Source organism: Methylobacterium sp. FW102-HT35C08, from assembly GCF_058790235.1.
Genome location: NZ_JBYTCL010000002.1, coordinates 2,617,249 through 2,730,047, shown reverse-complemented (window position 1 = coordinate 2,730,047; position 112,799 = coordinate 2,617,249). Strand labels below are relative to the sequence as shown.

The following is a 112,799-nucleotide window of genomic DNA, read 5'->3' as shown; positions in this document are numbered from 1 at the left end:
CCGTGGAGGCCGGCCGCATCGTCGTTCGTGCCCTTGAGCCTTCGGCACCCAGCGACGTCTGAGCCACCGCCGCATGACAGGATCCTCCCGGCGATACGGCGTGCCAAGGCTGCAAGCGTGACTTGCCTGCGGACCGGGACTAAATGGCAATGGGATTGCCGCTTAGTCCCGCCCAAGCGTCGCGCGTATGTTCGAGCCGAACGAAGTTCTGAAGACGCTGGCCGGCCGTGGGCTGGTTTCCGCTGACGGGTGCGGACCCGTGCGCGTCCGCTACCGTGTGGTGATCGAGCGGCGCGCCGACGGCGTTGTGGCCTACGGCACGCTGCACGGCAGTCATTCCAACCTCAGGCCAATCTGGATCGAACCGGATGCGCAACTCCGTCTCGCGAACGGACGGCGTCTCGCCATCTCGCTGACCGACCTCGTGGAGGATGTCGCGGAGTTCGAGAGCACAGGACCGGTCGGGAGCCTGTAATCTCCGCACTGCTCCGCGCCGTCGTGCGATTCACCAAAGACGGTTCCCGAGTCGCCCGATTGGGGCGCGGCGCAGCAGGACCAGCCCGTCTCCGGGATGATCTGGCAATTTGTCGCGCGCAAACCGCTTAGACGCTGTTGAGATCCCCACCTTGGCGAGATGCGGCGACACGGCGCACAGGCCGCCGGCGCTGCGGATCCTGATCAAACCCCCGCTCAGCGATATCGCGCTGCGGTCCTCAACCCTGCTCCGACAACCCTGATTCACCTGCAACGCCCGCCATCGGCGCATAAGCGGCATCAGCAAAGCTTCCTCGTCTGCAAGATCTGCATGCAAACGGCTCACGTCGCCGTGAGACGCTTCCGAAAGAACGGCCGGCTATTTGTGCGTCGCAGCATTTCTTTTCGCAGGACAATGACATTCGCCGTGCTTCTGTCACGCGAAAAGAAGCTTTCACCAAGTGCCGTCGAGCATGGAACAGCGAGTTGACGGCGCTCAAAAATCTCTTAAGGTCCGTTCAAGCCTCGGTTTCGAGGGGACCGCCTCAGGGATGGCGGTTCCTGGCTAGGGGGTCTGCAGATCTCCTCGAAGTCCACTATGCCCGCTACCGAGGCGTCCATCCCTGTCGCAAACAGTCAGGTCGGAGTCTAAGCGACGCCACTCTCTAGACGTGTCGCGAAAACACTCAAAGACTTGTCGGAGGAACCCATGAGAGCGGTACATCTCCTTGCGCTCGGCGCGGGCGTCGCGGCCGTTGCCGCGCCGGCGCTGGCCAACGAAAGCGTCATGAAGGGCATCGCCAACCCGGCGGAGCAGGTGCTTCAGACGGTCGATTACGCGAATACGCGTTACTCGAAGCTCGATCAGATCAACGCGTCGAACGTGAAGAACCTCCAGGTCGCCTGGACCTTCTCGACCGGCGTCCTGCGTGGCCACGAGGGCTCGCCGCTCGTCGTCGGCAACATCATGTACGTGCACACGCCGTTCCCGAACATCGTGTACGCCCTCGACCTCGACCACGAGGCGAAGATCATCTGGAAGTACGAGCCGAAGCAGGATCCGTCCGTGATCCCGGTCATGTGCTGTGACACGGTCAACCGTGGTCTGGCCTACGCCGACGGCGCCATCCTCCTGCACCAGGCCGACACCACCCTCGTGTCGCTCGACGCCAAGACCGGCAAGGTCAACTGGTCGGTCGTGAACGGCGACCCGAAGAAGGGCGAGACCAACACCGCGACGGTTCTGCCGGTCAAGGACAAGGTCATCGTCGGCATCTCGGGCGGCGAGTTCGGCGTGCAGTGCCACGTCACCGCCTACGACCTGAAGACCGGCAAGAAGGTGTGGCGCGGCTACTCCGAGGGCCCGGACGACCAGATGCTGGTCGACCCGGAGAAGACCACCTCGCTCGGCAAGCCGGTCGGCAAGGACTCCTCGCTGAAGACCTGGGAAGGCGATCAGTGGAAGACCGGCGGCGGCTGCACTTGGGGCTGGTTCTCCTACGATCCCAAGCTCGACCTGATGTACTACGGCTCGGGCAACCCCTCGACCTGGAACCCCAAGCAGCGTCCGGGCGACAACAAGTGGTCGATGACCATCTGGGCGCGTAACCCGGATACCGGCGTCGCCAAGTGGGTCTACCAGATGACCCCCCACGACGAGTGGGACTACGACGGCATCAACGAGATGATCCTCACGGATCAGAAGGTTGACGGCAAGGAGCAGCCGCTCCTGACCCACTTCGACCGTAACGGCTTCGGCTACACGCTGAACCGCGCGGACGGCAGCCTGCTCGTCGCCGAGAAGTTCGATCCGGCCGTCAACTGGGCGTCCAAGGTCGACATGGACAAGGGTTCGAAGAACTACGGCCGGCCGCTGGTCGTGTCGAAGTACTCGACCGAGCAGAACGGTGAGGACACCAACTCCAAGGGCATCTGCCCGGCGGCGCTGGGCACCAAGGATCAGCAGCCTGCGGCCTTCTCGCCGAAGACCAACCTGTTCTACGTGCCCACCAACCACGTCTGCATGGACTACGAGCCGTTCCGGGTGACCTACACCCCGGGCCAGCCCTACGTCGGTGCGACCCTCTCGATGTACCCGGCCCCGAATTCGCACGGCGGCATGGGCAACTTCATCGCGTGGGATGGCGTCAACGGCAAGATCAAGTGGTCCAACGCCGAGCAGTTCTCGGTGTGGTCCGGTGCTCTGGCCACCGCCGGCGACGTGGTGTTCTACGGCACGCTTGAGGGTTACCTGAAGGCGGTCGACGACAAGAGCGGCAAGGAGCTGTTCAAGTTCAAGACCCCGTCGGGCATCATCGGCAACGTGATGACCTACCAGCACAAGGGCAAGCAGTACGTGGGCGTCCTCTCGGGCGTCGGCGGCTGGGCCGGCATCGGCCTCGCGGCCGGCCTGACCGACCCGAACGCCGGTCTCGGCGCGGTGGGTGGCTACGCGGCTCTGTCGCAGTACACCAACCTCGGCGGTCAGCTGACGGTCTTCGCTCTGCCGAACTAATCGGCCGCAGGGTCCACCTGTTAAAATCGGTGCCGGCGCGGGTTCCCGCGCCGGCATCCTTGTGATTAGACTTTCGCGCAAGAGGCTACGGCTCGGAGGGAGACGAAGGGCCTCGATCCAGGGAGACACATGCGTTGCTCAACCTCAGCAAGATTGTAACGCGGCCGGTTATCGCCGCCCTCGCCCTAGCGACCGTCTCTGCGGTTGCCGTACATGCTGAGGATGCCAAGCCCGCCGACCCCGCCCTCGCCAACTCGCTCAACGCGAACGACAAGACCGCCGAGCAGGACGAGAAGCTGCTCAAGAAGGATGCGGCCGTTAAGGTCGAGGACGGCAAGTACCTGGATGCCGACGGTCACCCGACTTTCCGCGTCACCCAGGACGGCAAGAAGCTCGACTGGTACTCCTACTCGGGTTACCGCCGCTATCACGCCGAGTGCCACGTCTGCCACGGCCCGGACGGCATGGGTTCGACCTACGCGCCGGCGCTGAAGGACTCGCTGAAGCACCTCTCCTACGAGGAGTTCATCGGCATCCTAGTGGGCGGCAAGCAGGACGTTAGCGCCGCCGAGCAGAAGGTCATGCCGGCCTTCGGCGACAATAAGAACGTCATGTGCTACTCGGACGACCTCTACGTCTACCTCAAGGCGCGCGCCGCCGGTGCGATCGGGCGTATCCGTCCGTCCGACCACGAGGACAAGCCCGAAGCCGCCCGCAAGGCGGAGAAGGAATGCATGGGCGGCTGATGTCGTCTCTTGCCCGGATCGTCGCGCTCTGTGCCCTGACTCTGACCGGGGCACAGGGAGCGCTCGCCCAGCATCTGCCGGATACGGTCACCACGGACGTGCTGCGCGTCTGCGGGGATCCGGGCAACATGCCGTTCTCCGAACGCAAGGAGGACGGCTTTGAGAACAAGATCGCGGCGATCATCGCCGACGAACTGAAGGTGAAGGTCCGCTATTACTGGCTGACCCAGGGCCCGGGTTTCGTGCGCAACACGCTCGGGACCGGCCTCTGCGACCTGATCATGGGCCAGGCCTTCGGCAGCGACCTCGTCCAGACCACGAATCCGTATTATCGGTCCGCCTACACGCTGGTCACCCGCGCCGGGGAATTCGACGGCGTGACGGGCCTTGATGACGCGCGCCTGAAGGGCAAAAGCATCGGTGTCATCGCGGGAACCCCGCCGGTGAACCGGATGGGCGAGTTGGGCCTCGTGTCCAGCATGAAAGCCTACGCGCCGTATCAGCTCGACCCCTCCCGCAAGCATCAGACGGTCGCAGCCGAGATCATCGCAGCCCTTGCCGCCAAGGAGATCGACGCCGCCGTGCTCTGGGGACCGGCCGCGGGCTGGCTCGCGAAGCAGTCCGGGACGGCCATGAGCGTGGTGCCGCTGCTCAAGGAGCCCGAGCGGCCGCCGATGGCCTATCGGATCGCCATGGGCGTCCGCCTCGGCGAGAACGATTGGAAGCGCACGCTGAACACGGTCCTGCGCAAGCGCAAGGCGGATATCGATCAGGTCCTGCGCGCGTACGACGTGCCGCTTCTCGACCAGGAAGACAACAAGCTGGCCGAGCCTGGCGAGCGCTGAGCGGCCTCAGGCCGGGGCGATGCCGGTCCGGTCGAGTTTCGCGAGGGCGTCGACCACCCGCTCGCCGCCGATGACGAGATCCGGAGCGATCTCGGCGAGCGGCACCAGCACGAAGGCGCGCTCGCGCACGTAGCGGTGCGGCAGCACGAGGCGCGCATCGTCGACGGCGGCCCCCTCGTAGGCGAGCACATCGATGTCGATGATCCGCGGCCCCCAGCGTTCCTCGCGCACGCGGCCGAGATCGTGCTCCACCGACAGGCAGGCATCCAGCAGGCCGTGCGGATCAAGGTCCGTGTCGATCGCCACGGCGCCGTTGAGGAACCAGGGCTGATCAGTCTTGCCCCAGGGCGGCGTGCGATAATCGGCCGAGCGCGCGACGATCGCGATGCCGGGCACGGCGGCGAGCCCCGCAACAGCCCGGTCCAGCATCGCGGCCATGTCACCGATATTGCTGCCGATGCCGAGATAGGCCCTCATGCGCGGTCTCCGCGCTGGCGTGTGATCTCGATGCTGACGCCGTCCAGGATCGCCGGGATCGGCGCGCTCGGCTTGTCGACGCGGACGGTGATCGCGTCGATGCGCGCGAAGCGCTCGAGGATGCTCGCCGCGATGGTCTCCGCGAGGGCTTCGATCAAGTTGAAGCGCTGCTCCGTGCTGATCGCGACGGCGATCTGCGTCAGGTCGGCGTAGCTCACCGTGCCGGCGACCGCATCGGACCGTCCGGCCTCGCTGAGGTCGAGGCGGGCCTCGAGGGAGATGTAGAAGCGCTGACCGAGCACGGCCTCTTCGGGCAACAGCCCGTGGCGCCCGAACACGGCGATGCGGGTGACGCGGATCAGATCGCCGCCCATGCTCACCGCTCCCCCGGCCGCATCACGGCGTCGACGACGCGCATCGCATCGATATGCGCAGCCACGTCGTGCACGCGGACGATGTCGGCCCCCAGTGTCGCCGCCAGAGCGTGCGCGGCGAGGGAGCCGTAGAGCCGATCCGCCGGTCGGGTCTCGCGATCGTGCAGGCGTCCGAGGAGAGACTTGCGGGAAACGCCGACTAGAACCGGAAAGCCGAGGGCGCGGATCTCCGGGAGCCGCCGCAAGACCTCGAGATGCTGCGCCCAGGTCTTGCCGAAGCCGACACCCGGATCGAGCACGATCTCGGAATCCGCGATCCCCGCGCGATGGGCGATGCCGAGTGACCGCTCGAAGAAGGCCTGCATGTCGGCGACGATGTCGATCTCTGGATCGATCGACGCGCGGTTGTGCATGATGATGACCGGCGCGCCGTGCGCGGCCGCCACGGAGGCGATGTCGGGCTCGCGCTGGAGGCCCCAGACGTCGTTCACGATCCGCGCGCCGGCCTCGAGAGCGCCGCGCGCCGTCGAAGCCTTATAGGTGTCGATGGAGATCGGCACGGCCAGCCGCGGAGCCACCGCGCGGATCACCGGCAGGACCCGCGCCTGCTCGTCCTCGGCCGAGACGGGCACATGCCCGGGCCGGGTGGATTCGCCGCCGATGTCCAGGATCGCCGCCCCGTCCGCGACAAGCCGCTCCGCCTGCGCCACGGCTGCGGCCTCTCCGGCGAACAGGCCGCCGTCCGAGAAGGAATCGGGCGTGACGTTCAGGATGCCCATGACCAGCGTGCGCCCTCCGAGATCGGGCAGCAGGTTGGAAAGGCCGGAAGAGGGGGTCACGAAGGGAGTCCCGGTCACGAGCGCGCTACGAGACCCCGTGTGCGCGAATCGCGAGGCCGGCGCAACGCCGGCCGGCCTCTCTGCACGATCAGCCGCGATAGCAGCGGATCTCGGCCTCGGCCTGGGCGCGCCGGAGTTCCGCGACCTTGTCGTCGAAGATCTTGGTCGACTTGAACTCGTTGGCGCGGTTGCCGATGCCCTGCCGCATCGACAGCACCGTGCTCGCCTGGACGTACTTGTCATACGGCAGGATGGCGGCGAGCTGATCGAGCGAGCAGGAGCACTTCTGCAGGCTCTCGCGGGTCTGGCCGTTGGCCGCCATGCAGCCGAACACGTAATCGACCCGCGCATCGGTCGGGTAGTCGTTCTCCTCGGCCGCGTAGCCGGCCAGGCCCGACAGGGTCAGGGCGAGGACGGCCAGCGCGCCGCGTTCAGCCAGCCTTCTGATCATAGTTCAGCTTCTCCTCAAGCAGCTCGCCGCCGTCCTTGTTCTTCGAGGATGCCTCGATCGAGACGATCTCACCCGGGACGGAGGGGGCGGTGACGAAGGTGTAGGTCAGGTCATCGAGGCCGCGCATACGCTGCGTCATCGCATCGCCCTCGAAGGGCTTGGTCACCACGCGCCAGCCATCGACGGTGCGACCGTCGAACTCGACCTTCGTCGGCGTCACGGTCGCCTTCTCGCGCAGGCCCCGTCGGATCGCCAGCTTCAGATAGCGCGGGTTGGCTTCCAATACCTTGGCCAGCGCCCGGAGGTGGTTCTCGAGAAACAGCGACACGACGGGGTTGCCCGCCATGTCCTCGAACGGTCCGGCCGGCACGCGGTTCAGGCCGGAAAACATCGTGACGCGGATATCGCGCGCGTCGGGGCTCTTACCCGGTTCGATCTTCAGCGCGACCGTGTCCTGCAGCGGGGCCCCGAACGGGCCGCCGGAGATGCCGGAGCGGCGCAGGTAATTGTACGTGATGGTCGATCCCGGCGCCGCGTTCTTCATCTGAGGCTGATCGAACAGCAGGTCGGCGGCCGAGGGCGGGGCGGCGGCGTTGGCCTGGGTGACGGTCGCGGGTTTCGGCGCGTCCTCGGCGAAAGCCGGCAGCGCGGCCAGAACAAGGGCCAGGGCCGTCGTAGCAAGAACTCTCACGAGTGCACTTCCTCCTTGAGCGGCGACCGGACGTTGCTGCCGATCGTCCGATAGACGTAATCCGGCGGGTTCTCGGCCGCCTCTTCCACCGCGAGGGCCCGCACCTTGGCATGGAGCGGGGAGAGCGAGCAGGCCGGATCCGTGGCCGCGGCGTCGCCGGCCAGGGCCAGCGCCTGGCAACGGCACCCGCCCCAATCCTTCTCGCGGCGGTCGCAGGAGCGGCACGGCTCCTTCATCCAGTCCGTCCCGCGATAGGCCGTGAAGGCCGGCGAGTCATGCCAGATCTCGCCGAGCGAATGGTCGGCGACGTTCCAGAACTCCAGCCCCGGGATCGTCTCGGCCGCGTGGCACGGCAGGACCTTGCCCTGGGGCGTCACGTTCATCAGCTTGCGGCCCCAGCCGCCGGCGCAGGCCTTGGGGTACTTCGCGTAATAGTCGGGCACGACGAGATCGATCACGAGTTGCCCCTTCAGGCGCTCGCGAGCCGCCTCGACGATGCGGATCGACTCGTCCACCTGCGCCTTGTTGGGCATCAGGGCGGCGCGGTTCACGTAGGCCCAGCCGTAATACTGGGTGTGCGCCACCTCGAGGCGCTTGGCGCCCATCTTCACCGCGAGATCGATGAAGCCCGCCACCTCGTGGATGTTGCCGCGGTGGATGACGGAGTTGAGGGTCAGCGGCAGCCCAAGTTCCACCACCTTGGCGGCGAACGCGAATTTCTGCGGCTGGGCGTTCTTCAGGCCACCGATCTTCTCGGCATTCTGCGCGTCCACGCCCTGCACCGAGAGCTGCACGTGATCGAGGCCGACATCGTAGAGCGCCTGGAGCTTCGACAAGGCTCCGCCGACCCCGGAGGTGATCAGGTTCGAGTACAGGCCGAGATCCGCGCAGGTCTTGGTGATCTCGACGATGTCGTTGCGCGCCGTCGGTTCGCCGCCGGACAGGTGCACGTGGAGCACGCCGAGCGCGGACGCCTCCGTGAGCACCCGCTGCCACGTCGCCGTGTCGAGCTCGCCGGAGCGGCGGTCGAGTTCCAGCGGATTGGAACAATAGGGGCAGCGCAACGGGCAGCGGTGGGTCAGCTCAGCGAGCAGACCGACCGGGGCCGGGGCGGCGGGCCGGTTCGGCGTCAGCGCGTTCATCGCTCAAGAACCCGTTTCTCCGCGAGACCGTCGAGCATCACCAGGATGTCGGCCTCGATTGCACGCGGGTCGGCCGCGTAGGTCTTGCCCAATTCGTCCGCGATGTCGGCGACGCTGCGCGTGCCGTCCACGAGCTTGAGCACCGCGACGGCGTTGTCGTCGAGGTCGAAGGTGCGCTCCGGGGCGAGCAGGACGTATTTGCCGCGCGTCTCGTCGTTGCGCAGCCGCACGCCGCGCGGCAGGCGCGGGCGGTCGCCGGGCGCGGTCTTCCTGCCGACGCCGGCCGCCTGGACCTGCGCCGGCTCGGCCACCAGCCCCTCTCCGGGCTGCCACGCATCCGGAGGGATCAGGCCGGGGGCCACGTAGGCGAAGTACAGGGCATCGAGCTGCGTCCAGAGGACATTGCACTTGAAGGTCAGCGCGGCCATAGCCTGCCGCTGCAGCTCGGGCGTGGTCGCGTGCTGCTTGACATAATCCAGCGCGAAGTCGGCATCCCGCGGGGCCTGCGTCAGACGCTTGTCGAAATAGGCCAGCGTGTCCTTGGTGATGAAGTCGTAATTCTTCAGCATCCCGGCGACCCGCTCCGAGATGATCGTCGGCGAGAACATCTCGGTGAGCGACGAGGCGATCGCCTCCAGCAGAGTCTTCTCGGACACGAAATGGACGTAGGCCTCGACGGAAAATTTCGTGGCCGAGAGAATGCCGCGGGTCGACAGCACGTAATCGCGGTCGAAGCCGACGCCCTCCGCCAGCTTGAGCCAGCGCTCGATGCCGCCGTCACCCTCGTGGTCGCCGTCGTGATCGACGATGCGCTGACGCCAGACCCGCCGCAGCGACGCGTCGGTCATCCGGGCGAGCACCGCGGCATCCTTCACCGGGATCATTGCCTGGTAATAGTAGCGATTCAGCGCCCAGGCCCGGACCTGATCCTTCGAGAGCTTGCCGTCGTGCAGGAGGCGGTGAAACGGATGCAGGTTGTGGTAGCGGCGCGCGCCGATATCGCGCAGAGCCGCTTCCAGCTCGTCGGGGCTCAGAAGACGCTGGCTGTCGGCGGTGTCGGGGGTCGGGAAGACTGCGTTCATGGCGTTTCCGGCGTCCGTTCTCGGGTCGCGTTTCCTGTGCGGTCGTTCCGCCCTCGGCAGCGGGGCGAATATCTGAACTTGGACACGATATAGTGCCGCCCGGCTACGGACCCAACCTCCGGCCCCGTCCAGGTAACCCCGTTCGAGCCGCCAGAGCCTGCAGCACAGGGTACACCCGCATGACCGTCTCGGAGCTCCGCAAACCGCTCCATCACGATCTGGGCTCGTTCCTCAAAGGCGGGGCCGCTCCGCACGCATATCCTGAGGTGCCGAAGTGCGGCGGAGATCTCGAAGAAGGGCTCGGTGATCCCGTCTCCTTCAAACATCGCTGACGCGGGCAACTCAGGATGTAGGTGAGAACTGCCAGATCACACGCACTCCAAAGTCGTCGCGGCCTAAAGCGACAGGCTCAGCCCGTCATGGGCTACCGTCCACCCGGCCTTCTCCACATCCACCCGCTCGGCCGAGCCTTCGACCAACACCGGGTTGGTGTTGTTGATGTGGACGAAGATGCGGCGTCCGATCTCCACGCCCGCGAGGGCGTCGATCGAGCCGCCGTCGCCGCGCATGGGAACGTGCCCCATGCGCCAGCCGGTCTTCGTGCCGACCCCGGCGCGGATCATGTCGTCGTCGTGCAGAACGGTCCCGTCGAAGAGCAGCGCGTCGACGCCGGCGATCCGCTCCCGCAATCCGTCGGTGACGCGGGCGCAACCCGGGATGTAGGCGAGGCGCCGGCCGCCGGCTTCGATCAGCGCGCCGACCGTCGTCTCGGTCTCGGCGCCGATCTCCATCGTCTCGTCCTCCAGCCAGAGCGGCACCTTGCCGGGAACCGGGAAGAGGGTGACGGACAGGCCGGGAAGAGGCTCGAAGCGCTGATCCATGCCGATCGGCTGTCGGGCGACCACGCCGTCCGCCATCACGTCGAAAACCCGGTTGGCGTTGACAGAGTCGAGAATGCCGCGCGTGGCGTAAAGTGTGTAGGGCTGACCTTCTCGGAGCGTGAGCAGCCCCGCCACGTGGTCGACGTCCCCGTTCGTCAGGAGCACGGCGCGGATCGGAGAGTGGCGCAGGCCCTCGCGCGGGTGCATCTGGGGATTGTCGAAGAGCTGTTGCCGGATGTCCGGTGAGGCGTTGATCAGCAGCCAATCCGACCCGTCCGCGGAGACCGCGATGCTCGACTGGGTCCGGGGCCGCACCCGGCCTGGCTCGGACCGCGCCAGCGTGCAGATGGGGCAGCGGCAATTCCACTGGGGAAGGCCGCCGCCGGCCGCGGAACCGAGGATCACGACGCGCATGGTGCGGCTCCCGAGATCCCCGGCCCGTTAAACTCAGTTGAAGGTGTCGATCTCGGCCGACTCGTAGCTCGTCACTTCCATGCCGACGCAGATCTCGGACACGATCGGGGCAGCCCACTTCATGGTGTTTCTCCTTCGCGACATCTACACCGAGCGTCACGCGGTTCCTAAGAGGACCCTAAGACACTGATGGCGCTCTCATTTCCGGCGCGAGAGAGGTATCGACGATTCAGCTGCGCGCTTCAAGCACTAACTTGCCGGATCCTCCCAAATTTTTCGTGAGAGACTTCCTAACCCTCCGGAAACCATCGAGAAATGCGCGCCCCTGCGACTTAAGTACAGTGGCTCACTGACGGAAGTCGGGTCCGCGCAACTCAAGCATGAATCCTTTGCCGCGCACGGTGACCAGACTCGGACCGCCGAAACGAACAAAATCGGCCATCTTCGAGCGTAGATAGCCGATATAGACATCGACCACGTTCAGGGAGAGGCCGCCCTGGCTGGCCCAGAGCCGTTCGAAGATGTCGGCCCGGGAAACCGGCTTGCCGATGCTCTCCATCAGCATGGCGAGGAGGTCGGCCTCGCGGGGCGTGAGGCGCGCGTTGGCCTCGCCGCAGCTCGCCTGCCGCGTGTCGAGGTCGAGCATCAGCTTGCCGGCCGTGATGCGCGAGCGTGGCGCCTCCGCCTGCTCACGGCGCATGAGATGCGTGCGGAGCCTTGCCACCAGCTCGTCGAACTCGAACGGCTTGATGATGTAGTCGTCGGCGCCGAGGGCCAGCCCCTCGGCCCGGTCGCGGATCTCGTCGCGGGCGGAGAGGAACAGGATCGCTCCGGGGAAGCCGCCCTCGCGCAGGGACCGGCACACGTCGTGGCCGGATCCGTCCGGCAGGTTGATATCGAGAAGCACGGCGCCGGGCGCGGGATCATGCGCGGCCTTGAGCGCCTCGTCCACGCAGGCCGCGGTCCCGACCTCGAACCCCTCGGCCTCCAATCCACGGGCCAGGAGCCCGCGGATGTCGACATCGTCCTCGACGATCAGGATCCGCGTCATGCGGCCGACTCCTTCACCTGCGCGTCGCCGGCGGCGTGTCCGGCGGCCTGCGCATCCCATGCCGGATCGAGCGCCGGAAGATCCAGGCTGACGCGGGCTCCGCGCCCGTCCGGCCCGGCGCCGAGCCGGATCGTGCCACCGTGCTGCTCGACGATCCAGCGCGCCAGGGCGAGGCCGATGCCGAAACCGGTCTCGTCCGGGCCGGCACTCTTCCCCCGGCGGAACCGCTCGAACAGCTCGGCTTCCGAGGCGTCGAAGCCGGGTCCGTCATCCGTCACGGTGATCCGTCCGACCGGCCCGGGTCCTGCCGCCAGCGCGACCTCGACCCGGGACAAACCGGCGGCGTGGCGCAGCGCGTTGTCAACGAGGCTCTCGACGGTCTGGCGGATCCATTCCCGGTCGGCGAGGCATTCGACGTCGCGCGTGCCGGGATCCAGCGTCAGGCCGACCCGGCGGCGCGCGGCCTCGGACGCCATGTTGTCCACCGCCTCCGACAGGACGAGGGCGAGCCCGAGGGGGTGCTTGTCGAACGCGATCTCGCCCGATTCCGACCGGGCAACCCGCAGCAGATCCTCGACGCGCAGCTTCAGCCGCTGCGCCCGCTTCTTGATCGTCGCGAAGACCGGTCCCGGGTCGCCCCCCCGGGACGCGCTCCGAAGGGCGAGGTCGCACTCGCCGAGGATCACCGTCAGGGGCGTGCGCAGCTCGTGGCTGACATCGGCGAAGAAGCGCCGCCGCGACTGATCGACGGCCTCCAGGCGGGCGTTGGCGGCGCGCAGGTCAGCGGTGCGCGCCGCCACGGTATCCTCCAGCGCGGCCCGATCCGCCGCCAAGCGCGTTTCCCGCCGAGCAAGGCGGGCGGCCATGCGGTTGACGTTGGTCATCAGCAGGCCGAGCTCGTCGCGGGTTGCCACGGACAGCCGCGTGTCGAGAGCGCCGCGGCCGATGGCGCTCGCCGCCCGGCGCACCTCCTCGATGCGCGCGAGCGTTGGACGGGTGACGCCACGGTAGAGGATCGCGAGCAGGACCAGGGCAGCCGCCACTGCCGAGGCCGCCGCGACCCGCAGGCGCTCCGAGAGCGCCCGGGCCTGCTCAGACCCCAAGGCCATGCTGCGCCGCTCGGCCTCGATCAGGAACGAGAGCGGCTGGCCGGTCATGGCGCCGAACCCGTTCAGCGCCCCCTTGATCGCGTCCTGGCGCCGCTCCGGATCGGTCTGGCGGCTGATCAGCGCCACCTGCCGGTCGAGAACCGCGCGGGCGGCCCGCAGCTGCGCCATGGGACGCGTGCGCGCCGCGTACTGCATCCGGTCGGCCGGATCATCGGACGGCGGAAAACTCCTGGCCAGGGCTTCGTCGACCGTGGTCAGAGCCCGGTCGGCATTGTCACGGGCGATCGCCATCGCCTCCGGCTGGTTGTCGGGATTGCCCACGGTCTCTACGGCCGCGAGGCCGAACTGGGTGAGGCGGCCGGACAATTCGGCCAGCAGCTCCAAACGACGCTGCGCCTCGAGGGTGCGGTCGACCGACCGCTCCGCGGCCCCGATCGCCGCCAAAGCCGCAGCCGCGGCCAACACCACCACGATGGCCGTGCCACCGAGCAGCAGCGCGAAGCGGACCTTCAGCGAGCGCATGGTTTCCGTCCCGCACTCAGAGGAGAGGCGAGCATGTCACCGTCTGGCGGGAGAACCAAGGCGCCGTCACAGATCCTTCGGCACGCTGCCCTTGGCAGCGCAGCGCCAGCGCTCGACATGCCATTCGGGATGCGCCGCCTGCCAAGTCGCCAGCGCGCTCTGCGAGTTGCGCAGGCACACGAAGGGGCTCGACTTCTCGAACGACATCTCGATTTGGTCTTCGCGGCAGGTCGAGGGCTGGGCGACGAGGCAGATCGACAGCAGCAACAGCATGGACGCGTCCCCGGCTTGCCGGCCTCGAACGGGCCGGCTTGCTGGGGAGCATAGGACGGCGTCACGCCCCTTGCCCAGGCGGCGTCAGGCCGCGACCCAGATCTCGCCCTTGGCGATGGTCGCGAGGTCGCCTGAGTAGCGGCGCAGCGGCTTTCCAAGGAGGTCGGCGTGCTCGGCGCTGACGCCTCGCAGGGCCGTGGCCAGCAGGCGCAGGAACACGAGGTCGTGCGTCCCTGTCTCCACGAAGGTCGCAGCCATCCGCCCGTGCGATCCCAGGACGAGCGTCCCGCGGCGCATGCCGAGACCCGGATGGTCGCCGACCGCGAGCGCCGCCAAAGTACCGGCAATCATGCGCGAACCCGCGAAGGCGCCCGCACGGCCGGCCACGATGGTCCCGCGCCGCATCCGATCGCCGAGATGCGCCCCGGCGCTGCCCCGGATGACCAGCGTCGCACCGTCGAGCCCCGCCTTGGCGGCGTAGACCGCGCCGCCCGCGTAATCCCCGGCATCACCCTCGACGGTGATCGTGCCACCGGTGGCCCCGGAAGCCGCGTAGGGACCTGCGTTCCCGATGACCGTCAGGCTGCCGCCGACCATACCGGCGCCGAGGCGCTGCCCGACATCGCCGACGACGCGGATCGTGCCGTCCGACAGGGATGCGCCGACGCGGTCCAGACGTTCGTGGCCGCCGTCGATGGTCAGCGTTTTGGAGCCGTCGAGGGAGACGGCGAAACAGTCGCCGAGACGTACGCCCGTCCGGCTGGTTCCAACCTCCAGGCGTTCGGCCTCGCTCTGCGAGAGGCCGCTGAGCGCCAGCGGGTTGATGGCGAGGAAATCCAGCCGCTCGGGCGGGGCCGCGCGCAGGGTGAGGGTGCTCACAGCTCAGCCCTCCGGCTTGGCGTCGTCGCGCGCGATGAGGTCGCGCAGATGGTAGTGGTGGCGGCCGAGATTGCCGCCGTAATTGCCGGCCGTGACAGCGATCAAGCCGTGCTTGCCGCCGATCTCGGTGGCGGCGTGCAGGCCGGCGCGCATCGAATCTGACACGCCCTGCGAGGTGAGGGCGTCGATCACGATCTCCAGCACCACGCCGCATTCCGCCGGGAGCGCCGAGCCGGCGCGGCCCTTCAGGGTCGGGCAGTAGGCGTCGTTGGTGGAGGCCATCATGCCCTTGGTCCGGCCGCCGACCTTCGATCCGGAGCGGACGATGCCGCCCGGGAACGGCAGGATTGCACCCGGGACCGCCTTGGCGGCTTCGACGGCGATCTCGGCGACCTTCAGCGTCTCGGCGTGGGTGCGGCCGAGGAACAGCAGGTTTCCGCCGCCGACCGCGCCGTCGACGGCCCGGACAGAGTCCTCACAGAGGAATTCGCCATCCATCACCGGGATGCGCCAGTAGCGCCGGGCCTTGCCAGTGGCGTCGGGCAGGCGCTTGGCCACCGCGAAGCCGTCGCCGAAGTAGCGGATCGCGCCGCCGAGCTTGATCTTGGTCGGCCCGTCGACGCCCGCGTAGCAGGCGGTGCCCGGGCAGGTCAGGATGCACTGGCCGACGCGCTTGATCAGTTGGTCCTTGAGTCCGTTCGGCTCGAAGCCGAACAGAAGGATGCGCACGCCCGGCCGCCCGTCAGGCGTCTCCTCGGGCGACAGCTCGGCGTCGATGCCGGCCTCGGCGCCGCAGCCGATGACCGAGGTGGCGAAGCCGGTCATCGTGGTCGCGGCGATCATCGCCCACTTGGCGGTGTCGTTCGTGACGATGATGGCCGTGCCGGCCACATCGAACGCCTCCGCGAAGGTGTCGACGACCGGGATGCCGTTGAGGGTGAGGTCAGACATCGTTCTTCCCGCGGCTCGCCCCGCTGATCACACCCGGCATGGCACCGCCTCGAAATTCTCCGTCCCCTCGCCGAAGGCCGCGTCGGGCACGGCGAAGCTGTCGAGACCCTCGCCGAAGCGTTCCGTGAGGTAGGTGTCGGCGCGCTTCGCCATGGCCTTGTCGGACTCCACGGTCAGCGACAGCGTGCGGCCCGCGCGCCACTCCACGACCTCGCCGTCCTCGACGATCGGCACGCCGTCCTTCAGGACGAGCTTGGCGGCGGTGAACATCGCGGTGCGGTCGGTGTCGTCGCGGTAGACCGCGACGTCCGCCCGGGCGCCGGCCCGCAGGTGGCCGCGGTCGGCGAGGCCGAGGAGCTTCGCCGGTCCGGACCGGGTCAGTTGCGCGATCTCCGAGAGCGTGTACTCGCGCTCCAGCCCCGGAAGGCTCGACCGCTCGCCGACCACGCTCGGCAGCGTCGCGATCTCGCGGTCGCGCTCCGACTTGTCCATCAGCAGGTGGATGATGCGCGGGTACTGGGTGAACGGACCGCCGTTCGGGTGGTCGGTGGTCAGGATCGTCCGCTCCGGGTCGGTGGAGAGCAGCATGATCTCCAGGCCGATCGCCCATTGCAGCGAGCTGGTCGGGCCTCGGGGCCGGTACAGGAACGGCACCACGCCGCCGCCCTCGGCGTCGCCCGCGTTCAAAACCCACTTCTTCGGCTTGGCGCCCTTCCGGCCGGCGAACTGGCGGAGGATGTCGAGGGACACGGTCACGGTCTGGCCGAACACGACCTGCCCGATATCAAGGGTGGCGTTCGGGTTGTCGGTGATCGCCTGCGCGATCCGCTCGGCGGCCGAGCGGAAGCCGCCGGTGCCGGGATTGGCCGGGTCGACCGCGCCGTAGGCGTAGAACTGCGCGTGGGCGAAGTGGATGCGCCGGCCCTCCGCCGCGTCGAGCGTCGCCATGAAGCTGTCGTCGGCGCCGGGCAGGCCGAGGTTGTTGCAATGGACGTGCAGCGGGTGCGGCACGCCGATCTCCTCGACCGCGTCGAGGAGCGAACCCATGATCTGCCGGGTCGAGAGCCCGTAGCAGGGGATCTCGTCGTCGAGGGACAGGCGCAGGGCGCCGTTCTTGAAAGCCGAGGCGCCGCCCGCGTTGATGCACTTCACTCCGAGGCCGCGCGACTGGGCGACCGACAGGGCGACGAGGTCGCGCACGGCGTTGCCGCCCTGGCGCTCGCGCAGGAGCTGCAGGAGCTGGTCGTCGTTGCCCATCACGGTGAGCGCGCCGCGGTCGAGCAGCGGGATGTCGGCGAGTTCGAGCTGCGTGCCGAGCGCGTGGGTCGGCGGCATCGCCGGCTCGACGGCCGTGGTGTAGCCCATCCGCGCGTAGGTCGAGCCGATCCAGGCCGCCGCCCCGCCCGCGTGGGCGAAGGGGTGGCCGTCGGGCGCCGCCTCGCTGACGTAGAGGTCGGGCAGGAGCAGCCGCGAGGTGATCACGTTGCCGCCGGCGATGTGCGAGTGCACCTCGACGCCGCCGGCCATGACCACGCAGCCCGCGGCGTCGATCACAGCGTCGGGCTCGCGGCCCGGCGGATCGATGACGCGGCCGTCCTCGATCCAGACGTCGCCCACGGAGTCGCGGGACGCGGTCGGATCGACGACGCGCCCGCCCCGGATCACGCTCAGCATACGGGTTCACTCCTCGACGCGGCCGGGCCCGTGACCAGGCGCTCCTTGAGGGCGCCCAGCACCGACGCGGCCGACGGCAGATCCGACGGCACCGAGGCCGGCCAGAAGGTCAGCGCGGCGCGCTGCTCGTTCCACAACACGCCGCCATGGTCGCGGCCGGGCTGGCCGACGGCGATCACCACCTCGGCGGCCTGCGCCTCGCCGTCGGCGACCAGCGCGACGGCCGGGACGTTCGACAGCCAGTCCGGGCGCGAAACCGGGACGGCGCCGATCCAGAGGACGGCATCGACCTCGCCGGCGGCGACCTGGCGAGCGGCGTCGAAGCGCCAGGGATCATGCTCGGGCACGCGGCGCCCGAAGCCGCTGCGCGGCGCCTGCCCGGTGAGCCAGGCCGAGACCGGTACCACCGCGCGGTCCTGACCGGTGCCGCCGACCGCGAGGGTGAAGCAGCGCGTGGTCTCGCTGAGCTCCATGGCGAGGCCCTGCAGCATCTCGATGCCGGCCTCACCGAGCTCGGCGGCGTCGTACACGAGGACGCCGTACTGGGCGGCGGCGAGCCGGGCGGCGATCTGGGCAGGGAGGTCATCGCCGGCGAGGTGGCCGCGGGCGTGGGCACGCAAGACGCCGACGGCCTCGGTCAGCCCGCCCTCGGCCGGCCAGGACAGCAACGCGGTGGCGTTGGCGCCGACGGCCAGCAGGGCGCGCTCCGATCCGGCGGCGCGACCGCGGCCGGGCTTGTCGTCGATCAGGCGCTTCAGGAGCGGCGCCTGCCAGGAGGCGGCGCCCACCACCAGCACCACGTCGGCGCGCCCGACGGCCTCGGCGGGCGTCGAGGTCAGCGCCCCGACCCGGCTTAGCGCTCCGAGTTCCGCGTAGGTGCCGGCCGAGCCGGCGGTGTCGACGGAGGCACCGATGCACCCCGCGAGATCGTAGGCCACGCGGATCGCGGCCACGTCGGCGCTGAGGCCGGCGATCACCGGCGCGCGCGCTTTGGCGAGCAGGGATGCGGCCGCCTCAATGGCGGTGCCCGCGTCCGTCGCGCCGCCCTTCACCCAGGCTGCCATGCTCCCTCTCGCAACGTTCTTGCTTGGTTTCGGAGCGGGCGACGGCCGTAAGACCGGACGAAGCGGGTGCCCCTCAAGCCCGAGGGTTCCCCACCGAATCGGAATGGCTCATCCGCCCGGCATATCCGGGCAGGCGGCAAACTCGGCACGCCGTCGCGGGCCTAGGTTTGCCTTCATCCGCGCACCGCGGCAAGGGGGTCTGGCGGCGATGCGCCTCGGGAAGTGGATTGCGCGGACCGGTTCGCCGCTTTGCGACCGTGTGTGCTGGATCCCGGATCGCATGCCACCAGCGCTGCCAGCGGCCATAGCCAGGATGGTTTTCACGTCACGGACTTTTCCGGACCGACGCGGCGACGGGGATGACGAACCGGGACCGCGGCCGGGAATTGCCGTGGCAGCGGCGCGATCCGCGCGTATCCACGTTGCCCGACCCGGAGCCACGTGTGACAAGCGCGCCGCGCATGCGCCGGGCCTGCGGGATTCGAGGGAAGTGTGTTGGGCGAGGTCCCCGAGCGGAACGAGATGACGGCGGACGGCGCCGTGCGGGTCGAGGCGCCGGCACGGCTGCATTTCGGGTTCCTGGACCTGCATGGCGGTCTTGGCCGCCGCTTCGGCAGCATCGGCCTCGCCATCGACGCGCCGTCCCTGGCCCTGACTGCCCGCCGGGCGGCCAGACTCGACGTCACGGGACCCGAAGCTGACCGCGTACGTGGCTACGTCGAGGCCGCAGCCGCCCATCTCGGGCGCGGCGGCGATGTGGCCATCGATGTCGAGCGGGTGATCCCGGCCCATTCCGGGTTCGGCTCGGGCACGCAGCTCGCCCTCGCAGTGGCGGCCGCGATGGCGCGCCTGAACGGCGAGCCCTTCGCGGCGGACGCCTTCGCGGCGACTTTGGACCGGGGCAACCGCTCCGGTGTCGGCCTCTGCGCCTTCACGGAGGGCGGCCTGATCGTCGACGGCGGCCGCGGCGCGGATGGCGGTCCGCCGCCGGTCATCGCGCGTCTGCCCTATCCCGAGGCCTGGCGGGTCGTCCTGATCCTTGATCCGAGCATGGCCGGCGTGCACGGCACGCGCGAGGTCGAGGCGTTCCGCGACCTGCCGCGCTTCCCCGAGGCGCAGGCGGCCGAGATCTGCCGGATCGCGCTGATGCAGGTCCTGCCCGCCGTCGCCCTGGCGGAGCCGCAGGGCTTCGGCGCCGGCGTCACCCGGATCCAGACGCTGATCGGCGACCATTTCGCGCCCCATCAGGGCGGCCGCTACGCCAGCGCCGCGGTCGCGGAGGCGCTGGCCAGCGTCGCCGCGCAGGGCATCGCGGGCTACGGCCAGTCCTCCTGGGGGCCGACCGGCTTCGCGCTGGTCGCGTCCGAAGCCGAGGCCCGCGCTCTGGTGGGCGACCTCGACCGGGGCGGCCCCCTCCGGTTCGTCATCGCCCGCGGCCGCAACAATGGCGCTTCGGTAACCGGCCCCGTCTGAGCTCGCCGATAGTCCCCAGGAGACCGCCGTCATTCCGGGGCGCCGCAGGCGAGCCCGGAATCCAAGGACGCCGACGAAGCAGCCTTGCTGGGCGCGCCGCGCAGCTCTCGCTTCCGGGCCTTGCTTCGCAGTCCCGGAATGACGGCGCTGTCGGATAGAGTCGCGGTTCTGCTCACGCGTTCGGGCCTCGAGGCCAGACGCCCCGGGCTTGACCCGGGGCGCCGCTCCGGGTTTGGACGGAGGGAAGGCGCCTCTGTCGCGCGCCGCACGAGGATTCCATGGCCCGCTCGATCCTCCACATGCTGACGCCGCTCCGGCACATGAGCCCGTTCGACGTGAACATGGCCGTGGATGCCGGCTTTGAGACGGTGGTGACCTACACCGAGGTCAGCCTCGCCGACGTGGTCTCGCTGACCCAGGATTCGATCTTCTCGCGGTCGCCGGCCGACGGGACGCGAACGGGCATCTTCATCGGCGGCAAGAACGCCGAGGACGCCCTCGACATGGTCGACCGCGCCAAGAAGGCCTTCGTGCCGCCCTTCGTGAACCACGTCTTCGCCGACCCGGCGGGCTCGTTCACCACCGGCGCCGCCATGGTGGCGCAGGTCTCCCGTGCCCTGCGGCAGAAGTTCAACACCGACCTCACGGGCAAGCGCATCGTGATCTTCGGCGGTGCGGGCGTCGTCGCGTACGTGGCCGCGGTGATCGGCGCGCTGCAGGGCGCCACCACCGTTCTGGTCGGCCATGACGGCGAGGAGCGCGTCTCGAAGATCGCCTTCACGATGAAGTGGCGCTTCGGCATCGAGGTCGGCGCCGTCGACGGCACGACGCCGGACGATCGCCGCGCCGCCATCCGCGACGCCGACGTCATCCTCTCCGCCGGGCCGGCGGGCATCCCGATCCTCACCGCGGCGGATCTGGAATCGGCGCCGAAACTCCTCGTCGCCTCGGACGTCAACGCCGTGCCGCCCGCCGGCATCGCGGGAATCGACGTCAATGCGGTCGACGTGGCCTTGCCGACCGGAAAGGGCGTCGGAATCGGCGCGCTGGCGGTCGGCAACGTGAAGTATCAGACGCAGCGGCGCCTGTTCGACCGGATGCTCGCCTCCGATACGCCGCTGTGCCTCGACTTCCGCGACGCCTACGAACTCGCCGTGGAGATCGCCGGCTAGGCCGCTCCGGCACCGGCCTCCGATGGCGGATGCGGTCCTGATCGCCGCGCAGGCTGGGCGCGCCCTGGCCGAGGCGGCGCGGCGCGCGGGGCTGCACCCCTACGTCGCCGACCTGTTCGGCGATGCCGACACCCGCATGCTGGCCGAGGCCTACCGGCCGCTGCCGGGCCGGTTCGGCACCGCCCCCGCCCCCGACGCCACCCTGGCGGCGCTCGACGACCTCGCCGCGCGAGCCGGGAACCCGGTCGGCCTGATCCTGGGCAGCGGCTTCGAGGACGCGCCCGACCTGATCGCCCGCCTGGCCGCGCGGCACCGGCTGATCGGCGCCTCGTCCGGGACTGTATCCGCCCTGAAGGATCCCCTGGCCTTCGCGGCCCTGTGCGCGCGGCTCGGCGTGCCGCATCCGGCCGTGGCGACCGAGCCGCCGCCGGATCCCGCTTCCTGGCTGCTCAAGCGGGCAGGGGGCTCCGGCGGCAGCCACATCCGGCCGGCCACCCGGTCGCCCGTGCCGGCGGGCCACTACGTCCAGGCGCGTGTGCCGGGGCGGCCGCACGCCCTGAACGTCCTCGCCGACGGGCGCACGATCCGCATCCTCGCGGTCACCGAGCAGTGGTGCGCGCCGTCGCCGATCCGCCCGTTCCGCTATGCCGGGGCGCTCGTCCGCGGCGCCGGAGAAGCCCCGGCGCTTCCCGCTTCGGTCATTGAGGCCGTCGCCGCCGGCATCGAGCGAATCGTCGCCGCGACTGGCCTGTGCGGCCTCGCCAGCGCCGACCTGCTGGTCGATGGGACCGACTGGTGGCTCACCGAGATCAATCCGAGGCCCGGCGCAACCCTCGACATCCTCGACCGGCGCGGGACGCCGCTGCTCGCGGCCCACATCGTCGCCTGCCTCGGCACGATGCCGGATCCCGGACCGCATCCGGCGGGTGCGGCGGCCGCGCAGATCTGTTACGCGGACCGTGAGCTTGCGCCTGTGCCGGCCCTCGACTGGCCGGACTGCGTGCGCGACCGACCGTGCCCCGGCTCGGTGGTCCGCCGCGACGCGCCGCTCTGCACGGTGCTGGCCGAAGGCGTGGACCGGGCGGAGGTGCTCGCCCTGTTAGAAACGCGGACGGCACACCTGCGGGCCGTCTGCGCGGCGAAGAAAACACACCCCGAGGAAGCCCCGTCATGAGTGCCAGCCAATCCTACCCCAGCATCAACGCGCTCTCAGGCCCCCTGGTCGAGCGGCTCGTGGCCGACGCCGCGACGCTGCGGCTCTCCGTGTCGCAGGCCGCCGGCGGCGCCCGCATGGTCGATGCCGGCGCGCAGGCGCGGGGCTCGATCGAGGCCGGGCGGCGGATCGCCGAGATCTGCCTCGGCGGCCTCGGAACCGTCACCATCGCGCCGAGCGGTCCGATCGCGTCCTGGCCGTACTCGGTGACGGTCCACTCGGCCGACCCGGTGCTCGCCTGCCTGGGCAGCCAGTACGCCGGCTGGAGCCTCGCGGACGAGACCGGTGATTCCGGCTTCTTCGCCCTCGGCTCGGGCCCGGGCCGCGCGGTGGCGGCCGTCGAGGACCTGTACCAGGAGCTCGGCTTCCGCGACTCCGCCACCAAGACCGCCCTCGTGCTGGAAGCGGCGGGCGGCCCGCCCGAGAGCGTCGTCGCGAAGGTCGCCGAGGCCTCCGGCCTCAAGCCCGAGGATCTGACCTTCATCTTCGCGCCGACCCAGAGCCTCGCCGGCTCCACCCAGGTCGTGGCCCGCGTCCTCGAGGTCGCCCTCCACAAGGCTCACACGGTCGGCTTCGATCTGCACGCCATCGTGGATGGGATCGGCTCGGCGCCGCTGTCGCCGCCGCACCCGGACTTCATCAAGGCGATGGGCCGCACCAACGACGCGATCATCTACGGCGGCCGGGTCCAGCTCTTCGTGGATGCCGACGACGCCGACGCCAAGCAGCTCGCCGAGCAGCTGCCCTCGACGACGTCGAGCGATCACGGCGCGCCCTTCGCCGAGATCTTCGCGCGGGTGAACGGCGACTTCTACAAGATCGACGGCGCCCTGTTCTCGCCGGCCGAGGCGATCGTCACGTCGGTGCGCTCCGGCGCCACCTATCGCGGCGGCCGCCTGGAGCCGACGCTGGTCGACGCGTCCTTCGTCTGAGGGGCGACGCTTTCCCGGGGCGATGCGCCGGCACCTCCCCGTCATCCCGGGGCCGCGCAGCGGAACCCGGGATCCAGACACACCGAGGTGCCAGGGATCGGCACCGACGGCGGTTCTCGGTTCCGGGCTCGCCAGCGGCGCCCCGGAAGGACGGCGCGGCTGGTCGCCCGAGAAGCGGCTCGCTCGCGCAAGACAAGGCTTCCCATCCGTGGACCTCGAGCGCGGGCGGGAGACCGACCCCGCCTCGGGCTCGCTCCCGGCCCGTCGGGCCCTGCCGTGAAGGCGGCTCTCTCCCGTGACGATCAGGACCCCCATGCGCATCGGGCTCGCGGCCGATAACGGCACTTGGCACAGGAACCGCCTGCTTGCGGCCCTGCGCGCGAGCGGCGTCGAGCCGGTGCTGTTCTCGCTGGCCGACGTGGCCGTGGTGACCGGCGGCAACGAGCCCCTGCGCGTGCCGGGCTTCCCCGACGCCCTGCCGGACGGCGTCCTGATGCGGACCATCGCGGGCGGCACCTTCGAGGCGACGACGATGCGGCTCGGCGTGCTGCACGCCCTGGTTGCGGCGGGAGTCACCGTCTGGAACGCGCCGACCGCGATCGAGCGCTCGGTCGACAAGGCGGCGACCTCGCTGCTCATCGACCGGGCCGGGCTGCCTACGCCGGCCACCTGGGTGTTCTCGAAGCGCGAGGCGGCCGCCGACTTGGTCGCCGCCGAGGCGCGTCCGGGCGCGCCGCTGGTCCTGAAGCCGTTGTTCGGCTCGCAAGGGGAGGGGCTCGCCCTGATCGAGCGCCCGGAGGACCTGCCCGATGAGGAGGCCGTGGCGCGGGTCTACTACCTCCAGCGCTACGTGCCGCGCCGGGACGGTCTGTGGCGCGACTACCGGGTGTTCGTCTGCGACGGCCGGGCGATCGCCGGCATGATCCGCGAGGGCGATGGCTGGATCACCAACGTTCACCGGGGCGGCCGGCCGCTGCCCTGGGCGATGCCGCGCGCCGCAGCCGAGCTGGCCGAAGCGGCCGCCGCCGCGGTCGGGGTCGATTATTCCGGCGTCGACCTCGTCGAGGACGGGGAGGGCGGGTTCTCGGTCCTCGAGGTCAACTCCATGCCGGCCTGGTCTGGGCTCCAGACCGTGTGCGAGGCCGACATCGCCGCCGCGGTGGTGCGCGGCTTCCTCACCGCGACCCGCGGCGCCAGCCGCCCCCGGCTCGTGGTGGCATGACCGGGCTTGACGCAGCGCTGATCGGCACGCTCTACCGGGCCGCTTGCCTCGCCGAGCTCGACGCCCTCAAGCCCGGCAACGTCCACGCCTACGCGGCCGGCCACCGCATGGAGGTGGCGGATTTCGTCACGAGCGCCGACGTCTCAGCGGGCGCCCTTGCCGAACAGGGCGCGAAGGTCGGCGCCCGGATCCGCGGCGGCGTCGCCGCCACGATGGCGGCGGTGGGCCAGAACACCAATCTCGGCATTCTCCTCCTCTGCGCCCCGCTGGCCGCCGCCGCCGAGTGGGGCCAGACCGTCGCGTCGGTGCTCGGCAACCTCGACCGCGCGGATTCGGAGGCGGTCTTCGCGGCGATCCGCCTCGCCAATCCCGGCGGGCTCGGCCGTGCCGGCCGGCACGACGTCTCCGCCGCCGCGCCCGGCTCGCTCATGGACGCGATGGCGGAGGCCGCCGACCGGGACCGCATCGCCCGGGCCTACGTGACCGGCTTCGCGGACGTGCCGGCGATCGGCGTCGCGGCCCTGAACACGGCCCGCGCCGAGGGCCTCGATCCCGCTTGGTGCACGACCGCCATCCACCTGGCCTACCTGCGCGCGGTGCCCGACAGCCATATCGCCCGCAAGCACGGCCCGGCTTCGGCCGACGGCGTCCGCCGGGAGGTAGAGGCTGCCCTCGCCGGGCTCGATCTCGCCCAGCGGCCGGTCGACGCGCTGCTCGCCCTTGATGCCTCGCTGAAGGCGCGCGGCCTCAACCCAGGCACGAGCGCCGATTTCTCGGTGGCGACGCTGTTCTGGGACGCGCTCGCGGCCGCCGGTGCAGCTCTGGCCTGAACCGCGCGCACGATCCGGTGTTTCCCGTACGGACGACTTAGAAATTCCTTCATGTCAGGGCCTTGCGCGGGTTGTGAGCCGCAGGGCCCCGCTGTAGGGTCCGCCGCGCTGTCCGGCCCAACCGGCTCGGCCCATCCGGCTCGGCCGGCATGGTCGGGCGCCGATAACAAGGATGGCTTCCCGGCCGCGGCACCGCCCGGCGCGCGGCTTTTTTCGGAATCCAGGGAGAGACACCGAATGGCGAAGATCACCAAGGTTCAGGTCGGCGAAGCGCTCGTCGGCGAAGGCAACGAAGTCGCCCACATCGACCTCATCATCGGACCGCGCGGTTCGCCGGCCGAGACGGCCTTCTGCAACGGCCTCGTGAACAACAAGCACGGCTTCACCAGCCTGCTCGCGGTCATCGCGCCGAACCTGCCGTGCAAGCCGAACACCCTGATGTTCAACAAGGTCACCATCAACGACGCCCGTCAGGCCGTCCAGATGTTCGGCCCGGCCCAGCACGGCGTTGCCAAGGCCGTGCAGGACGCGGTGGCCGAGGGCATCATCCCGGCGGACGAGGCCGACGACCTGTACATCCTGGTCGGCGTGTTCATCCACTGGGAGGCGGCCGACGACGCCAAGATCCAGAAGTACAACTACGAGGCGACCAAGCTGTCGATCCAGCGCGCCGTCAACGGCGAGCCGAAGGCTTCGACGGTCACCGAGCAGCGCAACTCCGCGCAGCACCCCTTCGCCGCCAACGCTTAGATCGGGGACGGTCCTGGGCAGAGCGCGCCTCCGCCCGCACCGCGGGGCCTGATCCAGCGACTGGCTTCGATCTTTCTTGGCCGATAGGTAAGTCCTTGAACGGGACGGCGCGAGCCGTCCCGTTTTTTTGTGCGTCGCGTGCCGGCCATCGCGCGGCGCAGGACGTCATTGCAGGCCCACGGCATTCCTGGCCTTCTGAATTCCGGGTCGCTCCGCTGCGCGCCGCGATGGTTCATCCGGTCACCGATCCACGTCGACACGTGTCTTCGACCCGCCCCGTCATCCCGGGGCCGCGCAGCGGAACCCGGGATCCAGACACGCCGCCGCGGCAAGGTCGGGCACCGCCAGCGGGTCTGGATTCCGGGCTCGCCTTCGGCGCCCCGGAATGGCGGCGCGGGGTTCCGCAGCGCCGCGAGAATCCAGGCGTCGGCTCGTCAACGCACGGGATCCGACCCTCGCGGCGCTGCGCCATCCTCAGTGCCAGGCGATCTGGACATTGAGGTCCCGGGTCTTCGCGGCGACCGCCGTGCCAGCCGTCAGGCCGGTCGTACGCACCGTGATCGGCGGTTCGACGCCGTTCGCCTCCAGGACGTTCAGGGCGATCGTGGGCTTGATCGCGAAGTCGACGTTCTGCGGGACGTCGCTGGACGCGAACGCCACCTGCTTGGGTCACGCCAATCACGTTCCCGTACTGATGCCGCGGACCGCCGCGGCAGACGTCATGCAGGCCGGCCACAACGTCGTCTTGACCAGAGCCCTGCCGCGGCAGCGGCAGGGGGAGCAGAGTCCAACAGAAAAGGGGCCGCCCTTCGGCGACCCCCTTCCTTCGTCTCGACGGGTGGCTTGGACTTAGAAGTCCATGCCGCCCATGCCGCCGCCGCCCGGCATCGCGGGAGCGCCGCTGTCCTTCTTCGGGGCGTCAGCGACCATCGCCTCGGTGGTCACCAGCAGGCCGGCCACGGAAGCCGCATCCTGCAAGGCGGTGCGCACCACCTTGGCCGGATCGACGATGCCGGCCTGGATCATGTCGACATACTCTTCGGTCTGGGCGTTGAAGCCGAAGGTCTCCGACGAGGTGTTGTCGGTGATCTTGCCGACCACGATCGAGCCCTCGACACCCGCGTTCTGGGCGATCTGGCGCAGCGGGGCCTCAAGAGCCTTCAGCACGATCTTGATGCCGGCCTGGACGTCCGGGATCTCGGACTTCAGCTCGGCGACCGCCTTCTTGGCGCGCAGCAGCGCGGTGCCGCCGCCCGGAACGATGCCTTCCTCGACCGCCGCGCGGGTGGCGTTGAGGGCGTCGTCGACGCGGTCCTTCTTCTCCTTGACCTCGACCTCGGTCGCGCCGCCGACGCGGATCACCGCGACGCCGCCCGCGAGCTTGGCCAGGCGCTCCTGCAGCTTCTCACGGTCGTAGTCCGAGGTGGTCTCCTCGATCTGCGCCTTGATCTGCGAGATGCGGCCCTCGATGTCGGACTTCTCGCCGACGCCGTCGATGATCGTGGTGTTCTCCTTCTCGATGCGCACGCGCTTGGCGCGGCCGAGCATGGGGAGCGTCACGTTCTCGAGCTTGATGCCGAGATCCTCGGCGATCATCTGGCCCTTGGTCAGGATCGCGATGTCCTCGAGCATCGCCTTGCGGCGGTCACCGAAGCCCGGCGCCTTGACGGCCGCGACCTTCAGGCCGCCGCGGAGCTTGTTGACCACCAGCGTGGCCAGAGCCTCGCCCTCGATGTCCTCGGCGATGATCAGGAGCGGCTTGCCGGTCTGGACCACGGCCTCAAGCACCGGCAGCATGGCCTGGAGCGAGGAGAGCTTCTTCTCGTGGATGAGGATGTAGGGGTCCTCAAGCTCGGCGACCATCTTCTCCGCGTTCGTGATGAAGTACGGGGAGAGGTAGCCACGGTCGAACTGCATGCCCTCGACGACGTCGAGCTCGGTCTCGGCGGTCTTCGCCTCCTCGACCGTGATCACGCCCTCGTTGCCCACCTTCTGCATGGCGTGGGCGATCATCTCGCCGATCTCCTTGTCGCCGTTGGCGGAGATCGTGCCGACCTGGGCGACCTCATCGGAGGTCGAGACCTTCTTGGCGCGCGCGATGATGTCCTTCACGGCGGCCTGGGTGGCGAGGTCGATGCCGCGCTTCAGGTCCATCGGGTTGATGCCGGCGGCGACGTACTTGGCGCCCTCGCGGACGATGGCCTGGGCCAGCACGGTCGCAGTGGTGGTGCCGTCACCCGCGATGTCGTTGGTCTTCGAGGCCACTTCGCGCACCATCTGGGCGCCCATGTTCTCGAACTTGTCGGCGAGCTCGATCTCCTTGGCGACCGTCACACCGTCCTTGGTGATGCGCGGGGCGCCGAAGCTCTTCTCGATTACGACGTTGCGGCCCTTCGGGCCCAGCGTCACCTTCACCGCGTCGGCGAGGATGTCGACGCCGCGCAGCATCTTATCGCGGGCGTCGGCGGAGAAACGAACGTCTTTCGCTGCCATGGTTTGCCTCTTGTCTGGTTGGGTTCTGCCCCAAGGCCTCAGGCGGCCTCAAAGGGCGGGGACGGATGGTCCGATCAGGCGGCGACGACGCCCATGATGTCGGATTCCTTCATGATCAGGAGGTCCTGACCGTCGATCTTGACCTCGGTGCCGGACCACTTGCCGAACAGGACGCGGTCGCCGGCCTTGACGTCGAGCGCGTTGACGCGGCCGGACTCGTCGCGGGCGCCGGGACCGACGGCGACAACCTCGCCCTCCTGCGGCTTCTCCTTGGCGGTGTCCGGGATGATGATGCCGCCCTTGGTCTTCTCTTCGCCTTCGATGCGACGGACGACCACGCGGTCGTGCAGCGGACGGAACTTCATGAGCTGCCCTCTTGCTTCAGGTCTAGAGTTGGCGTTGATGCGGCCGGCGGGACCGCTTGCGAACTCGACTGTTAGCACTCTGTCTCGGCGAGTGCCAAAGACGGCCGCGAGATAGGCCCGCTCCGGTTCCGAGTCAAGGCTGTCGCACCCCCGCGCGACGGTGCGATGACGCGCTTGCGGCTCTCTGTCTCCCACATGGATAACGCGCTCTCATGCTGAGCCTGCACGGACCTGAAGGCCCGGTGGCGCTGCAACCCGGCAGCCCGATCGCGCACAACACCGTGTGGCTCGACCTGAACGACCCGACGCCGGAGGAGGCCAAGGCCGTCGAGACCGCGACCGGCCTGCGCGTCCCGTCCCGCGCGGCGCTCTCGGAGGTCGAGACGTCGAGCCGCCTGCGGCGGGTGAAGGGCGGGCTCTCACTGTCGACGCCGATGATCACCTTCGAGCAGAGCGCGTCGCAGTTGAAGCCGCTGGGCTTCCTGCTGACCAAGGACCATCTCGTCACGATCCGTTTCCACGACCTCCGCGCCTTCGATTCCTCCGCGAAGCGCATCGCGGACGGCGACGGCAGCACGGCCCCGAGCGAGATCTTCCTCGTCGTCCTGGAGGAGCTGGTCGACAGCCTCGCGGACGCCCTCGAGGACATGGCGTCGGAACTCGATTCCCTCTCGACCCGGATCTTCGACTTCGACGTCCGCGGCGCAGACCGCCGCCGGCTGGAGAGCCCGCCGCCCCGCCGCCGCGACCTCGCCCTGCGCCGGATCCTGCGCGGCATCAGCAACCGCGGGAAGGTGCTGGGCAAGATTCGCGCGAGCCTGCTCGGGCTGGAGCGGATCGTCCCGTTCGTGTCGGCCGCCTGCGATGGGCTCGGCCTGCCCGAGGATGGGCGCTTCGATACGATCCGAAGGGACATCGAGTCCCTGGACGAGTTCGAGACCCGGCTCGCCGAGAACGTGCAATTCCTCCTCGACGCGGCTTTGGGCCTGATCAACATCGAGCAGAACAACGTCTTCCGGGTGCTGACGGTCGTCTCGGTGGTCGGTGTCCCGCCGACGCTGATCGCCTCGATGTACGGCATGAACTTCAAGCACATGCCGGAGCTGGAATGGGCCTACGGCTATCCCTACGCGCTCGGCCTGATCCTGCTCAGCGCGATCGCGCCGGTGATTTACTTCCGTCTCCGCGGCTGGTTCTGATATTGGCAAGTTCATTATAGTCAATATCAGATATTTCTATAGCAAATTTCGATTTTTAATGCGATGAAGGCGTGAAAACCATTTCGGCAGACCGTATCTTCCGCAGCATTCAGCGATGGCGATATCGCATTTGGACATCGATTAGCGCGTTGTTAACCGAACGGAAGCTATAGAGCCGTCCGGAGGAACCAATTGTGACCATGTTCAAGCGAGCAACGTACAGCGAGGCGCAGGCCAAGATCGAGGCGCTCGACCGGTCCTTGGCCATCATCGAGTTCGCGCTGGACGGCCGCGTGCTGCATGCGAACGAAAACTTCCTTAAGGTGATGAAGTACGCGCTCAATGATGTCGTCGGCAAGCATCACCGCATCTTCGTTGAAGACGCCTATGCCGCAACCGCCGAATATGCGGCGTTCTGGGACAGGCTGAAGGCCGGCCACTACGTGACCGGGGAATTTCCCCGGATCGATAAGGACGGTACCACGATCTGGCTCGAGGCGACCTACAACCCGATCCTCGACGCGAAGGGCCAGCCGGTGAAGGTGGTCAAGTTCGCCTCCGACATCTCGGCGAAGAAGAAGGAGATTACCCGCCTCCTGACGATGATCGACAATGTGCCGGTTGCGGTCATGACCGCCGACATGACCGACGATTTCAAGATCGATTACCTGAACGCCACGTCGCGCAAGACCCTGTCGACGATCGAGCAGCACCTGCCGATCAAGGTCGACGCGATGCTCGGCAGTTCGTTCGACGTCTTCCACAAGAACCCGCACCACCAGCGCACCATGCTGGCCGATGCCAGCCGGCTGCCGCACACCACCAAGATCAAGGTCGGGCCGGAGACGCTCAACCTGCAGGTCACGGCGGTGAACGACGAGAAGGGCCGCTACCTCGGGCCGATGCTGACCTGGGCCGTCGTCACCGCGCAGGTGAACATGGAGACCGAGGTCAAGCGGGTCGTCGAGGCGGTCGGATCCGCGATCCAGGAGATGCAGAGTTCCGCCGAGGGGCTGATGCAATCGGCCGAGTCCGCGCGGCACAAGGCGTCGTCGGTGGCCGCCAATTCCGAGCAGATGAACGGCGCGATTCAGGAGATCTCCGGGCAGGTCGGCCGGGTCTCGGAGCGCGCGCAACAGATCGCCGTCCAGGCTGAGACCACCGACGCGACGATGCGGCAGCTCGCCGACAACGCCCGCAAGGTCGACGCCGTCGTCGGCATGATCAAGTCGATCGCCGACCAGACCAATCTGCTGGCGCTCAACGCCACGATCGAGGCCGCCCGCGCCGGAGCGGCGGGCCGGGGCTTCGCGGTGGTGGCCTCGGAGGTGAAGGCGCTGGCCGAGCAGACCGCCAAGGCCACCGGCGAGATTACCCAGCAGGTCTCGGCGATCCAGAGCGCCACGGGTGAGGCGGTCGGCGCCATCGAGATGATCACAGCGGCCGTGGGCGAGCTCTCGAAGCTCACGCTGTCGATGGCGAGCGCCGTGGAGGAGCAGGCGGTCTCGACCCACGAGATGGCCGGTAATATCGGCGGCGTCTCCGAGGCCGCCAACGCCACCGGTCAGCTCGCGCAATCGGTCCAGGGCATCGCCGAGAGCCTCGCCGGCCATTCGGCGAGGCTCTCGGAGAGCGTCATCCAGTTCATGAAGACGGCGTGAGCCGACCCGGGCGCGTCCCTCGCGGAGCGCGCCGTCCTTGCGGGCGCGGCGAGGCCGTTTAGCGCGGCGCGCGCTCAGTCCCGAGCGAGCTGCGCCCGACCAATCGCGAAGACCCGCCCGTCGCCGAGGAGGTGGGCGGTAAAACCCTTCGGGAACAGCCCTTCGATCGCCTTGTCGCGGACGTTCAGGCCGCCGGCATAGGCCCCGAAGGCCGGCATCACGAGGCGCGACCCGTCAGTGACGAAGCAGCGGCGGCGCACCGCCCGCCCGCGCATCGCGACCTTGCCGCAGGGATGCAGATGGCCGGCGATCTCACCGGTCACGGGTTCCGGGCTCGGCTCGTGACGCAGGACGAGGCCGCCGATCGTCAGCGCGTCGGCGTAGCGGCCGCCGACGCCCTCTCTGACCGCCGCATCGTGGTTTCCGGCGATCCAGACCCAGTCGCGGCCCTCCTGCAGCGCCGCCACCATGGCGCGGTCGCCCGGCTCCATCCGCTCGGGCCCGCGGGCATCGTGGAAGGAATCGCCGAGCGCCACCACGCGGACGGGATCGTGGCGCACCACGGCCTCGTGCAGGCAGGCCAGGGTCTCGCGGGTGTCGTAGGGCGGCAGGAACTGACCTGAGCGGGCCGCGTAGGACGAGCCCTTCTCCAGGTGGAGGTCGGACACGATCAGCGTCCGGTGCTCCGGCAGCCAAAGGCCGCCGCAGAGATCGAGCACCAGGGTCTCGCCTGCCAACTGCAGGGTGGGGTGCTTGTGAGTCTTCTCGAGTCTCAGGCCGGCCGCCAAGATCGCATCCTCGGAATCGTCGGGGGAGGGCGGATCGACGGTCAGGACAGAGCCTCTTGGAGAAGCTCCGCCTCGGCCTCGGCCAGGATCTCGTCGGCACCCTCGCCGTAGACCCGCTCGCGCCCGATCTCGAGCATCACAGATACGGAGAGCGGCGAGACCCGGTCGAGAGACCTGTGGATGATTCGCCCCTGGATGCGCTCTAGCATCATGCCGAGGCGCCTCACGTCGAGGAGTCCGGTTGCCGCATCCTGCCGCGCCGCCCGCAGCAGGAGGTGGTCGGGCTGGTGCTTGCGCAGCACGTCGTAGATCAGGTCGGTCGAGATCGTGACCTGTCGGCCGGATTTCTTCTGACCCGGATGGTGGCGCTCGATCAGCCCGGCGATGACGGCGCATTGCCGGAAGGTGCGCTTCATCATGGCCGATTCATCGAGCCACGCCTCGAGGTCGTCGCCGAGCATGTCGACCGCGAACAGGTCGCCGATGAAGTCCGGGTCGAGGGCGGCACGTTCGGAGACGTCGCGGGTCGTCCAGATCGCGATGCCGTAATCGTTGGCCGCGAAGCCCAGCGGCCGCAGCCCGTCGCGCTCCAGCCGGCGGGTGAGCAGCATGCCGAGCGTCTGGTGCGCGAGACGTCCCTCGAACGGGAAGGCCGTCAGGTAATAGCGCTTGCCCCGCGGAAAGGTCTCGACCAGCAGGTCGCGCTCGCCCGGCAGGACCGAGCGGCGGCGCTGCTGCAGCAGGTACTCGCCGATCTGCTTCGGCAGGCGATCCCACGCGAACGGGTCGGCGATCAGCGCCCGGACCCGCTCGGCCAGGAAAGTCGAGAGCGGGAACTTCGCGCCCGCGTAGGACGGGATCGCCGGGTCGGTCCCGGCCGGTGCGCGGGTCACGAGGCACTCGTCCTCGGCGAGCCCCTCGAAACGCAGGGTCTCCCCGGCGAACAGGAACGTGTCGCCGACCGTCAGCGTCTCGGCGAACTCGTCCTCGATCTCGCCTAGCACGCGGCCTGTCTTCGGCAGGACGGTACCGGGCTTGCCGCGCAGCGTCCGGCCGAGCCGCACCCGCACCCGCGCCGCCTCGACGATGGTGCCGACATTCATCCGGTAGGCCTGGGCGGTGCGGGCGTCGCGCACGCGCCACAGCCCGTCCGGCCCGCGCAGGATCTTGGCGAAGCGCTCGTAGGCGCGCAGCGCGTAGCCGCCGGTGGCGACGTAATCGACCACCTGCTCGAAGGATTCCCAGGTCAGCCCGGCATAGGGCGCCGCCGAGACGATCTCGTCGTAGAGGTCGACCGGGTCGAAGGCGTCGGCGCAGGCCATGCCGAGCACGTGCTGGGCGAGCACGTCGAGGGCGCCCTGCCGGGCGTCGGGGGTGTCCTGCGCGGCCTCCTCGACGGCGTCGAGCGCCGCCTGGCACTCCAACATCTCGAAGCGGTTGCCGGGGACGAGATAGGCCTTCGAGGGCTCGTCCATCCGGTGATTGGCCCGGCCGATCCGCTGCATGATCCGGCTCGCACCCTTCGGCGCGCCGACATTGACCACGAGGTCGACGTCGCCCCAGTCGATGCCGAGATCGAGGGTCGCAGTACAGACGATCGCCCGCAACTGGCCCGCCGCCATGGCGGCCTCGACCCGGCGGCGCTGCTGCGCGTCCAGCGAGCCGTGGTGGATCGCGATCGGCAGCGCGTCCTCGTTGAGCCGCCACAGCTCCTGGAAGGTGTACTCGGCCTGGAGACGCGTGTTCACGAAGACCAGCGTCGTCCGGTGCTCCTTGATCAGCGCGTAGATCGCCGGCATCGAGTGCCAGGCGGTGTGGCCGGAGATCGGCAGCGCGCGGCCGAGGTCGAGCATGCGCAGGTCCGCCTTCGCGCCGCCGGCAACGGTGACGAGATCGGCCATGGGCGGCGCGACGGGCCCCCTCTCCCGTGCGGGAGAGGAACCCGTGCCCGATTTCTCCACCGCGCCGGTCCTCTCTTCGTGGGATCTCGAAGGCGCGCCTGAAGACGGCGGAGGGGGAAGCGGCCCCTGCGGCACCAAATACTTCCGCAACTCGTCCGGCTCGCGGACCGTCGCCGAGAGCCCGATCGCCGCGAGCCCCGGGCTCAACCGATGCAGCCGTGCCAGCGCCAGCGACAGCAGATCACCGCGCTTGGACGTCACCAGCGCGTGCAGCTCGTCGAGCACCACGCAGCGCAATCCCGAAAAGAACGCCTCCGCCTCGCGATGGGCGATCAGCAGCGCCAGTTGCTCCGGCGTGGTCAGCAGGATGTCCGGCGGGCGGCTGATCTGGCGGGTGCGCTTGTGGGCCGGCGTGTCGCCGGTGCGTGTCTCGACCCGCACGGGCAGCGCCATTTCGGCGATGGGTGCGTCGAGGTTGCGGGCGATGTCGACCGCCAGCGCCTTCAGCGGCGAGACGTAGAGGGTGTGGAGCCCGGTCGGCTTCAGCTTCTGCGGCCCGCGCTCAGCGAGGGCGACGAGGCTCGGCAGGAAGCCCGCGAGCGTCTTGCCGGCGCCCGTCGGCGCCACCAGCAGTGCCGAGCGGCCGGCCCCGGCGATCCGCAGGAGGTCGAGCTGGTGCGGCCGGGGCGCCCAGCCGCGCGCCGCGAACCAGGCCTGGAACGTCTCCGGCAGGGTTTCAGAGGGAACGCTCAGGCGAGCGCCATCAGGAAGCGGTCGATCAGCTCCAGGGCCCGCTCGCTCATCGGGCTCGGATAGCGGGCGAAGACGTGGCAGCCGCCGGGATAGATCGCCGTGTGGCCGCCATTGCCCGCCGCGGCCCAGCGCGCCGACATGTACAGCGTGTCGTCGAGGAGCGGATCGGCGGTGCCGATGGTGAACAGGGCAGGTGGCAGGCCCTTCAGGTCGGCGTAGATCGGCGACACGTCCGGCCGGCGCCGGTCGATCCCCTCGCGGACGTAGCCGTCGGCGAATTTGGTGAGGTCGCGGGTGTTCACGACCAGGCGCTCCTCGCCCCAGTTCCTCACCGAAGGGGTCAGGCCCAGGTCGAAGAAGCCCGCGTTGAGGTTGGCGCCGCGGAAGGCCCGCGGGAGGTTGTGCTTGTCGCGCAGGCGCAGCAGCACCATCACGGCGAGGTGGGCGCCGACAGATTCACCGCCTATCGTCAGGGCGTGGATACCGAACTCGGCCTTGCCGGGACCGGCGAGCCAGAGGGCCGCGGCCTCGCAGTCGAGCAGGGCCGCCGGGTAGGGGTGCTCGGGCGCGAGGCGGTAATCCACCGACAGGGCGACGAAGCCGCAGGTGTCGGCGATCCGCTCCAGCCACGGATCCTGCTCGTCGGCCGAGCCCCAGACCCAGCCGCCGCGATGGATGTGCAGATAGGCGCCGCGCAGCTTCGTGCCCGGCTTCGGGTGGACCACGCGGAGCCGGAGCGGGCCGCCCGGACCCTCGATGGTCAGCCATTCGGCGCGGGCGCTGTGCGGCATCGCCGGCGCCGCCTTGGTGCCGGCGCGGCGGCGCTCGCGCACCTCGGCGATCGGCAGCGACCAGGGATCCGGCAGGGCGGCATGCGCCGCGACGATCTCGGCATTGATCCGGATCGTCTCGGGATCGATCGTCGCCGGGTCGAACAGGGCGTGGTCGATCATCGTGCGTTTGGTCCCGTCGGTGCTCGGAGCCTCTCACGAAGCTCCCGAGCCTGGGGAGCGCTCTCCTGAGCCAACGCGGCGCAGCGAAAGTTTCGCGAGGTGCCTCATCCATCGCCTGTCCCGACATCTTGGCGGGACAGGCGCCGCTTGCCATCTGGGGTTCGCGGGAGAAACCCGCCAACGCTCGATCCGCGCTCGGGTTTCGCCGCGGTGTGGTGTGCCGGTCACGGTTCTGCCGGCTTCGTCGCCGATCCGGACGGCTCAAGGCTCACGAGGACGCAATGCTCGTCGATCACAACCGACGCCCGCAGGGCTTCGAGCAGGGAGCCCCGGGTCCGGACGGCGCCTACGGGGCAGGGCCCTATCGAACGCGCGAATCGGGGCTGCGCCGCTTCCTCGGCGGCTCGCCCGTCGGGGTGTTCGTGCGCCTCCTGTTCCTGTCGGTGCTGGTCGGCGCCTTCATGTCGATGCTCGGCCTGACGCCTGGGCGCCTGTTCTGGCACCTATACGATTCCGCCCGGGCGCTGATCGATATCGGGCTCGCCTCGCTGCACGATTTCGGCGGCTGGATCGTCGCCGGGGCGATCGTGGTCGTGCCGCTGTGGCTGATCGCACGGCTGTTCGCGGTCTCGCGCTGAGGCCGTGCCCGCGATCGAGCGGGCCGACGATGATCCGGAGCCGTTCAGACCGGCCCTCAGCCCGTCATTCCAGGGCCGCGCAGCGGAGCCCGGAATCCAGAGCCGCCGTCTTGGCCAGCCCCGGCATGCCGGTGTGTCTGGATTGCCCACCGCCCGGCGTGCTCCTCCAGGTCCGAGCTCGCCTGCCGAGCCCCGACACGTCGGCGCATGGCTGAGGGTGTTCGATCGCGTCGCGGTTGCTAAGCTTGCGGCATGACACACGCCCTGGTCAGTCCCGGCCGGCCGACGCACCGCCGCGTGCTGGCCCTGGCGCTCCCGATGACGCTGGCCAACGTCACGACGCCGATGCTCGGCTTCGTCGGCGCGGCGGTGATCGGCCGGCTCGGCGACGCGGCGCTCCTCGGGGCCGTGGCCCTCGGCGCCGTCATCTTCGACGCGATCTTCTGGTCCTTCGGCACCCTGCGCATGGCGACCGCGGGCCTGACCGCGCAGGCGGTGGGGGCCCGCGACAGCGCGGAGGTCGACCGCATCCTCGCCCGGACGCTGGCGGCGGGCGGTCTGATCGGGCTCGTCCTGGTGGCGCTGCAATGGCCGCTGGCGGCGGTCGCCTTCGCGATCAGCGGCGCGAGCGAGACCGTCGTCGCCGGCTTGGCGGTCTATTTCCACACCCGCATCCTGTCCGCCCCCTTCGTGCTGGCGAATTACGGCGTGCTCGGATCGGTACTGGGTCGCGGGCGCACGGATCTCGGCCTGCTGCTGCAGGTGGCGATCAACCTGGCCAATATCGGGCTGACCCTGGTTCTCGTCCTGGGCCTCGGCCTCGGGCTGATGGGGGCGGCGTTGGCGACCGTCTGCGCCGAGGCGACCGGGCTCGGCCTCGGGCTGATCGTGCTGGCGCGCCTCGGGTCGCGGCCATTCCGGGTGCCGCTGCGCGATCTGCGCGATGCCGCAGCGCTCCGCCGGACCCTCAGCGTCAACATCGACGTGATCCTGCGGACGCTGGCGCTGATCACCGGTATCGTGCTGTTCTCGGCCCTCGGGGCCCGACAGGGCGACGTGGTGCTCGCCGCCAATTCGGTCCTGTGGAATCTCTTCCTGATCGGCGGCTTCTTCCTCGATGGCTTCGCCACGGCGGCCGAGACCCTCTGCGGTCAGGCGGTCGGCGCCCGGGATGCGGCGGCCTTCCGCGGCGCGGCGTCCCTGTGCCTGCGCTGGTGCCTCGGCTTCGGGCTCGCGGTCAGCCTGCTGTCGCTCGCGGGCGGCCACGGCTTCATCGATTTCGTCACCACCAGCGGGCCGGTACGCGAGACCGCGCGGTCCTACCTCCCGTTCGCCGCGCTGGCACCCCTAGCCGCCGCAGCGCCGTTCGCCTTCGACGGGATCTATATCGGCGCGACCTGGACGCGGGCGATGCGCAACCTGATGCTGTGCGCGCTCGCCGCCTACGGCGCGATTCTGACGGTCGTCCAGGTTCTGGGCCTCGGCAATAGCGGGCTCTGGCTCGCCTTCGTGGCGTTCCTCGGCGCCCGGGGCCTGGGCCAGGCGATCGCCTTTCCGGCCCTCGCCCGCAGGACCTTCGCGGAGAGAGCCGCGTCGCCCCTAGAACGGGCAGCCTGAGGCGCGCGGGTCCTAGTGCGGATCCTTCCAGCCCGTGCGCGTCGGCGCGGGCGGTGCGGTGCGCGCGACGGCGCCCGTCGCGCGCGGCAGGTCGGCCTCCGCGCGGCGCGGGTAGGACCGCCGCGCGCCCGCGTAGCCGTACCGGCGGCCGCGGCGGACATGACGGCGCCCCCGCTCTGTCGAATTGCCCACGAAGCCGCCGACCACCGCGCCCGCGACCGCGCCGATCGGCCCGCCGACAAGGGCGCCCGCGACCGCGCCCGAGCCGACGCCCATCGTGGTCCGGCTCTGCGCCCAAGCCATGCCCGGGGTGGCGAGAGCGCCGACCAGTGCAAGGGCAACTAAGGTCTTGTTCATGCCTGTAAGTCCGATGTCTCAGAACTGACTTCGGTCGGCCTTTAAACGTCGGAACGTGACCAAACCGCGGCTTCGATCCGCGATGACCGGCACCGGTATCAAACCGGGTGCGGACTCACCGGTCCAGACCAATGGGGTGTGGAATGGCCGCGCGCGTGCTTTAGGGTGCACCGCAACGATGGCCGCCGGGCGGCCGCATGAGGGAGGAGCCCATGGCAACGACGACCGACCTGCGCCTGCGCCGGAGCGTGCTGTACATGCCCGGCTCCAACCAGCGAGCCCTCGACAAGGCGAAGTCGCTCCCGGTCGACAGCATCATCCTCGACCTCGAGGACGCGGTCGGGCCGGAGGAGAAGGAGATCGCCCGCGAGCAGGTCTGTGCCGCCGTCAAGAGCGGGGCTTATGGCAGCCGCGAGCTGGTCATCCGCGTCAACGCCCCCCAGACGCCATGGGGCGAGGCGGATCTGCACGCGGCGATCGAGGCCAAGCCGGACGCGATCCTGATGCCGAAGGTGTCGTCCCCGGCCGTGCTGGAGAGCATCGCCGACCGGCTTGAGTCCCTCGACGCGCCGGAGGGCATCGCGATCTGGGCGATGATCGAGACCCCGGCCTCGATCCTGAACATCCAGGAGATCGCCCGCGCCAAACGCGATCCCCGCAACCGCCTGACCTGCCTCGTCCTCGGCACCAACGATCTTGCCAAGGACACCTGGGCGAAGATCGTCCCCGGTCGCGTGCCGATGCTGCCCTGGATGATGATGGCGCTGGCTGCGGCCCGGGCCGAGGGGTTGGCCATCCTCGACGGCGTCTACAACGACATCGCCGACACGGAGGGGTGCCGCGCGGAGTGCCGGCAGGCGCGCGATCTCGGCTTCGACGGCAAGACCCTGATCCACCCGACGCAGCTGGAGCCGGCCAACACCTCCTTCGCGCCGACCGAGGAGGAAGTGCGCCGGGCCAAGCTGGTCATCGAGGCGTTCGAGCGGCCGGAATACGCCAAGCGCGGCGCGATCAAGCTGGAGGGCCGGCTCTACGAGCGGCAGCATCTCGGCGTGAACCGCCGGGCGGTGACCTGGGCCGAAGCGATCAAGGCGAAAGGGTTCTGAGCGCAGCGCCGCCCGATATCCGTGCACCCGTCCTGGCGAGCGGAGCGAAGCCATCCAGGGTAACGCCACATCCTAGTCTGTCGCGCTGCCCGGGGTCACGTCGCTACGCTTGTGATGACGGCGGAGCCGACGGTGCCGAAGCTCTTGAATCGGAGGTCGTGTAGCGCGTCCGCTGCGTGCGCCCGTCGCGCGCCGTCACGGCGACCAGCCCGGCCTCCTCAAGCCCGGCCACCGCCCGCAGCACGAGGGCGTGCTCCACCCCGAAGGTGCGGGCGAAGGCGCGGGTGTCGCCGGGCAGGCCGAGGTCGAGCGCGGCCAGGAGACCCGCCTCCAGGGACGTCAGCCCGGGATGCGCGGCCGACATCCGGTCCAGGGCGGCGACGAACGCCGCCTCATCGGGCGTGTCGCTCACGCCGCCGCGCGCGCCTGCAGGGTAACCAGCACCGACTTGGAGGTCGGCGTGTCGCTCTTCTCGCCGAAAGTCGAGAGCGGCACCAGCACGTTCAGCTCCGGGTAATAGCCCGCCAGCGATCCCCGCGGCATGTCGAACGGCACGAGCCGGAAATCCTCGGCTCGCCGGGTGATGCCGTCATCGTGCGTGCCGACGATGTCGACGCGCTCGCCCAGCCGCCCGCGGATCTCCGCGAGATCGTCCGGATGGGCGAAGACGACACGGCGCTCGCCATAGACGCCCCGGTAACGGTCATCCAGGCCGTAGATCGTGGTGTTGTACTGGTCGTGGCTGCGGAAGGTCTGCAGCACGTAGGTGTCGCGCGTCTTCTGGGCGGCTTGGTGCTCAGTCTCCGCCGGCAGGGTGTCCGCCGAGAAGTTAGCCCGGCCCGTGGCGGTCTCGAACACCCGCTCGGCGGCGAGGTTGCGCAGCATGAAGCCGCGCGGCTTGCGCACCCGGGCATTATAGCCGGCGAAGCCCGGGATTGTGGCGGCGATTGCCTCGCGGATCCGGTCGTAATCGGCGGCGAACCCCGCCCAGTCGATGGACGACGACCCGACCGTTGCCCGGGCCATGCCCGCGATGATGGCGATCTCCGAGCGCAGCTCCTTCGAGGCCGGCTTATTGATGCCGCCCGACCCGTGGACCATGCTCATCGAATCCTCGACGGTCACGATCTGGATCTTGCCCTCGTCGTTGCGGTCGATCTCGGTCCGGCCGAGGCAGGGCAGGAGGTAGCCGACCGTGCCCGGCACCAGATGGGCGTGGTTGAGCTTCGTGGCGATGTGCACGGTGAGCCGGCAGGAGGCGAGCGCCTGAGCGACCACTGGGGTGTCGGGGGTCGCCCGCAGGAAGTTGCCGCCGAGCCCGATGAAGGCCTTCGACGTGCCGTCCCGCATGGCGCGGATCGCCGCCAGGACGTTGTGGCCGTGCCGGCGCGGCATGGCGAGGCCGAAATGCTGCTCCAGGGACTCCAGGAAGGCGGCGGCCGGGCGCTCGTTGATGCCGACGGTCCGGTCGCCCTGGACGTTGGAATGGCCGCGCACCGGGCACAGGCCCGCGCCGGGCCGGCCGATATGGCCGCGCAGGAACAGGAGGTTGGCGATCTCCCGGATCGTCGCCACCGAGTGACGATGCTGGGTCACGCCCATGGCCCAGGTCGCGATGACCCTTTGCGCCCCGAGATAGACGTCCGCCATCGCGGCGATCTCGTCCATGGTCAGGCCGGATTGGTCGAGGATCGCGTCCCAGGAGGTGGCGTCGACCGCGGCCCGGTAGGCCTCGAATCCCGCGGTGTGGTGCTCCACGAACGCGCGATCCAGAAGCGAGGGCCGGCCGGCCGCCAGGGCCTCGGCCTCGCGGGCGAACACCACCTTGGCGATGCCCCGGAAGGCCGCCATGTCGCCGCCCGAGCGCGGCTGGAGATAGTGGCTGGCGATCGGGCGGCTGGCGCCGCGCAGCATCTCGACGGTGTTCTGCGGGTCGGCGAAGCGCTCCAGGCCGCGCTCGCGCACCGGGTTGAGCACCACGACCTTGGCGCCGCGCTCGGCCGCCCGGCGCAGGTCGCCGAGCATGCGCGGATGGTTGGTGCCGGGATTCTGGCCGACGCAGAAGATCGCGTCCGCCTTCTCGAAATCCTCCAGCAGCACCGTGCCCTTGCCGATGCCGATCGCCTCGATCAGCGCGACGCCGCTCGCCTCGTGGCACATGTTCGAGCAGTCGGGGAAGTTGTTGGTCCCGTAGGCGCGGGCGAAGAGCTGGTAGAGGTAGGCGGCCTCGTTCGAGGCGCGGCCCGAGGTGTAGAACTCGGCCTGATCCGGGTGATCGAGCCCGCGCAGGGTTGCGCCGATCTCCGCGAAGGCCTCGTCCCAGCTCACCGGCAGGTAGCGGTCGCTGGCCGCGTCGTAGCGCATCGGGTGGGTCAGGCGGCCCTGGCCCTCGAGCGCGTAATCGCTCCAGCCTCGCAGCTCGGTCAGCGTGTGCTTGGCGAAGAAGGACGGCTTCGTGCGCTTGTCGGTGGCCTCCCAGGAGACCGCCTTCACGCCGTTCTCGCAGAATTCGAAGGACGAGCCGTGCTCCGGGTCGCCCCAGGCGCAGCCGGGGCAGTCGAACCCGTCGGGCTGATTGGCCTTGAGCAGGGCGCGGGCCCCGGTGAGCGGCGCGCGGCTGCCAAGTAGGTGCTTGCCGCAGCTCTTCAGAGCGCCCCAGCCGCCGGCAGCGGATGAGCGCTTGGAAGACCCTTCAGACTGGGCCATGAACCGTCCTGGATTGGGTGACGCGAGGTGTCTCGCAGACGCGAGATAAGCGTCTCCGCGCGGCCCTCACAATGGCGTGCGCGCGCAGGCCCCTCATGCACGGGACACAGGCTAAGCTCCCGCTCCGCAAAGCGTTTCTAAACTGTGCGGCGAAGTTGGGTCATCCTAGTCGTGAGGTGTTCAGGTCCCGGGACCCGCTCCGTCATCGCGAGTGCAGCGAAGCGACCCAGGGCAGCGCGACCTGGATCAATGTGGCGCTGCTGGATCGCTTCGCTCCGCTCGCAAAGACGGACTTGCGCGGCCCCTTGGGTCCGGGATCCGGATCACGCGCCGCGCGCGAGATCCGCGGCGTCGCGCCCGACGACCTGCCGGAGCGCGGTGATGCCTTCCTCGTTCATGCGCCGCACCAGCCCCGCCTTGATGCGTCCGACGAGGCCAGGCCCCTCGTAGACCAGCGCCGAGTAGAGCTGCACGAGGCTGGCGCCGGCGAGGATCTTGGTCCAGGCGGCCTCCGCGGAATCGACGCCGCCGACCCCCACCAGGGGCAGGCTGTCTCCGACCCGTAGGCGGGTCTGCGCCAGCATCCGGGTCGCCGGCCCGAACAGCGGGCGGCCGGACAGCCCTCCGGTCTCCCGGGCGAGGGCCTGCTCGACCAGGCTCGCGGGTCGCGCGACCGTGGTGTTCGAGACGACGAGGGCCTGCACGCCGCGCCGGAGCGCTGTCGCGCAGACCGCGTCGAGGGCGTCCAGCGCCATGTCGGGAGCGATCTTCAGGAGGATCGCGGCCGAGGCGCCGGCCGCGTCGCGGGCCGCGACGGTCCGGGCGAGCAGCTCGTCCAGGAAGGCCTCGCCCTGGAGGTCGCGCAGGCCCGGCGTGTTGGGCGAGGAGACATTCACGGTGACGAAATCGACGAGCGGGGCCAGCGCCGCCGTGCAGGCCGCGTAGTCGGCGAGGCGGTCGACCGAATCCTTGTTGGCGCCGATGTTGACGCCGACGATGCCGGGCCGTCCTGTCCGGCCGCGCAACCGGGCCGCCACGACATCGAGCCCTTCGCTGTTGAGGCCGTAGCGGTTGATCACCGCGCGGTCCGCCGCGAGGCGAAAGACCCGCGGCTGCGGGTTACCCGGCTGGGGCCGCGGTACGACCCCGCCGACCTCGACGAAGCCGAAGCCGAGGCCGAGCAGCGCGTCGGGCACACGGGCGCCCTTGTCGAAGCCGGCCGCGAGGCCGACCGGATTGGGAAAGCGGCGGCCGAGCAGATCGACCGCGAGGCGGGGATCGTCTTCGCGCCTCCGGCCGGACGGCAACAGGGCGAGCGCCCGCAGCGTCAGATCATGGGCGCGCTCGGCATCGAGGCCGTGGAGCAGCGGCCGGACGAGGGGAAAGGCGACGTCGATCATGCCGGCAGAAGCCCGGCCGGAAAGACGTGGCGCCCATCCGCGCCGAGGGGGAGCGCATCGACCGATCGCACCGCCGTAAGCGGCAGCGCGCCGTAGAGATGCGGGAACAGATCGCCGCCGCGGGAAGGCTCGTAGCGCAGGTCATCCCCGAGCGCCCCGGGCTCGACGGCGACGATGAACAGATCATCCTGTCCGGCGAAGTGGCGGGCGGCGGTCTCAGCGACCTGGGCGGCCGTGGAAAAGTGGATGAAGCCGTCCTGCCGATCGACCGGTGCGCCGGTGAAACGACCTGCGGCCTCCGCCTCGCGCCAAAGCGCGCGTGGACAGATCTTGTAGATGAGCGGCATCGAAGCTCCCCGAAAACCGACGCGTCGATAGAGGCGCCGCGCATCCTCGGCAACTCCGGGACTCCCGTCGGATTCGAGGAGCGATTGCATTCTGCTGCCCGTAGTTCTACTTTCCTACGACTAGGCTGACCGTCACAAAGCCGTGTCCGAGGCGGGAGACCCGTACCGGACCGAGAAATGTCTAGTATTTCGGCGCGTACCCGGCGGGTGCTGAGCGTACCTGGCGGAAAGATCGTCCCTTTGCCTCCGAGGCAGCCGAAGCCCGGCTGCGAGACGGGGGCGCCAGCCCGCTCACGGTGAGCCTCCGAGCCCGCTATGCTGTCGCACGAGCAGATCTGGAACGCCATCGACAGGCTCGCCGAGCGGCACGGCTTCTCGGCCTCCGGGCTGGCCCGGCGGGCGGGCCTCGATGCCACGAGCTTCAACCGCTCGAAGCGCGTGGGCGCCGACGGGCGCAAGCGCTGGCCGTCGACCGAGTCGGTGTCGAAGGTGCTTGCCGCGACCGGGTCCAGCCTGGACGAGTTCCTGCGGCTCATCGAGGCCCGGGAGATCCCGGCACGCACGATGGTCCCCCTGATCGGCCTGACCCAGGCCGGCGCCGGCCGCCTCTTCACCGACGAGGGCATGCCCACCGGGGGCGCCGGCTGGGAGGAGATCGAGTTTCCGGATCTCGGTGAGGAACGGGCCTTCGCCCTAGAGATCCAGGGCGATTCCATGCTGCCGCTGTTCCGCGACGGGGACGTGCTGATCGTCTCGCCGACCGCGAGCGTGCGCAAGGGCGATCGCGTCGTGGTTCGCCTGCATGGCGGCGAGGTGCTCGCCAAGGAATTGAAGCGGCGCACCGCCCGTACGGTGGAGCTGGCCTCGCTCAACCCGGAGCACGAGGACCGGCTGCTGAACCTCGGCGAGGTCGCCTGGATGGCCCGGGTGATGTGGGTGCGCCAGTAGCGGGCCGGTTCGGTGGCCGATCGCACGCCGCGGCTTGGCCACGACACGGTTCGTCGCTATCGGTTGCCCGTCGCGGATCTTCCGCATCCGCTCAGCGCGAAGTGAGCATGGCGCAGCCGGGTACGGGTCATGGAGCAGGTCCGGGCGCACCGCTCACGGATGAAGCCCGCAGGCTGCTCGACGCCCTGCCGACGGCGAGCCTCCTCTTCGATGCGGAGGGCCGGATCCTTTACGTGAATCCGTCCGCCGTACGCCTGACCGGCTTCCCGGCGGCCGACCTCATCGCGCGCGGTCTCGACCTGATCCTTGCGCCGCGGGGAAACGCGCCCGATCCGCTTCAGGACGGCGATCAGGAGTTTCCCGCCACCGGCGCGGACGGAACGAGCTTCTGGGCCTGCCTGACGACGGTGCCGCTGCCCGGCTCGGCCTGCCGCGTCGGGCAGATCCTGAACGTCACGGGCCGCCGCGAGGCGGAGGGTGCGCTCGCGCTGTCGCGCCAGCGCGAGGCGCTCGGCCTGCTGACCAACAGCGTGGCGCACGAGTTCAACAACTTCCTGCAGATCCTGATCGGCTACATCGACGGCCTGAAGCGCCGCCTCGGCGACCGCCAGGAGCCGTTCATCCAGCGGGCGATCTCCCGCTCCGCCGATGCGACCGAGCGGGCCGCGATCCTCACGCGCCAGCTGCTGGCCTATTCGCGGCGCATCGCCCCGGAGGTGCGCGCGGTCGATCTCGACGCGATCGTGGCGGAACTCGCCGGACGCCTCGCACCCGACCTGCCATCCGGGATCCGCCTCGTCGTGTCGGCGACGCCGGGCCTGCCGCGGGCGATCAGCAACCCGACGCAGATCGAGTTCGCCCTGCGGCATCTGGTCGCCAATGCCTGCGAGGCGATGCCGTCCGGCGGCACCCTCACCCTCTCGACCTTCCGGGTCGATCCCGGCGATCGGGCGATGCAGCAGCCCGACGAGGGCATCGTCGGGATCGCGGTTGCCGATACCGGCCAGGGAATGTCGCCGGAGATGCTCGCCCGCGCCCTGGCGCCGTTCCAGACGAGCCGCGAGGCCGGGCGCGGGGCGGGCCTCGCGATCGTGCACGGCCTGATGAAGCGCCAGAACGGGACCATCACCCTCGACAGCCGGCCGGCCGAGGGCACGCAGGTCCGGCTGTCGTTCCCGGCAGCGCCCGATCGCACGCTGCATTAAGCACGCTGCGCTCCGGAATCATCGCGCAGGACTAAAACCCGCGCTGAGCCGTTCCCATATCGTCACTGGCGCTCTGCGCCGTTCAGTTCTCGTCCCTAGAGGCGTGTACATGCTTACCCAGATTTCGCGCCGCCGGCGTGTGGCCGCCCTTCTGGCGCTGGCCACGGCGCTGACCGTCGCGGCGCCGGTCGTCGAAGCCCGTCCGGGCGGCGGCGGGTCCTTCGGCTCCCGCGGCTCGCGCACCTACACGGCGCCGTCGGCGACGCCGACCGCGCCCGGCGGCGGCATGACGATGCAGCGCTCGCAGACCGCGCCGTCCCCCGGCATGGGCAGCCCCGGCATGCAGGCTCCGGCCGCGACCGGACGCCGGTTCGGCGGCGGCTTCTTCGCGGGCCTGCTCGGCGCCGGCCTGATCGGCGCCCTGCTCGGCGGCGGCTTCTTCGGCGGCCTCGGCGGCCTGGCCTCGATGATCGGCCTGCTGTTCCAGGTCGGGCTCGTGGTCCTCGTCGTGATGATGGCCCTGCGGTTCTTCCGCCGCCGGAACGAGCCCGCCGGCGCCGGTGCGCCCTACGCCCGCTCGTCGCTCGACGATCAGCAGGGGGCACGCGGCCCGATGGGCGGTGCTCAGGGCGGCCCCGCTTCCGGCATGTTCGGAGGCGGCCAGCGCCCGCCGCAGACGCGCCCGGTGCAGATCGGCCCGGCCGACTTCCAGGCGTTCGAGCGGCTGCTCGGCGACATCCAGGATGCGTATTCCCGCGAGGATCGCGTCACCCTCGGCAACCTCTCGACACCCGAGATGGTGAGCTACTTCGACGAGGAGCTGCGCAACAACGCGGCCCGCGGCGTGGTGAACAAGATCTCGGACGTGAAGCTGCTCCAGGGCGACCTGGCGGAGTCGTGGGGCGAGGACCGCACCGACTACGCCACGGTGGCGATGCGCTACGCCCTCAAGGATGTGATGATCGAGCGGAACAGCGGCCGCGTCGTCCAGACCGACTCCTCCGAGGCGACGGAGCTGTGGACCTTCCTGCGCCAGCCCGGCCGCGGCTGGGTGCTCTCGGCGATCCAGCAGACGCGCTGAGTGCGACCGCGCTCCGGCCTCCGGGCCGGAGCTGCAATCATCTCTTTCACGCCGGCGCCGTCACCGCGGTGCCGGCGTTTCTGTGTGCGTCCCACAGATTGGCAAGATCCACGAAGCCCGCGACCGGGACTTCCTCGGCCCGCGCCGTCTCGGACAGCCGGGCCGCGGCCAGCAGGGCGCCGGCATCCGGAGTCAGCGCCTTGAGGCTCTGGCGCAGCATCTTGCGGCGCTGGCCGAACGCCGCCCGGGTGACGGCTTCCAGCGCCTTGGCCCGGCAGGGCAGGGGCTGCGCACGCGGCAGCAGCCGCACCACGCTCGACGTCACCTTCGGGGGCGGCACGAACGCCGAAGGGCTGACGTCGAATAGGATGTCGGCCTCGGTGCGCCAGCCGCAGAGGACGCCGAGCCGGCCGTAATCGGCCCGGGTCTCGGGCCCGGCGACGATGCGCTCGGCGACCTCGCGCTGGAACATCAGCACCGCCTGATCCCACCAGGGCGGCCAGACCTCGCCGTCGAGCCAGCCGGTGAGCAGCGCGGTGCCGACATTGTACGGCAGGTTGGCGACGATCCGGGCCGGACCCGAGCCCACGAGCGGCCGCGGATCGAAGGCCAGCGCGTCTGCATCGACGACGTGAAGCCGGCCCGGATAGTGGGCGGCGATCTCGGCGAGGGCCGGCAGGGCCCGCGGGTCGCGCTCGATCGCCACCACGCGCGCGGCGCCCTCGGCCAGGAGCGCGCGGGTCAGGCCGCCCGGTCCGGGGCCGACCTCCACCACCGTGACGCCCTCCAGCGGCCCGGCGGCCCGGGCGATCCGGCCGGTGAGGTTCAGATCGTAGAGGAAGTTCTGGCCGAGGGCCTTCTTGGGCTCCAGCCCGTGCCGGGCGACGACGTCGCGGAGCGGCGGCAGGCCGTCACTGGCGGTCACGGCGCGCGCTCACAGCTCATCCTCGGGACCGAAGTGCCGGGCGCCGGCCGTCGGCGGTCGGCCGGCATAGACGCTGAACGGGATGACCTCGGCCCCGCCGGGCGCCGCTCCGGTTCGGCCGGCCTCGGTCGCCGCGAGCCTGTCGGCGAGACGCAGGGCCGCGATCAGGCTGTTGGGCCGCGCGACGCCCTTGCCGGCGATGTCGAACGCGGTGCCGTGATCCGGCGAGGTGCGCACGAACGGCAGCCCGAGGGTGACGTTCACGCCGTCGTCGAACGCGATGGTCTTGATCGGGATCAGGGCCTGGTCGTGGGTCGGCGCCAGGGCGACGTCGTAGGTCTCCCGGGCGCGGGCGTGGAACAGCGTGTCGGCGGGCAGGGGCCCGCGGATGTCGATCCCCTGCGCCCGCAGCCTCGCCACCGCGGGGGCGAGCACGTCGCGATCCTCGTGGCCGATCGTGCCGGCCTCGCCGGCATGCGGGTTCAGACCCGCGAGCACGAGGCGCGGCTCGGGCAGGCCGAAGCGGTCCCGCAGATCCCGGGCCACGATGGTCGCGGTCTCCTCGACGAGCTCCTGCGTCAGGAGGCCCGGCACGTCCTTGAGCGGGACGTGGATCGTCACCGGCACCACCGAGAGACCGGCGCTCCAGATCATCATGACCGGCCGGGGCGGCGTGCGGCCGGCGGGCACCGACAGGGCGGCCAGGAACTCGGTGTGACCCGGATGGGCGAAACCGGTCCGGGTCAGCACGAACTTGGCGATCGGGTTGGTCACCACGGCGGCGGCGCGGCCGGCCTTCACGAAGCCCACCGCGGCCGTGATCGACTCGATGGTGGCGCCGGCGTTGACGGGATCCGGAATGCCGGGCGCGGCGGTCACGCTCGCGCCGCTCGGCAGCGGCACCACGGGAAGGGCGCGGGGAAACACCTCGGCCGCCGTCTCGGGATCGACCTCGGCCACGGGGACCGGCCGGTTCAGGCGGTGGGCGAGGCGCTCGATGAAGGCCGGATCCCCCACGAGGAAGAACGGCGGCAGCGGCGCGGCGCCGCCGCGCCCGAGCCAGGCGCTGAGCGCCAGCTCCGGACCGATCCCGGCGGGGTCTCCGAGGGTGAGGGCGAGGGGCGGCATGGACGGTCTATAGCGCCCGCGCGGCGCGGGCGCATCCTCGTCGCGGGCGGTTCGTGAGGCGCATCGCGGCCGGTGCGCTGTCCTCCGTCATTCCGGGGCCGCGCAGCGGAGCCCGGAATACAGAACCACAACCGCGCCGAACTGCGGCAGCGGCGGCGCGTCGGGGCTGCCCGCCTTCGGCGGCCCTCCGGGTCCGGGCTCGCCCGCGGCGCCCCGGAAGGACGGGCTGCTTCGATCAGGCCGCCGGCGCGGATCCAGGAAACCGGTCGCCGCAGCTTGCGGCGGGGCCTCACCGCACCGAGGCGATACCGTCCGCCGTGGTGGCGGTGCCGACGTTCTGGCGCAGATCCGCCTCGCCCAGGGTCTTCAGCTCGACCCGCAGCAGCACGGTCTGGTTGCGCTCGCGCACGCCGGTGGCGGTGGCGATCGGCGAGTTGATGTAGTTCAGCGAGACGGTGGTGCACTCGTCCTGATAACCGCCGCCGAAGCTCGCGCCCGACAGGTAGAACCGGCCCGGGTTCTGGTAGAGCGGCACGGTGCCGATCGGGTTCGCCAGGTAGGACGTCAGCGCGTCCGTGTAGGTGTTGCGCACGTCGAGGTAGTGCGTCAGGTCGACGAGCAGCGAGCCCGAGAGGAACCAGTTCGGCGTGATGTTGTAGGTCGCGGTGGCGGTGATGCCCTCGCGGTAGTGGCTGTAGCCGAGCAGCGGCTGCGCCTCGTAGTACGAGTAGAAAGCCGACACGGTCAGGGGCAGGAACGGCGCGAACCGCGCCGTGGCGCCGGTCTCGAACCGCGCGACGTGGAAGTCGGCCTGGTTGAACCGCGCCCGGGTGATGAACGTGATGTTCTGGTTCGGCGAGACCTGGAACCGGCCGACGAAGTCCGACCGCTGCGTCTCGAGGCCGGAATCGAGCCCGACATTGGCGATGTCGCCGCGCCGGAACGAGTTGACGCCCGCGAGCTGGATCGACTCGCCGAACAGCACGTTCGCGTACCAGCCGGACGGGGTCACGACGGAGTACTGGCCGCCGAGGTTGGTGCGCACGCCGCCCTCGACCCGGTCGTAGCCCGAGAACTTGTCCCACTCGAACAGCGACGTGTCGTCGAACACGAGGCTCTGGGCATCCTCGTTCGGCAGGCGGCCGATCCGGGTCTCGGAGGGACGCGCGATGATCTGGCCGATCGGCTCCAGGGTGTGGACGCCGAGTGCCCCGAAATTGGCGACGAACGGGTAGCGGTAGTCGAGGCCGACGGCCGGCATGACCCGGCCGGCGAAGCCGTCATCGATCTTGGCCACCTGCGGCGCGAGGTCGTTCTGGTAGCCCGAGAAGCTCGGGTTGGTGAAGAACGCGTCGGTGCGTAGATACGCGAACGGCGTGAACTTCTGGCCGAGGTCGTCGATGAAGCTGCGGCGCCAGGACAGCTCGGCGGAGGCGCGGGTGTTGGTGCCGGCCAGCCCCTGGATCAGGCAAGTGCCGCGCTGGAAGATCGTGCAGGTCTGGTAGAGCGGGAAGCTGACGCCGTTCACGCTCGGCGAGAACAGGTAGCTCGAGGTCCGCGGCAGGCCCTGGTACTGCGTCGTCTCGCGGGTCAGGCTGGTGATGTTGGCCTGGAAGCGCACCTCGCCGCCGATCTCGGCGGGGCCGTTGATGCGCTTGTCGTAGTCGATGACCGGGGCGACGATCGGCTGCTGCTTCTGCCAGTCGAAGCTCGACAGGCCCTTGAAGTAGTAGCCCCGCGCCTCGAACCACGAGCGGTCGCCCTGGCCGATCAGGAAGGCGGTCGAGGTCGCCTCGCGGAAATAGTCCGTGGTGATGTTCTGGTTGCGGATCCGGTAATTGTCGAGGAACCACTTGTCGGTGACGCCGACGAGGTCCCAGCCGGTGCGCCAGCGCGGGTTGATGTAGAATCGGCCCTGCGATTCCACTGAGCCGCGGAAGTCGCGCTCGCCGGCACCCAGCGGGCTCGGCAGAAAGGCCGAGGGCGTCGTCTGCGAGATGCCGGACAGGCGGATGTTGTAGAAGCCGTTGTCAATCCGCTGGCGGAACTCGCCCTGAGCGAGCAGGCCCTGGCGGCTGAGCAGGGTCGGCGTCAGCGTCAGGTCGTAGTTCGGCGCGAGATTGATGAAGTACGGGAGCGACACGCCGCTGCCGAGGGCGGTCGTCGAAATGAAGCGCGGCGTCAGGAAGCCGGTCTTGCGCTTCACGGTCGGATCCGGCGCCTCGAAATACGGCAGGTAGGCGACCGGGATCCCGGCGAGTTCCAGGGTGGACTCGTCGAAGTAGACCGTGTGGGTCTCGTTGTCGTGGATGATCTTCTTCGCCTTGATCTGCCAGAGCGGCGGTGTCTCGGGGTTGTCCTTACAGGGCTCGCACGCGGTGTAGCTGCCGGACTCGAAGCTCGTCTGCTCGCCGTTCAGCCGCTCGGCCCGCGGCGCGGAGAACCGGGTGCGCACGGTCTCGAACTTGCGCTGGACGGTCTGCTGGCCGCGGAACGCGTCGACGAAGCCGGTCTTGAAGTCGTCGGTGAGCTCCATGCGCTCGCCGGTCACGACCCCGCCGTCGGCCTCCGTCAGGCGGACATTGCCCTCGGCGAAGACCCGGCCGGTGTTGCGGTCGTAGCGGACGCGGTCGGCCTGGAGCGTGCGCGGGCCGTAGTGCAGCTCGGCATTGCCGCGGGCCGTCACGGTGCTGCGGTCGTTGTCGTAGATCAGCTCGTCGGCCTCGACGAGGAGCTTGTCGCCGGGCTTGCCGGCCTTCACGGCGGGCAGACCTTGGGCATGCGCGGACACTCCGCCGGCCAGGGGCACGGCGAGCGCCAGCGCGGCCAGGAGCCCGGCCTTCCGCAGGATGTCGGCGACCTTACGCAACGCGTGTCCCAACCCCTGTGACGTCCACCGCCACGAACCTCAACACCCGTCTCCCTGCCCGCGAAGGATCGCGGATGTCAGCCGTCTTCCTGGTACAGAAGCGTGAGCGTACCGAGAAGACTGCCTACCACGGCGGGGAACCAGGCCGCCACCGGTGCAGCGACGAGTCCGGACGCGCCCAGCCCCTCCATGACCTGTCGGATCACGTAGAGGGCGAAGCCGGCCGCGACGCCACCGAGGACGAGTTTGCCGACACCACCAAAGCGGAAGAACCGTAAGGAAACGGTTGCCGCGACGATAACCATGGCGACGAACAGCACCGGCCTTGCCCACAGGACATCGTACTGGAGGCGGTACCGGGTGGCGTCCAAACCGGCCCGCTCGGTGCGCGCGATGGTTGTGGGAAGTTGCCAGAAAGGCACAGATTCCGGCGGGGTGAAGCGCTGGCGCACCTGCCCGGGGTCCAGGTTCGAGGCGATCAGGTAGGTGTCGAACGACTCGGGCGGTGCGTCCGGTGTGAGAACGCGCACATCGGAGAGCTCCCAGTAGCCGTCGTGGAGCGTCGCGCGGGCCGCCACGAGCTGCTCGGCGAACTTCCCGGCCTCGTCGAAGGTGAAGACCGAGACGCCGGCGAGCGTCGTGCTGCCCTCGATCGCCGTCTCGGCGCGCAGGATCGCCTCGCCGTCGGATCCCCGCTGCCGGATCCACAGGTCCTTGCCCGAGCCGGCCTTGGTGGCTTTGGCGAAGATCTTCGCTTCAATTTCGGTCGAGCGCTGCTTCAGCATTGCCGAGACCGGGTTGTAGACTCCGACCGCCAAGGCGCCGAGCGCCAGCGCCACGAAGACGCCCGGCTGCAGGAACTGCCACGCGGAGATCCCGGCGGCCCGGGCGACCACCAGCTCCAGCTTGCGCGAGAGCTGGAGCAGGGCCGCCATCGACCCGAACAGGACCGCGAAGGGCAGCACGCCTTCCGCCACCGCGGGGGTTCGGTAGAGGGAGAGCTGCGCCATCAGCCCCGTGGAGGCGCCCTGGGTCTCGCCGGCCCGGCGCAGCAGCTCGACGAAATCCAGCGTGTAGACCAGCGCGAACACGGTGACGAAGACGCCGAGCACCGTGCGAGCGAAGCGGGCGGCGAAGTACCGCCCGAGGGTCGGACCGATCAGCATCATCGGATCAGGCCGCCGGCGCGAGGCGCTGTCCGCGCATCAGGCCCCAGGTTCCCCGGACCAGGGCGGCGTTGAACGCGCGCACCCGCGGGCCGAAGAAGATCAGGAGGCAGGAGAGCCCGATGGCGAGCAGCGGCGCGCCGTAGACGGCCGCCACCGCAGCCGGGCTGCGCGCGGCGGCGCTCACCGCCGCGAAACCCGCGATGCGCAGGCCGACCACCGCGAGGATCGCCCCGGCGACCGCGAGGCCGCGTCCTTGGCGGGTGGTGCGGGGATCGCCCAGGGCCGCGAAGGCGATGAAGACGAGCGCCAGGGGGTACAGGCAGGCCGAGAGCCGGTCGTGCAGCTCGGCCCGGAAGCGGCCCTTCTGGAGCTTGTAGTAGCCCTCGGTCGTATCGGGGAACAGGAGCTGCGCCGTCGAGCGCTCGCGCGGCTTGTAGATCGTGTCGGAATCAGGCGGCGCGAACGCCGCGAGATCGATCGTGTAGCGCTCGAAGGTCAGGATCGAGGAATCGCGCGAGTCCTTCTGCTGCTGGTGGACGCTGCCGTTCTCCAGGATCAGGTAGCTCTGGCCGTCGATGTCGACCGCGTTGCCCCGGTCGGCGAGGTAGACCTTGGTCTTTCCGGCCTCGCGCCGGTCCTGGATGAACAGCCCCTTGAGGGTGCCCCCCGGCCCGCGCTCGCGGAAGTGGAAGGTGATGCCGTTGTCGAGCTGGGTGAACTGCCCTTCCTTGACGACGTTGGCGATGAAGTCGCCGCGCACCCGGGTGATCACGTCGCGCAGCTCCTGGAAGCTCGCCGGCATGACGACCACTACAAGGAAGCTCGTCAGGAAGCTGACGATCAGCGCCAAGGTCAGGAACGGCCGCAGGAGCGAGCGCGGCGGCATCCCGGCCGCCGACATGACGATCAGCTCGGAATCGCCGTTGAGCTTGTTCAGCGCGTAGATCGTGCCGATGAACAGGGCCACCGGGGCGATCACCACGAGGAGAGTCGGCAGCGACAGGCCCGTGACGAACAGGAAGACCAGCAGGGTCTGGCCCTTGGCGGTCACGAGGTCGAGCTCGCGCAGCGCCTGCGTCAGCCAGATCGTCCCGGTCAACCCGACCAGGCAGGCGAGGGTGGCGCCCAGGGCGATCCGAAAGATGTAGCGTTCGATCTGCCTCATCGGCCCGGCAGCCCCGCTCGTCCTCTCGCGCCCTCGGGGCCGCAGGGACCCGACAAAAGGGGCGATTCCAGGGCTGTCGCGCCGCGTTGCGTTCTCCGCCTCAGCGGCTACACAGGGCGAATGACCTGTGCGGCGCGCAGGTGCGTAGTGCAGCTCCGGGATAACGGTCAGGGCGACGGGCATGGCGGACGGTATCGAGATCGGGTTCGGCCCCCTGGAGCAGAGCGGCCAGGGTCCCGGCGGATCGGGCGATCTCGTGGTTTTCGTCGGCGACGACCTCGTCCTCGGAGCGGCGGCCCGCGACGCCCTGGGCGCTTCCGGGGCCGATCTCGTCGCCCGCGCCGCGTCTTCCGAGAAGTTCAAGGGCCGCTCGCTGACGGCGCTCAGCCTCCCGGCCCCGGCGGGCGTCAAGGCCGACCGCCTCGTGGTCGTCGGCCTCGGCTCCGACAAGGACCGCGCCAAGACCGACTGGCCGGCGCTCGGCGGCTTCACCGCCAGCAAGGTGGCGGGGCGGACCGCCCGGGTGGTGCTCGACTGGCCGGGCGCGACGGTGACGGCGGCGCAGGCCGGCGAGTTCGCCCTCGGCGCGCGGCTGCGCAACTACACCTTCGACCGCTACAAGACCAAGAAGAAGCCCGATGCCGACGACAAGTCCGGCACGGCGCTGACCCTGCTGCTCGCCGACCAGGGCGCTGCGGCGCGCGAAGGCGAGAACGCCCGGACGCTGTCGGATAGCGTGATCCTGGCGCGCGACCTCGTGAACGAGCCGCCGAACGTGCTCTTCCCGGAGGAGTTCGCCCGGCGCGCCTCGGAATTGTCGCAGCTCGGCGTCGAGATTGAGGTGCTGGAGCCCGCGCGGATGCGCGAGCTCGGCATGGGCGCGCTGCTGGCCGTGGCGCAGGGCTCCGTCCGCGAGCCGCGGCTCGTGATCATGCGCTGGAACGGCGGCCCCGCCGGCGAGGCGCCCGTGGCGCTGATCGGCAAGGGCGTGATCTTCGATTCCGGCGGCATCTCCATCAAGCCCGGCGGCGGCATGGAGGACATGAAGGGCGATATGGGCGGCGCGGCCGCCGTCGTGGGCGCGCTCCGCGCGCTCGCCGCCCGCAAGGCGCGCTGCAACGTGGTCGGCGCCATCGGCATCGTCGAGAACATGCCGGACGGCGGCTCGTACCGGCCCTCCGACATCGTGACGTCGATGTCGGGCCAGACCATCGAGGTGATCAACACCGACGCCGAGGGCCGCCTCGTGCTGGCCGACGTGATCACCCACATCGTCCGCAGCGCCAAGCCCAAGGCGATCGTCGACCTCGCGACGCTGACCGGCGCCATCATCGTGGCGCTCGGCCAGGACATCGCCGGGATGTTCTCGAACGACGACACGCTGGCGAGCAACATCAACGCCGCCGGCGAGGCGACGGGCGAGAAGGTCTGGCGGATGCCGCTGATCCCCGCCTACGACAAGGCGATCGATTCCAAGTTCGCCGACATGAAGAACACCGGCGGCCGTCACGGCGGCGCCGCCACCGCGGCCTCGTTCATCAAGCGCTACGTCGAGGACGTGCCGTGGGCGCATCTCGACATCGCCGGCGTGGCGATGTCGTCGAACGCGAGCGAGATCAATCGCAGCTGGGGCGCCGGCTGGGGCGTCCGCCTGCTCGACCGGCTGATCCGGGATCACTACGAGGCCCGGTAGGATCGCGCGCGGGCCGTCCGCGGACGGCCCGCCATCAAGCCCGCTCACGGAGCGGGCCGACCCCGCGTTTCGGACGCCGCGCCCGGCTCGGGACCCTGCATGATGCCTGCGCCCTCGCACGCCGCCTTCCAGCCGACCGCGACAGGCCTCGCGGCAGGCCAGCACCGGGGCGGCAATCTTCTGCAGGCCTCGATCCCGATCCTGGCCATGCTGATCGCCGTGGCGCTCGTGGCAGGGACCGGCTTCAGCCAGCGCTCGGCGGTCCCGGAGGTCGCCGAGCCGTGGGTCTTCGGGTACTTCGCCGGGCGCTATCCGCTCTTCGCCTTCGCGCTGGTCTACGGTCTCGCGCACCTCGCGACGGCGGCGGCGGAGCCGGGTCCGGCCTCCGTCCCGCGCCGGGTCCTGTTCGGCCTCGCCGGCGCGGCATTCCTGCTGCTCGCCGGCCTCTACCCGACCTTCGGGGGTCTCGTTCTGCGCGCCGGCTTCGCGACGGGCGGGATGGCGTTCCTCACGCATCAGCCCCTCTGGCTGGCCTACGCGCTCGGCGCGGGCGTGGCGGCGGCGGTGTTCGGCGGCGTGCTCGGCCTCTTCGTGATCGCGGCGAACCGCGCCCTGAGGCCGCGGCTCAGCCGGATCGGCTCCGGACTCCTGGCCTTCCTGGCTCTCTGGTTCGGCGCGGCCGTGATCGGTCTCGGCGGCAGCCTGGGCCTCGGCCCCTGGCCGCACCGCGCGCTGCGGCCCGACGAGGCCGGTCTGGCCGCGCTCCTCCTGGTCGCCGCCGCCCTGCCGCATGCCGCGCTGGCGACAGTGAGCCGGCATCGACGCGGCGCCTGAGGCCCGCGCCTTGCGGGCCGGCCTCCGTTCCCGCAGAGTTGCCGGGTTCTGCGTTGGGGGGACTCGGCCGTCCAGAGCCGTGCCCACGGGAGGCATCGCGATGCATGAGGCGAACGTGATCGTGCACGGCGCTCAAGCGCCCAGGTCCGTACGGAGGCCGTCCCCACCGACCGATCTGGCGTCGGATCGCCCCTGGCTGGCCTCGTACCCGGCCGGTGTCCCGGCCGAGATCGACGTCGCGGGCCTCGGGACGCTGGTCGGCCTGTTCGAGTCCAGCGTCGCCGCCTTCGCCGATCGCCCCGCGATGCTGTGCTTCGGCTCGGCCATGACCTACGCCACCCTCGGGCAGCAGACGCGCGACCTCGCGGCCTGGCTGCAGGGGCAGGGCCTGGCGAAGGGCGACCGCGTCGCGATCATGCTGCCGAACGTGCCGGCCTACGCGGTGGCAATCTTCGGCGTCCTTCTCGCCGGTGGCACGGTGGTCAACACCAACCCGCTCTACACGCCCCGCGAATTCGCCCAGCAGATCAACGATTCGGGCGCACGGATCCTGATCGTCTTGGAAAATTTCGGCGCCACGGTCGCGGCGGCGCTACCGGACGTGAAACTCGACCGGGTTGCCCTGGTCGGCCCCGGCGACGGGCTCGGGCTCAAGGGTCAGGTGATCAACCTCGCCAGCCGCCACGTGCGCAAGGCGGTGCCGCCGTTCCAGCTGCCGGACGGTCTGGCGGTGCCGTTCACCACCGTCCTGCGCCGGGGCCGCAGCCTGCCGCGGGCCTCGGCGCGGGTCGAGCCGGAGGATCTGGCGTTCCTGCAATACACCGGCGGCACGACCGGCATCGCCAAGGCCGCGATGCTCAGCCACCGCAACATCATGGCCAATGTCGAGCAGTCGCAGCTCTGGTTCAACTCAAAGGATCCGAGCATCCGGCGCTGCGCGGTGACGGCCCTGCCGCTCTACCACATCTTCGCGCTGACCGCGTGCTTCTTCCAGTTCATGCGCAACGGCGGCGCGTGCCTGCTGATCCCGAACCCGCGCGACTGCGACGGCATGGTGAAGACGCTGAGCCGCACCCGCTTCACCCACCTGATGGGCGTCAACACGCTGTTCAACGTGCTGATCAACCATCCGAAGATCGGCACGGTGGACTTCTCGCATCTCGACTTCGTGGTCGGTGGCGGCACGGCCGTGCAGCGGGCCGTGGCCGAGCGCTGGAAGGCGCTGACCGGCAACACGATCATCGAGGGCTACGGCCTGTCGGAGACCTCGCCGGTGGTCTGCGTCAACCCGCACGGGATGCGCGACTTCTCCGGCACGATCGGCTTCCCGCTCCCCTCCACCGAGGTCTCGATCCGCGACTTAGCCGGAAAGGTCGCGCCCGTCGGGCAGCCGGGCGAGATCTGCGTCCGCGGTCCGCAGGTGATGCGCGGCTACTGGAACCGCCCCGAGGAAACGGCCCGCGCGATGACCCCGGACGGGTTCTTCCGCACGGGCGACGTCGCGGTGATGCAGGCCGACGGCCAGTTCCGCATCGTCGACCGGATGAAGGACATGATCCTCGTCTCGGGATTCAACGTCTATCCGAACGAGGTCGAGGACGTCCTGGCTGCCCACCCGGCCGTGCTCGAATGTGCCGTGGTCGGCGCGCCGAGCGAGGAGACCGGCGAGATGGTCGTCGCCCACATCGTCCTGAAGGATCCTTCGGTCTCGACCGATGCCATCCGCGCCCACGCGCGCACCCAGCTCACCGGCTACAAGGTCCCCCGGCGGGTGGTCCTGCACGATACGCTGCCCAAGACCAACGTCGGCAAGGTGCTGCGCCGGATGCTGCGCGACGAGACGCCCCCGGCCTGATCGCGGGATGCCGGCCTGCGTCGCGACGCCGCCCTCGCGGCGCGTAACCGCAACGCGCACGGCGCCGAAAGGTGATGCTGCGGCGCTTGCGCCCCTGTCGGCACGGGCCGATCTGTGGGTTGTGCGCATAGGACATCCGAGGAGGCGGCCATGTTGATCAAGCGCAAGCGCGGTTGGGAGATTCCGGAGCATCTAGCCACGCCGGAGGCCGTCTTCCTGAACCGGCGCGCGCTGATCGGCGGTGCGGCCGGACTGGCGGCCGGATCGCTCCTGGGCGGCCGATCTGTCCTCGCCGCAGGCGATCAACCGCTCTACCCAGCGCCGCAGAACCCCGCCTACACCCTCGACCGGCCGCTGACGCCGGAGCGCTTCAGCGCCGACTACAACAATTTCTACGAGTTCGGTACATCGAAGACGGTGCTGCCGGCCGCGAACGCGCTCAAGACCCAGCCCTGGACGCTGAAGATCGACGGGCTCGTAGAGAAGCCCTTCGAGATCGGCGTCGACGACCTGATCCGGAAGGTCGGCCTCGAGGAACGGCTCTACCGACACCGCTGCGTCGAGGCGTGGTCCATGGCGGTGCCGTGGACGGGCTTCCCGCTCTCCAAGCTTGTGGGGCTCGCCAAGCCGACCTCGGGGGCGAAGTACATCCGCTTCGAGACGTTCATGGACAAGGCGATGGCGCCCGGTCAGCGCGCGTTCTTCTATCCCTGGCCCTACACCGAAGGCCTGACGCTCGCGGAGGCCGGGAACGACCTCGCCTTCATGGTCACCGGGATCTACGGCAAGCCGCTGCCCAACCAGTTCGGCGCACCGATCCGCGTCGCGGTGCCGTGGAAGTACGGCTTCAAGTCGGCGAAGTCGCTGGTGAAGGTGTCGTTCACGGCCGACAGGCCGAAGACCTTCTGGGAAGGGCTCCAGGCATCGGAATACGGGTTCTGGGCCAACGTGAATCCGGCTGTTCCGCATCCGCGCTGGAGCCAGGCCACCGAGCGCGTGCTCGGGACCGACCAGCGCGTGCCGACGCTGATCTACAACGGCTACGGCGAGCAGGTCGCGGGCCTCTACAAGGGGCTGGAGGGCGAGCGGCTGTTCGTGTGATGCGGCTTCCGCTCGACCGCTTCGGTCGATGCGTTCCTCGCCGTCATGATGCGTAAGGCGAAGCGACCCTGGGCAGCGGAACGTCGGAAAGCGTCGCGCTGCCTGGATTGCTTCGCTCCGCTCGCAAGGACGGCGGGGCCGATGTGAACGACGGAAGCGGATATGAACCGCGCGCAGCGCTCAGTAGGTCCAGCGCTGCGCCTTCGAGACCAGGAAGTCGCGGAACGCCTGGACCCGTGCCACCGAGCGCATCTCCTCAGCATAGACGAGATAGCTCTCGAGGCTCGGCATCTCGGTGTCGCGCAGCACCTGCACCAGCTGCTGGTCGCCGTCGACCGCGTAATCCGGCAGGATGCCGATCCCAGCGCCGGCCTCCATGGCGCGCTGCAGGGCACCGATGTTGTTCACGGTGAGGTGCACGTGGCGCCGCTCCCGCCCGTCGCGGCCGGCATCGGCCAGCCAGTGCGCGGCGAGGAGGTATGACGGCTCGTTGCCGCCGAACGACACGAGGCGATGGTCGTCGAGATCCTCGATCGTCTTCGGCTCGCCGAAGCGCTTGACGTAATCCTGGCTCGCGAAGGCGTGGTAGTGGACGGTGAACAGCCGCCGCTGGATCAGATCCGGCTGGGCCGGACGCCGCATGCGGATGGCTACATCCGCCTCACGCATGGCGAGATCGAGCTCCTCGTTGGTGAGGATCAGCTCGATCCGCACGTCCGGGTAGAGGTCGAGGAACTCGCCCACACGCTGCGACAGCCACGACGTCCCGAGCCCCACGGTCGTGGTGACCTTCAGGTCGCCGGTCGGACGCTCGGAGGTCTCGACGAGCCGCGCCCGCGTGTTCTCCAGGCGGAGCTTCATGTCGCGCGCGGCGCGGAACAGAAGATCGCCCTGCTCGGTGAGGAGCAGACCCCGCGCATGGCGGTGGAACAGCGGCGCCTTCAGTTCGCGCTCCAGGGCACTGATTTGCCGGCTGACGGCCGACTGGCTGAGCCCGATATCGTCGCCCGCCTTGGTGAAGCTGCCCGCCTCCGCGACGTTGAGGAAGATCCGGATCTTATCCCAATCCAAGGCAAGAACCCCTACCAGCGCGAGCTCGTCGCCCATGCCCGAAGGAGCCGGGCAGGCGGCGTACGAAGCGGATCACCGGGCGAACTGCGCGGTACCGATGGCGGACAGGCACTCCCGGCACCGCGCGGGTATGCAATTGCTGCATCCCGGCGCAGTCAGCACTCCTATGCGCATGGTGCATGATCCGGCGCAAGCACCCGGATCGGGAAGTTGTTGAAAGCACGGCCCGCCAGCACCGGTTGTGTGCTGGCGTCGGCGCCTCATTCGGCCGCGGCGGCCTGGACCGGGCTCTCGCCGATCTCGAGATTGACCAAGAACTTCTCGGCCTCGAGGGCGGCCATGCAGCCCATGCCGGCGGCGGTGATCGCCTGCCGGTAGACGTCGTCCGTCACGTCGCCCGCCGCGAAGACGCCCGGGATCTCGGTCTCGGAGGTACCGGGCTTCACGCTCAAGTAGCCGCCGTGGCGCATCGACAGCTGCCCCTCGAAGATCGCGGTCGCCGGCTGATGGCCGATGGCCACGAACACGCCGTCGGCCTTCACCTCGCTGATCTCGCCCGAGCGCGGATCCTTGAGCCGGACATGGGTCACGTTCGGCGCGGGCTTCTGCACGCCGCAGATCTCGGCGATCTCCCGGTGCCAGAGCACCTCGACGTTGGGATGCTTGAACAGGCGCTCCTGCAGGATCCGCTCGGCCCGGAAGCTGTCGCGGCGGTGAACAACCGTCACCTTGCTGGCGATGTTGGCGAGGTAGAGCGCCTCCTCGACCGCGGTGTTGCCGCCGCCGACCACCACGACCTCCTTGCCGCGGAAGAAGAAGCCGTCGCAGGTCGCGCAGGCCGAGACGCCGCCGCCCTGGAAGGCCGCCTCGGAGGGGATACCGAGCCACTTGGCCTGGGCTCCGGTGGCGATGATCAGGGCATCGCAGGAATAGGTCTCGCCGGAATCGGCCTCCAGCCGGAACGGCCGCTGCTTGAGATCGACCTTCGTAATGTACTCGGAGACGATCCGAGTGCCGACATGCTCGGCCTGGAGTCGCATCTGCTCCATGAGCCACGGGCCCTGGATCGCCTCGGCGAAGCCCGGGTAGTTCTCGACATCCGTGGTGATCATCAGCTGGCCGCCCGGCTGGAAGCCGGAGATCAGCAGCGGCTCGACCATGGCGCGGGCGGCGTAGATCGCCGCCGTGTAGCCGGCGGGTCCCGAGCCGATGATCACGAGCTTGGCGTGGGTGTGGGCCATCTGTCTCGATCTCCTCAGGCCGGTCCGGCCGCGCGGCGCGCAGCATAGGCGTCGGCGAGCGCCTGCGCGATCACCGGCGTGGCATCGATGGGCTTGTACGTCAGATCCGCCAACTGACCGGTGAACGGGCGCAGAGCCCCGGCGATCGCCAGCCCGGCGAACATCCGCCGATGCCGGATATAGGTGCGCGGCAGGTCGAACAGCAGGACCGGCGCACCGGTGGACACGGCCTCGCTGACCATGTTGGCCGAATCGGAGGTCACGACGATCGCCTCGGCGAGCGCCAGCATGGCGACGTAGGGGTTCTCGCCGGTGCCGTCCCAGAGAAAACCGCCGGTCTCGGCGGCAAGGGTTTTGACGGCGTCCCGGAGCGGGTTCGGCGTCCGGCGGGAGATCGTCACCATCAGCCGGCAGCCCTGCTGGGCCAAGCCGCGCAGATCCTCGACGAGGCGGGCCATATCGGTTTTGCGGTAGCTCAGGTGGCGGCTGTCGCCGCCGACCAGCACCGCCACGCGCGGGCCGTCGAGGCGCGCGAGCCGGGGATCCGGCCGGGCGCGGGCTGCAGCCAGGCGCGCCGCGGTGACCAAGTGCGGGGCCGTCAGGGTGGTGAAGACGTTGGGACCGCGCAGGTCGTCGTAATCCGGCACCCAGATGAAGTCGGCACTGTCCGCGCCGGTCCGGGGATCCTTCAGGAAGGCTGTGAACGTTCGGCCGGCCGTTGCGCGGCGCACCGCCCGCAGATAGGGCACCGACCGGCGCCCGGAAGCGATCAGGAGATCTGGATAGTGTCCCGACAGGGCGCCGCCCCGGCGGCGCGGCCCCTCGCGCGGATCGATCGGTCCCCAGGGCGCCATCCAGCCGAACGGCCCGGAGGCCGGCACCTGTCGGATCTCGAAATCGAGGCCCAGCGTCTCGGCGATGCCGACGCACTGGTTCTCATCGCCGGCCTTTCCGTCGGTGACGATCCAGGCGCGGGCGCGGGCCAGTTCGGGCAAAGGTTGAAATCGCGCGTCCGGGCGGTTGCGCAGGGCGGATGTCGCCTCCGTCACATCGATGCTTGCCATGCGCTTTGCTCGGGAAACCCGCTTCTGCCCCGGTGCCGAGCCCGACCGCCGGAGCACCGTATTTCGAGATCAACCCTCAGGCTTACTCCCGCGGGAGATCCCGGGCGAGCCACTGGGCGTAGATGTCGGCGATGGCGGCGAGGCGACGCCCCTCGAATTGCGGCCCATACCACGCCCCGCCATAGCTCGACGGCGTCGCGGTCATCTGCGGATGCCGTCCGAGCACCTGGCCCTTGGGCCCGACCAGCAGGGCCTCGCCCTCCATGTAGTCGGTCTGGAAGTTACCGCCGAAGCCCGGACGGCCACCGCTTCCGGCATAGGGCCGCAGCGACAGGCTGCTCACCACCACGACGAGGCGCGGCCCGCGGCCACCGATCCGGCCGGCGAAGTTCTTCCGCAGGGCGTCGGTCAGGTCGGCCGCCATCGCCTCGGCCTGCAGGCCCGCGCCCTTATCGAGCAACGGCCGGACATCGACGCGGATGTCGGAGAAGAGCGGTGTCGGGGGGAAATCGCTCGCCGCCGCGGATCCCGCGACGGCACCGAGGAGCAGGCCGGCGAGCCGGCCCCAGGAACGCGGCGGCATGGTTCAGGCGCCGTACTGGACGGCGACGACCTCGTAGGACTTGCCGCCGCCCGGCGTCGTGACCTCGACCGTATCGCCGACGCCCTTGCCGATCAGCGCCCGGGCGATCGGCGAGGTGATCGAGACGCGGCCGGAGCGCACGTCGGCCTCCGGCTCGCCCACGATCTGGTAGGTCTTCTCCTCCTCCGTGTCCTCGTCGACGAGCTTCACGGTGGCGCCGAACTTGATCTTGTCACCGGAAAGCTTGGTAACGTCGATCACTTCGGCCCGCGCGATCATGCTCTCGAGCTCGAGGACGCGGCCCTCGTTATGCGACTGCGCCTCCTTGGCGGCGTGATACTCGGCATTCTCCGACAGGTCGCCCAGCGCGCGGGCTTCCGCGATCGCCTGGATGATGCGCTGGCGCTCCACCTGTTGGCGGTGCTTCAGCTCCTCTTCGAGGGCTGCGAGCCCGCGCACCGTGATCGGAACCTTGTCTATCGCCATCGTCTCGCGCCACAATGAAGAGGCCCGGCCGAGAGTGTAGCACTCCCTCCGGGCCACGAAATGAAGTCAGCGGAGCCCTGAGGCTCAGGCCGCGAAGTATTCCTGCAACGCACGAACCTTGAGATCGCCTTCTAGATAGGCCTTGATCCCCTCGGCCGCGGCCATCGCGCCGGCTAGAGTGGTGTAATACGGCACCTTATGCAAGAGGGCCGCGCGCCGGAGCGAACGTGAGTCCGACAGGGCTCCGGCGCCCTCCGTGGTGTTCAGGACGAGGTGGATGCCACCGTTCTTGATGGCGTCGACCACGTGCGGCCGCCCCTCGAGAACCTTGTTGATCCGCTCCGCCGGAACGCCGTTCTCCACCAGGTAGCGCTGCGTGCCGCCGGTCGCCAGGATGGTGAAGCCGAGATCGGACAGGAGCTTCATGGTCGGCAGGATGCGGGCCTTGTCGGCATCCCGCACCGAGACGAACACGGCGCCCGCCTTCGGCACCTGCGTGCCGGAGCCGAGCTGGCTCTTGGCGAAGGCCACGCCGAAGCTGGCGTCGAGCCCGATCACCTCGCCGGTGGAGCGCATCTCCGGCCCGAGCAGCACGTCGACGCCGGGGAAGCGCGCGAAGGGGAAGACGGCCTCCTTCACGGCGATGTGCGGCAGCACCTTCGGCTTGAGCCCGAAAGTCGACAGCGGCTCGCCGGCCATGATCCGCGCCGCGATCTTGGCGATCGGCTCGCCGATGACCTTGGCGACGAACGGCACCGTGCGCGAGGCGCGGGGGTTCACCTCCAGCACGTAGATGACGCCGTCCTTGATGGCGTACTGCACGTTCATCAGGCCAACGACGTTCAGCGCCAGCGCCATGGCCTTCGTCTGCCGCTCCAGCTCATCCATGGTCTCGGGTGAGAGCGAGCGCGGCGGCAGGGAGCAGGCCGAGTCGCCGGAATGGATGCCGGCCTCCTCGATGTGCTCCATGATGCCGGCGATGAACACGTCCTTGCCGTCGCAGACCGCGTCGACGTCGACCTCGACCGCGTCCGACAGGTAGCGGTCGAACAGGAGCGGGTTCTTGCCCAGCACCGTGTTGATCTGGCCGGTCTTGTCGTTCGGGTAGCGGGCCTTCACCTCGGAGGGGATCAGGCTCGGCAGCGTGTCGAGGAGGTAGTCGGCGAACTGCGTCTCGTCGCGGATGATCGCCATGGCGCGGCCGCCCAGCACGTAGCTCGGGCGCACCACGAAGGGCAGGCCGAGATCGGCCGCGACCAGCCGGCTCTGCTCCACCGAGTAGGCGATGCCGTTCTTCGGCTGCTTCATCGCGAGCTTGTCGAGGAGCCGCTTGAACTGGTCGCGGTCCTCGGCGAGATCGATGGCGTCGGGCGAGGTGCCGAGGATCGGCACGCCGGCGGCCTCCAGCGCTCGGGCGAGCTTCAGCGGGGTCTGGCCGCCGAACTGTACGATCACCCCGTGCAGGGTGCCGGCCTGCCGCTCGGTCTCGATGATCTCCAGCACGTCCTCGGCGGTGAGCGGCTCGAAGTAGAGCCGGTCCGAGGTGTCGTAGTCGGTCGAGACCGTCTCCGGGTTGCAGTTGACCATGATGGTCTCGTAGCCGGCGTCCGATAGCGCGAAGCAGGCGTGGCAGCAGCAATAGTCGAACTCGATGCCCTGGCCGATCCGGTTCGGGCCGCCGCCGAGGATCACGACCTTCTCGCGGTCCGAGGGCTCCGCCTCGTCCACCACCGTGCCCGCGAAGGGCGCCACGTAGGTCGAGTACATGTAGGCGGTCGGCGACTTGAACTCCGCCGCGCAGGTGTCGATCCGCTTGTAGACCGGGCGCACCGCCAGGGCGCGCCGGGCCGCGCTGACGGCGGCCTCGTCGGTCTTGGCCAGCACCGCGAGGCGGGCATCCGAGAAGCCGGCGGCCTTGAGCTGGCGGAAGGCGCCGGCCGTCTTCGGCAGGCCGTGGGCCTTCACGCGGTTCTCCAGGTCGATGATCGCCTGGAGCTGCTCCAGGAACCACGGGTCGATCTTGCAGGAGGCGTAGACCTGCTCGTGGCTGACGCCGAGCCGCAGCGCCTGCGCGACCTTGAGCAGCCGGTCCGGGGTCGGGGTGCCGATGGCGGCCTTGATGGCGTTGTGGTCGTCGCCCTTGCCCAGCCCCTCGATTTCGATATCGTCGAGACCGGTCAGGCCGGTCTCAAGGGAGCGGAGCGCCTTCTGCAGCGATTCGGCGAAGCAGCGGCCGATTGCCATGGCCTCGCCCACCGACTTCATGGCGGTGGTTAGCGTCGGCTCGGCGCCCGGGAACTTCTCGAAGGCGAAGCGCGGGATCTTGGTGACGACGTAGTCGATCGTCGGCTCGAACGAGGCCGGCGTCGCGCCGCCGGTGATGTCGTTGGCGATCTCGTCGAGCGTGTAGCCGACCGCGAGCTTGGCCGCGACCTTGGCGATCGGGAAGCCGGTGGCCTTCGAGGCGAGCGCCGAGGAGCGCGAGACGCGCGGGTTCATCTCGATCACGATCATGCGCCCGTTCTCGGGGTTGATCGCGAACTGCACGTTCGAGCCGCCGGTCTCGACGCCGATCTCGCGGAGCACCGCCAGCGATGCGTCGCGCATCACCTGGTATTCCTTGTCGGTCAGCGTCAGCGCCGGGGCGACGGTGATCGAATCGCCCGTGTGCACGCCCATCGGGTCGATGTTCTCGATGGAGCAGACGATGATGCAGTTGTCGTTCCTGTCGCGGACGACCTCCATCTCGTACTCTTTCCAGCCGAGCACGCTCTCCTCGATGAGCACCTCGTTGGTCGGCGACGCGTCGATGCCGCGCTCGACGATGTCGAGGAACTCCTCGCGGTTGTAGGCGATGCCGCCGCCGGTGCCGCCCATGGTGAAGGAGGGGCGGATGATCGCCGGTAGCCCAACCTCGGCGAGCGCCATCAGGGCCTGGCCGATCGCGTGCTCGCCGTAGCGCTTGCGCCGCTCCGTCTCGCCCGCGGCCCAGCTCTTCTCGTAAGCCGTCAGCGCCGCCTGGCGGGCCGCCGGATCGGTATTGGCCGCCTCGATCCTGGCGATCTCGGCCAGGTAGGCCTGGCGGTCGGCCTTCTTGGCCGCGGAGGCGTTGGCGAGCGCCGATTTCGGGGTGTCCAGCCCGATCTTGGTCATGGCGTCGCGGAACAGGCTCCGGTCCTCGGCCTTGTCGATGGCCTCGGCCGTCGCGCCGATCATCTGCACGCCGTACTTGGCGAGCACGCCCATCTTCTGCAGCGACAGGGCGCAGTTCAGCGCCGTCTGGCCGCCCATGGTCGGCAGGATCGCGTCGGGGCGCTCCTTCTCGATGATCTTGGCGACGATCTCCGGGGTGATCGGCTCGACATAGGTCGCGTCCGCCATGTCCGGGTCGGTCATGATCGTCGCGGGATTCGAGTTCACCAGGACGATGCGGTAGCCCTCCTCGCGGAGCGCTTTGCAGGCCTGGGTACCGGAATAATCGAACTCGCAGGCCTGTCCGATGATGATCGGACCCGCACCAATGATCAGGATCGAGGAGATGTCGGTGCGTTTGGGCATCGTGGGCCTTCTCAGGCCAAGCGCGCCCGATCGGGCACGGCTCGACTGTGGCCCTGCTCCCGGACGCGCGTGGCGGGAATGTCGTTGAGCCCCGCGTTTACACGGGCCACGGGCGCTTTGGAAGGCCGGTGCAACCGCGCAGCCGGGCTACGCGCCCGGCGCATGGCACCTGTTGAAATCTAACTTAGAACCCGGCGTGGAGCGCCGCCAGGGCCCGGTCAATCGACAGGTAGAACACCCCGAACGCGACCACGGCTGCGGCCGCGAACTCGACGGCGACATTCGAGAGCGTCTGCGCGCGGCGCAGCGCCTCGCGGCCGAAATAGAGGGAGACCCAGGCGAGGGCGAGGACGGCCGGCATGGCGAACAGGTAGGACACCGTGCTCTCGACGCGGTCGAAGCCGCCCGTCGGATCGATCAGGGCCCGGATGTTGCGCACCCAGGGGGCATAGAAGGCGGCATAGAGCGCGGTCAGCCAGGACAGGCCCACGGCGACGCCGAGATGGAGGGTGAAGCTGCGGTGCAGGCGAGAGAAGTCGTCGCGCGCCTCGTCGATGGTCATCCGGCATTCCCCTGCGACGGGCCGCCGCCGGCGGGCGCGGATGCGCCGCCATTCACAGGCCGTCGTAGGGATTCTTAAGCCGTCCGATCTGGCGGATTTTATGGCCTCGGCGCGGCTCGATTGGGGTCCGGCCTCAGGCGCCCTTCGTCGTCTCCGGCTCGCCGGAGCGCATCAGGGTCACGAACCGCTCGAACAGGTAGTGGCTGTCACGCGGGCCGGGAGAGGCTTCCGGATGGTGCTGCACCGAGAAGGCCGGGCGGTCTGTCAGCGTGAGGCCGCAATTCGAGCCGTCGAACAAGGAGACGTGCGTCTCCACGGCCGAGTCGGGCAGGCTGTTCGGATCCACCGCGAAGCCGTGGTTCATCGAGACGATCTCGACCTTGCCGGTGGTCTTGTCCTTCACCGGGTGATTCGCGCCGTGATGGCCCTGGCCCATCTTCACGGTCCGGCCGCCGAGGGCGAGGCCCATGAGCTGGTGGCCGAGGCAGATGCCGAAGGTCGGCACCTTCTCATCCAGCAGCTTGCGGATCACCGGAACCGCGTAGGCGCCGGTGGCCGCCGGGTCGCCGGGGCCGTTCGACAGGAACACCCCGTCCGGCTTCATCGCCAGGATCTCGTCGGCCGTCGTGGTCGCCGGTACCACGGTGACGTCGCAGCCGGCCTGAGCAAGCAGCCGCAGGATGTTGCGCTTCACCCCGTAATCGATGGCGACGACCTTCAGACCCTCGCCGGGCGCACGCTTCCCGTAGCCGTTGCCGAGCGCCCAGACGGTCTCGGACCATTCCGACGGCGCGCGGCTGGTCACCGGCGGCACGAGGTCGAGGCCTTCCATCGGCGCGAGCGCCGCGGCGCGGGCTTTCAGGGCCTCGCGGTCGAATTGGCCCTGGGGATCGTTGGCGATCACCGCGTTAGGCATGCCCATGTCGCGGATGCGGGCGGTGAGCGCCCTTGTGTCGACGCCGGTGATGCCGACGATGCCGCGGGCCTTGAGCCAGCCGTCGAGATGCGAGGACGAGCGCCAGCTCGACGGCTTCGTCACCGCCGAGGCGATCACCGTCCCGCGGACGCCCGAGGCGGGCGCCGCCTCCAGGCTTTCCAGATCCTCGTCGTTGGTGCCGACATTGCCGATATGCGGGAAGGTGAAGGTGACGATCTGCCCGGCATAGGACGGGTCGGTCAGGATCTCCTGATAGCCGGTCATGGCCGTGTTGAAGCAGACCTCGCCGTCGGCGATTCCGGTCTGCCCGATGCCAAAGCCCTCCAGGATGGTACCGTCGGCGAGCACCAGCAGAGCCGTCGCGACGGGTTCGGCCCAGGGCTCGGGAGCCCGAGCCTCGGGGGCATGCGCGGCGGCGTCTTGCAGCATCGGGTGAGTCTCGCTTATGTCCGCCGAAGGCGGGCGCCGGGTTGCGGCGCTCTCGGCTTGCGGCATGATCGTGTGCGGCGCTCTTAGCGAGCGGCCCGCGATGGGGTCAATGTGGCCTCGCTTCCCGCAGGGCTCAACACCCGCAAATCGCAGGCCAGCCCTTCGTTTCGACCGTTGGAAGGTTCACCCAGATGCTGCGCGCCCGCTTCACCACCGAGATGAAGGAGGCCATGAAGGCCGGCGACAAGGGTAGGCTCGCCACCGTGCGGATGATCCATGCTGCCCTCAAGGACAAGGATATCGAGGCGCGGGGCCTCGGCAAGGAGCCGGCCTCCGATGAGGAGATCCTGTCGCTGCTCCAGAAGATGATCAAGCAACGCACCGAATCAGCCGCCGTCTACGAGCAGGGCGGCCGCCCGGAACTCGCCGCCAACGAGCGCGCCGAGATCGCGATCATCGAGAGCTTCCTGCCGAAGCAGATGGACGAGGCCGAGACGCAGGCCGCCATCGAGGCGGCGATCGCCGAGACCGGCGCCGCCGGCCCGAAGGACATGGGCAAGGTGATCGCCGCCCTGAAGGGCCATTTCGCGGGCCGGATGGATTTCGGCAAGGCGAGCGGGCTGGTGAAGGCGGCTCTGGCCGCGAAGGGCTGAGGCTGTCCCCGTAATCCCCGACCATTTGAAGCTGGCGGACGCTGCCGGGACTCCGACACGCCCGGCACGCTATACTCGGCGGTCCCGCAAACCCTCCCAGGCCCCGTGCGCTACCCGCCCCATATCCTGGAAGAGATTCGTGCCCGGCTGCCGGCCTCGTCGGTGGTGGGGCGGCGCGTGCAGCTCAAGAAGGCCGGCCGGGAATGGCGCGGCCTGTCGCCGTTCAACGCCGAGAAGACGCCGTCCTTCTACGTGAACGACCAGAAGCAGTTCTACCACTGCTTCTCCTCCTCCAAGCACGGCGACATCTTCACCTTCCTGATGGAGACGGAAGGCCTGAGCTTCCCGGAGGCCGTGGAGCGGCTGGCCGGGGAGGCGGGCGTCAGCCTGCCCGCGCCGACCGAGGATAGCCGCGCCGCCGAGACCAAGCGCGCCGGCGCCATCGAGGTCATGGAGATGGCCGCCCGCTGGTTCGAGGACCGGCTCCAATCCGGGCAGGGCAGCGAGGCGCGCGCCTATCTGGAACGCCGGGCCCTCGGGCGCGAGATCCAGGAGAAGTTCCGGCTCGGCTACGCGCCGAACGACCGCTACGCCCTGCGCGATCATCTGGCCGGGCAAGGCGTCGAGAAGGGCCTCATGCTCGAGATGGGGCTGCTGGCGACCGGGGAGGGCGTCTCGGTCCCGTACGATTATTTTCGCGACCGGGTCATGTTTCCGATCACCGACACGCGCGGCCGGGTCGTGGCTTTCGGAGGGCGGGCCCTCTCGAAGGATGTGCGCGCCAAGTACCTGAACTCGCCCGAGACACCGCTCTTCCACAAGGGCCGCACGCTTTACAACCTCCACGGCGCCCGCAAGGCCGCGCACGAGCGGAGCTCGATCATCGCGGTCGAGGGCTATGTCGACGTGATCGCCATGACGCTCGCCGGCCATCCCGAGACGGTCGCGCCTCTCGGTACGGCGCTCACGGAAGAGCAGCTCGGCCTGCTCTGGCGCCATGCCGATGAGCCGATCCTCTGCTTCGACGGCGACAAGGCCGGACAGCGGGCGGCGTTTCGCGCCCTCGACCTCGCGCTGCCGCTCCTCGAACCGGGCCGCTCCCTCCGGATCGCGCTCCTGCCGGGCGGTCAGGATCCCGACGACCTGCTGCGCTCAGGCGGCCCCGCGGCGATCGATCAGGTGCTGGCGGCGGCCCTGCCGCTCTCCGAGCTGCTGTGGCGGCGCGCCGTCGAGGCCGGGCCGGTCGATACGCCAGAGCGGCGAGCCGGACTGACGCAGACGCTGCGCACCACCGTGGCGACGATCCGCGACGAGACCGTGCGCCGCTACTATCGCGACGACATCGAGGAGCGCCTGCGCGGCCTGTCGCCCCGCAGCGCCCGCGCCGCCGGGCCGAGCCCCCGCGGCCGACCGCGTTTCGTCCGGCCCGGCGAGCCGGTATCGCCGCGTATCACCGGCAGCCCAAGCCCGTCGGTGACCGCGTCTGCGGGCTTCACCGGCGCCGCCCCGGTGCGCGAGGCGGTGATTGTCGGCACCCTGCTGGCGCATCCCGAGATGATCACCGAATTCGGCGAGGAGATCGCCGAACTCGACTTCGAGGATCCGGACGCCCGGGGGCTGCTGTCGGTCCTGCTGGCCTGCGCGGCCGAGGACGAGCGGACGGCGCCTGAAGTGTTGCAGAACCGCATCAACCGCGCCGGACTCGCAGCTGCGGCCGATAGAATCCTCGCGCTCGCACGCTCTCGGGACCGCACGACGCTGGCTCCGCATGCCGACCCCGCACTCCGCGCAGACGCGCTCCGACAGGCGATGATCTTGCACCGGCAGGCAGGAGCGCTACATAGCGAACTTCGCGAAGCACGGCAGGCGTTTGAGAACGATCCGACCGATGCCGGATGGGCATGGCTCTGCGAAGTGAAGGCGAGGCTGGAAACCGTCATCGCCGCCGAGGCTGAGGCCGACGTCCCGGTGTCGAGCGACTCGACGGCCGCGTGATCGCTGTGCAATGGCGGTGGCGGCGGGCGAAATCCCGCCATAGTTAACAATCGGTCAAGCCTCGGGCTTGCATACGGAAACCGACGACTCAAGGCGACTGGAGCGATCCGGCGCCGTTCTCATATAGCGGCGCTGCCGACGTGGAGCGGCCTCCCTGGACCTCCGCGGCGCGCCGCACGCGAAACAATAGGCTGATCATGGCGACGAAGGCAACGGAACGGGACGAGACGGACGCTGCCCCCGAGCAGCAGACCGACGGGCCGCTCCTCGACCTGACGGATGCTTCGGTCAAGCGGATGGTCAAGCTCGCCAAGAAGCGCGGCTACGTGACCTACGAAGAGGTCAACGAGGTTCTGCCCGAGGGCCAGTCCGATCCGGACCAGCTCGAGGACGTGCTGTCGCAGCTCTCCGAGATGGGCATCAACGTCGTCGAAGCCGAGGAGACCGATGAGGCGGCCGGCGAGAAGGCTGCCGAGGGCGAAGAAGAGGAGGCCGAAGGCGGCGAAGTCGCCGAGGTCGCGCCCGCGCGCGCCGTCGCGGTGACCACGACCACCAAGGAGCCGACCGACCGCACCGACGACCCGGTGCGCATGTACCTGCGCGAGATGGGCTCGGTGGAGCTCCTGTCGCGCGAGGGCGAGATCGCCATCGCCAAGCGCATCGAGGCCGGCCGCGAGGCGATGATCGCGGGCCTCTGCGAGAGCCCGCTGACCTTCCAGGCGATCATCATCTGGCGGGACGAGCTCGTGGAGGGCAAGGTCCTCCTGCGCGACATCATTGACCTCGAGGCGACCTACGCGGGTCCGGACGGCAAGAACGCGCCGCAGATCGCCGAGGGCGAGGAATCCGAGGACGGCGAGCCGCCGGCGCCCCCGGAGGGTGGCGACGACGAGGACGACCTCGAGAACAACGTCTCGCTCGCCGCGATGGAAGCCGAGATCAAGCCGCGGGTCCTGGAGACCTTCGACGCGATCGCCGCCAATTACCGCAAGCTGCGCAAGTCGCAGACCGAGGGTACGGAGCGGAAGGCCGCGGGCGAGAAGAACACCCCGGCGCAGGACCAGAAGCAGATCGAGCTGAAGGACACCGTCGTCGCCGACGTGAAGTCGCTGTCGCTCAACAACAACCGCATCGAGGCGCTGGTCGGCCAGCTCTACTCGATCAACAAGCAGCTGATCGGCCACGAGGGCCGGCTGATGCGTTACGCCGAGAGCCACGGCGTGGCCCGCGACGAGTTCCTGCGCCACTACCAGGGCTACGAGCTCGATCCGAACTGGATGGAGCGCGTCGGCACGCTGGGCGGCAAGGGTTGGAAGAACCTGGTCGAGCGCGGCTCGAAGCAGGTCGCCGAGCTGCGCGCGCAGATCCTCGATCTCGCCTCCGAGACGGGTCTAGAGATCGGCGAGTACCGCCGCATCGTCAACATGGTCCAGAAGGGCGAGCGCGAGGCCCGGCAGGCCAAGAAGGAGATGATCGAGGCGAACCTGCGCCTCGTGATCTCGATCGCCAAGAAGTACACGAACCGCGGCCTGCAGTTCCTGGACCTGATCCAGGAGGGCAACATCGGCCTGATGAAGGCGGTCGACAAGTTCGAGTACCGGCGCGGCTACAAGTTCTCGACCTACGCCACGTGGTGGATCCGGCAGGCGATCACCCGCTCGATCGCCGACCAGGCGCGCACAATCCGCATCCCGGTGCACATGATCGAGACGATCAACAAGATCGTCCGGACCTCGCGCCAGATGCTGCACGAGATCGGCCGCGAACCGACCCCGGAGGAGCTGGCCGAGAAGCTGGCCATGCCGCTGGAGAAGGTCCGCAAGGTCCTGAAGATCGCCAAGGAGCCGATCTCTCTCGAGACGCCGATCGGCGACGAGGAGGACAGCCACCTCGGTGACTTCATCGAGGACAAGAACGTCGTCCTCCCGATCGACGCGGCGATCCAGTCCAATCTGCGCGAGACCACCACGCGGGTGCTCGCCTCGCTGACCCCGCGCGAGGAGCGCGTGCTGCGGATGCGCTTCGGCATCGGCATGAACACCGACCACACCCTCGAGGAGGTCGGCCAGCAATTCTCAGTGACCCGCGAGCGCATCCGTCAGATCGAGGCGAAAGCACTGCGCAAGCTGAAGCACCCGTCGCGCAGCCGGAAGCTCAGGAGCTTCCTGGACAACTGAGCCCCGCCGCGGCTCCGGCCGCGGTGTTCTCCCGCTTACCGCGTTGCCACGGCGCTCCGCGGCATCCAATCTGGCGCCATGCTCGAACGCCGCCCGCCAACGCCCGGATCGCCGACGGCCTTCGCGGATGGCTCGGAGGCCGACGACGTGCCCTTCGGCGCGCTCCAGCCCTCCGTGGGCATCCGCGACTGGCTGCTCGGCGAGGGGGCTCGGATGCCCAACGCCGAGGAGATGCTCGCCGGCCTTGCCGAGCGGCTGATCGCCATCGGCGTGCCGGTGGACCGCGCCTCCACGGCGATCGACACCCTGCACTCGGAATATGCCGGCGTCGGCCGGATCTGGACCCGGGACGGCGGTACCTCCGTGCGGCTGTTCCCGCACGGCGCCCGCTCGACGGACGCCTATCTCAACAGCCCATTTCACACGGTCCACGAAACCGGGGAGTGGCTGATTCTCGACCTCTCCGAGACGCCGGACGACGCCTACGCGATCATCCCGGACCTGAAGGCGGGCGGCTACACGCACTACGTCGTGGCGCCGCTGTTCTTCACCAACGGCACCAAGAACGGCATCACCTTCGCCACCCGCGCGCCGGAAGGCTTCGGTGAGGACGATATCGCGATCCTGCGCTTCGTGATGCCGGCCCTCGCCGCGGTGGCGGAGATGAGGGTCCTCAACAAGCAGCTCGATCACGTCCTGCGGCTCTACGTCGGCGACGAGCCGCACCGCGCGATCCTGGCGGGGGACATCCGCCGGGGTCAGGTCACGCGGATCCGCTCGGCGATCCTGTTCGCCGACATGCGCGACTACACCCGGACCTCGGCCGACATGACCCCCGAGGAGGCGGTCGGCCTGCTCAACGTGTTCTTCGACTGCCTCGTGCCGCCGATCGAGCGGGAAGGCGGCGAGGTGCTGAAGTACCTCGGCGACGGCCTGCTGGCGATCTTCCGTGAGTCCGGCGACGATCTCGGTGGCGCCGCCAAGGGTGCACTTACGGCCGCCCAGCACGCCCTGGCGGCCCTCGACGAGGCCAATGCCCTGCACCAATTCCCGGTCCCGGTGGCCGCCGGCATCGCGCTCCATCACGGCGAGGCGGCCTACGGCAATGTCGGCTCGGGCTCGCGGCTGGACTTCACGGTGATCGGGCGCGACGTGAACCTTGCGAGCCGCCTCGCGCAGCTGAACCGCATCCTCGGCGAGCCGCTGCTGATGTCGAAGCCGTTCGTGGATTTCCTCTGGGGCGATCCGATCCCCCTCGGCGAGCACCAGCTGAACGGCTTCGCGGAGCCCATGGCGGTGTTCCGCCCCAAGTTCCTGCGCCCGCGCAAGCCGAACTGACGGTCGACGCGACGACCGGATCATCGGCCGGAACCGCCCTCCGAACCGGGGGGAGGAGAGAGCGGCTCTGGGACGCGGCGCAATCTGCACGCACGTGCGGCGCCGGGTTCCAGGCTCTCATAAGTGCCAGGACGGGAGGAACTCCGACCGGTAGGATGACGGCTGACAGCCCCAGGCCGGATCGATCATCCCGGCGAGGGCTTGACGCGCGAGCGCGCTCGTCCGTGATAGAACATCCTCATGAACGTCCGGCTGTTCCAGGATGTCGAGACAGGCCGACAAGCAGACGCGAAGCTGACCCGTGTGGAAGGCATGAGCAGAAAATTCCTCCCGCAGCCCGTAGCTGTATACCCACGGATGCAGGGAGATCCCCTCAGCCGGTAGCGGCAGGGCAAGCCCCGCTTCAGCGTATCGATACCCGACGGCGAACTTCCTTCTCCGTCTGCAAAAACGGCTGGCGCCGAGCCGCGCTTCCGCCCGCGCCGGGCAGATCGGGATCATTCGATCGTACAGGGCCAGCACATCATCTTCGGGCTCGTTCAAAGCCTCCATGATGTCGGCAGCGCACAGTAATCCGATGTAAATCTCTTCGTTCCAATACCCTAGATCGGCTCTTTTCAGATAATACTCCACGGCCTTGCGGGGCTCTCCGCCGTCCCGATACGAGTTCGCCAGATAGAATGTGTATCGGGCGACCATGAAGGGATCGTCCTCGACGGCCAGGGCATCTTCCAGCACAGCGATGTCGCGCGACTCGGTCCCGTCATCGCGATGCCGCGCCCCATCAGTGCCGCGACGCATCGCCAGCGGCAGGGTCGTCAGACTGGGATTTCCCGGGCATTGCAGAAATTCGTGCAGAACGCCGCGGTAACGCCAATCCTTCCGGTTGTCGACGAGTTGTGTCCGCCAGTATCGCGTGGCTCCATCCACGATTTCGAGTTTGTACCCGGCCTCCGTGAGCCTGGGCATGGCGAACCGTTGCGCATCAATCAGTTCGTCATCGGCGTCGATGATCAGTGCATAATCCGCGTGCGGACGCGCCAGCGTCAAAGCCTCGGTCCGGTTGAAGGCGAAATCGACCCACGGTCGCTCTACGAGAGCACCGGGCAGATCGGCCAACGCTGCCCGGATGACATCCTGCGTCCCATCGGTCGATCCGGTGTCTACGATCACCCAGTGATCAATGAGAGTCCGAACAGAAGCTAAGCATCTACGGATGACATGAGCCTCGTTCTTGACAATCATCGACAGGCAAATTGTTTGTCCAAAGCTGTTCATATCGATTTGAAGCCGATCGCTCTAGATTGGCGCGCACAGACACTGTGAAAAGCCGCCTGCGTCACCAAAATTGCGTGACGTGGAACGGTGTGAGGCTGGGGTTGGCGCGTGAAATACGCAGGCTGGATCGACCCAGACTGGTGCGGAACCTTCGGTGCTGCACTTGGATTCGATTGATCCGCGTTGACGCCGCTTGGCGTGCTCATCCTTGCCAAACAGGCGTGAGTTCCGACCTGTAAGCAGAGTGCTGGAGCCCCCAGACCGGGTCGATCATGGTGGCGAGTGACTGTCGGGCCAAGGTGCAAACGCGCGAGCGAACCTCCTCGGGAACTTCCGATTGCTCAAGTATGCTCAGGCACACGGACAGACAAACTCGAAATTGCCCTGTGTGATAAGCGTGAAACGCCAATTCATCTCGCAAACCGTATGCATACACCCACGGATTCAGGGATAGCCCTTCGCTGGGCATTGGCAGCACCACGCCGGCCTCGGCATAGCGGTACCCGGCAGCGAAGTTGCCCGTGATCCTGCAATACCGGCTGGCGGCGTGGCGCGCCTCGGCGCGCGCGGGACAGACGGAGATTGCACGATCATAGACCGCCGAAATCTCCTCCCCGGGCCTACCCAGCGTTTCCATGATAAGGGCGGCGTTAAGCAGACTGAGGTATACCTCTTCCATCCAATATCCGAGATCAGCTCGCTTTAGATAACACTGGAGAGACTTAGCGAGATCGCCAACGTCACGGTAGGATCTCGCCAGATAGAAGGTGTACCGTGAGATCATGAAGGGGTCGGTCTCGACGGCAAGCGCCTTCTCCATGGTCGTCAAATCGCGATATTCTGACATTTCATCTTGGTGACGCGCACCGTCGTCACCGCGGCGCATCGATAACGGCAGCATCGGCGTGCCTGGATTTCCCGAACATTCCAAAAATTCGTGGACCACACCGCGATAATTCCAGTTAAAATCGTTGTTTATCATCTGTATTCTAAAATATTTTGTTGCCCCGTCTAAGATTGTAAACATATGCCCCGCTTCCGAGAGCTTCGGCAAAACGAAGCCTTCCGGAACGATAAGCTCATCGTCGGCATCGATGATCAGTGTGTAGTCGGCGTGCGGACGCGCGAGTTTCAGCGCCTCGGTCCGATTGAAGGCGAAGTCGACCCACGGGCGCTCCACGAGTCGACCCGGACAATCGGCCATCGCCGCTCGGATGACGTCCTGCGTCCCGTCCGTCGATCCGGTATCCACGATAAACCAATAATCGATGAACGGCCGAACAGAATCGAGACACCGTCGTATGACACGTGCTTCATTCTTGACGATCATCGACAAACAGATGGTCTGACACAAAGTGTTCATGGCAACGAATTTCAAGCTTATAAGAATGACCGTTCGAACAGTGACCACATGCGTAGCATCAAATTAGGTAGCCACAAAGTGACCTCGCAAGGATCAGAAACAGCTTATCAGTTTGCAAATAACCTAAGATTGGAACAATCTACTAGATACAATCGATTTGATCATCAATCGTTACAACAATCATGAATTTTTAAACTTGCTATACTGAGATATGGCGATCTAAATGATGCGCGTTTGCGAGCGCGACGGCAAACAAGCTTCCTTTCCGGGCCAAATGGCGCAGCGCGGCATACGCAGGCGCCACTGCGATCTGGCCTCCGTGTGGCCGGTCCGGGTTGCAGGCGTTCGCTTCGATAATGGCCCACGCGGCGGGGCGCCGGATTCCCTCGGCCGACGGTCTGCCAGAGGCATCCGGGCGCGGCGTCGGTACGGGCCTCGGTGACGCCTCAGCCCCGCAGGGTCATCGTGCCGCCGCTGACGGTGAAGTCGCGCAGGCGCTTCAGGAACGACATGCCGAGCAGGCTCGTGCTGAGACGCCCCCGCGGGATCACCACCGCGTCCACGTCCCGCACGATGATCGAACCGACCTGCAGGACGGCGATCCGGATCGGCGCCACCCGAACCGTCCCGTTCGCGGTGTTCCAGACACGGCTGAAATCGCCCGCACGGACCCGGATCCCAATCCGCTCGGCATCCTCCTCCGAGAAGGCGCAGGAGCTCGCGCCGGTATCGACCATCATCGCTAGGGCGCGACCGTCCATCAGGGCATTCACGAAGAAGTGGCCGTTGCGCCCGGCCTGAAGCGCAACGCCGGCCACCGCGCCGTCGGGAACCGGCGTCGTTGCCGCGGTGGAGGCCGGCGCAGCCGGATCCGAGCGGATCCGCTCGCGCAACCTCTGGAAAGCCGTCACCGACAGGAAGCCAATCGTGCAGACGACCACGAATGTGCGCACGCTTCCCGCCCCGGCCCTACAGAGTGATGAATTCTCGCCCGGATCCGTGAAGGGCCGGTGCCCGGCAGCCGGATTTCGTCCGGCTTGGTATCCGGGCGGTGACTGCGTCCGAGGAATGTCCGTCCGCCGGGTGATGCCGATTGGCGGCGGGGTTGACCGATGCGGCGCGGGCGACCAAATCTATCCCCGTTCCAGGGAGATCCCCGGCAAGGGGCTGAGAAACCGCTGGCACGTCCGTCAGGACCTGCGGCGCGGAAATCCTTCGAACCTGATCCGGCTCATACCGGCGTAGGGATTGGACCGCGGCCGCCCGAAAGGCAGGCCACAGCTTCTCACCGAAGCACACGGCCCGGTTCCCGCGACGGCAATCCGCGGAGATGCCCGTGCCCCTCGAACGCCCTGCCTCACCGATCGGCCGCCGCCGCAGTCCCGACGGCGGTGTCGCGCCCACGGCCCTGCCGGCGCGGACCGACGTCGCCGTCATCGGCGGCGGGCTGATCGGCCTGTCGATCGCGTGGCGGCTCGCCCGGGCGGGCCGCGCCGTGACCGTGCTGGAGCAGGACACGATTGGCGCGGGCGCGAGCCTCGCGGCTACCGGCATGCTGGCCCCCGCCGCGGAGCACGAGCCCGGATCCGACCCGCTGCTGCCGCTCGCCTTGGCATCCCTTCGGCTCTGGCCGGAGTTCCGCGATGCGCTGGAAGCCGAGTCCGGCCGCGCGATCGATTACCGCCCCGATGGCACCCTGGTCCTGGCGGTCGGCCGCGACGAGGTCGAGCGCCTGCGCTTCCGCTTCGATCTGCAGCGCCGGTCGGGGCTCGACGCGACTTGGCTGCCGGGCAGCGAGGTGCGGCGGCTAGAGCCCGGCCTACGCCCCTCGGTCACCGCCGGGATCCACTGTCCGTTGGATCACCAAGTCGATCCCCGTTTGGTCATGGACGCCCTCACCGAGGCCTGCCGTCGGGCCGGCGTAATTTTGGCGGAGCGGACCCCCGTCAGCGCCCTCGACTGGTCGGCCGGCCGTGTCGCTGGCGTCCGGGCCGGGGATCGCGGTGTCGCGGCCGAGACCGTGGTGCTGGCCTCCGGTGCCTGGAGCGGTGAGGGCAGCTTGCTGCCGGAGGGGCTCGCCCTGCCGGTCCGGCCGCTCAAGGGCCAGTCCCTGGCCCTGCGCACCACCCCGCGCACCGGCACGCTTGGCCGGATGATCTGGACCGAGCAGGTCCACATGGCGCCGAAGAGCGACGGTCAGCTCATCGTCGGCGCTACCGTGGAGGATTGCGGTTTCCGGCCGGGCGTCACCGCGGGCGGCCTCTACGCCCTACTGGAGGGCGCACGACGGGTGCTGCCGGGGATCGAGGAGATGGAGGTCGACGCCGTCTGGAGCGGCTACCGCCCCACCTCGGACGACGACGCGCCGATCCTCGACGTGATCGCCCCCGGGCTCGTCGCCGCGACGGGCCATCACCGCAACGGCTACCTGCTTGCCCCGATCACCGCCGACGCCATTGCCGGTCTGGTGACGGACGGCGTGCTGCCGGAGGTCGCCCGGCCGTTCACCCTTGCGCGGTTCGGCCGCCCCGAGCCCCGGAGGGTTTCGGCATGAGGCTCTTCGTCAACGGCGAGCCGCGCGAATGCCCTGCCGAAACCGTGGACGCCCTGTTCCGTCTGGAGGCGGAGGAGAGCGGGATCGAGAGCCCGCAGGGCGTCGCCATCGCGCTGAACGGCCGGGTGCTGCGCCGCCGGGACTGGGGCGAGACCCCGGTCGCGGACGGCGACCGTGTCGAGATCGTCCGCGCCATGCAGGGAGGTTGAGCATGGACCAGATACTTACGCCGCTGCGCCCGGAAAGCGGGGACGACGGCCTGACCATCGCCGGGGTGAGGCTGTCGTCCCGGCTGTTCATCGGCACCGCCGGCTACCCGACCCAGGCGATCATGCGCGACGCCGTCGAGGCGAGCGGCGCCGACGTGGTCACCGCCTCGATCCGCCGGGTCTCGCTCCAGGGACACGGCTCGGACACGGTCAAAATCCTGAAGGGCAAGCGTTTCCTGCCGAACACCGCGGGCTGCGAGACGGCCCGCGACGCGATCATGACCGCCGAGCTCGCCCGCGAGGCGCTCGACACCAACTGGATCAAGGTCGAGGTGATCGGCGACCGGGAGACGCTCTACCCGGACGTCACCGAGTTGATCGAGGCCTGCCGCCACCTCGTGGACGATGGCTTCGTGGTCCTGCCCTACTGCAACGACGACCCGATCATCTGCCAGCGCCTGGAGGATCTCGGTTGCGCCGCCGTGATGCCGATGGGCTCGCTGATCGGCTCCGGGATGGGCGTCGCCAACCCAGCCAATCTCGAGCTGATCTGCCGCCGGGCGAAGGTGCCGGTAGTGGTCGATGCCGGGATCGGCACCGCGTCCGATGCGGTGATCGCCATGGAACTCGGCGCCTCCGCCTGCCTGATCAACACCGCAATCGCCAAGGCCGACGATCCGGTGCGGATGGCCCGCGCGATGGGCCGGGCGGTGGAGGCTGGGCGCGACGCGAATCTGGCCGGGCGGATCCCCCGCCGCGGCCGGGCCGAGCCGTCGAGCCCGCAGCTCGGCCTCGTCGGCTCGTGAAGGCGCTGCCGTCGCCGCTGCTGGCGGTGACGGACCGGCACGGGCATCCGCGGCCGCTCGTCGAGACCGTGCAGGCAGTGCTCGACGGGGGCGGGCGGTGGATCTGGTTCCGCGAGAGAGATCTGGAGCCGGAGGCGCGGTTTCGCCTGGGTGAAGTGGTGGCCGAATGCGTGCGGGCGGCCGGCGGAGTTTTGACGATCGGGGGAGATGTCGCCCTAGCCCGGGCGCTCGGCGCTGACGGCGTGCATCTCGGCGGCGGATCGGGACTGGCGGCGATCGCGGCGGCGCGGTCCGCATTGGGCGAGGCTGCGTTGATCGGCGTTTCGGCACACACACCGCGCGAGGCTGTGACCGCCGCGCAGGCCGGCGCCGACTACGTGACCCTCAGCCCAATCTACGCGACCGCGAGCAAGCCTGGCTACGGACCGGCGCTGGGCCTGACGGGACTCGCGGACAGCCTCGGCGCCGACCTGCCCGTGGTGGCACTCGGCGGTCTCGGTCCCGAGGCGGTCTGGTCCTGCCGCGCGGCCGGGGCGGCGGGTTTTGCCATCATGGGCGGCCTGATGCGGGCCGCGGATCCGGCCGATGTGACACGGTCGCTCTTGAAGGCATGGAGCGCAGGGGAGGCTTCAGCGGCTCGGACGAGCACCTGAAAGTCTCCGCCGTCACGTCAAAAACAGCCACGGTCTTTGCAAGCACAGCGAAGCAAAGACGGCCGATGATGTGGCTGCTCTAGGCTTTGGAAGGCCCATATGGCGGGCGCGGAATGGCCCGGTGCGCGGCCCGGAGCGCCGCCGACCAGCGCTCGCGCAGGTCGTGGAAATAGCCCTCGCCGGCCTCGATCCGGTGGTTCACCTCCAGCGTCAGCGCGCTCCGGCGAGCCAGGGCGATGTCGATCGGCAGGCCGACGCCGAGGTTCGACCGCATGGTCGAATCCATCGAGACGAGGCTGACCTTCAGGGCGTCGTACAGCTCGGTCGTGTACTTCATCGCCCGGTCGAGGATCGGCTTGCCGTATTTGTGCTCGCCGATCTGGAGGAACGGCGCGTCGGTGCTGCACTCGATGAAATTGCCGGCCGAGTAGATCAGGTACAGCCGCATCTCGCCGTTCCCGATCTGACCGCCGAACAGCAGCGAGATCGAGAACCGGATATTGGCGGCCTCGAACCCATCCTTCTCGATCGATCGTACCCGCCGGATCGCCCGGCCGATCAGCTGCGCCGCCTGGAACATGGTCGGCGCCTCGACGAGCTTCTGCGGCGGCTCGCCGTCCTCCTCGCCGGGCACGCCCTCCTGGAGCAGGCTGAGCACCGACTGGGTGATCGAGAGGTTGCCCGCCGAAGCGAGCATCATCACCCGCTCGCCCGGCACGTTGAAATGGTGGAGCTTGCGGTAGGTCGAGATGTCGTCGAGCCCCGCATTGGTGCGGGTATCGGCGACCATAACCAGTCCTTCCTCGACCAGGACACCGACGCAGTAGGTCATCGTCTTCGGGCCTCGTGCGGTCGGCGGACCGGTGTCTGAACGATCAGGATTGAGCGGAGGCCCTGCCTTGCTCGACCCGAAGCTTCACGTCCAGTGTCTCGGTGCCACCCCCGGTGCGGCTGCCGCGGATCGGCGCCGCGCCGAGGTAGTCGAGACCCGTGGCGACGCGGATGTAATTGTCCGCCGGACTGACGTCGTAGCAGGGGTCGAAGGCGACCCAGCCGAGGTCCGGGACCAGGGCCTCGACCCATCCGTGGGGCGCCTCGACATCCGCCTGGCCGTCGTCCCGGGCCCGGTAGCCGGCGACGTAGCGGGCCGGGATGCCCACGTGGCGCGCGGCGGCAATGAAGACGTGGGCAAGGTCCTGGCAGACGCCGCTGCCGGCCGCGAACGCTTTGGCGGCCGGAACCGCGTTGCTCGCGGGACCGGGCTCGTAGGCGACGGCGTTCTGGACCGCACTCATCAGCCGGTGAAGCAGGGCCAGGACAGCGCCGTCGCCCTCCGTGGCGACGCGCTCGGCGAAAGCGTGCAGCTCCGGACTCGCGGCGCACAGGTCCGTGTCGCGCAGGTAGAACTGATCCGGAAGGCGCTCGACCGTACCGCGGACGATGCCGTTCGTGTCGTCAGTATCGACCTCGCCGGTGACGCGGATGGTGAGGGCGTCGGCCGCCTCGTCCGGCGTGAACCAGTGGACGACGTTGCCGAAGCCGTCCTCGCGGGCGGTCAGGCGACCGTCGACGGTGGTGTCGATCCGCCACGTGCGGACGTACTGCCCGTCATGGTCGCGCGGCGTCAGGCGCAGGACCTGCACCAGCCCGCGGGCCGGCTGCTCGTAGGTGTAGATGGTCTCGTGAACCACGCGGATGCGCATGCGCTGTCCCGTCCGTCTCGTTCAGCCGACCAGATACTGCTTGGCGATCGCTTCGCCTACGCTGTTGTTCTCGGCGATGAACGCCTCCACGAACTCGTGCAGCCCCCCGGCGAACACCCGGTTGATATCCTCGCCGTCGAGCTTCGCGAGCATGTTACCGGCGAGCCGCTGGCTCGGGCCCCGGCGGCCATACGAATCGGCGATCAGGTCGAGATACTCCACGATGACGCCGTAGCAGTTCGCGAAGGAGCGCGGCATCTGCTTGTTGAGCATCAGGAGGTCGGCGACCAGCAGCGGCTTGATGCTCTCCCGGTAGACCCAGTGATAGGCGTTGAAGGCCGAGACCTCGCGCAGGATCGTGGTCCATTGGAAGTAGTCGAGGCTGCCGCCCACCGTCTCGTCGTGCGGCAACAGGATCTGGTACTTCACGTCGAGGATGCGGGCGGTGTTGTCGGCCCGCTCGATCGCCGTGCCGAGCCGGGTGAACCAGAAGGCGTCGTTGCGCAGCATCGTCCGGAAGGCCGAGCCGTCGAAGGTCAGCGAGACGGTCTTCACCCAGTCGAGGAAGCGGCCGAACTCGTCGCGGTTCAGGTCCTTGCCGGCGTAATTGCGCAGCTCCAGCCACGCGCCGTTGATCGCGTCCCACATCTCGGTGGTGAGCGCCGTGCGCACCGAGCGGGCATTCTCGCGGGCCGCCTCGATGCAGGAGCGGATCGACGATGGGTTGTGCGGGCTAAACGCCAAGAAGTCGCACACCGTGTCGGCGTTCACCGCACTGTAATGGGTCTTGATCGCGTCCGGATCGCCGGCCGAGGCAAGGGCCGAATCCCACTCGTTGCTGCCGCCGCCGCCGTAGCTCGTCGGCAGCGACGCGAAGCGGTGGGCCGCGTCGAGGATGCGGGCGACGAAGTCGGCCCGCTCGACGTAGCGCGAGAGCCAGAAGAGGTTGTCGGCAGTCCTGGAAAGCATCGGTCTTCAGCCAAGTCGTGCGGACCACGATGTCCGCGCCTCGGAACGTCCGGACGTTATGGCCCTCAGGCGTCGAGCACCCAGGTGTCCTTCGTGCCACCGCCCTGGCTGGAATTGACCACCAGGGAGCCTTCCTTCAGCGCCACCCGGGTCAGTCCGCCCGGCACGATGCGGATCTGATCGGCGCCGCACAGCACGAAGGGCCGCAGGTCGACGTGGCGCGGGGCAACCCCGGAGGCCACGAAGGTCGGGCAGGTGGAGAGCGACAGGGTCGGCTGCGCGATGAACCCGTCCGGAGCATGTTTGAGCTTCTTGGCGAAGTCGTCGAGCTCGCGCTTGCTCGCGTGCGGCCCGACCAGCATGCCGTAGCCGCCCGAGCCGTTGACCTCCTTCACGACGAGTTCGGACAGGTTGTCCATCACGTACGCGAACGCGTCCTTCTCGCGGCAGCGATAGGTCGGCACGTTGTGCAGGATCGGCTCCTCGCCGGTGAAGAACTTCACGATCTCCGGCATGTAGCTGTAGACCGCCTTGTCGTCCGAGATACCGGTCCCGACCGCGTTTGCGAGGGTCACGGAGCCGCGCTCGTAGGCGTTCATCAGGCCCGGCACGCCGAGGACCGAATCCGGGCGGAAGACCAGCGGGTCGAGGAAGTCGTCGTCGAGGCGGCGGTAGATCACGTCGACCTTCCGCGGCCCCTCGGTGGTGCGCATGTAGACGACGTCGTCCTTGGTGAAGAGGTCGGACGCCTCGACCAGCTCGACGCCGAGCTTGTCGGCCAGGAACGAGTGCTCGTAGAACGCGGAATTGTAGCGCCCGGGGGTCAGCAGCACGACGGTCGGGTCGCGGGTCGCCGAGCCCGGCGCGAGGCTGCGCAGGGTGGCGAGCAGGGCGTCCGGGTAGTTCTCCACCGGCGCGACCCGGTGCTTGGAGAACAGGTCCGGGAACAGGCGCAGCATCACCTCCCGGTTTTCCAGCATGTAGGAGACGCCGGACGGGATGCGGGCGTTGTCCTCCAGCACGAAGAAATCGTTCTCGCCGGTCCGGACGATATCGATGCCGGCGATGTGCACGTAGAGGTCATGCGGCACGCGGAAGCCGCGCATCTCCATGCGGTAATGGGCATTGCGGTAGACGAGGTCGGCCGGGATGATGCCGGCCTTGATGCATTCCTGGGCGCCGTAGATGTCCTTCAGGAACAGGTTGATGGCGGTGACCCGCTGCTTCAGTCCCCGCTCCAGGAAGCCCCATTCCGGCTTGGTGATCACCCGGGGGATGATGTCGAACGGGATCAGGCGCTCGGTCGATTCGTTGTCGCCGTAGACCGCGAAGGTGATGCCGATCCGGCGGAACAGCAGCTCGGCCTGGCTGCGGCGGGTGTTGAAATGCTCCGGCGGCGTCGAGTCCAGCCACGCCTTGAGCTGACCGTAAGCGTCGCGAACGGCGGCCGGATCAGCGGCACCGGTGCCGAATCCGTTCATCTCGTCGAAGGCCGTCACCGCCATCTCGCTCCTCCCCTACGCTCCCGCTCTTGAGGCAAGAGGCGCGCCACGCGTTCATGGCTATAGCCGCAGGCGATAACGCTCAAGGCGGCCGGAGGATCAGATCAGCTTCAGACCTTTCAGGCTGGCATGACCGTTCCTGCCGAGGATGACGTGGTCGTGGACGACGATCTTCAGCGGCGCCAGCACGCTCACGATCTCGCGGGTCATCGCCACGTCGGCGCTGGACGGCGTCGGATCGCCGGAGGGATGATTGTGGGCGAGGATGATGGCGGTCGCCGAAAGCTCCAGAGCCCGGCGGGCGACCTCGCGCGGATAGACGGGCGTGTGGTCGACGGTGCCGCGGCCCTGCACCTCGTCGGCGATCAGATGGTTGCGCTTGTCGAGGAACAGCACGCGAAATTCCTCGCGGGGCGCGAACGCCATGGTGGCGCGCAGGTACTCGTGGAGGGCGCTCCACGAATCGAGCAGCGCGCGCTCGCGAACAGCACCGCGGGCGAGGCGCCGGGCGGCGGCCTCGATCACTTTCAGGTCGGAGGCGACCCCGGCACTCACACCCTCCACTTCCATGAGCCGTGCCGGCTCGGCGCTCACCACCTCGGCGAAGCTGCCGAACCGGGCGACCAGGGCCTTGGCGAGAGGCTTCACGTCGCGCCGGGGGATCGCCCGGAACAGGACCAGCTCGAGCAGTTCGTAATCAGGCAAGGCGTCGCCGCCGCCAGCCGCGAATTTCTCCCGCAGGCGGTCGCGGTGGCCGTGATAGTGGGGCGGCTCCTTCTCGACAGGGGACGGAACGGCGCTGTCGGCGAACAGCCCCGCGTCACCGTCGTCCGCCCCGGGGATCACGGCCGGTCAGGCGGCGGGATTGACGGGCTGGTGCAGCCCCTTCGGCGAGATCGTGAAGATCTCGACGCCGGTTTCGGTGACGCCCACGGTGTGCTCGAACTGGGCCGAGAGCGAGCGGTCGCGGGTCACGGCGGTCCAGCCGTCGCCCAGCACCTTCACGGCGGGCCGCCCAAGATTGATCATCGGCTCGACCGTGAAGAACTGGCCGGGCTTGAACGGAACGTCGTAGCTCGCCTCGACGTAGTGCAGGATCGTGGGCGCATCGTGATAGGTCCGCCCGAGCCCGTGCCCGCAGAAGTCGCGCACGACCGAGCAGCGCTCGCTCTCCGCATAGGTCTGGATCGCCCGGCCGATATCGTTGGTCGAGCCACCGGGCTTCACCGCCGCGACGCCGCGCATCAGCGCCTCGTAGGTGATCTCGCACAAGCGCTGCGCCTTGCGCGGGACCTCGCCGACATAGGCCATGCGGCTCGAATCGCCGTGCCAGCCATCGAGGATCAGGCAGATGTCGAGGTTGACGATGTCGCCCTCGCGGAGCGGCTTGTCGTTCGGGATGCCGTGGCAGACCACGTGGTTGATCGAGGTGCAGATCGACTTCGGATAGCCGCGATAGAGCAGCGACGCCGGATAGGCGCCGTGATCCATGGCGAATTCGTAGGCGAGCTTGTCGAGCGCCTCGGTGGTGACGCCGGGCTGAGTCGCCTCCATCAGCAGATCGAGGGCCTCGGCCGTGAGGCGGCCGGCCCGGCGCATCCCCTCAAAGCCCTCGGGACCGTGGATCGGCGGCTCCGGGGCGCGGCGCGTGCCCTGCGCGGTGGCCTGTTCCTGCTGCATCGTCGGGACTTTTCGCGGGTCATCAATCGGGCGTGCGACCTATGTACGGTCTGGGACGCGGCAGGCCAAGCGGGGCCCGGGCAGAGGCGGGCGAGGCTTGCGCCGGTCGCGGGGCTGGCGGCATAAGCGGCCGCGAGGCACCCGGGCGTGCGCAGGCAGAGTCGCCGCGCAATCGGGTTCGGGTCAGGCGAGGGCCGGATGGCAGGCAAGGCGGTACCGCACTTCCACAACGAGCCGGGCGTCCCGGTGATCACGGTCGGCGTTAAGGAGTTCATGTGCATCGGCGCGCTGCCGCCGTTCGACCACCCGCATGTCTTCCTCGACATGGGCGCCGACTCCGAAATTATCTGCCAGTACTGCTCGACGCTCTACCGCTACCGCGCCGGCCTGAAGGCCGACGAGGCGGAGCCGCAGGCCTGCGTGTGGCGGGACGACACCAAGCTCGCGGCGGAGTAGGCGCGCACTCGCAGTGTCTTCGGACCTTCGACCTCTGCGCATCGGGATCGTCGGGGCCGGGATCGGCGGTCTCACGGCGGCGCTCGCCCTGTCGGATGCCGGCCACGCCGTCACGGTGATCGAGCGCCGCACGGGCTTCAGCGAGGTCGGAGCCGGCATCCAGATCTCGCCGAACGCCAGCAGGGTTCTGGCCGCCTTGGGCCTTTCGGCCGCCCTGCGCCGGGCGGCGAGCGAGCCGCCCGGGGTTGAGGTGCGGGCCCTCGACAGCGGCCGTCGCATCGGCGGCGTCGCCTTCGGCGCGGAGGCGCAAAGGCGATTCGGCGCGCCCTATTACGTGATCCACCGGGCCGACCTGCAGACGCTGCTGCTCGACGCGCTGCGCAGCCGTCCGGCGATCCGCCTGATGATGGGACGCACCGTCGCGGCGCTCGCCGAGACGCCGTCCGAGGCTGTCCTGACGGTGGAGGGGGCAAGCGGCTCCCAGGATCTCGCCTTCGATCTCGCCATCGGGGCGGATGGGCTGCGCTCGCGCCTGCGGCCCCATCTCGATGCGGCCCCGCTGCGCCCGGGTCGGGCCGCGGCGTGGCGGGCGCTGGTCCCCATGGAGGCGGCTCCGGAGATGTTGCGCGGCGCCGCGACCGGGCTGTGGCTCGGCCGCGGCCGGCATGTGGTGCATTATCCGGTGCGGGACCGCCAGTTCCTCAACGTCGTGGCCGTCGTCCCCGAGGCGGTGGGCGACGAGGGCTGGGGCCGTCTCGGGGAGCCGGCCGTGCTGCGCGGGCATCTCCGCGGCTGCGCGCCCCCCCTGCGCGACCTCCTGCGCCTGCCGGATTCCTGGCTGGTCTGGTCGCTCGCCGACCGGGCCGTGGCGCGCCCGCTCGCTCGCGGCCGGATCGCGCTGATCGGTGACGCGGCCCATCCGGTCCTGCCCTATCTCGCGCAGGGCGCGGCCCTTGCGATCGAGGATGCGGCCGTCCTGACGCGCGCCCTTGCGGATCACGCGGATGTGCCAGCGGCGCTCGCCGGGTTCTCCGACGCCCGGACCGCCCGGGTGCGGCGGGTCCAGAAGGCGGCGCGGAGTAATGGCCGGACCTACCATGCCGGCGCCTTGGTTTCGCTCGCGCGCAACACCGTAATGGCCCGCCTCGGCCCGGACGGCATGCGCGACCGTTACGCCTGGCTCTACGGCTGGACGCCCCCCGCTTGATCAGGCTCGCAGCGACCGCTACCGAAGGCGGCATGCGGACGTGGCGGAACCGGTAGACGCACGAGACTTAAAATCTTGCGGCCGCAAGGCCGTGCGGGTTCGAGTCCCGCCGTCCGCACCAGCGCGCTCACAAACCATCCGCCGCCCGATACACTCTGCCCCGCGCCGCCGTTGGTCCGAGGCGCCGGAGGGACTGGGCTTGGTGTACGTGCTGATCATCATGCTGGCTGGATCGGGCTCCGCCGTTGGATCCGTCGAGTTCAACAGCAAGCAGGCCTGTGAGGTCGCCGCGCAGATGATCGCCCATGCGGATCGACCCTACGGCGGAGCCTCCGCGATCACGGTATGCGCGCCAAAGGGTTGATGCACCGGCGGCGCGCGTCGCCTGGGATCGCTCGCATTTGAGCGATCGCCGAAACCGGGCCTTGTCGACTCCCTGTCAGGGTCGGCCCCGGGAGATTCCGGCATGATCGACGCCCTTCAGACCGCCGCGACCGGCATGACCCGGGCCACCGACCGACTCGGGAAAGCCGCCGAGACCATCGCGGCGAGCGGTGCCCCGGTCGGCGACACGGCCCTGCCGCCCGCCGCCCAGCTCGACCTGTCCCGGGCCGCCGCTGACCTGATCGGATCGAAGTCGGCCTTCGCGCTGAACGCCGCGGTGGCCCGGACCGCTGATCGCATGATGGGGCAGATCCTCGACATCAGCGCCTGAGGGCGGGGAGGGCGAGGCTGGCCAGGATCCCGGCCGCCGCGAACAGCAGCGCCACGCCGATGAGGCGATAGGCCACTACGCCCACCACCCCGCCGACCAGGAACGCCGCGACGGTCAGCAGGTGCAGCCGCAGCCGCTCGGGATCGTGCGGCTTCAGCGGATCTGGGACGGATGCGCCGCGGTCGAGCCAGCGGGCGAGCTCGATGCCGATATCGGTGATCAGGCCGGTCACGTGGGTGGTGCGCACGCGCGACTCGGAGATCTTGGTCACGGCCGCGTTCTGCAGGCCCAGAACGAAGCTCAGGCCGAGAACCAGGGCGTGGCTCCGGACTGGCTCGTGGAGCGGCAGTACCAGCAGGCCGACGGCGACCAGCAGGATCGCCTCGGCGCAGACGCCGTAGGCGTAGGCGCTCGGCCCGGCCGTCCGGCGGCGGCGGCGGATCAGGAGCGTCGCGGTCGCGGCGCCGAGCACGAACAGGATGACGAGCAGGCAGGCCTGGGCCGCCAGGGCGAGATCGCCCGTGCCGGCACGGTCGGAGATCGCCGAGACGTTCCCGGTCATGTTCGAGGCGAAGAGGCCGACGGCGTAGAAACCCGCGGTGTTCAACGCGCCGGCCACCGCCGCGAGGGACAGGGCGAGCGCCCGGTCGGCCTCGGCGGTGCGCGTCTCGCCTTCATGAACCAGCATGGATCCGTCGGTCTGGTTGCGGGAGACCGAATTCAGCCCGGTCTCGCCGCAGCATTCAAGTCATCCGGTGCCTCACCAGCCGCGATAACCGTCGCCGCCGTCCCAATCCCGGTGCCAGTGGCGGGCCGGACCGTAGCCGACGGGCACCCGCTCATAGGTCACCGTCCGTCGCGTGGCGTAGACCGGAGCGTCCTCCTCGTAGACGCGATAGGCGGGGGCCGGCCGCACCACGACCGGGGCCGGGGCGTAGCCGTAATCCGCATAGCCATAGCCGTAGCCGGGGGCCGCGCGGGCCTGGGTGGCGGCGCCGATCAGCGCGCCGGCGGCGAGGCCGCCGATGATGCCGGCCGCGATGGCCCCGCCGCCGCGGGCTTCCGCGGCCGTGGAGGCCAGGGTGCCCGCGCCGATCAGCGCGGCGGCCGAGAGCAGAGCGATGCGTGTCATGACCTGTCTCCGAGGGAAGCGCGGGACGCCGGAGGCGTCCCGGATCACGGATCAGACCATCCCATAAACGCGCTGCACCGCGCCTGAAGTCGCTCTACAGCCACCGTTCAGCTTGCCGGCTCGCCGACCGCGCCGGGCAGGGCGCGGATATAGCCGCGGGAGATCAGACGGCTACGCTCCCGGGTCCGCCGCTCGGCCTCCATCAGGTCGGACAGGGCGTCGGCGATGGCGCAGCGCAGGGCGATCCCGGCATCGCCGCCGGCGAAATCGAGATACGCGGCGCTGATCGCCTCGACCGGACAGGCATGGTCCTCCCGCGCGGCAGCGGCTTGGGTCAGCATCGTGGCCTCCTTCGTTGCGGTCGCGAACGAAAAGAGAACAGGCCACAATGGTTAACGTTTGGTCAACGCCCCTGATGCTTCCTCGGTCGCCCGCCGAAAGCCTGTGGAAAACGGGGATCCAGCTTCTTCACGTCTGTGGATAAGGCCGGTCACTCCGGCATCCGCGGCAGGGGCTTGCCGTCGGCGGGAATCGCGTAGCGCGCCGCGTTCAGCTCCATCGCCAGGAAGGTGTAGTAGCCCGAGATCGCCGCCAGATCGACGACGCCGGCCTTGCCGAACCGGGCCTCGGCCCGGGCGAAGGTCGCGTCCGAGACGCGCTTGGTGTCCTGCAGCTCGGAGGTGAACTCGTACACGGTCGTCTCGTCCTCGCTCATTTGCGCCGGCCTCCGCCCGTCCCGGATCGCCGCGATGATCTCGGGTGCGATCCCGGCCTTCTGGGCGATCGGGGCGTGCACGTACCATTCGTAATCCTGCGTCCAGCGTCGGGCGGTCATCAGGATCACCAGCTCCGAGAGCGTGGTGCCGATCTTGGGCTTGTAGCGAAGGTAATCGCCCATCGATCGGGCCAGGGTCATCACCTCGGGGGAGTACATCAGCGGCTCGAACGGGCCGAAGGGCGGCTTGCCCCGCGCCTGCGCGAAGGCCTCGGCGGCCTGCTTCTGCTCCGGCGTGTAATCCTGCGGCTGGATCGTCGGCAGTCGGTCCTGGGCCTGCGCCGCCGCGAGCGTCGACAGGACGGCGACCGGTAGCGCGGCCAGCGCCAGCGCGCGGCAAAGACGTGTCATCGTTTCACTCCCGGGCTTTCTTGTTCTCGCGCGGCACGATCGCGTCTGCCCGCGCGATCGGCCAGGGCCTCAATGACCGGAGCAGTACCGAAACCCGCGCGCCGTCACCGGCCGGTCGGAAAGGTTGCGCTGAGCGGCGGGCCGCGCCATCAGCGGCAACGATGCCTGCTCCCTCAACCGTGCTGCCGATCGAGGCGGCGCTCCCGGATCTGCGCCAGGCCCTGGCCGCTCGGAATGGCGCCGTGCTGGTGGCCTCGCCGGGCGCCGGCAAGACCACGCGGGTGCCTCTCGATCTGCTGGACGCTCCCTGGCTCGCCGATCGCAAGGTCATCCTGCTGGAGCCGCGCCGGCTGGCGGCACGGGCCGCCGCCGCCCGCATGGCCCAGACTCTGGGCGAGCCGGTCGGCGGCAGGGTGGGCCTGCGCGTCCGGCTGGGCTCGAAGATCTCGGCGCGCACCCGGATCGAGGTCGTGACCGAGGGGGTGTTCACCCGCATGATCCTCGACGATCCGGAACTCTCCGGCATCGGCGCGGTCCTGTTCGACGAGTTCCACGAGCGCTCCCTCGACGCCGATCTCGGGCTCGCGCTGGCGCTCGACGCGCAGGGCGGATTGCGGGAGGATCTGCGCATCCTCGTCATGTCGGCGACGCTCGACGGCGCCCGGGTCGCGCGGTTGATGGGCGAGGCACCGGTGATCGCCTCCGAGGGCCGCGCCTTTCCGGTGGAAACCCGCTACGTCGAGCGCGACCCGAACCGGCGGATCGAGGATTCGGTCGCCGACGTCACGCTGCGGGCGCTGCGCGCCGATCCGGGATCCGTCCTGGTGTTCCTGCCCGGGCAGGCGGAGATCCGCAGGACCGCCGACCTCCTGGCCGATCGGGTCGATCCGGAGGTTCAGGTTGCCCCCTTGTACGGCGCGTTGACACCGGCCGAGCAGGATCGCGCGGTCGCGCCGGCACCGGCCGGAACCCGGAAGGTGGTTCTCGCCACCAGCATCGCCGAGACCTCGCTGACCATTGAGGGCGTCCGGATCGTGGTCGATTCCGGGCTGGCGCGGGTGCCGGTCTACGAGCCGGGCCTCGGCCTGACACGCCTGGTCACGGCCCGCGCATCCCGGGCCTCCGTGGACCAGCGCCGGGGTCGCGCCGGCCGCACCGAGCCGGGGCTGTGCTGGCGCCTCTGGTCCGAGGCCGGCACCAAAGCTCTCGAACCGTTCTCGCGGCCGGAGATCCTGTCGGCGGATCTCGCGGGCCTGCTGCTCGACTGCGCCGCCTGGGGCGTGGCCGATCCGCGAAGATTGGCGTTCCTCGATCCGCCGCCGGCGCCGGCCCTGGCGGAGGCCCGCGCCCTGCTGGTCGATTTGGGTGCGCTCGACGCGGACGGGCGCCTCACCGAGACCGGCAGCCGTCTGCGCGCGCTGCCATTGCCGCCCCGCCTCGCCCGCATGGTGACGGTCGCGGCCGACGCAGGCGAGGCGCGCGCGGCAGCGGATCTCGCCGCCGTGCTGGTCGAGCGCGGGCTCGGCGGCGACGGCATCGACCTCGACGCGCGAATCGAGCGCTTCCGGCAGGATCGCGGCGGCCGGGCCGCCGACATGCGCCGGCTCGCGCAGGGCTGGGCGCGGATCGCCGGCGACGGCCCGCAGGATCGGCCGGCATCGGCCGGCCCGCTCCTGGCGCTCGCCTATCCCGACCGTATCGCCCGGAATCGCGGCCGGGACGGCGAGTTCGTGATGGCGAGCGGCCGGGCTGGCCGCCTCGACCTGGCGAGCCCCCTCGCGCGGGAGACCTACCTGGTCGTCGCCGAGCTGGCCGGCGCGGCCGGACAGGCCCGGATCCTCGCCGCGGCGGCGATCGAACCGGAGGCGATCGAGCGGCTCTTCGCCAGCCGGATCGAATCCCGCACCGAGATCACCTTCGACCCACCGGCCGGCGCCCTCCGAGCCCGGGCTGTCCGGCGCCTGGGCGCGGTCAACCTGGGCGCGCGGCCCTTGCCGGTCCCGGCGGAGCCGGAGAGCGCCGAGATCCTGGCGAACGGCATCGCCGCCCTCGGTCTCGACAGGCTGCCCTGGACACCGGCGCTGTCGCAGTGGCGAGCCCGGGTGCAGTTCCTGCACGCCACAGAAGGCGACGGCTGGCCAGACCTGTCGGATGAGGCCCTGACCACGAGTGCGGGCACGTGGCTCGCACCGGCGCTCGTCGGCCGAACCTCCGTCGCGGCGATCACGGCCGAGGACCTCGCGGGAGCCCTGCAGAGCCTCGTATCCTGGCAGCTCCGGTCCCGCCTCGACGCGGAGGCGCCGACCCATGTCGAGGTGCCCACCGGCTCACGCATCCCGGTGGATTACGGGGCCGAGGAACCGGTGCTGGCCGTCCGGGTGCAGGAGCTGTTCGGCCTCGACCGTCATCCCGTCGCCGGCGGACGTCCGCTCGTGCTGCACCTGCTCTCGCCCGCGCACCGGCCGATCCAGATCACCCGCGATCTGCCGGGTTTCTGGCGGGGTTCCTGGGCGGCGGTGCGCGCGGAGATGCGCGGGCGCTACCCGCGCCATCCCTGGCCGGAAGATCCGCTCAGCGAGGCTCCGACACGCCGGGCTAAGCCGCGCGGGACGTGACCCCGGCCGCCCCTTCCACGTTCCCGATATTCGGATAGGACGCCATGACGACCGAGACGAACGTCTTCGACCCATCTGCAGCCGGCTGGACGCTCGTGCAGGACGAAGGCTTCATCGCCCATGTCGGCCCGCTGCACATCCGTGGCACGGACGGCGCCTACGCGTTCCGGGCCGAGCAGAAGCACGCCAACCTGATCGGCGTCGTCCATGGCGGCATGCTGATGAGCTTCGCCGACCGCGCCCTCGGCGAGACTGCCATGCGCGCTGCCGACGGCGCCAATTGCGTGACCATTCAGCTGGAGATGAAGTTCATCGATGTCGGGCGTCTCGGCGACTGGGTCGAGATCCGTCCGCAGGTGGTCAAGCGCACCGGCTCCCTCGTGTTCATGCGGGGCGACGTTCGTGAGGGCACACGCCTTCTGGCCTCGGCCGACGGCGTCTGGAAGATCCTGCGGCGGCGTCCGGGTTGACCGAAATCAGGATATCAGTCCTAGTATCGCGGCTTGCGCCGCCGATTGGAGCGGGCAAAGGCTGGGGGGCCGCATGCCAGATCCGCAGACGAATCCGTTCGTTGAAGGGGCCGCAGGCGGGCGCGTCGCGCCGTCGCGACGTGCCGTTCTCGCGGCCGCCGGGACCGTCCTCGCGACAGGCGGCAGCGCAGCGGCTCGACCGGCGCCGCCCAGCACCATCACCGATCCGCCGCGGGACTTCCGACCCGGTGCGGCACCGACCACCTATTTCACCGATCCCGACGTGATCACGGTGGACCCGACCTTCGATGCGTATGTGGTGCCGAACAGCGCCATTCGCCGTCTCTGGACCGGTGCGCTCTGGGCGGAAGGACCGGCCTGGAACGCCGTCGGGCGCTTCCTCGTATGGAGCGACATCCCGAATAATCGCCAGTTGCGGTGGCTCGAGGAGGACGGGCACGTCTCGGTATTCCGCGCACCGAGCGGCAATTCGAACGGGAACAGCTTCGACCGCCAGGGCCGGCAAGTGTCCTGCGAGCACGCCGCCCGTCGGGTGGTCCGCTACGAACTCGACGGCTCGGCGACGGTGCTGGCCGACAGCTTCGAAGGCAAACCCTTCAACGCGCCCAACGACGTGGTCCAGCACATCGACGGCTCCTATTGGTTCACGGATCCGCCCTACGGCGGCCAGCTCTACGAAGGGCTGCCGGACGAGGCGGGCGGCCCCTCGAACCCGAAGGGCCATCTCAATCCGCGGCTCGGGCAGCCGGCCGGGGTCGTGACGGCGCGGCGCGTCCTGCCCAATGCGCTCTACCGCATCGATTCCACCGGCCGGATCGATCGGGTCCTCACCGACGATCAGGTTCCGGATCCGAACGGCCTGTGCTTCTCGCCCGATCACCGGACGCTCTACATCTGCTCCACCGGGAAGGGACCCGGCGACACGGGCCCCGGCGGCAAGAGTGAGATCTACGCGTTCGATGTCGGGAGCGGCGCCGCCTTGTCGAACAAGCGCCTGTTCGCGGATTGCGTCGTCGATGGGGTCAAATGCGGGCCCGACGGCTTGCGAACCGACGTCGATGGCAATCTCTGGGTGTCGAGCAATGCCGGCCGCGCGGTCGGCTATAACGGCGTCACGGTCTGGAGTCCGGCGGGGACGTTGATCGGGCGGATCCGCCTGCCGGAGGTCTGCGGCAATCTCACGTTCGGCGGCCCGAAGCGGAACCGCCTGTTCATGGCGGCCAGCCAGTCGATCTATGCCCTGACGGTGAACACGCAGGGCGCAGGTCCGGCCTAAATCGCCGTTGAAGGATCCTGCGGCTCCGGCGCGGGTCCGCGCCGGAGAGACCGTGTCATCGGCCATGGCTGACGACGCTGCGGAGCGCTATCTGTAGCGGGCATGACCGCGGATTTCCCCTCAGACGACCCCACCTTGAGCCGGCTCAGTGCGGCTCTGGGGGATTTGCCGAAGCGCGGGCTACCGCCGGTCGAGCGATGGAATCCGCCCTATTGCGGCGCGATCGACATCCGCATCGCGGCCGATGGCACGTGGCACCACAACGGCTCGCCGATCCGGCGCGACAAGATGGTCAAGCTGTTCTCCACAATTTTGCGGCGCGAGCCGGACGGGCGCATTGTTCTGGTTACGCCTGTGGAGAGCGTCGGGATCACCGTTGAGGACGCAGTCTTCGTCGCCGTCGAGATGGCGGTCGATGGCACGGGAGAGGCGCGGCGCATTGCGTTCCGCACCAATGTCGACGAGTTGGTGAGCGTCGACGCGGACCACGCCCTGCGCTTCGAGGAGGGGCCCGACGGCGCGCTCAAGCCTTACCTCCACGTCCGGGGCGGCCTGTGGGCGCTGATCACCCGGGCGCTGACCTACGACCTGGTGGATCTGGCCGAGGACCGCGTGATCGACGGGCAACCCTGGCTCGGCCTCTGGGCCGGCGGCGTCTTCCACCGCATTGCGCCGGCCTCCGCCGCGTGAGCGATTCCCTCGCCGATTTTCTGGCTCGGGCCGCATCCGGTCTGTCGCCGCATCCGCCCGGACCGGACGATCCGACCTCCAATCCGCGCGGTGACCACAGCCTGGATCCGGACGGCGCGGCCCTGATTCCGCCCCCGCCGCACCGGCGGGCCGCGGTGCTGGTCCCGGTGGTCTTCCGTGCCGCCGGGCCGAACCTCGTACTGACGCAGCGCGCCGCGAACCTGCGCGATCATTCCGGTCAGGTTGCGCTGCCCGGCGGAAAGATCGATCCGTCGGATCCGGGACCGGCGGATGCAGCCCTTAGGGAGGCATTCGAGGAGATCGGCCTGCCGCCCGAATCGGTGCGCCTGCTCGGCTATATCGACCCGTACCTGTCCGGAACCGGCTTCCTCGTGACACCGGTCATCGGTCTGGTCTCCGAAGAGGCGACATTCCGGCCGAACCCCAGTGAGGTCGCGGACGTTTTCGAGGTGCCCCTGTCGGTGCTGATGGATCGCGAGCGCTACCGGTTGCGGTCGCGGGAGTGGCAGGGTCGAACCCGATGGTTCTACGCTCTCCCCTTCGGAGAACGTCTGATCTGGGGCGTCACCGCCGGGATCCTCAACAACTTGCGGGAGCGGCTCTACCCGGAACCGGAGCCGAGTCAGGTCCGCCGGTCGGCGGGATAGGCTACGAATCGCCATGCTGCGTCGCGTCCTCGAAGAGTTCGGCCTCTTCCTCATCCCCTTCGCGCTGTTCCTGATCTATCTCGTCCTGGCCGGGCGCAACCCGCTGCGCCGGGTACATTGGGACGCCCATCTCTGGCGCCTCATCCTCGCCGGCTTGGCGGTGGTGATCGGCACGCTCGTCTACGAAGGCCTGTTCTCCGAGCGGCGCGCCGGCGGTTACGTCCCGACCCACATGGAGAACGGTCGGCTCGTCCCGGGTGGCTTCCGGTGAGGCGCGACCTCGAACGCGGCGGCCTCTCGGCCCTGCTCGATCGCCGGGGGGTGCGTCAGGCGCTCGCCGCCCTGGATGCACCCGGCGCCGAGACCCGGTTGGTTGGCGGGTGCATCCGCGATGCGCTTCTGGGGACGCCGTCAGCCGATATCGACCTCGCGACGACGCTGCTGCCCGAAGCGGTGATTGCCGCCGCGGGACGCACCCCGGGGCTAAAGGCGGTTCCAACCGGAATCGAGCACGGCACCGTCACGCTTGTCACCGAGGACGGACCGATCGAGGTCACCACCCTGCGCGAGGATGTCGAGACTGACGGACGCCATGCCGTCGTCCGGTTCGGTCACGATTTCGCCCGTGATGCCGAGCGGCGCGACTTCACGGTCAACGCGCTCTCGCTCAGTCCGGACGGCCGGCTGCACGACACCGTCGGCGGTCTTCCGGACCTGGAAGCCGGCCGGGTGCGCTTCATCGGCGACCCCGCGACCCGCATCCGCGAGGACGCCCTGCGGATCCTGCGCTTCTTCCGCTTCCACGCCAGGTTCGGCGGCGGCCCCCCTGACGCGGAAGCACTCGCTGCCTGCGTGGCCGCACGCGACAGCCTGGACCGGCTGTCGCGCGAGCGCGTCCGCGCGGAATTCCTGAAGCTGCTGGCGGCCTCCGGCGGTGCGGCCCTGGTGGCGACCCTGAGCGGTACCGGTTTGCTGCTCCGGATCACCGGCGGCGTCGGCGAGCTCGGGCGACTGGAACGCGCGTCAGCCGCGAAGATGTCTCCGATCCTGCGCCTCGCGGCCCTCGCGGTCGGCGCCCGTCACGATGCCGACCGCTTGCAGATCCGCTTGAGGCTTTCCAAGAGCGAGCACGCCCAGCTCACCGACTACGCGAATGTTCTCGCCGCGCTGCACGATCAAGCCGCGCTCGACGGCGCGGCTTTGCGGGCGCTGGCGGCCCAGCATGGCCTGGCGCCGCTGGCCGATGCCCTGGCGATCGTCGCCGGCGAGCCGCGCCCTGCACTGACCGGGGAAGCACGGATGGTTCTCGACGCGTTCAGCGGAGAGGGCGGTTCGCCGGTCTTTCCGCTGGCGGGCGCGGATCTGGTGGCGGCGGGCATCGCGCCCGGCCCCGCAATCGGCCGCGGACTCGCCGCGGCTCGGAAGGTCTGGCTGGAACGCGGCTGCCCAATGGGCGCGGCGGCGCGGGCCGACCTGCTGGCGCGGGCGCTGGACAGCGCCCGCTGAACCGGGATCAGAGCTTCAGGAGCGCCTTGGTTTCCTGCAGCTGGACGATCTGGCCGTTCAGCTCCTCGCGCTTCTGCAGATCCTCGGTGGCATCGCGTTGCATCTCGACCGCCTCGATGTCCCGGTCGAGGGATTCGTGGGTCAGCTCCTCGATCGGCGCAGCGCGCTCGGCGAGCACGGTCACGGACGTCGGCCCAATATCGGCGAAGCCGCCGCGGACATAGATCCGCTTGCCGCTGCCCTGGCTCTCGGTGACCACGATGACGCCGACGCGCAGGGAGGTCAGCACGGGCGCGTGGCCCGGCATCACGGTCATCTCACCCTCGGTGCCGGGCAGCTGAACGGCGTTCACCTCGCCGGAATACAGCGTCCGCTCGGGGCCGACGAAATCGAAGTGGAAGGTGGCCATCTCAGGACGATCCCGGATCCGCGACAGGCTCTCCTCCCCCAGGCGGGGAGGAGGTGGAAGTGGAGGTGGTGCCGACGGCACCGGGGCGCTTCATCCTGAACCACCCCCACCCCGACCCCTCCCCACAAGGGGGAGGGCAGGGAAGCACGGCTTCTTTTACGCGGCCTTCAGCTTCTTGGCCTTCTCCTGGGCCTCCTCAATGGTGCCGACCATGTAGAAGGCCGCCTCCGGGAGGTCGTCGTAGTCGCCGTTCACGAGGCCCTTGAAGCCCTTGATCGTGTCTTCCAGCGCCACCTGCTTGCCCGGCGAGCCGGTGAACACCTCGGCCACCGAGAAGGGCTGCGAGAAGAAGCGCTCGATCTTGCGGGCGCGGGCCACGGTCAGCTTGTCGTCCTCGGACAGCTCGTCCATGCCCAGGATCGCGATGATGTCCTGGAGCGCCTTGTAGCGCTGCAGGGTCTGCTGGACCCGGCGGGCGACGTCGTAATGCTCCTCGCCGAGGATCGCCGGCGACAGCATGCGCGAGGTGGAGTCGAGCGGATCCACGGCCGGGTAGATGCCCTTCTCGGCGATCGAGCGCGACAGCACGGTCGTGGCGTCGAGGTGGGCGAAGGAGGCGGCCGGCGCCGGGTCGGTCAGATCGTCGGCCGGCACGTAGATGGCCTGCACCGAGGTGATCGAGCCCTTGGTCGTGGTGGTGATGCGCTCCTGCAGGGCGCCCATGTCGGTGGCCAGCGTCGGCTGGTAGCCCACCGCCGAGGGGATGCGGCCGAGAAGCGCCGACACCTCGGAGCCCGCCTGCGTGAAGCGGAAGATGTTGTCGACGAAGAACAGCACGTCCTGGCCGTCGTCGCGGAACTGCTCGGCGATGGTCAGGCCGGTCAGGGCGACGCGCGAGCGGGCGCCCGGCGACTCGTTCATCTGGCCGTAGACCAGGGCGCACTTCGAACCCTCGGCGGAGCCGTGCTCCTTCGGGTCGACGTTCACCTTGGACTCGATCATCTCGTGGTAGAGGTCGTTGCCCTCGCGGGTGCGCTCACCCACGCCGGCGAACACCGAGTAGCCCGAGTGCACCTTGGCGATGTTGTTGATCAACTCCATGATCAGCACGGTCTTGCCGACGCCGGCGCCGCCGAACAGGCCGATCTTGCCGCCCTTGGCGTAGGGGGCGAGCAGGTCCACCACCTTGATGCCGGTGACGAGGATCTGCGCCTCGGTCGACTGCTCGGCGTAGGACGGGGCCGGCTGGTGGATGGCGCGGTAGGTGGTGGCCTGGACCGGGCCGGCCTCGTCGATCGGCTCGCCGATGACGTTCATGATGCGGCCGAGGGTGTTCATGCCCACCGGAACCTTGATCGGCTCACCGGTGTCGAAGCACTCCTGGCCGCGGGTCAGGCCCTCGGAGGTGTCCATGGCGATACAGCGGACGGTGTTCTCGCCGAGTTGCTGGGCAACCTCGAGGACGAGACGAGCGCCGTTGTTCTTGGTCTCCAGCGCGTTCAGGATCTCGGGCAGGTGGCCCTCGAACTGCACGTCGACCACGGGGCCGATGACCTGGGTGATCTTGCCGGCCTTGTTGGAGCCGGTGCCGGGGATTGCGGTGTTCGCCATCGTAAACCTACCCTTCAAGCTGTGCGGTCGGGCTGCGGTGCCTCAGAGGGCTTCCGCACCCGAGATGATCTCGATGAGTTCCTTGGTGATCATGGCCTGACGCGTGCGGTTGTAGATCAGCGTCTGCTTCTTGATCATCTCGCCCGCGTTGCGGGTGGCCGAGTCCATGGCGCTCATGCGCGCGCCCTGCTCGGACGCGGCGTTCTCCAGGAGCGCCCGGTAGATCTGCACCGTGAGGTTCTTCGGCAGCAGCGTCTCCAGGATCGCCTCTTCGGACGGCTCGAACTCCAGGGCGGCGTTGCCGGCGGTCGCCTTCGCGGTCGCGTCGGCCGGCGGCAGCTCGGCCGGGATCAGGCGCTGCGCGGTCGGGATCTGCGAGATCACCGAGCGGAACTCGGAGTAGAACAGGGTCGCGACGTCGAACTCGCCGTTCTCGAAGCGGGTCAGGATCTTGTCGGCGATGGAGGCCGCGAAGTCGTAATCCACCGGGCGGTTGCCGCGGATATCCATGCTCTCGACGATCTGATCTCGGTACTGCCGGCGCAGAGCGTCAAGACCCTTCTTGCCGACCGTCATGATCTTGACGGTCTTGCCCTCGGCGGCGAGCTTCTGCGCGTGCTCACGCACCGCAAGGCGGACGATCGACGAATTGAACGCGCCCGCAAGGCCGCGGTCGCCGGTGCAGACGACGAGGAGGTGCGTCTGCTCCGAGCCGGTCCCGGACAGGAGCCGCGGGGCGCCGACGCCGCCGACGAGGTTGCCCGCAAGGTTGCCCAGCACCACCGACATCTTCTCGGCATAGGGACGGCCCGCCTCGGCGGCCATCTGCGCGCGGCGCAGCTTGGCGGCGGCGACCATCTGCATGGCCTTGGTGATCTTCTGCGTCGCCTTCACCGAGGTGATGCGGTTGCGCAGGTCCTTCAAACTCGCCATCGGGTGAGGTCCAGGTCCGTTCTATGGCCTCTCCTTCCCTCGGCGGGAAGGAGCCGGAAGTTCGGGCGGTGCGGCGAGGACCGAGATCCTCCCGCACCATCCAAGATCCCTCCCCGGGGGGAGGGGCCTCACATCAGCCGATCGACTTGGCGACGCTCTCGACGACGCTCTTCAGCTTGCCGGCGTTCTCGTCCGACAGGTCCTTGGAGGCGGCGATCGAGTCGAGCAGGTCCTTGTGCTTGGTGCGCAGGGTGCTGAGCAGCGCGTCCTCGAAGGGACGGACCTTGCTGACCGGCATCTTGTCCAGATAGCCGTTCACGCCGGCGTAGATCACCGCGACCTGCTCTTCCATCTTCAGCGGCGAGAATTGCGGCTGCTTCAGGAGCTCGGTGAGCCGCGAGCCGCGGTTCAGGAGCTGCTGGGTGGAGGCATCGAGATCCGAGCCGAACTGCGCGAAGGCCGCCATCTCGCGGTACTGCGCGAGCTCACCCTTGATCTTGCCGGCAACCTTTTTCATCGCCTTGGTCTGGGCCGAGGAGCCCACCCGCGACACCGAGAGGCCGACGTTCACCGCCGGGCGGATTCCCTGGTAGAACAGGTCGGTCTCAAGGAAGATCTGGCCGTCGGTGATCGAGATCACGTTGGTCGGGATGTAGGCCGAGACGTCGTTGGCCTGGGTCTCGATGACCGGCAGGGCGGTCAGCGAGCCGTTGCCGGCGGCGTCGCCCATCTTGGCGGCGCGCTCCAGCAGGCGGCTGTGGAGGTAGAACACGTCGCCCGGATAGGCCTCGCGACCCGGCGGGCGGCGCAGCAGCAGCGACATCTGACGGTAGGCCACGGCCTGCTTGGACAGATCGTCATACACAATCACGGCGTGCATGCCGTTGTCGCGGAAGTACTCGCCCATGGCGCAGCCGGCGAAGGGCGCGATGAACTGCATCGGGGCCGCGTCGGACGCCGTGGCGGCGATGATGATCGAGTATTCCAGGGCGCCCTGGTCCTCCAGGACTTTCACAAACTGGGCAACCGTTGAGCGCTTCTGGCCGATGGCGACGTAGATGCAGAAAAGCTTGGCCTTCTCGTCCATGCCGGCGGCGTGACCCGGCTTCTGGTTCAGGATCGTGTCGAGGGCGATGGCGGTCTTGCCGGTCTGGCGGTCGCCGATGATCAGCTCGCGCTGGCCGCGGCCCACCGGGATCAGCGCGTCGATCGCCTTCAGGCCCGTGGCCATCGGCTCGTGCACGGACTTCCGCGGGATGATGCCCGGGGCCTTCACGTCGACGCGGCGGCGCTCGGTGGACTGGATCGGGCCCTTGCCGTCGATCGGGTTGCCGAGGCCGTCGACCACGCGGCCGAGCAGACCCTTGCCGACCGGCACGTCCACGATGGCGCCGGTCCGCTTGACGGTCTGGCCCTCCTTGATCTCGCGGTCGGAGCCGAAGATCACGATGCCGACGTTGTCCTGCTCGAGGTTCAGGGCCATGCCGCGCACGCCCGACTCGAACTCGACCATCTCGCCGGCCTGGACGTTGTCGAGGCCGTAGGCGCGGGCGATGCCGTCACCGACGGACAGGACCTGCCCGACCTCGGAGACCTCGGCCTCTTCGCCGAAGTTCTTGATCTGCTCTTTCAGGATTGCGGAGATCTCGGCGGCGCGGATGTCCATACTCGGGCCTCTGTCGCTGATGCGTCTATAAGTGTTCGGGTCGGATGGGGGCGCTTACGGCGCGGCCCGCATCGCGAGGCGGATACCGTTGAGCTTGGTCTTGAGGGAGGCGTCGACCATGCGCGAGCCCATCTTCACGACGAGGCCGCCGATCAGGCTCGGGTCGATCACCAGGTCGACGTCGACATCGGCCTTGGCGATATCGCGCAGCGACGCCTTGATCTCCTCGATCACGGTGTCGGAGGGCTTCTCGGCGACCCGGACCTGGGCGCGCACGATCCCCTTCGAATCCTGGACCAGGGTCCGGAACGCGTTGATCATGTCGGGAAGCGCGAAGAGACGGCGGTTCGAGGCCGCGAGGCGGATGAAGTTGCCGGCGAGGCCGCCGATCCCGGCCTTGCCCAGCACGGCGCCGATGGCAGCTTCCTGCTCCTCGGCGCTGAAGACCGGGCTGCGGACGAGGCGGCGAAGATCCGCGCTCTCCTTCAGAAGCGTGTCAAATTGATTGAGGGAGTCGGCGACCGCGTCGACCTGGCGCTCGTCGCGCGCGAGATCGAACAGGGCGGAAGCGTACCGGCCCGCCACGCCTGCGACCAGGGGACCAGCCTCGGAACCGTTCTGCGCCACCCGTCGCTCTCTTCTCTGGTTGCCCGCCCGCTCCGCGCGCTCCGGCAGGAGCGCGGTGCGTGACCGTTCGGGACGTGGGATCGCGCCGGCAACGGACAGGGTCGAGAACTGTCCTCGCGGCGCGGCGACCGCCTAGCATGCCAGCATGGCCGCGCGCAACACGGCAGGCACGCCTCGCTGCGCGTCAGGACGGCGGAAGTGTGACGCAGGACCCGCCTCAACAGGCGAGCCGGTCGCAGCGCCGGACGCTGGCGATCATCTTGGCCATGGCGCGGGCACCCGGATGGCCGAGGATGCCACTGTTGCCGAGGACGTAGGACGGTGTCGCGTAGAGACCGAGATCCGCCGCCATGCGCATCTGGCTCTTGAGCGCCGCGCGCACCTCCTCGCTATCGGCGATCTCCTCCACCTCCGCCTGCGGGATGCCCAGAGCGGCCGCGGCGGCGAGGGCGCCGGGCCCGTCGATCCGTCCGGGCTTGCCGAGCAACGTCTGGTAGAAGCGCCACGCGGCCTCGGATCCGAGCCTGCGCTGGACGGCCAGCATCACCTTGGCGGCCTGAGCCGATTGCGGCGACAGGATCGGATTGTGGACAAGCCCGATCCGCAGCTCCGGATCGCTGTCGTGCAAGGCAACCACGTCGGCGGCCGCCTTCCGACAGTACGGGCAGTTGAAGTCGTAGAACTCGTAGAGCGTGGTTCCGGCGTCCCGCGGTCCGACATACGTGACCCCACGCAGGGCCGGGATCTGTCCGGTGATCTCGCCGGGCAGGATCGAGTTCGCCACCGCCTTGCCGTCGTCGCCGGTGACCGCGACGCGCTGGCCGTAGGACTGCGCCCAGACAGGCCTCAAGCCGGCCCCGAGGGTGGCGGCTGCGGCAAGGAGAAGGCGTCGCGAAACAGGCATGGGACTCGTCCGGGGCATCGCTGTCCCGCTCCGGCCGCGCCGAAGCGGAGCCGGACCAGAACCAGGGGGTCGAGTCGGTTTGATGGCCGAACGTCGTGAACGCGGCCCTACCGCAGCCCCTTCGGCCGGTCGCCCGTCGCCCAGGCCAGGGCCTGATCCAGGCGATCATTGCCCCAGAACAGCTCGCCGTCATCCGCCAGGAAGGTCGGCGCCCCGTAGATCCCGCGCGAGCGCGCCTCCTCGACGCTGACCCGCAACTTCGTCTTGTTGGCCTCGGCGGCCGCGGCTCGCACGGTCTGCGTCCCGTCAAGCCCGAGCGAATCGAGGATCTCGGCCACCGCCGCCGGCTCCGCAATGGAGCGTCCCTCGGCGAAGCTCGCGGTGAACACCGCCTTTGAGAACGGCACCAGCCAATCCTGGTCCTGGCCAAGGATGGCGACCCGCACCGCGCTGAGGCTGTTCTGCGGGAACTGGGCGGGGCGCGTCACCGGCGGCAGGCCGAGGCGCGCGGCCTCGCGCTCGACATCGCGCCACATGTTCTTGCCCTTGGCCGCGTAGAGGTTGAACGGCGAGGTCGTCCAGCCCTGCGAGGCGAAGAGCGGCCCGACCAGGAACGGCCGCCACCGGATCGCGACACCAGCCTCGGCCGCCGCCGCCTCGATGCGCATCGCCGCGAGGTAGGAGTACGTGGAGGCGAATTCGTACCAGAACTCCAGAATCGGCTGGCGCGCCATAGACTTCGCTTCTCCGATGCACTCTTGCGGCGATGACGACTGGCAACGCCCGCGCCATTTCTTGCACGGCCGCAAGGCCACCGTGAGGCGAAACGCGGCCGATCTTCCGGCATCTGGCCTACGCGCGAGACGGCGCGCCGGTTGCAGGCCGGTGACACCCGCGATAAGCCGCAGACGCCCCGCCTCAGTTCCGGAAGCCGCATGTCCGTCCCCGCGAAGAGCCCCGTGAAGAAGGTCGTGCTGGCCTATTCCGGCGGCCTCGACACATCGATCATCCTGAAGTGGCTGCAGACCACCTACGGCTGCGAGGTCGTGACCTTCACGGCCGATCTCGGCCAGGGGGAGGAGCTGGAGCCGGCCCGCCGCAAGGCCGAACTCCTCGGCATCAAGCCCGAGAACATCTACATAGAGGACCTGCGCGAGGAATTCGTCCGCGACTACGTCTTCCCGATGTTCCGGGCGAACGCCGTCTACGAGGGCGTCTACCTGCTCGGCACCTCGATCGCGCGACCGCTGATCGCCAAGAAGCAGATCGAGATCGCCGAACGCGTCGGCGCCGATGCGGTCTGCCACGGCGCCACCGGCAAGGGGAACGACCAGGTCCGGTTCGAGCTCGGCTACTACGCGCTCAAGCCCGACGTGACGGTGATCGCCCCGTGGCGCGAGTGGGACCTGCGCTCCCGCGAGCAGCTCATCGCCTTCGCCGAGCAGCACCAGATCCCGATCGCCAAGGACAAGCGCGGCGAGAGCCCGTTCTCGGTGGACGCCAACCTCCTGCACGCCTCCTCGGAAGGCAAGGTGCTGGAGGATCCCGCCGTCGAGGTGCCGGACTACGTCTACTCGCGCACGCTCTCCCCCGAGGAGGCGCCGGACCAGCCGACGATCATCACGATCGGATTCGAGCGTGGCGACGCGGTCTCGATCGACGGGGAGAAGCTCTCACCCGCGAGCCTGCTGGCCAAGCTCAACGAGCTCGGCCGTGCCAACGGCATCGGCCGGCTCGACCTCGTCGAGAACCGGTTCGTCGGCATGAAGAGCCGCGGCATGTACGAGACGCCGGGCGGCACGATCCTGCTGCCGGCGCACCGCGCCATCGAGTCGATCACGCTGGACCGCGGCGCCGCCCACCTCAAAGACCAGCTCATGCCGCAATACGCGGAGCTGATCTACAACGGCTTCTGGTTCTCGCCGGAGCGCGAGATGATCCAGGCGCTGATCGACAAGAGCCAGGAGAAGGTCACCGGCACGGTGCGGCTGAAGCTCTACAAGGGCGGCGTCCACGTGATCGGCCGCGAGAGCCCGCACTCGCTCTACGACCAGGACCTCGTGACCTTCGAGGAGGGCGCCGTCGCCTACGATCACCGCGACGCGGCGGGCTTCATCAAGCTCAACGCCCTGCGGCTGCGCACCCTGGCGCAGCGCAGGAAGCGCGAGGGCTGAGCCCTCAGGCCGGCTGCCAATCCGAGGTCGGGGCCGGACGCCGGAACGCGCCCGGCCCGAGATCGGCGTAACGCAGGAAGATCTGAAGGGCCGGCTGCATCTCGCGGTGGAGCCGGATCCGGTGCGTCTCGCCGTCCTCGTCATCGTTGGCGGCCGTCTCGGGGACGGCGGCGAGATGGCGCGCCATGGCGGCGGTATAGGGTCCTGTCCCGCCGTAAGGCTGCTTCGGGTCCACGCAGGGCACGTTCCGCGCCGCATCCCACCGATAGGCGAGCCGCGGGATCAGCGCGAGGTGTTCCGGGGTCACCGCGAAGGTGATGTGCTCGGGCGTCTGTCCACTCTGCGCATCCCGGAAGACATCGCCGACCTCGCCGTGGTCGAGCTTGGCCAGCCCGTTGTGGTACTGGTAGCGGCCGGGCTTCAGCAGGGCGTTCTGGGCGAAGACCGCGAGGCCGTCCTCCAGCGCCCGGTGCTCCTCCTCGGCCCCCTCGTCATCGCCCGTGACATTGGCGATGTCGCCGTCGCGGTCGAGGCTGCCATAGGGAGCGTCCGGGTGGACGGTCGGCGCGCCGGGTTCGGCACCACCCCAGGCGACGACCATCCGCCGGATCAGGGCGATGCGCTCCAGGGTGAGGTCGTAGACGGCTTCGCTCATCGAATATCGGTCCCAGGCTCTGGCTCTGAAGGCCGTCTTACAGAGGCGGGGCGGCCGCTGCTACCGGCGGACCGGGCCTGATGCGCTTGGTGTTCAGTCCGGCCGGCAGCCCGCCGAGCATTAGCCGCGACCCGTGACGCCGACACGGCCGTCGGCTGAAACACTCCCGTGCCGCCTACCGGCGCACGCAGCCCGTCAAACCCTCGATCTGGCCCATCATGGCCTGGATCTGCGCGGCGCGGCGGCGGACGCCGGGCGAGGGGCGCCCGGCGCTGCGCGTGATCGGGTTCGGCAGGACTGAGGCGAGCAGGGCGGCCTCGCCGCGGGTCAGCCGGCTGGCATCCTTGTTGAACCAATGCCGACTGGCGGCCTGCGCGCCGTAGATCCCGTCGCCCCATTCGGCGACGTTCAGGTAGATCTCCATCATGCGGCGCTTGCCCCACAGGGTGTCGAGCGCCAGCGCCAGCGGGATTTCGACCGCCTTGCGGATGTAGGAGCGGCCCGGCCACAGGAAGACGTTCTTGACGGTCTGCATCGCGATCGTCGAGGCGCCCCGGCTCGGCGAATCCTCATCCTCGACCACCTCGCGGATCGCCCCGAGATCGACGCCGTGGTCGAGGCAGAAGCGCTGGTCCTCCGAGGCGATCACCGCCTGCGGCAGCGCCGGCGCGATCTCCGAGAGGCTCACGGCATCGCGGCTCACAGGCTGAAGCGTCAACCACCGCCCCAGCATCAGGGTCGACGGCGGCATCACCGCGCTATAGACGAGCGCCAGCGTCAGTACGACGACGAACGCGACGGCGGGGAGCAGGAGCAGCGCCCCGACGATCTGGCGGACCGGGCGGGAGCGCCGCGGGCGCGCGAGCGGAAGGTCACGACCCGCCGCTCCCCGCCTGCGTCCTGCCTCGCCCACCGCGATCTCGTTCCCGCTCAACTGACACTCGATTGGTTTTCGCAAGGCCAGGACCGGACGCAGCGCCCGATGACCCCGACCCCCTCAACGCAGGCACCGACCGGTTCGGTCAAGACTGACACGCAGGCCGTCGCGTTTTCCCACAGGCTGGCTGAAGTCGCCGGCATGGTCGAGACCTTCCTGGTCGAACGCCTCGGCCCTGATCTCGGCCCCGGCGAGATCGCGCGGCCGCCCCGCCTGATGGAGGCCATGCGCCACGCCGTGCTCGGCGGCGGCAAGCGCCTCCGGCCCTTCCTGGCCATCGAGACCGCTCGGATGCTCGGCGGCTCCGAGGCGGCGGCGCTCGCCGCCGGCGCCGGCGTCGAGCTGGTGCATTGCTACAGCCTCGTCCACGACGACCTGCCGGCCATGGACGACGACGACATGCGCCGCGGCAAGCCGACGGTCCACAAGGCCTACGATGAGGCCACGGCCATCTTGGTCGGCGACGCGCTCCAGACGCTCGCCTTCGAGATCGTCGCCGACCCGGCCTGGCAGCCGGACGCCCGGATCCGCGCCGACCTCGTGCTCGGCCTCGCCCGGGCCTCGGGCTTGGGCGGCATGGTCGGCGGCCAGCTCCTCGACCTCACCGCCGAGGGCCGGTTCGGCGCGGCCAACATGGATGTGGACGACACCCTGCGGATGCAGGCGATGAAGACCGGCGCGATCCTGGCCTTCTCGGTGGAGGCCGGCGCGATCGTCGGCGGCGCCGATGAGGGTCAGCGGGCCGCCCTCCTGCGCTACGGTCTCGCCTTGGGCCAGGCCTTCCAGATCGCAGACGACATCCTGGACCGCGAGGCCTCGCCGGAGGCCATGGGCAAGGCGACCGGCAAGGACAAGGATGCTGGCAAGGCCACGCTGGTCGACCGCCTCGGCATCGATGGAGCCCGGGCCGAGTGCGACCGCCTCGTCGGTGTCTGCGAAGATGCGGTCGCATCCTGGGGTGAGGGTGCCCGCATCCTGCGGGATGCCGCCCGCTTCACGGTCGCGCGCAAGACCTGAGCGGTTCGGCCGGCGGTGCCCGGTCCGACGGATCAAGGGGCCGCCGGTTCATCCCCAGCGTTCTCGTCGATGGGTTCATAGCGCGGAGCGAAGCGGTCCGGGGAACGCGGCATCATAGGGGCTTGGCGCCGCTGGATCGCTCCGCTGCGCTCGCAAAGACGTATCTGCGCTGTTCCGATCCCATCCGCGGAAGGGGACGGGGTCGGATTGTGCAGGCCCTCAGGCCCGGTTGTTCTTGTTGTAGACGTCGAGGCAGACGGCGGCGAGCAGCACGATCCCTTTGATCACCTGCTGGTAGTCGACGCCGATGCCCAAAATCGACATGCCGTTGTTCATCACGCCGATGATGAACGCGCCGATCACGACGCCTGAGACCTTTCCGATGCCGCCGGCCGCCGAGGCGCCGCCGATGAAGCAGGCCGCGATCACGTCGAGCTCGAACCCGACACCGGCCTTCGGCGTCGCGGTATTGAGCCGGGCGGCGAAGATCATGCCCGCGAGGCCGGCCAGCGCACCCATATTGGCGAAGGTCAGGAAGGTGAGCCGCTCGGTCTTGATGCCTGACAGCCGTGCGGCCTTGATGTTACCGCCGAGCGCGTAGATCCGCCGGCCGATCGTCGTGCGGGTCGTGACGAAGCGGTAGAGCATCACGAGCGCGAACATCACCAACAGCACGTTGGGCAGGCCGCGATAGGCGCTCATCTGATACGCGAAGGCGAGGATCACGATTGTGGTCATGCCGTTGCGGAAAATGAACGCCGCCCAGGATTCGGCCTCGCCGCCGTTGCGCAGCCGCGCGGCCCGGCGGCGCCCGTTCAGGCCGACGAGGATCAGCGACAGGGCGAGCGCGATGAGCAGGGCGGTCCAGGG

The 112,799-nt window shown here is 69.3% G+C and carries 108 protein-coding genes, 1 tRNA gene and 1 riboswitch (2 of these 110 only partly in view); of the genes, 46 read left to right on the top strand and 63 right to left on the bottom strand.

Features of this window, described 5'->3' with window-relative positions:
* From rnd to xoxJ, 5 genes are all read left to right on the top strand, one after another.
* A protein-coding gene (gene rnd, locus AC3WSN_RS13000) for a ribonuclease D (RefSeq protein WP_492538452.1) crosses the window boundary here: on the top strand, positions 1–62 show its 3' portion. The gene continues 1,111 nt to the left of window position 1, outside the view; the window shows 62 of its 1,173 coding nt (coding positions 1,112–1,173); its start codon lies off the left edge, out of view; it ends in the stop codon at positions 60–62.
* A 125-nt stretch (positions 63–187) separates the two neighbouring features.
* Complete coding sequence (locus AC3WSN_RS12995) at positions 188–475, top strand: hypothetical protein (RefSeq protein WP_192710817.1); 288 nt, start codon at positions 188–190, stop codon at positions 473–475.
* A gap of 708 nt (positions 476–1,183) precedes the next feature.
* Positions 1,184–2,989 carry a lanthanide-dependent methanol dehydrogenase XoxF1 gene (gene xoxF1, locus AC3WSN_RS12990; protein ID WP_192710816.1) on the top strand — a complete coding sequence of 602 codons (1,806 nt, stop codon included), beginning with the start codon at positions 1,184–1,186 and terminating at the stop codon, positions 2,987–2,989.
* 134 nt (positions 2,990–3,123) lie between these two features.
* Entirely contained in the window at positions 3,124–3,735 is a 612-nt protein-coding gene (locus AC3WSN_RS12985; RefSeq protein WP_192710815.1) for a c-type cytochrome, methanol metabolism-related, read from the top strand.
* Entirely contained in the window at positions 3,720–4,580 is an 861-nt protein-coding gene (xoxJ, locus tag AC3WSN_RS12980; RefSeq protein ID WP_192710814.1) for a rare earth element methanol dehydrogenase accessory protein XoxJ, read from the top strand. The genes AC3WSN_RS12985 and xoxJ overlap by 16 nt, the downstream gene beginning before the upstream one ends.
* A gap of 6 nt (positions 4,581–4,586) precedes the next feature.
* Here the strand turns inward: xoxJ and folK are convergent, their stop codons facing one another.
* The 16 genes from folK to AC3WSN_RS12900 all read right to left on the bottom strand — a co-directional run bounded on the left by folK (position 4,587) and on the right by AC3WSN_RS12900 (position 18,454).
* Positions 4,587–5,057 carry a 2-amino-4-hydroxy-6-hydroxymethyldihydropteridine diphosphokinase gene (gene folK, locus AC3WSN_RS12975; protein WP_492538449.1) on the bottom strand — a complete coding sequence of 157 codons (471 nt, stop codon included), beginning with the start codon at positions 5,055–5,057 and terminating at the stop codon, positions 4,587–4,589.
* On the bottom strand, positions 5,054–5,431 hold the full coding sequence (folB, locus tag AC3WSN_RS12970; protein ID WP_492538447.1) for a dihydroneopterin aldolase: 378 nt from the start codon (positions 5,429–5,431) through the stop codon (positions 5,054–5,056). Before folB ends, folK begins: the two co-directional genes overlap by 4 nt.
* Positions 5,432–5,433: 2 nt before the next feature.
* Entirely contained in the window at positions 5,434–6,270 is an 837-nt protein-coding gene (gene folP, locus AC3WSN_RS12965; protein WP_492538445.1) for a dihydropteroate synthase, read from the bottom strand.
* 88 nt (positions 6,271–6,358) lie between these two features.
* Positions 6,359–6,721: a hypothetical protein gene (locus tag AC3WSN_RS12960; protein WP_192710810.1), complete on the bottom strand. Its 363-nt coding sequence runs from the start codon at positions 6,719–6,721 to the stop codon at positions 6,359–6,361.
* Positions 6,702–7,412, bottom strand: coding sequence for a hypothetical protein (locus AC3WSN_RS12955; protein ID WP_492538443.1), 711 nt, complete (start codon positions 7,410–7,412; stop codon positions 6,702–6,704). Before AC3WSN_RS12955 ends, AC3WSN_RS12960 begins: the two co-directional genes overlap by 20 nt.
* Positions 7,409–8,554 carry a pyrroloquinoline quinone biosynthesis protein PqqE gene (gene pqqE, locus AC3WSN_RS12950; protein ID WP_192710808.1) on the bottom strand — a complete coding sequence of 382 codons (1,146 nt, stop codon included), beginning with the start codon at positions 8,552–8,554 and terminating at the stop codon, positions 7,409–7,411. The genes AC3WSN_RS12955 and pqqE overlap by 4 nt, the downstream gene beginning before the upstream one ends.
* Positions 8,551–9,636, bottom strand: coding sequence for a pyrroloquinoline-quinone synthase PqqC (pqqC, locus tag AC3WSN_RS12945; RefSeq protein ID WP_492538441.1), 1,086 nt, complete (start codon positions 9,634–9,636; stop codon positions 8,551–8,553). The genes pqqE and pqqC overlap by 4 nt, the downstream gene beginning before the upstream one ends.
* Before the next feature lie 395 nt (positions 9,637–10,031).
* On the bottom strand, positions 10,032–10,931 hold the full coding sequence (gene pqqB / locus AC3WSN_RS12940; RefSeq protein WP_492538439.1) for a pyrroloquinoline quinone biosynthesis protein PqqB: 900 nt from the start codon (positions 10,929–10,931) through the stop codon (positions 10,032–10,034).
* A gap of 33 nt (positions 10,932–10,964) precedes the next feature.
* Positions 10,965–11,054 carry a pyrroloquinoline quinone precursor peptide PqqA gene (pqqA, locus tag AC3WSN_RS12935; RefSeq protein ID WP_012317526.1) on the bottom strand — a complete coding sequence of 30 codons (90 nt, stop codon included), beginning with the start codon at positions 11,052–11,054 and terminating at the stop codon, positions 10,965–10,967.
* 223 nt (positions 11,055–11,277) lie between these two features.
* Positions 11,278–11,982, bottom strand: coding sequence for a response regulator transcription factor (locus AC3WSN_RS12930; RefSeq protein ID WP_492538434.1), 705 nt, complete (start codon positions 11,980–11,982; stop codon positions 11,278–11,280).
* Positions 11,979–13,613: a sensor histidine kinase gene (locus AC3WSN_RS12925; protein ID WP_492538433.1), complete on the bottom strand. Its 1,635-nt coding sequence runs from the start codon at positions 13,611–13,613 to the stop codon at positions 11,979–11,981. Before AC3WSN_RS12925 ends, AC3WSN_RS12930 begins: the two co-directional genes overlap by 4 nt.
* Positions 13,614–13,679: 66 nt before the next feature.
* Positions 13,680–13,886: a hypothetical protein gene (locus tag AC3WSN_RS12920; protein WP_192710803.1), complete on the bottom strand. Its 207-nt coding sequence runs from the start codon at positions 13,884–13,886 to the stop codon at positions 13,680–13,682.
* An 84-nt stretch (positions 13,887–13,970) separates the two neighbouring features.
* Entirely contained in the window at positions 13,971–14,765 is a 795-nt protein-coding gene (locus tag AC3WSN_RS12915) for a formylmethanofuran dehydrogenase subunit C (protein WP_492538430.1), read from the bottom strand.
* Between the two features lie 3 nt (positions 14,766–14,768).
* The gene (gene fhcD / locus AC3WSN_RS12910) at positions 14,769–15,716 is read right to left on the bottom strand and encodes a formylmethanofuran--tetrahydromethanopterin N-formyltransferase (protein WP_492538429.1); all 948 of its coding nucleotides are present in this window, start codon (positions 15,714–15,716) and stop codon (positions 14,769–14,771) included.
* A 27-nt stretch (positions 15,717–15,743) separates the two neighbouring features.
* Complete coding sequence (locus tag AC3WSN_RS12905; protein WP_492538427.1) at positions 15,744–17,390, bottom strand: formylmethanofuran dehydrogenase subunit A; 1,647 nt, start codon at positions 17,388–17,390, stop codon at positions 15,744–15,746.
* The gene (locus AC3WSN_RS12900; RefSeq protein ID WP_492538425.1) at positions 17,384–18,454 is read right to left on the bottom strand and encodes a formyltransferase; all 1,071 of its coding nucleotides are present in this window, start codon (positions 18,452–18,454) and stop codon (positions 17,384–17,386) included. Before AC3WSN_RS12900 ends, AC3WSN_RS12905 begins: the two co-directional genes overlap by 7 nt.
* 495 nt (positions 18,455–18,949) lie before the next feature.
* Here AC3WSN_RS12900 and AC3WSN_RS12895 point away from each other — a divergent pair, with 495 nt between their 5' ends.
* The 7 genes from AC3WSN_RS12895 to fae all read left to right on the top strand — a co-directional run bounded on the left by AC3WSN_RS12895 (position 18,950) and on the right by fae (position 26,046).
* Positions 18,950–19,927: a beta-ribofuranosylaminobenzene 5'-phosphate synthase family protein gene (locus AC3WSN_RS12895; protein ID WP_492538423.1), complete on the top strand. Its 978-nt coding sequence runs from the start codon at positions 18,950–18,952 to the stop codon at positions 19,925–19,927.
* Positions 19,928–20,205: 278 nt separating this feature from the next.
* Entirely contained in the window at positions 20,206–21,099 is an 894-nt protein-coding gene (locus tag AC3WSN_RS12890) for an NAD(P)-dependent methylenetetrahydromethanopterin dehydrogenase (RefSeq protein ID WP_192710797.1), read from the top strand.
* A gap of 22 nt (positions 21,100–21,121) precedes the next feature.
* Positions 21,122–22,273, top strand: a complete 1,152-nt coding sequence (locus AC3WSN_RS12885) for an ATP-grasp domain-containing protein (RefSeq protein ID WP_492538421.1) — start codon at positions 21,122–21,124, stop codon at positions 22,271–22,273.
* Complete coding sequence (mch, locus tag AC3WSN_RS12880) at positions 22,270–23,244, top strand: methenyltetrahydromethanopterin cyclohydrolase (protein WP_492538419.1); 975 nt, start codon at positions 22,270–22,272, stop codon at positions 23,242–23,244. Before AC3WSN_RS12885 ends, mch begins: the two co-directional genes overlap by 4 nt.
* Positions 23,245–23,557: 313 nt before the next feature.
* The gene (locus tag AC3WSN_RS12875; RefSeq protein WP_492538417.1) at positions 23,558–24,466 is read left to right on the top strand and encodes an ATP-grasp domain-containing protein; all 909 of its coding nucleotides are present in this window, start codon (positions 23,558–23,560) and stop codon (positions 24,464–24,466) included.
* Entirely contained in the window at positions 24,463–25,296 is an 834-nt protein-coding gene (locus AC3WSN_RS12870) for a triphosphoribosyl-dephospho-CoA synthase (RefSeq protein WP_492538415.1), read from the top strand. Before AC3WSN_RS12875 ends, AC3WSN_RS12870 begins: the two co-directional genes overlap by 4 nt.
* Before the next feature lie 237 nt (positions 25,297–25,533).
* Positions 25,534–26,046, top strand: coding sequence for a 5,6,7,8-tetrahydromethanopterin hydro-lyase (gene fae, locus AC3WSN_RS12865; protein WP_043353182.1), 513 nt, complete (start codon positions 25,534–25,536; stop codon positions 26,044–26,046).
* A gap of 474 nt (positions 26,047–26,520) precedes the next feature.
* On the opposite strand, the gene AC3WSN_RS12860 is transcribed toward fae, so the two are convergent.
* The 3 genes from AC3WSN_RS12860 to groES all read right to left on the bottom strand — a co-directional run bounded on the left by AC3WSN_RS12860 (position 26,521) and on the right by groES (position 28,904).
* Positions 26,521–26,706 carry a hypothetical protein gene (locus AC3WSN_RS12860; RefSeq protein ID WP_192710792.1) on the bottom strand — a complete coding sequence of 62 codons (186 nt, stop codon included), beginning with the start codon at positions 26,704–26,706 and terminating at the stop codon, positions 26,521–26,523.
* 189 nt (positions 26,707–26,895) lie between these two features.
* The gene (gene groL / locus AC3WSN_RS12855; RefSeq protein ID WP_373622637.1) at positions 26,896–28,539 is read right to left on the bottom strand and encodes a chaperonin GroEL; all 1,644 of its coding nucleotides are present in this window, start codon (positions 28,537–28,539) and stop codon (positions 26,896–26,898) included.
* Between the two features lie 74 nt (positions 28,540–28,613).
* Complete coding sequence (gene groES / locus AC3WSN_RS12850; protein ID WP_091779337.1) at positions 28,614–28,904, bottom strand: co-chaperone GroES; 291 nt, start codon at positions 28,902–28,904, stop codon at positions 28,614–28,616.
* A 212-nt stretch (positions 28,905–29,116) separates the two neighbouring features.
* On the opposite strand from groES, the gene AC3WSN_RS12845 reads away from it, so the two are divergent.
* Positions 29,117–30,103, top strand: coding sequence for a CorA family divalent cation transporter (locus tag AC3WSN_RS12845; protein WP_492538412.1), 987 nt, complete (start codon positions 29,117–29,119; stop codon positions 30,101–30,103).
* Between the two features lie 200 nt (positions 30,104–30,303).
* On the top strand, positions 30,304–31,764 hold the full coding sequence (locus tag AC3WSN_RS12840; protein WP_492543105.1) for a methyl-accepting chemotaxis protein: 1,461 nt from the start codon (positions 30,304–30,306) through the stop codon (positions 31,762–31,764).
* Positions 31,765–31,838: 74 nt separating this feature from the next.
* Here AC3WSN_RS12840 and pdeM read toward each other — a convergent pair whose 3' ends face one another.
* From pdeM to AC3WSN_RS12825, 3 genes are read right to left on the bottom strand one after another with little or no spacing between them, the layout of a single operon-like run.
* Positions 31,839–32,552: a ligase-associated DNA damage response endonuclease PdeM gene (pdeM, locus tag AC3WSN_RS12835; RefSeq protein WP_492538410.1), complete on the bottom strand. Its 714-nt coding sequence runs from the start codon at positions 32,550–32,552 to the stop codon at positions 31,839–31,841.
* Positions 32,553–32,593: 41 nt separating this feature from the next.
* Positions 32,594–35,206: a ligase-associated DNA damage response DEXH box helicase gene (locus AC3WSN_RS12830; protein ID WP_492543104.1), complete on the bottom strand. Its 2,613-nt coding sequence runs from the start codon at positions 35,204–35,206 to the stop codon at positions 32,594–32,596.
* Positions 35,203–36,159 (bottom strand): alpha/beta hydrolase, encoded by a 957-nt coding sequence (locus AC3WSN_RS12825; protein ID WP_192709052.1) that lies wholly within the window; start codon positions 36,157–36,159, stop codon positions 35,203–35,205. The genes AC3WSN_RS12830 and AC3WSN_RS12825 overlap by 4 nt, the downstream gene beginning before the upstream one ends.
* 281 nt (positions 36,160–36,440) lie before the next feature.
* On the opposite strand from AC3WSN_RS12825, the gene AC3WSN_RS12820 reads away from it, so the two are divergent.
* Entirely contained in the window at positions 36,441–36,797 is a 357-nt protein-coding gene (locus AC3WSN_RS12820; protein WP_192709051.1) for a DUF6460 domain-containing protein, read from the top strand.
* A 252-nt stretch (positions 36,798–37,049) separates the two neighbouring features.
* Complete coding sequence (locus AC3WSN_RS12815; protein WP_492538407.1) at positions 37,050–38,414, top strand: MATE family efflux transporter; 1,365 nt, start codon at positions 37,050–37,052, stop codon at positions 38,412–38,414.
* Between the two features lie 12 nt (positions 38,415–38,426).
* Here the strand turns inward: AC3WSN_RS12815 and AC3WSN_RS12810 are convergent, their stop codons facing one another.
* Complete coding sequence (locus AC3WSN_RS12810) at positions 38,427–38,771, bottom strand: hypothetical protein (RefSeq protein ID WP_192709049.1); 345 nt, start codon at positions 38,769–38,771, stop codon at positions 38,427–38,429.
* Between the two features lie 212 nt (positions 38,772–38,983).
* Here AC3WSN_RS12810 and AC3WSN_RS12805 point away from each other — a divergent pair, with 212 nt between their 5' ends.
* Positions 38,984–39,877, top strand: coding sequence for an HpcH/HpaI aldolase/citrate lyase family protein (locus AC3WSN_RS12805; RefSeq protein ID WP_492538405.1), 894 nt, complete (start codon positions 38,984–38,986; stop codon positions 39,875–39,877).
* 103 nt (positions 39,878–39,980) lie between these two features.
* Here the strand turns inward: AC3WSN_RS12805 and AC3WSN_RS12800 are convergent, their stop codons facing one another.
* The 4 genes from AC3WSN_RS12800 to AC3WSN_RS12785 form a co-directional block, all read right to left on the bottom strand.
* Entirely contained in the window at positions 39,981–40,289 is a 309-nt protein-coding gene (locus AC3WSN_RS12800) for a hypothetical protein (protein ID WP_492538404.1), read from the bottom strand.
* A complete protein-coding gene (locus tag AC3WSN_RS12795; RefSeq protein WP_492538402.1) occupies positions 40,286–42,583 on the bottom strand; it encodes an FdhF/YdeP family oxidoreductase in 2,298 nt (765 codons plus the stop codon). Before AC3WSN_RS12795 ends, AC3WSN_RS12800 begins: the two co-directional genes overlap by 4 nt.
* Before the next feature lie 323 nt (positions 42,584–42,906).
* Positions 42,907–43,983 (bottom strand): quinone-dependent dihydroorotate dehydrogenase, encoded by a 1,077-nt coding sequence (locus tag AC3WSN_RS12790; RefSeq protein WP_492538400.1) that lies wholly within the window; start codon positions 43,981–43,983, stop codon positions 42,907–42,909.
* Positions 43,980–44,330 (bottom strand): DUF952 domain-containing protein, encoded by a 351-nt coding sequence (locus AC3WSN_RS12785; protein ID WP_192709044.1) that lies wholly within the window; start codon positions 44,328–44,330, stop codon positions 43,980–43,982. The genes AC3WSN_RS12790 and AC3WSN_RS12785 overlap by 4 nt, the downstream gene beginning before the upstream one ends.
* A 315-nt stretch (positions 44,331–44,645) precedes the next feature.
* Between AC3WSN_RS12785 and AC3WSN_RS12780 the strand changes: the two genes are divergently transcribed.
* The 3 genes from AC3WSN_RS12780 (at position 44,646) to AC3WSN_RS12770 (ending at position 47,564) form a co-directional block, all read left to right on the top strand.
* The gene (locus AC3WSN_RS12780) at positions 44,646–45,278 is read left to right on the top strand and encodes a S24 family peptidase (RefSeq protein ID WP_192709043.1); all 633 of its coding nucleotides are present in this window, start codon (positions 44,646–44,648) and stop codon (positions 45,276–45,278) included.
* A 107-nt stretch (positions 45,279–45,385) separates the two neighbouring features.
* A complete protein-coding gene (locus AC3WSN_RS12775) occupies positions 45,386–46,483 on the top strand; it encodes a two-component system sensor histidine kinase NtrB (RefSeq protein ID WP_492538397.1) in 1,098 nt (365 codons plus the stop codon).
* A gap of 109 nt (positions 46,484–46,592) precedes the next feature.
* Positions 46,593–47,564, top strand: coding sequence for a TIM44-like domain-containing protein (locus tag AC3WSN_RS12770; RefSeq protein ID WP_492538395.1), 972 nt, complete (start codon positions 46,593–46,595; stop codon positions 47,562–47,564).
* 46 nt (positions 47,565–47,610) lie between these two features.
* Here the strand turns inward: AC3WSN_RS12770 and rsmA are convergent, their stop codons facing one another.
* The 5 genes from rsmA to lptF form a co-directional block, all read right to left on the bottom strand.
* Positions 47,611–48,489 (bottom strand): 16S rRNA (adenine(1518)-N(6)/adenine(1519)-N(6))-dimethyltransferase RsmA, encoded by an 879-nt coding sequence (gene rsmA, locus AC3WSN_RS12765; protein ID WP_492538393.1) that lies wholly within the window; start codon positions 48,487–48,489, stop codon positions 47,611–47,613.
* A gap of 9 nt (positions 48,490–48,498) precedes the next feature.
* On the bottom strand, positions 48,499–49,617 hold the full coding sequence (gene pdxA, locus AC3WSN_RS12760) for a 4-hydroxythreonine-4-phosphate dehydrogenase PdxA (RefSeq protein ID WP_492538390.1): 1,119 nt from the start codon (positions 49,615–49,617) through the stop codon (positions 48,499–48,501).
* A gap of 289 nt (positions 49,618–49,906) precedes the next feature.
* Entirely contained in the window at positions 49,907–52,486 is a 2,580-nt protein-coding gene (locus tag AC3WSN_RS12755) for an LPS-assembly protein LptD (protein ID WP_192709038.1), read from the bottom strand.
* 77 nt (positions 52,487–52,563) lie between these two features.
* Entirely contained in the window at positions 52,564–53,652 is a 1,089-nt protein-coding gene (lptG, locus tag AC3WSN_RS12750; RefSeq protein WP_192709037.1) for an LPS export ABC transporter permease LptG, read from the bottom strand.
* A gap of 7 nt (positions 53,653–53,659) precedes the next feature.
* Positions 53,660–54,820, bottom strand: a complete 1,161-nt coding sequence (lptF, locus tag AC3WSN_RS12745) for an LPS export ABC transporter permease LptF (RefSeq protein ID WP_492538388.1) — start codon at positions 54,818–54,820, stop codon at positions 53,660–53,662.
* 181 nt (positions 54,821–55,001) lie between these two features.
* On the opposite strand from lptF, the gene AC3WSN_RS12740 reads away from it, so the two are divergent.
* The 4 genes from AC3WSN_RS12740 to msrP all read left to right on the top strand — a co-directional run bounded on the left by AC3WSN_RS12740 (position 55,002) and on the right by msrP (position 60,303).
* A complete protein-coding gene (locus AC3WSN_RS12740) occupies positions 55,002–56,513 on the top strand; it encodes a leucyl aminopeptidase (RefSeq protein ID WP_192709035.1) in 1,512 nt (503 codons plus the stop codon).
* A 99-nt stretch (positions 56,514–56,612) separates the two neighbouring features.
* On the top strand, positions 56,613–57,347 hold the full coding sequence (locus AC3WSN_RS12735) for a hypothetical protein (RefSeq protein WP_373622627.1): 735 nt from the start codon (positions 56,613–56,615) through the stop codon (positions 57,345–57,347).
* 100 nt (positions 57,348–57,447) lie between these two features.
* The gene (locus tag AC3WSN_RS12730) at positions 57,448–59,202 is read left to right on the top strand and encodes an AMP-binding protein (RefSeq protein ID WP_492538385.1); all 1,755 of its coding nucleotides are present in this window, start codon (positions 57,448–57,450) and stop codon (positions 59,200–59,202) included.
* Between the two features lie 150 nt (positions 59,203–59,352).
* Complete coding sequence (gene msrP / locus AC3WSN_RS12725) at positions 59,353–60,303, top strand: protein-methionine-sulfoxide reductase catalytic subunit MsrP (protein ID WP_492538383.1); 951 nt, start codon at positions 59,353–59,355, stop codon at positions 60,301–60,303.
* A 180-nt stretch (positions 60,304–60,483) separates the two neighbouring features.
* Here the strand turns inward: msrP and AC3WSN_RS12720 are convergent, their stop codons facing one another.
* The 8 genes from AC3WSN_RS12720 to carA all read right to left on the bottom strand — a co-directional run bounded on the left by AC3WSN_RS12720 (position 60,484) and on the right by carA (position 70,234).
* Positions 60,484–61,374 carry a LysR family transcriptional regulator gene (locus AC3WSN_RS12720; protein ID WP_192709032.1) on the bottom strand — a complete coding sequence of 297 codons (891 nt, stop codon included), beginning with the start codon at positions 61,372–61,374 and terminating at the stop codon, positions 60,484–60,486.
* A 260-nt stretch (positions 61,375–61,634) separates the two neighbouring features.
* Positions 61,635–62,615 carry a thioredoxin-disulfide reductase gene (gene trxB / locus AC3WSN_RS12715; RefSeq protein ID WP_492538381.1) on the bottom strand — a complete coding sequence of 327 codons (981 nt, stop codon included), beginning with the start codon at positions 62,613–62,615 and terminating at the stop codon, positions 61,635–61,637.
* A gap of 14 nt (positions 62,616–62,629) precedes the next feature.
* Positions 62,630–63,679 carry a mitochondrial fission ELM1 family protein gene (locus AC3WSN_RS12710; protein ID WP_492538379.1) on the bottom strand — a complete coding sequence of 350 codons (1,050 nt, stop codon included), beginning with the start codon at positions 63,677–63,679 and terminating at the stop codon, positions 62,630–62,632.
* Between the two features lie 82 nt (positions 63,680–63,761).
* Complete coding sequence (locus tag AC3WSN_RS12705) at positions 63,762–64,262, bottom strand: hypothetical protein (protein WP_492538378.1); 501 nt, start codon at positions 64,260–64,262, stop codon at positions 63,762–63,764.
* Between the two features lie 3 nt (positions 64,263–64,265).
* Positions 64,266–64,742 carry a transcription elongation factor GreA gene (gene greA / locus AC3WSN_RS12700; protein ID WP_192709080.1) on the bottom strand — a complete coding sequence of 159 codons (477 nt, stop codon included), beginning with the start codon at positions 64,740–64,742 and terminating at the stop codon, positions 64,266–64,268.
* A 90-nt stretch (positions 64,743–64,832) separates the two neighbouring features.
* Positions 64,833–68,306, bottom strand: coding sequence for a carbamoyl-phosphate synthase large subunit (carB, locus tag AC3WSN_RS12695; protein ID WP_492538376.1), 3,474 nt, complete (start codon positions 68,304–68,306; stop codon positions 64,833–64,835).
* 184 nt (positions 68,307–68,490) lie between these two features.
* Positions 68,491–68,868: a hypothetical protein gene (locus tag AC3WSN_RS12690; protein WP_492538374.1), complete on the bottom strand. Its 378-nt coding sequence runs from the start codon at positions 68,866–68,868 to the stop codon at positions 68,491–68,493.
* A gap of 133 nt (positions 68,869–69,001) precedes the next feature.
* Positions 69,002–70,234, bottom strand: a complete 1,233-nt coding sequence (carA, locus tag AC3WSN_RS12685; RefSeq protein WP_192709026.1) for a glutamine-hydrolyzing carbamoyl-phosphate synthase small subunit — start codon at positions 70,232–70,234, stop codon at positions 69,002–69,004.
* A gap of 191 nt (positions 70,235–70,425) precedes the next feature.
* Here carA and AC3WSN_RS12680 point away from each other — a divergent pair, with 191 nt between their 5' ends.
* From AC3WSN_RS12680 to AC3WSN_RS12665, 4 genes are all read left to right on the top strand, one after another.
* Positions 70,426–70,887 carry a GatB/YqeY domain-containing protein gene (locus AC3WSN_RS12680; RefSeq protein ID WP_492538372.1) on the top strand — a complete coding sequence of 154 codons (462 nt, stop codon included), beginning with the start codon at positions 70,426–70,428 and terminating at the stop codon, positions 70,885–70,887.
* A gap of 105 nt (positions 70,888–70,992) precedes the next feature.
* Positions 70,993–72,882 (top strand): DNA primase, encoded by a 1,890-nt coding sequence (gene dnaG / locus AC3WSN_RS12675; protein WP_192709024.1) that lies wholly within the window; start codon positions 70,993–70,995, stop codon positions 72,880–72,882.
* A 197-nt stretch (positions 72,883–73,079) separates the two neighbouring features.
* Positions 73,080–75,059 carry an RNA polymerase sigma factor RpoD gene (gene rpoD / locus AC3WSN_RS12670; RefSeq protein ID WP_192709023.1) on the top strand — a complete coding sequence of 660 codons (1,980 nt, stop codon included), beginning with the start codon at positions 73,080–73,082 and terminating at the stop codon, positions 75,057–75,059.
* A 78-nt stretch (positions 75,060–75,137) separates the two neighbouring features.
* A complete protein-coding gene (locus AC3WSN_RS12665) occupies positions 75,138–76,397 on the top strand; it encodes an adenylate/guanylate cyclase domain-containing protein (RefSeq protein ID WP_192709022.1) in 1,260 nt (419 codons plus the stop codon).
* A 117-nt stretch (positions 76,398–76,514) separates the two neighbouring features.
* On the opposite strand, the gene AC3WSN_RS12660 is transcribed toward AC3WSN_RS12665, so the two are convergent.
* From AC3WSN_RS12660 to AC3WSN_RS12650, 3 genes are all read right to left on the bottom strand, one after another.
* Positions 76,515–77,642 carry a glycosyltransferase gene (locus AC3WSN_RS12660; protein WP_492543102.1) on the bottom strand — a complete coding sequence of 376 codons (1,128 nt, stop codon included), beginning with the start codon at positions 77,640–77,642 and terminating at the stop codon, positions 76,515–76,517.
* A gap of 235 nt (positions 77,643–77,877) precedes the next feature.
* Positions 77,878–79,005, bottom strand: a complete 1,128-nt coding sequence (locus tag AC3WSN_RS12655; protein WP_492543100.1) for a glycosyltransferase — start codon at positions 79,003–79,005, stop codon at positions 77,878–77,880.
* A gap of 479 nt (positions 79,006–79,484) precedes the next feature.
* A complete protein-coding gene (locus AC3WSN_RS12650) occupies positions 79,485–79,991 on the bottom strand; it encodes a TIGR02281 family clan AA aspartic protease (RefSeq protein ID WP_492538369.1) in 507 nt (168 codons plus the stop codon).
* A 184-nt stretch (positions 79,992–80,175) separates the two neighbouring features.
* A riboswitch (TPP riboswitch) is annotated at positions 80,176–80,304 on the top strand.
* 64 nt (positions 80,305–80,368) lie between these two features.
* On the opposite strand from AC3WSN_RS12650, the gene thiO reads away from it, so the two are divergent.
* From thiO to AC3WSN_RS12630, 4 genes are read left to right on the top strand one after another with little or no spacing between them, the layout of a single operon-like run.
* A complete protein-coding gene (gene thiO, locus AC3WSN_RS12645) occupies positions 80,369–81,592 on the top strand; it encodes a glycine oxidase ThiO (protein ID WP_492538367.1) in 1,224 nt (407 codons plus the stop codon).
* Positions 81,589–81,801 carry a sulfur carrier protein ThiS gene (gene thiS, locus AC3WSN_RS12640; RefSeq protein WP_492538365.1) on the top strand — a complete coding sequence of 71 codons (213 nt, stop codon included), beginning with the start codon at positions 81,589–81,591 and terminating at the stop codon, positions 81,799–81,801. Before thiO ends, thiS begins: the two co-directional genes overlap by 4 nt.
* A gap of 2 nt (positions 81,802–81,803) precedes the next feature.
* Positions 81,804–82,607, top strand: a complete 804-nt coding sequence (locus AC3WSN_RS12635; RefSeq protein ID WP_492538363.1) for a thiazole synthase — start codon at positions 81,804–81,806, stop codon at positions 82,605–82,607.
* The gene (locus AC3WSN_RS12630) at positions 82,604–83,260 is read left to right on the top strand and encodes a thiamine phosphate synthase (protein ID WP_492538361.1); all 657 of its coding nucleotides are present in this window, start codon (positions 82,604–82,606) and stop codon (positions 83,258–83,260) included. The genes AC3WSN_RS12635 and AC3WSN_RS12630 overlap by 4 nt, the downstream gene beginning before the upstream one ends.
* A 79-nt stretch (positions 83,261–83,339) precedes the next feature.
* Here the strand turns inward: AC3WSN_RS12630 and AC3WSN_RS12625 are convergent, their stop codons facing one another.
* From AC3WSN_RS12625 to map, 6 genes are all read right to left on the bottom strand, one after another.
* Positions 83,340–84,092, bottom strand: a complete 753-nt coding sequence (locus tag AC3WSN_RS12625; protein WP_492538359.1) for a proteasome-type protease — start codon at positions 84,090–84,092, stop codon at positions 83,340–83,342.
* Positions 84,093–84,135: 43 nt separating this feature from the next.
* The gene (locus tag AC3WSN_RS12620; RefSeq protein ID WP_492538357.1) at positions 84,136–84,963 is read right to left on the bottom strand and encodes a transglutaminase family protein; all 828 of its coding nucleotides are present in this window, start codon (positions 84,961–84,963) and stop codon (positions 84,136–84,138) included.
* Positions 84,964–84,984: 21 nt separating this feature from the next.
* Positions 84,985–85,932: an alpha-E domain-containing protein gene (locus tag AC3WSN_RS12615; RefSeq protein ID WP_492538355.1), complete on the bottom strand. Its 948-nt coding sequence runs from the start codon at positions 85,930–85,932 to the stop codon at positions 84,985–84,987.
* Positions 85,933–85,997: 65 nt separating this feature from the next.
* Positions 85,998–87,437, bottom strand: coding sequence for a circularly permuted type 2 ATP-grasp protein (locus tag AC3WSN_RS12610; RefSeq protein ID WP_192709012.1), 1,440 nt, complete (start codon positions 87,435–87,437; stop codon positions 85,998–86,000).
* Positions 87,438–87,533: 96 nt separating this feature from the next.
* On the bottom strand, positions 87,534–88,280 hold the full coding sequence (gene radC, locus AC3WSN_RS12605) for a RadC family protein (protein WP_373323685.1): 747 nt from the start codon (positions 88,278–88,280) through the stop codon (positions 87,534–87,536).
* A gap of 6 nt (positions 88,281–88,286) precedes the next feature.
* Positions 88,287–89,114 carry a type I methionyl aminopeptidase gene (gene map / locus AC3WSN_RS12600; protein ID WP_192709010.1) on the bottom strand — a complete coding sequence of 276 codons (828 nt, stop codon included), beginning with the start codon at positions 89,112–89,114 and terminating at the stop codon, positions 88,287–88,289.
* Positions 89,115–89,312: 198 nt separating this feature from the next.
* Here map and AC3WSN_RS12595 point away from each other — a divergent pair, with 198 nt between their 5' ends.
* The 5 genes from AC3WSN_RS12595 (at position 89,313) to AC3WSN_RS12575 (ending at position 91,492) form a co-directional block, all read left to right on the top strand.
* Entirely contained in the window at positions 89,313–89,570 is a 258-nt protein-coding gene (locus AC3WSN_RS12595; protein WP_492538352.1) for a zinc-finger domain-containing protein, read from the top strand.
* Between the two features lie 13 nt (positions 89,571–89,583).
* Positions 89,584–90,777: an FAD-dependent monooxygenase gene (locus AC3WSN_RS12590; protein ID WP_492538350.1), complete on the top strand. Its 1,194-nt coding sequence runs from the start codon at positions 89,584–89,586 to the stop codon at positions 90,775–90,777.
* A 34-nt stretch (positions 90,778–90,811) separates the two neighbouring features.
* Positions 90,812–90,898 (top strand) — tRNA-Leu (locus AC3WSN_RS12585).
* A 78-nt stretch (positions 90,899–90,976) separates the two neighbouring features.
* Positions 90,977–91,141: a hypothetical protein gene (locus AC3WSN_RS12580; protein ID WP_192709008.1), complete on the top strand. Its 165-nt coding sequence runs from the start codon at positions 90,977–90,979 to the stop codon at positions 91,139–91,141.
* Between the two features lie 102 nt (positions 91,142–91,243).
* Positions 91,244–91,492 carry a flagellar protein gene (locus tag AC3WSN_RS12575; protein ID WP_492538348.1) on the top strand — a complete coding sequence of 83 codons (249 nt, stop codon included), beginning with the start codon at positions 91,244–91,246 and terminating at the stop codon, positions 91,490–91,492.
* Here AC3WSN_RS12575 and AC3WSN_RS12570 read toward each other — a convergent pair.
* The 4 genes from AC3WSN_RS12570 to AC3WSN_RS12555 all read right to left on the bottom strand — a co-directional run bounded on the left by AC3WSN_RS12570 (position 91,482) and on the right by AC3WSN_RS12555 (position 93,750).
* Positions 91,482–92,180, bottom strand: coding sequence for a YoaK family protein (locus tag AC3WSN_RS12570; protein ID WP_492538346.1), 699 nt, complete (start codon positions 92,178–92,180; stop codon positions 91,482–91,484). The two genes, AC3WSN_RS12575 and AC3WSN_RS12570, sit on opposite strands and share 11 nt — an antisense overlap.
* Before the next feature lie 72 nt (positions 92,181–92,252).
* The gene (locus AC3WSN_RS12565; protein WP_492538344.1) at positions 92,253–92,624 is read right to left on the bottom strand and encodes a hypothetical protein; all 372 of its coding nucleotides are present in this window, start codon (positions 92,622–92,624) and stop codon (positions 92,253–92,255) included.
* Between the two features lie 107 nt (positions 92,625–92,731).
* Positions 92,732–92,965: a hypothetical protein gene (locus AC3WSN_RS12560; RefSeq protein WP_492538342.1), complete on the bottom strand. Its 234-nt coding sequence runs from the start codon at positions 92,963–92,965 to the stop codon at positions 92,732–92,734.
* A gap of 149 nt (positions 92,966–93,114) precedes the next feature.
* Entirely contained in the window at positions 93,115–93,750 is a 636-nt protein-coding gene (locus tag AC3WSN_RS12555; protein ID WP_492538340.1) for a carboxymuconolactone decarboxylase family protein, read from the bottom strand.
* A 161-nt stretch (positions 93,751–93,911) separates the two neighbouring features.
* Between AC3WSN_RS12555 and hrpB the strand changes: the two genes are divergently transcribed.
* The 7 genes from hrpB (at position 93,912) to AC3WSN_RS12520 (ending at position 100,996) form a co-directional block, all read left to right on the top strand.
* A complete protein-coding gene (gene hrpB, locus AC3WSN_RS12550) occupies positions 93,912–96,365 on the top strand; it encodes an ATP-dependent helicase HrpB (protein WP_492538337.1) in 2,454 nt (817 codons plus the stop codon).
* Between the two features lie 44 nt (positions 96,366–96,409).
* Positions 96,410–96,835 carry a PaaI family thioesterase gene (locus AC3WSN_RS12545; RefSeq protein WP_192709001.1) on the top strand — a complete coding sequence of 142 codons (426 nt, stop codon included), beginning with the start codon at positions 96,410–96,412 and terminating at the stop codon, positions 96,833–96,835.
* A gap of 73 nt (positions 96,836–96,908) precedes the next feature.
* On the top strand, positions 96,909–98,132 hold the full coding sequence (locus tag AC3WSN_RS12540) for an SMP-30/gluconolactonase/LRE family protein (protein WP_492538335.1): 1,224 nt from the start codon (positions 96,909–96,911) through the stop codon (positions 98,130–98,132).
* Positions 98,133–98,234: 102 nt separating this feature from the next.
* Complete coding sequence (locus tag AC3WSN_RS12535) at positions 98,235–98,822, top strand: DUF1285 domain-containing protein (RefSeq protein ID WP_192708999.1); 588 nt, start codon at positions 98,235–98,237, stop codon at positions 98,820–98,822.
* On the top strand, positions 98,819–99,490 hold the full coding sequence (locus AC3WSN_RS12530; RefSeq protein ID WP_192708998.1) for a CoA pyrophosphatase: 672 nt from the start codon (positions 98,819–98,821) through the stop codon (positions 99,488–99,490). Before AC3WSN_RS12535 ends, AC3WSN_RS12530 begins: the two co-directional genes overlap by 4 nt.
* Before the next feature lie 13 nt (positions 99,491–99,503).
* Positions 99,504–99,761: a DUF6111 family protein gene (locus tag AC3WSN_RS12525; protein WP_192708997.1), complete on the top strand. Its 258-nt coding sequence runs from the start codon at positions 99,504–99,506 to the stop codon at positions 99,759–99,761.
* The gene (locus tag AC3WSN_RS12520) at positions 99,758–100,996 is read left to right on the top strand and encodes a CCA tRNA nucleotidyltransferase (protein ID WP_492538332.1); all 1,239 of its coding nucleotides are present in this window, start codon (positions 99,758–99,760) and stop codon (positions 100,994–100,996) included. Before AC3WSN_RS12525 ends, AC3WSN_RS12520 begins: the two co-directional genes overlap by 4 nt.
* Positions 100,997–101,003: 7 nt before the next feature.
* Here the strand turns inward: AC3WSN_RS12520 and AC3WSN_RS12515 are convergent, their stop codons facing one another.
* The 7 genes from AC3WSN_RS12515 to AC3WSN_RS12485 form a co-directional block, all read right to left on the bottom strand.
* On the bottom strand, positions 101,004–101,405 hold the full coding sequence (locus tag AC3WSN_RS12515) for a F0F1 ATP synthase subunit epsilon (RefSeq protein WP_492538330.1): 402 nt from the start codon (positions 101,403–101,405) through the stop codon (positions 101,004–101,006).
* A 156-nt stretch (positions 101,406–101,561) separates the two neighbouring features.
* Positions 101,562–103,016, bottom strand: a complete 1,455-nt coding sequence (gene atpD / locus AC3WSN_RS12510; protein ID WP_192708994.1) for a F0F1 ATP synthase subunit beta — start codon at positions 103,014–103,016, stop codon at positions 101,562–101,564.
* Between the two features lie 42 nt (positions 103,017–103,058).
* A complete protein-coding gene (locus AC3WSN_RS12505) occupies positions 103,059–103,949 on the bottom strand; it encodes a F0F1 ATP synthase subunit gamma (RefSeq protein ID WP_192708993.1) in 891 nt (296 codons plus the stop codon).
* A gap of 133 nt (positions 103,950–104,082) precedes the next feature.
* Complete coding sequence (gene atpA, locus AC3WSN_RS12500; protein WP_192708992.1) at positions 104,083–105,615, bottom strand: F0F1 ATP synthase subunit alpha; 1,533 nt, start codon at positions 105,613–105,615, stop codon at positions 104,083–104,085.
* Between the two features lie 54 nt (positions 105,616–105,669).
* Positions 105,670–106,242, bottom strand: a complete 573-nt coding sequence (locus AC3WSN_RS12495) for a F0F1 ATP synthase subunit delta (protein ID WP_492538327.1) — start codon at positions 106,240–106,242, stop codon at positions 105,670–105,672.
* 217 nt (positions 106,243–106,459) lie between these two features.
* Positions 106,460–107,146, bottom strand: coding sequence for a DsbA family protein (locus AC3WSN_RS12490; protein ID WP_492538325.1), 687 nt, complete (start codon positions 107,144–107,146; stop codon positions 106,460–106,462).
* A gap of 107 nt (positions 107,147–107,253) precedes the next feature.
* Positions 107,254–107,880: a 2-hydroxychromene-2-carboxylate isomerase gene (locus AC3WSN_RS12485; RefSeq protein ID WP_192708989.1), complete on the bottom strand. Its 627-nt coding sequence runs from the start codon at positions 107,878–107,880 to the stop codon at positions 107,254–107,256.
* Positions 107,881–108,081: 201 nt separating this feature from the next.
* On the opposite strand from AC3WSN_RS12485, the gene AC3WSN_RS12480 reads away from it, so the two are divergent.
* On the top strand, positions 108,082–109,320 hold the full coding sequence (locus AC3WSN_RS12480; RefSeq protein WP_192708988.1) for an argininosuccinate synthase: 1,239 nt from the start codon (positions 108,082–108,084) through the stop codon (positions 109,318–109,320).
* A 4-nt stretch (positions 109,321–109,324) separates the two neighbouring features.
* Here AC3WSN_RS12480 and AC3WSN_RS12475 read toward each other — a convergent pair whose 3' ends face one another.
* Together AC3WSN_RS12475 and mtgA are read right to left on the bottom strand one after the other, a co-directional pair.
* On the bottom strand, positions 109,325–109,975 hold the full coding sequence (locus tag AC3WSN_RS12475; protein WP_492538322.1) for a hypothetical protein: 651 nt from the start codon (positions 109,973–109,975) through the stop codon (positions 109,325–109,327).
* A gap of 175 nt (positions 109,976–110,150) precedes the next feature.
* On the bottom strand, positions 110,151–110,909 hold the full coding sequence (gene mtgA / locus AC3WSN_RS12470) for a monofunctional biosynthetic peptidoglycan transglycosylase (protein ID WP_492538320.1): 759 nt from the start codon (positions 110,907–110,909) through the stop codon (positions 110,151–110,153).
* 48 nt (positions 110,910–110,957) lie between these two features.
* On the opposite strand from mtgA, the gene AC3WSN_RS12465 reads away from it, so the two are divergent.
* Entirely contained in the window at positions 110,958–111,929 is a 972-nt protein-coding gene (locus tag AC3WSN_RS12465) for a polyprenyl synthetase family protein (protein WP_492538318.1), read from the top strand.
* Positions 111,930–112,148: 219 nt separating this feature from the next.
* On the opposite strand, the gene mmsB is transcribed toward AC3WSN_RS12465, so the two are convergent.
* Positions 112,149–112,799, bottom strand: the 3' portion of a protein-coding gene (mmsB, locus tag AC3WSN_RS12460; protein WP_192708985.1) for a multiple monosaccharide ABC transporter permease. 579 nt of this gene lie beyond the right edge of the window; the window shows 651 of its 1,230 coding nt (coding positions 580–1,230); the start codon falls outside the window, past its right edge; the stop codon is at positions 112,149–112,151.

Coding starts and splice junctions, on each gene's coding strand:
- AC3WSN_RS12665 (WP_192709022.1), top strand. CDS start 75,138: ATGCTCGAACGCCGCCCGCCAACGCCCGGATCGCCGACGGCCTTCGCG.
- AC3WSN_RS12545 (WP_192709001.1), top strand. CDS start 96,410: ATGACGACCGAGACGAACGTCTTCGACCCATCTGCAGCCGGCTGGACG.
- AC3WSN_RS12625 (WP_492538359.1), bottom strand. CDS start 84,092: ATGACCTACTGCGTCGGTGTCCTGGTCGAGGAAGGACTGGTTATGGTC.
- AC3WSN_RS12610 (WP_192709012.1), bottom strand. CDS start 87,437: ATGGCGGTGACGGCCTTCGACGAGATGAACGGATTCGGCACCGGTGCC.
- AC3WSN_RS12620 (WP_492538357.1), bottom strand. CDS start 84,963: ATGCGCATCCGCGTGGTTCACGAGACCATCTACACCTACGAGCAGCCG.
- AC3WSN_RS12840 (WP_492543105.1), top strand. CDS start 30,304: ATGTTCAAGCGAGCAACGTACAGCGAGGCGCAGGCCAAGATCGAGGCG.
- AC3WSN_RS12875 (WP_492538417.1), top strand. CDS start 23,558: ATGCGCATCGGGCTCGCGGCCGATAACGGCACTTGGCACAGGAACCGC.
- fae (WP_043353182.1), top strand. CDS start 25,534: ATGGCGAAGATCACCAAGGTTCAGGTCGGCGAAGCGCTCGTCGGCGAA.
- pqqC (WP_492538441.1), bottom strand. CDS start 9,636: ATGAACGCAGTCTTCCCGACCCCCGACACCGCCGACAGCCAGCGTCTT.
- AC3WSN_RS12480 (WP_192708988.1), top strand. CDS start 108,082: ATGTCCGTCCCCGCGAAGAGCCCCGTGAAGAAGGTCGTGCTGGCCTAT.
- AC3WSN_RS12885 (WP_492538421.1), top strand. CDS start 21,122: ATGGCGGATGCGGTCCTGATCGCCGCGCAGGCTGGGCGCGCCCTGGCC.
- AC3WSN_RS12485 (WP_192708989.1), bottom strand. CDS start 107,880: ATGGCGCGCCAGCCGATTCTGGAGTTCTGGTACGAATTCGCCTCCACG.
- AC3WSN_RS12595 (WP_492538352.1), top strand. CDS start 89,313: ATGGCAGGCAAGGCGGTACCGCACTTCCACAACGAGCCGGGCGTCCCG.
- AC3WSN_RS12525 (WP_192708997.1), top strand. CDS start 99,504: ATGCTGCGTCGCGTCCTCGAAGAGTTCGGCCTCTTCCTCATCCCCTTC.
- rpoD (WP_192709023.1), top strand. CDS start 73,080: ATGGCGACGAAGGCAACGGAACGGGACGAGACGGACGCTGCCCCCGAG.
- AC3WSN_RS12660 (WP_492543102.1), bottom strand. CDS start 77,642: ATGATTGTCAAGAACGAGGCTCATGTCATCCGTAGATGCTTAGCTTCT.
- AC3WSN_RS12655 (WP_492543100.1), bottom strand. CDS start 79,005: ATGATCGTCAAGAATGAAGCACGTGTCATACGACGGTGTCTCGATTCT.
- groL (WP_373622637.1), bottom strand. CDS start 28,539: ATGGCAGCGAAAGACGTTCGTTTCTCCGCCGACGCCCGCGATAAGATG.
- AC3WSN_RS12555 (WP_492538340.1), bottom strand. CDS start 93,750: ATGACACGTCTTTGCCGCGCGCTGGCGCTGGCCGCGCTACCGGTCGCC.
- folK (WP_492538449.1), bottom strand. CDS start 5,057: ATGAGGGCCTATCTCGGCATCGGCAGCAATATCGGTGACATGGCCGCG.
- pqqA (WP_012317526.1), bottom strand. CDS start 11,054: ATGAAGTGGGCTGCCCCGATCGTGTCCGAGATCTGCGTCGGCATGGAA.
- AC3WSN_RS12575 (WP_492538348.1), top strand. CDS start 91,244: ATGATCGACGCCCTTCAGACCGCCGCGACCGGCATGACCCGGGCCACC.
- AC3WSN_RS12930 (WP_492538434.1), bottom strand. CDS start 11,982: ATGACGCGGATCCTGATCGTCGAGGACGATGTCGACATCCGCGGGCTC.
- lptG (WP_192709037.1), bottom strand. CDS start 53,652: ATGCTGATCGGTCCGACCCTCGGGCGGTACTTCGCCGCCCGCTTCGCT.
- AC3WSN_RS12920 (WP_192710803.1), bottom strand. CDS start 13,886: ATGCTGTTGCTGCTGTCGATCTGCCTCGTCGCCCAGCCCTCGACCTGC.
- AC3WSN_RS12730 (WP_492538385.1), top strand. CDS start 57,448: ATGCATGAGGCGAACGTGATCGTGCACGGCGCTCAAGCGCCCAGGTCC.
- mch (WP_492538419.1), top strand. CDS start 22,270: ATGAGTGCCAGCCAATCCTACCCCAGCATCAACGCGCTCTCAGGCCCC.
- AC3WSN_RS12565 (WP_492538344.1), bottom strand. CDS start 92,624: ATGACACGCATCGCTCTGCTCTCGGCCGCCGCGCTGATCGGCGCGGGC.
- AC3WSN_RS12515 (WP_492538330.1), bottom strand. CDS start 101,405: ATGGCCACCTTCCACTTCGATTTCGTCGGCCCCGAGCGGACGCTGTAT.
- AC3WSN_RS12740 (WP_192709035.1), top strand. CDS start 55,002: ATGGCGGACGGTATCGAGATCGGGTTCGGCCCCCTGGAGCAGAGCGGC.
- AC3WSN_RS12845 (WP_492538412.1), top strand. CDS start 29,117: ATGCTGAGCCTGCACGGACCTGAAGGCCCGGTGGCGCTGCAACCCGGC.
- AC3WSN_RS12780 (WP_192709043.1), top strand. CDS start 44,646: ATGCTGTCGCACGAGCAGATCTGGAACGCCATCGACAGGCTCGCCGAG.
- AC3WSN_RS12775 (WP_492538397.1), top strand. CDS start 45,386: ATGGCGCAGCCGGGTACGGGTCATGGAGCAGGTCCGGGCGCACCGCTC.
- AC3WSN_RS12810 (WP_192709049.1), bottom strand. CDS start 38,771: ATGAACAAGACCTTAGTTGCCCTTGCACTGGTCGGCGCTCTCGCCACC.
- AC3WSN_RS12690 (WP_492538374.1), bottom strand. CDS start 68,868: ATGACCATCGACGAGGCGCGCGACGACTTCTCTCGCCTGCACCGCAGC.
- AC3WSN_RS12490 (WP_492538325.1), bottom strand. CDS start 107,146: ATGCCTGTTTCGCGACGCCTTCTCCTTGCCGCAGCCGCCACCCTCGGG.
- AC3WSN_RS12805 (WP_492538405.1), top strand. CDS start 38,984: ATGGCAACGACGACCGACCTGCGCCTGCGCCGGAGCGTGCTGTACATG.
- folB (WP_492538447.1), bottom strand. CDS start 5,431: ATGGGCGGCGATCTGATCCGCGTCACCCGCATCGCCGTGTTCGGGCGC.
- AC3WSN_RS12635 (WP_492538363.1), top strand. CDS start 81,804: ATGGACCAGATACTTACGCCGCTGCGCCCGGAAAGCGGGGACGACGGC.
- AC3WSN_RS12705 (WP_492538378.1), bottom strand. CDS start 64,262: ATGCCGCCGCGTTCCTGGGGCCGGCTCGCCGGCCTGCTCCTCGGTGCC.
- carA (WP_192709026.1), bottom strand. CDS start 70,234: ATGCTGCAAGACGCCGCCGCGCATGCCCCCGAGGCTCGGGCTCCCGAG.
- AC3WSN_RS12465 (WP_492538318.1), top strand. CDS start 110,958: ATGACCCCGACCCCCTCAACGCAGGCACCGACCGGTTCGGTCAAGACT.
- lptF (WP_492538388.1), bottom strand. CDS start 54,820: ATGAGGCAGATCGAACGCTACATCTTTCGGATCGCCCTGGGCGCCACC.
- AC3WSN_RS12475 (WP_492538322.1), bottom strand. CDS start 109,975: ATGAGCGAAGCCGTCTACGACCTCACCCTGGAGCGCATCGCCCTGATC.
- AC3WSN_RS12680 (WP_492538372.1), top strand. CDS start 70,426: ATGCTGCGCGCCCGCTTCACCACCGAGATGAAGGAGGCCATGAAGGCC.
- AC3WSN_RS12615 (WP_492538355.1), bottom strand. CDS start 85,932: ATGCTTTCCAGGACTGCCGACAACCTCTTCTGGCTCTCGCGCTACGTC.
- AC3WSN_RS12900 (WP_492538425.1), bottom strand. CDS start 18,454: ATGGCAGCCTGGGTGAAGGGCGGCGCGACGGACGCGGGCACCGCCATT.
- carB (WP_492538376.1), bottom strand. CDS start 68,306: ATGCCCAAACGCACCGACATCTCCTCGATCCTGATCATTGGTGCGGGT.
- AC3WSN_RS12570 (WP_492538346.1), bottom strand. CDS start 92,180: ATGCTGGTTCATGAAGGCGAGACGCGCACCGCCGAGGCCGACCGGGCG.
- AC3WSN_RS12790 (WP_492538400.1), bottom strand. CDS start 43,983: ATGATCGACGTCGCCTTTCCCCTCGTCCGGCCGCTGCTCCACGGCCTC.
- trxB (WP_492538381.1), bottom strand. CDS start 62,615: ATGGCCCACACCCACGCCAAGCTCGTGATCATCGGCTCGGGACCCGCC.
- pqqB (WP_492538439.1), bottom strand. CDS start 10,931: ATGCGCGTCGTGATCCTCGGTTCCGCGGCCGGCGGCGGCCTTCCCCAG.
- AC3WSN_RS12560 (WP_492538342.1), bottom strand. CDS start 92,965: ATGCTGACCCAAGCCGCTGCCGCGCGGGAGGACCATGCCTGTCCGGTC.
- AC3WSN_RS12535 (WP_192708999.1), top strand. CDS start 98,235: ATGACCGCGGATTTCCCCTCAGACGACCCCACCTTGAGCCGGCTCAGT.
- AC3WSN_RS12925 (WP_492538433.1), bottom strand. CDS start 13,613: ATGCGCTCGCTGAAGGTCCGCTTCGCGCTGCTGCTCGGTGGCACGGCC.
- AC3WSN_RS12960 (WP_192710810.1), bottom strand. CDS start 6,721: ATGATCAGAAGGCTGGCTGAACGCGGCGCGCTGGCCGTCCTCGCCCTG.
- AC3WSN_RS12785 (WP_192709044.1), bottom strand. CDS start 44,330: ATGCCGCTCATCTACAAGATCTGTCCACGCGCGCTTTGGCGCGAGGCG.
- xoxF1 (WP_192710816.1), top strand. CDS start 1,184: ATGAGAGCGGTACATCTCCTTGCGCTCGGCGCGGGCGTCGCGGCCGTT.
- msrP (WP_492538383.1), top strand. CDS start 59,353: ATGTTGATCAAGCGCAAGCGCGGTTGGGAGATTCCGGAGCATCTAGCC.
- AC3WSN_RS12505 (WP_192708993.1), bottom strand. CDS start 103,949: ATGGCGAGTTTGAAGGACCTGCGCAACCGCATCACCTCGGTGAAGGCG.
- thiS (WP_492538365.1), top strand. CDS start 81,589: ATGAGGCTCTTCGTCAACGGCGAGCCGCGCGAATGCCCTGCCGAAACC.
- AC3WSN_RS12710 (WP_492538379.1), bottom strand. CDS start 63,679: ATGGCAAGCATCGATGTGACGGAGGCGACATCCGCCCTGCGCAACCGC.
- xoxJ (WP_192710814.1), top strand. CDS start 3,720: ATGCATGGGCGGCTGATGTCGTCTCTTGCCCGGATCGTCGCGCTCTGT.
- groES (WP_091779337.1), bottom strand. CDS start 28,904: ATGAAGTTCCGTCCGCTGCACGACCGCGTGGTCGTCCGTCGCATCGAA.
- AC3WSN_RS12870 (WP_492538415.1), top strand. CDS start 24,463: ATGACCGGGCTTGACGCAGCGCTGATCGGCACGCTCTACCGGGCCGCT.
- fhcD (WP_492538429.1), bottom strand. CDS start 15,716: ATGTCTGACCTCACCCTCAACGGCATCCCGGTCGTCGACACCTTCGCG.
- AC3WSN_RS12820 (WP_192709051.1), top strand. CDS start 36,441: ATGCTCGTCGATCACAACCGACGCCCGCAGGGCTTCGAGCAGGGAGCC.
- AC3WSN_RS12995 (WP_192710817.1), top strand. CDS start 188: ATGTTCGAGCCGAACGAAGTTCTGAAGACGCTGGCCGGCCGTGGGCTG.
- atpA (WP_192708992.1), bottom strand. CDS start 105,615: ATGGACATCCGCGCCGCCGAGATCTCCGCAATCCTGAAAGAGCAGATC.
- pqqE (WP_192710808.1), bottom strand. CDS start 8,554: ATGAACGCGCTGACGCCGAACCGGCCCGCCGCCCCGGCCCCGGTCGGT.
- AC3WSN_RS12770 (WP_492538395.1), top strand. CDS start 46,593: ATGCTTACCCAGATTTCGCGCCGCCGGCGTGTGGCCGCCCTTCTGGCG.
- pdxA (WP_492538390.1), bottom strand. CDS start 49,617: ATGCCGCCCCTCGCCCTCACCCTCGGAGACCCCGCCGGGATCGGTCCG.
- map (WP_192709010.1), bottom strand. CDS start 89,114: ATGCAGCAGGAACAGGCCACCGCGCAGGGCACGCGCCGCGCCCCGGAG.
- atpD (WP_192708994.1), bottom strand. CDS start 103,016: ATGGCGAACACCGCAATCCCCGGCACCGGCTCCAACAAGGCCGGCAAG.
- AC3WSN_RS12825 (WP_192709052.1), bottom strand. CDS start 36,159: ATGATCGACCACGCCCTGTTCGACCCGGCGACGATCGATCCCGAGACG.
- AC3WSN_RS12815 (WP_492538407.1), top strand. CDS start 37,050: ATGACACACGCCCTGGTCAGTCCCGGCCGGCCGACGCACCGCCGCGTG.
- AC3WSN_RS12735 (WP_373622627.1), top strand. CDS start 56,613: ATGATGCCTGCGCCCTCGCACGCCGCCTTCCAGCCGACCGCGACAGGC.
- AC3WSN_RS12795 (WP_492538402.1), bottom strand. CDS start 42,583: ATGGCCCAGTCTGAAGGGTCTTCCAAGCGCTCATCCGCTGCCGGCGGC.
- AC3WSN_RS12905 (WP_492538427.1), bottom strand. CDS start 17,390: ATGCTGAGCGTGATCCGGGGCGGGCGCGTCGTCGATCCGACCGCGTCC.
- AC3WSN_RS12540 (WP_492538335.1), top strand. CDS start 96,909: ATGCCAGATCCGCAGACGAATCCGTTCGTTGAAGGGGCCGCAGGCGGG.
- AC3WSN_RS12890 (WP_192710797.1), top strand. CDS start 20,206: ATGGCCCGCTCGATCCTCCACATGCTGACGCCGCTCCGGCACATGAGC.
- hrpB (WP_492538337.1), top strand. CDS start 93,912: ATGCCTGCTCCCTCAACCGTGCTGCCGATCGAGGCGGCGCTCCCGGAT.
- thiO (WP_492538367.1), top strand. CDS start 80,369: ATGCCCGTGCCCCTCGAACGCCCTGCCTCACCGATCGGCCGCCGCCGC.